Here is a 110,092-nt window from a genome sequence, read left to right on the forward strand (position 1 = left end):
AAATTCGAACGGACCAAACCGCACGTCAACGTCGGCACCATCGGTCACGTTGACCACGGCAAGACCACACTGACAGCCGCCATCACCACCGTGTTGGCAGCCAAGTTCGGCGGTGCAGCCAAAGCGTACGACCAGATCGACGCAGCGCCCGAAGAGAAGGCCCGTGGTATCACGATCAACACCGCTCACGTTGAGTACGAGACAGAAAACCGTCACTACGCTCACGTGGACTGCCCTGGCCACGCTGACTATGTGAAAAACATGATCACGGGTGCTGCCCAGATGGACGGCGCTATTTTGGTTTGCTCCGCTGCTGACGGCCCTATGCCTCAGACCCGTGAGCACATCTTGTTGGCCCGCCAGGTTGGCGTGCCTTACATCATCGTGTTCCTGAACAAGTGCGACATGGTCGACGACGCTGAGTTGTTGGAGCTGGTCGAGATGGAAGTGCGCGAGTTGTTGTCCAAGTACGACTTCCCCGGCGACGACACACCGATCGTGCAAGGTTCCGCCAAGCTGGCTTTGGAAGGCGACAAGGGTCCTCTGGGCGAGCAAGCCATCTTCAAGTTGGCCGAAGCTCTGGACACCTACATCCCTACGCCTGACCGCGCAGTGGACGGCGCATTCCTGATGCCCGTGGAAGACGTGTTCTCCATCTCTGGCCGCGGCACTGTGGTGACTGGCCGTATCGAGCGCGGTATCGTCAAAGTCGGCGAAGAAATCGAAATCGTGGGTATCAAAGACACTGTCAAGACCACTTGCACAGGCGTTGAGATGTTCCGCAAGCTGCTGGACCAAGGTCAAGCTGGTGACAACGTCGGCATCTTGCTGCGTGGCACCAAGCGCGAAGACGTCGAGCGCGGCCAAGTGCTGTGCAAGCCCGGCTCGATCAAGCCACACACCCACTTCACGGGCGAGATCTATGTCTTGTCCAAAGACGAAGGTGGCCGTCACACGCCATTCTTCAACAACTACCGTCCTCAGTTCTACTTCCGTACGACTGACGTGACCGGCGCGATCGAATTGCCAGAAGGCAAAGAGATGGTGATGCCTGGTGACAACGTGTCGATCACTGTGAAGCTGATCAACCCCATCGCGATGGAAGAAGGTCTGCGTTTCGCTATCCGCGAAGGCGGCCGTACCGTCGGCGCTGGCGTGGTTGCCAAGATCATCGCTTAATTTTTTGTGGATCAGTGGCGCGAAGGCCTGGCCTTTGCGCGCTGTCATCAGAACACTTACCACAAGGAATTGACATGTCATCCAAGCAAAAAATCCGCATCCGCCTGAAGGCGTTTGACTACAAACTGATCGACCAGTCTGCTGCTGAGATCGTGGAAACTGCCAAGCGCACCGGCGCGATTGTCAAGGGCCCCGTGCCATTGCCAACCCGCATGAAGCGTTTCGACATTCTGCGTTCACCTCACGTCAACAAGACCAGCCGTGACCAGTTGGAAATTCGCACGCATCAGCGTTTGATGGACATCGTGGACCCTACAGATAAAACTGTGGATGCCTTGATGAAACTCGATCTGCCCGCTGGCGTGGACGTCGAAATCAAGTTGCAGTAATGCAGTTTGGGGTGGTCTTGAGCCACCCAAATCACTTGAAAAATAGCCTGACTTGCCAGAAATGGCCAGCCGGGCTATAATTTCAGGCTCACTCCGTTTTGGGGTGAGATTTATTAACAGTCTTTCACGCAAAAAACGTGGCTGCCAATTGAAGTGGCCACGGTGGAAGTTTTGGAGAAAACAATGAGTCTGAGCAACTCCCTCGGGTTGCTGGGTCGCAAGGTGGGCATGATGCGTCTGTTCACTGATGATGGGGACGCAGTGCCTGTCACAGTGGTGGATGTTTCTAACAACCGCGTATCCCAGGTCAAAACCCAAGAGAACGATGGCTATGTCGCTTTGCAAGTGACATTTGGTGCCCGCAAGGCATCGCGCGTGACCAAGCCCATCGCTGGTCACCTGGCCAAAGCCGGTGTTGAAGCCGGTGAAATCATTCAAGAATTCCGCGTGACCGCCGATACGGCCGCTCAGTACGCCGCTGGCGCTGCTGTGCCCGTGGCTGCTGTGTTCGCTGTGGGCCAGAAAGTGGACGTGCAAGGCACATCCATCGGTAAAGGCTTCACCGGCACGATCAAGCGTCACAACTTCAAATCGCAGCGCGCATCGCACGGTAACAGCCGTTCGCACAACGTGCCTGGTTCGATTTCGATGGCGCAAGATCCTGGCCGCGTGTTCCCTGGCAAAAAAATGTCGGGTCACCTCGGTGATGTCACTTGCACCACCCAGAACCTGGACGTGGTCCGCGTTGACGAAGCCCGTGGTCTGTTGATGATCAAAGGTGCTATTCCTGGTTCCAAAGGTGGTTTCGTGACCGTGCGTCCCGCCGTTAAAGCTAAAGGAGCGAACTGATGCAGCTCGAACTCCTGAACGACCAAGGTCAAGCCGCTTCCAAAGTGGATGCGCCAGAAACCGTGTTCGGTCGTGAATACAACGAAGCCCTGATTCACCAGATCGTGGTGGCTTATCAGGCGAATGCCCGTCAAGGCACCCGCGCTCAAAAGGACCGTGAACAAGTTCACCACTCCACCAAGAAGCCTTTCAAGCAAAAAGGTACGGGTCGCGCACGTGCTGGTATGACTTCCTCGCCTCTGTGGCGTGGCGGTGGTCGGATTTTCCCGAACATGCCTGATGAAAACTTCACCCAGAAGATCAACAAGAAGATGTACCGCGCTGGTATGGCTTCGATCTTCTCGCAGTTGGCCCGTGAAGGTCGTCTGGCTGTGGTGGATTCCTTCAAAGTCGAGACCCCCAAGACGAAAGCCTTGGCTGCCAAGTTCAAGGCCATGAGCCTGGACAACGTGTTGGTGATCGCTGACGAAGTCGACGAAAACCTGTACTTGGCATCGCGTAACCTGATCAACATCCTGATTGTTGAGCCACGTTATGCCGATCCCGTGTCTTTGGTGAACTTCAAGAAAGTCCTCGTGACCAAAGGTGCCATGGACAAACTCAAGGAGATGTTCGCATGAGCGCCGTGAAGTTTGACGAAGGTCGTCTGATGTCGGTGTTGGTCGCCCCTATCGTGTCCGAAAAGGCCACGCAGGTTGCTGAAAAGTCCAACGCTGTGACATTCAAAGTGCTGCAGGACGCTACCAAGCCTGAAATCAAAGCCGCTGTGGAATTGATGTTCAAGGTCGAGGTCAAAGGCGTGTCTGTGGTGAACACCAAAGGCAAGACCAAGCGTTTTGGCAAGACCATTGGCCGTCGCGACAACGTTCGCAAGGCTTATGTCACGCTCAAAGCCGGTCAAGAGCTGAACCTGTCCGGGGAGGCTGCGTAATCATGGCTGTCATCAAAATCAAACCGACATCCCCAGGCCGTCGTGGCGTGGTGAAGGTCACCCGTGACCACCTGTACAAAGGTGAAGGCTACGCTCCGTTGCTGGAACCCCAGCATCAGAAGTCTGGCCGTAACAACAACGGTCACATCACAACTCGCCACAAAGGCGGTGGTCACAAGCACCACTACCGCGTGGTCGATTTCAAACGCAACAAAGACGCGATCCCGGCCAAAGTTGAGCGCATTGAGTACGATCCAAACCGTACCGCGCACATCGCTTTGCTGTGCTACGCCGATGGCGAGCGCCGCTACATCATTGCCCCTCGCGGCATTGAAGTGGGTGCAACGCTGTTGTCGGGCGCTGAAGCCCCGATCCGCGCTGGCAACACCTTGCCTATCCGCAACATCCCAGTGGGTTCGACCATTCACTGCATCGAGCTCAAGCCCGGTGCTGGTGCTCAGATCGCTCGCTCGGCGGGTGCTTCGGCAACCTTGCTGGCTCGCGAAGGCATCTACGCTCAAGTGCGTATGCGCTCCGGTGAAGTTCGCAAGATCCACATCGAGTGCCGTGCAACGATTGGCGAAGTCGCCAACGAAGAACACAGCCTGCGCCAATTGGGCAAGGCCGGTGTCAAGCGCTGGATGGGTATCCGCCCAACCGTTCGTGGCGTGGCCATGAACCCAGTGGATCACCCACACGGTGGTGGCGAAGGTCGCACCGGCGAAGGCCGTCATGCAGTTGACCCATGGGGTAACCTGACAAAAGGCTACCGTACCCGTAACAACAAGCGCACACAGGTCATGATCGTGTCGCGTCGCAAGAAGTAAGGGGTAGCCAATGACTCGTTCACTCAAAAAAGGTCCATTCGTTGACCACCATTTGCTGGTAAAGGTTGAAAAAGCCGTTGCCACCAAAGATAAAAAGCCCGTCAAGACATGGTCGCGTCGCTCCATGGTTCTGCCCGAGTTCATCGGTCTGACCATCGCCGTTCACAACGGCAAGCAACACGTTCCTGTTTATGTGACCGACCAAATGGTTGGCCACAAATTGGGCGAATTCGCATTGACCCGCACATTCAAGGGTCACCCTGCGGACAAAAAAGTCCAGAAGAAATAAGGAAAGACCATGGAAACACGTGCAGTCCTCCGGGGCGTCCGTTTGTCGGTCGATAAAGGCCGTCTGGTCGCCGATTTGATTCGCGGCAAGAAAGTGGATCAAGCTCTGAACATCCTGACATTCACGCAGAAAAAAGCTGCGGGCATCGTCAAGAAGGTTCTCGAGTCCGCTATTGCCAACGCTGAGCACAACGATGGCGCTGACATCGACGAATTGAAGGTGAAAACCATCTACGTCGAGCAAGGCACCACGCTCAAGCGTTTCACCGCCCGCGCTAAAGGCCGCGGTAACCGCATAAGCAAGCCCACATGCCATGTGTATGTGACGGTCGGCAATTAATCAGGAAGAACTATGGGACAGAAAATCCATCCTACCGGTTTCCGCCTGGCTGTCAGCCGTAACTGGGCAAGCCGCTGGTACGCGAGCAACAAAGACTTCGCCGGCATGCTGGCCGAAGACATCAAGGTGCGTGAGTACCTCAAGGCCAAGCTCAAAAACGCTGCGGTTTCCCGCGTCTTGATCGAGCGTCCAGCCAAGAGCGCCCGCATCACCATCTTCTCGGCTCGTCCAGGTGTGGTGATTGGCAAAAAAGGCGAAGACATCGAGTTGCTCAAGAAAGAACTCGCTGCTCGTCTGGGCGTGCCAGTGGCCGTGAACATCGAAGAAGTGCGCAAGCCTGAAATCGATGCTCAACTGATCGCTGACAGCATCACCCAACAGCTCGAAAAGCGGATCATGTTCCGCCGCGCCATGAAGCGTGCCATGCAAAACGCCATGCGTCTGGGTGCCCAAGGCATCAAGATCATGTCGGCTGGCCGTTTGAACGGCATCGAAATTGCGCGTACCGAGTGGTACCGCGAAGGCCGTGTGCCATTGCACACCCTGCGCGCTGACATCGACTACGCCACTTCCGAAGCCAAGACCACCTACGGCATCATCGGTGTCAAGGTCTGGGTCTACAAAGGCGACACACTGGGCCGCAACGACGCTCCTGCACTGGCTGAGCCACGTGCCGAAGAAGAGCGCCGCCCACGTGGTCCACGTCGTGACGCCCGTCCTGGCGACCGCCCAACAGGCGATCGTCGTGGTGGCCCACGTCGTCCCGCTGGCACCAACACAGCCCCCACTGACGGCAGCGACAAGCCCGCCGGTGCAGGTGGTGATGCCAAACCCGCCGTTAAGCGCGTACGCACAGTCGCCGCGCCAGCTGCAGCAGCTGACGGTCAATAAGGAGTAACAACATGCTGCAACCTGCTCGCAGAAAGTTCCGCAAGGAACAGAAAGGCCGCAACACCGGCGTCGCTACCCGTGGCAACACGGTGGCGTTCGGTGACTTCGGTCTGAAGTCCACAGATCGCGGCCGTTTGACGGCCCGCCAGATCGAAGCCGCACGTCGTGCGATTTCCCGTCACGTCAAACGTGGCGGCCGCATCTGGATTCGCGTGTTCCCCGACAAGCCGATTTCCACCAAGCCTGCTGAAGTGCGTATGGGTAACGGTAAAGGTAACCCCGAGTACTACGTGGCCGAGATCCAACCCGGTAAGGTGCTCTACGAAATCGTAGGCGTGCCCGAAGAGTTGGCCCGTGAAGCCTTTAAATTGGCCGCTGCCAAGTTGCCCTTGCGTACCACTTTTGTGGCCCGCATGATTGGCCAATAATTCAGGAGAAATAAGAAATGAATGCTGCTGAATTGCGCCAAAAAGACGTTGCTGGTGTGAAAGACGAGATCAAAGCGCTGCAAAAAGCCCACTTTGGTCTGCGTATGCAAAAAGCCACGCAACAACTCGGCAACACCGGTACGCTGAGCCAGACTCGCCGTGCCATCGCTCGTGCCAAAACCATCCTTGCCCAAAAGCAAGCCGCCAAGTAAGGAGTGACCATGACGGAAGCTAAAACATCCCTCAAGCGCACCTTGATTGGCAAGGTGGTCAGCGACAAGCGCGCCAAGACCGTGACCGTGCTGGTGGAGCGTCGTGTGAAACACGCCCTCTACGGCAAGATCGTGGCCAAGTCGAGCAAATACCATGCGCACGACGAAAAGGGTGAATTTCACCTGGGCGACGTGATCGAAATCACTGAAAGCAAGCCGATTTCGAAAACCAAAAACTGGGTTGCTACGCGCCTGGTTGAAAAGGCTGCTGCCGTTTAAGCCTAAAAGCTGTAACACAAGCAAACTTCTCGAAAACGACCCACAATTGTGGGTCGTTTTTTTTTAACTTGGCCAGTGGCCAATCATTCATCGGAGTACACATGATCAAAGTCGGAGACACCCTGCCAGCAGCCACACTGATGGAATACGTTGAAGTCGAAGGTAACGGCTGCAGCATTGGCCCTAACCCAGTGGATGTGGCCAAAGCCACTGCTGGTAAAACGATCGCCTTGTTTGCTTTGCCTGGGGCATTTACACCCACGTGTTCGGCCAAGCATGTACCCGGCTATGTTGAAAATTTCGATGCGTTCAAGGCTGCAGGTGTGGACGAAATCTGGTGCGTCAGTGTCAACGACGCCTTCGTTATGGGTGCATGGGCGCGTGACCAGAAGACGGGCGCGAAAGTGCGCATGCTGGCAGATGGCAGTGCCGACTTCAGCAAGGCCACAGGTTTGACGCTGGATTTGACAGCCCGGGGCATGGGTTTGCGCAGCAACCGTTACTCGATGTTGGTCAAGGACGGCAAAGTGTCGAGCTTGAACATCGAAGGTCCTGGCAAGTTCGAGGTCAGCGATGCCTCGACTTTGCTGGCTCAAGTCAAGGCTTGAACCTTCAGTTCAATGAAAAAGGGAGCACAGGCTCCCTTTTTCATGTCTAAATGTGCGATTCAAATGCGACGGTGATCAGTCGATGTCTACCTTGAGATAGTGCGCACCAGCATGGGGGTTGTGATAGAACGGCGGCACTTCTTCAAACCCCAAGTCTTCGTACAAAGCGCGCGCTGCCTCCATGTCATCCAGCGTGTCCAGCAAGACACTCGTGTACCCCGCATGGCGAGCAGCATCCAAAATCGCTTCGGTCAATTGACGGCCCAACCCCAGGCCTCTGAAAGGCAAGCGCACATACAAGCGCTTCATTTCAGCAGCATTGCTGTAGTCGCAGTTGTCTAAAGGCCTGAGCGCGCAGCAACCGGCTACAAGGCCATTGACATGTGCCAACAGCAAAGCACCGCGTGGATCGGCATATTCGCCGGGCAAGGTAGCCAGCTCCTCGTCGAAGTTCTGAAAGCACAAATCAACTTTCAGAGACTGGGCGTACTCTTGGAATAAAGCATGCACCTGCGCGAGATCGGCGGGGGTCAGTGCTGGCAACAATTCAACAGATGGCGTGTCCAAGGTGAAAACTGAAAGTGGAATTCAAGAAAGTGTAGCGGCACGCGAGCAAAAGGGCTGGCGTGTCTGTCGCGTTGGCGTGGTCTCACGAACCCGGCAAAACAACGAAGGCCACAGCGGTGGCCGCCAGTGCCATCAAAGCCAGGGCCATCCAGCGTGTGTGGCTTGAATCGACCGTTGCAAGTACAGGGTTTTGTAAAACCTTATCGCCATGCCAAATGGCCTGAACCAAGGCTTGACGTTTGCGCCAGCTGTACCAGGCAATGGCCAACAAATGAATCAGCACCAGCAAAATGAGGAGCAACTTGCCCCAGTGCTTGTGCCAGTGGGTGGCTGCACTCACCCAAGCGCCGGATACCGAACTGGACAAAGGGCCTATGTTGGAAATCTCATCGTCACTGATCAGCCCGGTGCCTACCTGCAAACTCAAAAAGAAGAGCATAGCCAGCACGGACCAGGCCCCTAGCGGATTGTGACCAGCCAAATCAGAGGCCTGTCCACGGCCTTGAAGATAACGGCGGAGGCTGGAGAATCCCAGTGGTAGGCTGGACCAGCGTGACCAATGGCCACCCATGAGGCCCCAGAGCATGCGAAACAACAAGAGACTGAACACGACATAGCCAAAACGAAAATGCCAGACCATGGCATTGCCACCGACATTGCCGGTGATGACCAGACCGACCAAACACAAGGCCAGCAGCCAGTGAAAAAGACGGGTGGGTAAATCCCAAATGCGAAGTGTGAGCATAAGCAGTGTCAGTGACGCAAGAGGTTATGAAATGTGGGAAACTCGCCACAAGCCGCTCTAGGATACTCCCTGAAGGCCCTGTTCAAAACCCCGGAGTCCCCATGAAACCTCACTTCAGTTTGATCGCCGCCTTGTCTGCATTCGCCATGCTGACGCCCGCCCATGCGCAATTTGCCAAACCCGAAGATGCGGTCAAGTACCGTAAAAACAGTTTGTTCGTGATGCAGCAACATTGGGCGCGGGTGGGGGCCATGGCGCAAGGGCGTGTGCCGTTCGATGCAAAAGCCGCGCAAGACAATATGGACGTGGTGTCTACTTTGGCCAAGCTGCCCTGGGCCGCTTTCACAGAAGGCACAGACAAGGGCGATACACGGGCCAAACCAGAAATCTGGAAAGAATCAGCCAAATTCAAAGAAGCTGCTGACAAGTTTCAGGCCGAAGTGGTCAAACTCAATGCCGCAGCCAAGACGGGCAATTTGGACAATTTGAAAGCGGCATTTGGCTCTGCGGCGCCGACCTGCAAAGCATGCCACGACAATTTCCGTAAAGACTGAGTTTTTGTGGACACTGAGCGCGGCGCAAAGCCCGCTCAGGATTCAGCCAGCAGCTTTTCCAGCAATTGGTGAAGTTCTGCGAAGTTAGGGGCCCCTACATAGCGTTTGACGATCTCGCCGCGCTTGTTCACCAAAAAAGTGGTGGGCGTGAGTTGGATATCACCCCAAGCTTTGGCAACGCCACCCGTGTTGTCGATGGCGACTTTGAATGGCAACTGGCGCGTTTGCGCAAAATTCACCACATAGCTGGGCGGGTCGTAACTCATGGCGACCGCAACGGTGTCGAAGCCGCGAGCCTTGTATTTGTTGTGGGTAGCGATCAGCGCCGGCATTTCAGCCACACAGGTGGTGCAACTGGTGGCCCAGAAGTTCACCAGAACTACTTTTCCTTGCAATTCCGTGGCGGTGATTTTCGATCCATCGAGCAAAACATACGAAGATTCGGGCGCGCGGTTTGCAGAGCATGCCCCGAGCATGCTGGCCAAACATAAAGCGCTGAGCCAAAGCCACATGCGGCCATCAAAAAGCCGCCAATTCCAGGGAGTTTTCACATGCATCTTCATCGTCGAAAGTTTAATACGTTTGGGGTCGCCGCAGGCCTGTGGGTGATTGCGCCTGCACATGCCCTGAGTTTGAGTGATCTGAGTGCGGTCGATGCCTCCAAGGGCTTGAAGCTGGCGCTTGAAAAGGGGGCCGACGTGGCCATCCAACTGCTCGGGGTGCAAGACGGCTTCATGAACAACGACAAAGTGCGCATCGGCTTGCCAGACACTTTGAACCAAGGCGCCAAATGGCTCAAAACCATGGGTTTGGGTAAACAGCTCGATGACTTGACATTGCAGATGAACCGGGCTGCCGAGGCGGCTGTGCCCTTGTCAAAAAAGTTGCTGACCCAGTCGATTCAGACCATGTCGGTGCAAGATGCCAAGGGCATTTTGCAAGGTGGCGACAACTCGGTGACCCAGTTCTTCTCAGACAAAACACGGGCACCATTGACCACCGAATTCATGCCTACGGTCAAGGCCTCGCTGAGCAAGTTGGGTGTGGTGGACCAATTCAATGCAATTGCTGGCAAGTTGTCCGGCATGGGCCTGCTGTCCAAAGACAAAGCCAATCTGGAGTCTCACGTCACCGACAAAACCTTGGCGGGCTTGTATTTCATGATCGGTGAAGAAGAGAAAAAGATCCGTCAAGATCCAGCCGCAGCAGGCAGTGCCTTGCTCACTAAGGTGTTTGGCGCCTTGCGCTGAACGAAGCTCAGCGGCTGCAATCGAGCAGCAAACTGGTCAGGCCCTGTGGATCGCTGACCATGGGGTCATGTCCGGTGTTCAGCTCGACCACACGGGAGCCCGGCAACCAATGACCGCCCCAAAATTGCGGGTCCACCATGCGTTGGCGGCTCGCCTCAATGGTGGCCAAAGGGGGTTGTGTGCAGTTGATGAAGGTGCGGGGTACGGAAGCGACACGCTCGGCATTGAACTGGAGCGCCTGCGTGTAAGGCCCGCCGGGGTGGCGTGTTTGACGGCGAGCCACCCAGGCGTAGTCCTCACCGCTTAAACCGAATACCGCTGGATCGGGGGCAGGAAAACTGTACAAGGGGTCTGCCTCTGAGGCCGCGATCCGTGCTGCGCGGGTTTCAGATGCATGCGTGCTGCTCCAGCTTTCGCCAGGCGCGGGCAAGACGGCATCCAAATAAACCAGATGGCGAAGTCGCTCGGGTCTGCGGTCAGCCACAGCGGTACCGAGCATGCCGGCATACGAATGGACCACCAGCACCACGTCGTTCAACTCTACGGCATCCATCGCAGACAGCACGTCTTGGATGTGGGTCTCGAGATCGATTCCTGGACGCAGCAAATGGGCCCGTTCGCCGACACCCGTCAGGGTGACGGCATGGGCGTGGTGACCCGCCTGAATCAAGGGCGTCAACACGCGTTGCCAGCACCAAGCGCCATGCCAGGCGCCGTGGACCAGAAGAAAGTTCGCCATCAGATCACCCCTTTGCCGCGCAGGGGCCCCAACTGTTCAGCAGACCAGCCCAGCACCTCGGTCAATACTTCCTGGGTGTGTTGGCCCAGCATCGGGGGTGGCAAGTCCTGTCGTACGGGGGTGCGACTCATTTTGATGGGGCTGGACACCAGGCGCAAATCGGGCTTGACGGGGTGTACCCAGTCGGTGACCATGCCGCGCTCGCGCACTTGAGGGTCTTCAAACACCTCGCCCAGATGGTTGATGGCGCCACAAGGCACTTTGGCGGCTTCCAGCGCGGGCAGCCATTGGGCTTTGGTGCGGGTCAGCATGATGGATTCCAGCAGCGGTACCAGCTCGGCGCGGTGGCGCACCCTGGCCGCATTCAGGGCATACCGAGGATCTTGCGCGATGTCGGGGCAACCCGCGACCGCGCAGAACTTGGCGAACTGACCGTCGTTGCCCACGGCCAAAATCAAGTGGTCACGTGTGCCCGGGGCTGAGCCCGCAGGCGCCTGCACCTCAAAGACCTGGTAGGGCACGATGTTCTGGTGCGCATTGCCCGCACGGCCCGGGACCTTGCCGCTGACCAGGTAGTTGGAGCCCAGATTGGCCAGCATGGCGACCTGCGTGTCGAGCAAGGCCATGTCCACGTGCTGGCCTTCGCCTGTGCGCTCGGCGTGGCGCAGGGCCGCCAAGATGGAAACCGTGGCGTACATGCCGGTGAACAAATCGGCCACCGCCACACCCACCTTTTGGGGGCCGCCGCCCAGATCGTCGCGCTCACCGGTCACGCTCATCAAGCCACCGATGCCTTGCACCGCGTAGTCGTAGCCAGCACGCTCACGGTAGGGGCCGGTCTGACCAAAGCCCGTCACGCTGCAATACACCAGCTTAGGGTTGAGGGCGCTCAGGCTGGCAAAGTCCAAGCCGTAACGGGCCATGTCACCCACCTTGAAGTTTTCCACGAAAACATCGCAGTGCGTGACCAACTCACGGATCAGCGCCTGGCCTTCTGCTTTGGCAATGTCGCAGGTGACCGAGCGCTTGTTGCGGTTGGCGCCCAGGTAATAAGCTGCCTCGGCGGTGTCTTGGCCTTGGGCGTCTTTCAAAAAGGGCGGACCCCAGCTGCGGGTGTCGTCGCCGCTGCCAGGGCGTTCGATTTTGATAACGTCTGCGCCGAGGTCGGCCAGGGTCTGGGTACACCAGGGGCCTGCCAACACGCGGGACAGGTCGAGAACGCGGATGCCATCGAGTGAATTCATGTGTTCATTGTCGCGAAAAACAAAGACCGACGGTGATCAGGATAATCACCCCATGCAAATCTCTTTCTGGGCCAAGATGGCCAGTCTCACCGCCGCTGTCTTTTTGAATGCCTGCAGTCCTGACCAGAACTGGCGGGAAGTCGGCTTGGAGGGCACGTCGCTCAAAGTTCAGTTGCCCTGCAAGCCCGATCGCACAACGCGATCTGTACCTTTGGGCGGTGTGCCCGTGGATCTCCAAGTGGTCGGTTGTGAAAGCGGTGACGCCATGTTTGCTGTGATGAGCGCGCCCTTGCAAGTGGGCGCTGATGCCAACGCGCTGTTGTCCGGTTGGCAGTCTGCCTCGCTTGGACGTGCTGGCGTTCCTCTGCCACTTGCCGCCGATCAGAGACAAGCTTGGCACCGGCCGGGGTTTTTGCCCTTGACCTCGGCCGTGCGTATCCAGGCTCAGGGCCAGCGCAGTGATGGACAGCCTGTCACCATGACCGCCGTTTGGGGCGCTGTGGCCGAAGGCCAGAGAATTCGCTTGGTGCACGCGGTGGTCTATGGTCAACGTGCCACCCCAGAATGGGCTTCTACTTTGTTTGATGGAATTCACCCATGAGCGCAGCGAAACATCCTGAGCATTTGTCACGTCGCATGGCGGTTGTGGTTTTTGTGGCGTTCGCCCTGGCCTATTTCTTTTCTGCCTTGGTGCGGGCCATCACAGCGACCTTGTCGCCGACCTTGACGAGCGAATTCAGTTTGAGTGCGCAAGATCTGGGCCTGCTGGCGGGTGGGTACTTCCTGGGTTTTTCACTCACGCAACTGCCACTGGGGCGTTGGCTGGATCGGCACGGCCCCAAGAAGGTTGTTTTGGCTTTTTTGTCGGTGGCCGTGTTGGGGTGTCTGGCGTTTGCGTGGGCAGAAAGCTTCCACGGCTTGCTGGCTGCGAGAGTGTTGTGCGGCATGGGTGTCAGTGCTTGCCTGATGGCGCCTTTGACAGGTTATCGCCGCTGGTTTGATGCCGGCACACAGTTGAGAACCAACTCATGGATGCTGATGACGGGCTCATTTGGCATGGTGGCAGCGACCTTGCCTGTTCAATGGTTGATGCCCATCTGGGGCTGGCGCACTTTGTTTGTGATGTTGGGCGTCATGATTGCGATCGCCATGTTGTTGATCGCTGCTCTGGTGCCTCGCTGGTCGTCAGCGCCGGGTGCGGATGTCCGCACAGATGACGATGGTGGCTATCGCGAAATCTGGCGCAGCCGCTATTTTTGGCGCCTGACCCCGATTGGCTTTTTCAGCTATGGCGGCATGGTGGCCATTCAGACCTTGTGGGCGGGCCCCTGGATGACACAGGTGGCAGGTTGGTCACCCCAAGAGGCTGCTACCGGCTTGTTTGGCATCAACCTCAGCATGCTGGTGAGTTTTTGGCTCTGGGGTTTGGTCACACCGCGTCTGGCCAAGTGGGGCATTCCGGTTGACCGCTTGATCGCCCGAGGTTTGCCGCTGACGTTTGTTGTCTTGGCATTCCTGATTTGGCAGGGGCCTGCATTGGGTGCGTCTGCAGCCGTCAGTTTGGCCTTGTTTTGCGTGTGCAGTACTTTCGTCGCGCTGGCGCAGCCGGCGGTGGGCATGGCTTTTCCCTCGCATCTGGCGGGCCGAGCCCTGTCCGCCTACAACCTGGTGATCTTTGCCGGCATCTTTGTGGTGCAGTGGGGCATTGGCCTGGCGGTTGATGCCGGACGCAGTGCAGGACTGGACAAGCCAGCCGCTTACCAAGTGGCTTTGGCCGGGTTCGCCATGTGTTCCATCGCGTCCTGGTTGTACTTTGTGCTGAGCAAGCCTCATCAAGCCCGATAATCGAACCCTCATGATCGGCATCCTCATCATCGCCCACACCCCCTTGGCCAGCGCCTTGCGCGAATGTGCGCTGCACGTTTTTCCCGACTGCGCATCGGGCGTGCTGGCGGTCGATGTGCTGCCACACGATGCGCCCGAAACCACACTGGCCGATGCCCGACGTGCCATGGCCCAATTGGGCGCCGATGAGGTGCTGTTGCTCAGCGACGTGTTTGGCGCCACACCTTGCAATGTGGCCCAGCAACTGAACGACAGCGCGCAAACCCGCCTCGTGGCCGGTGCCAATTTGCCCATGTTGCTGCGCAGCGTCTGCTACCGACACGAAAGTCTGGACCAATTGGTCACCCGTGCGCAGGCGGGTGGCACACAAGGCGTCATGACCGTGGGCAGCACCGCCCCTCAAAATCAAACAGGAAAGAGACATGCCCCAAGCCACCACGACCATCAGCAATAAACTGGGTTTGCACGCCCGTGCTTCGGCCAAGCTGACCAAGCTCGCGGGCAGTTTTCCTTGCGAAGTCTGGCTCAGCAAGGGTGAGCGCCGCATCAATGCCAAAAGCATCATGGGCGTGATGATGCTGGCCGCCGGTCTGGGCAGCGAGGTGACGCTGGAGACAAATGGCGAACGTGACCAGGAAGCCTTGGAGGCCCTGCTGGCGCTGATGGCCGATAAATTTGGCGAAGGCGAGTGAGCATGCGTGACCTGCCAGCCCAGACGCCATGTGAGGTGATCGCATGACTTTCAGCATCCATGGCCTGGCGGTGGCGCGAGGCATTGCCATCGGGCGTGCCGTGCTGGTCGCCTCCAGCCGGGTGGATGTGGCCCACTATTTCATCCGGCCCGACCAGGTGGCCAGCGAGATTGAACGCTTGCGCAAGGCCCGCGATGAGGTGGTGGACGAATTGCAGCGCTTGCAAAAAGACATGCCCAAGGATGCGCCGCATGAGCTGGTCGCCTTGCTCGATGTGCACTTGATGCTGTTGCAGGACGTGGAGCTCACTTCTGGCGTGCGCCTTTGGATTGAAGAGCGCTTGTACAACGCCGAATGGGCGCTGACCAGTCAGCTGGAGATCATCGCCCGTCAGTTCGACGAGATGGAAGACCCCTATCTGCGCGAGCGCAAAGCCGACATGGAGCAAGTGGCCGAACGGGTGCTGCACTGCCTCAAAGGCACGGGTTCATTGGTCATCCAGGCCAAGCGCCCCGCACGGCCCCAGCAAGAGCTGCAACTGGGCGACACCATGGATGTGCCGCTGGTGCTGGTGGCGCACGACTTGTCGCCCGCCGACATGTTGCAGTTCAAGCAAAGCGTTTTTGCCGGCTTTGTGACCGATGTGGGCGGCAAAACTTCCCACACCGCCATCGTGGCCCGCAGCTTGGACATTCCAGCGGTGGTGGGTGCACGCAGTGCCAGCCAGCTCGTCAAGCAAGACGACTGGGTCATCATCGACGGCGATGCCGGTGTGGTCATCGTGGACCCGTCCCCCATCATCTTGGCCGACTACGGTTTCAAGCAGCGGCAGGGCGATCTGGAGCGCGAACGCCTGGCCCGCTTGCGCCACACCCCGGCGGTCACGCTGGACGGCCAAAAGATCGAGCTGATTGCCAACATCGAAATGCCCGAAGACACGGCCGCCGCGATCACCGCGGGCGCGGTGGGCGTGGGTCTGTTTCGCAGCGAATTCCTGTTCATGGGGCGCCAAGGCAATTTGCCCGGTGAAGACGAGCAATACGAAGCCTACCGCCGCGCAGTGGACGGCATGAATGGCTTGCCGGTGACCATCCGCACGGTGGATGTGGGTGCCGACAAACCGCTGGACGAAGCCCGCCACGACGCTGCCCACCTGAACCCTGCATTGGGTTTGCGTGCCATCCGCTGGAGCCTGGCCGATCCCGCCATGTTCCTCACGCAACTGCGTGCCATCTTGCGTGCTGCCGCGCATGGCAAGGTCAACTTGCTGGTGCCCATGCTGGCGCATGGCAGCGAGATCCGGCAAACCCTCGCCTTGATTGACCAAGCGCGTCAGGACCTGGACCGCCGTGGCGCGGCCTATGGTCCTGTGCGACTGGGCGCGATGATCGAGATCCCTGCGGCCGCCTTGTCGGTGCGCATGTTCCTCAAGTACTTTGACTTTTTATCGATCGGCACCAATGACCTGATCCAGTACACCTTGGCCATTGACCGTGCTGATGAATCGGTGGCGCACTTGTACGACCCGCTGCACCCGGCGGTGCTGCGTTTGGTGGCCGACACCATTGCCGAATGCGGCAAGCAAGGCAAAGGCGTGTCGGTGTGCGGCGAGATGGCGGGCGATGTGTCCATGACCCGCTTGCTGCTGGGCTTGGGTTTGCGCAGCTTTTCCATGCACCCTTCGCAGGTGCTGGCGGTCAAACACCAGGTCTTGCGCTCGGACACCGCCAAGCTGGCTCTGTGGGCCGAGAAGGTGTTGGCCTCGGATGAGCCCGCCAGTTTGATGCCTGCCACACGCTGAGGCGCATGCACAGGCGCCAAGAAGCCGCCGGTTTGGTCAGCGGTTCAGTGCGGCGTGGGCTTGCTGGTCTGCGTGGTAGCTCGAGCGCACCATCGCACCCACTGCCGCGTGGCTGAAACCCATTTCGTAGGCCTTGGCTTCGAACATCTTGAAGGTGTCGGGGTGCACGTAGCGGCGCACCGGCAGGTGGCTGTTGCTGGGGGCCAGGTACTGGCCGATGGTGAGCATTTCGATGTTGTGCGCGCGCATGTCGCGCATGACGTCGAGGATTTCCTCGTCGGTCTCGCCCAGGCCGACCATCAGGCCGCTCTTGGTGGGCACGTTGGGAAACAGCGCCTTGAATTTTTTCAGCAGGTTCAGCGAGAACTGGTAGTCCGAGCCGGGACGCGCTTCTTTGTACAGGCGCGGCACGGTTTCCATGTTGTGGTTCATCACGTCAGGCGGTGCAGCCTTCAGAATTTCAAGCGCACGGTCATCGCGTCCCCGGAAATCGGGCACCAGCACCTCGATCTGGGTGGTGGGTGAGAGCTCACGTGTCTTGCGAATGCATTCCACAAAGTGGCCTGCGCCGCCGTCGCGCAGGTCGTCGCGGTCGACGCTGGTGATGACCACGTACTGCAACTTGAGCTGCGCAATGGTCTTGGCCAGGTTGTCGGGTTCGCTCACGTCCAGCGGGTCGGGTCGGCCGTGGCCCACGTCGCAAAACGGGCAACGGCGCGTGCACTTGTCGCCCATGATCATGAAGGTGGCCGTGCCTTTGCCAAAGCATTCGCCGATGTTGGGGCAGCTGGCTTCTTCGCACACGGTGACCAGCTTGTTGGCACGCAGCACGTCCTTGATTTCATAAAAGCGTGTGGTGGGTGAACCGGCTTTGACGCGGATCCATTCGGGCTTTTTCAGCACCTCGGCCTGCTCGACCTTGACCGGAATACGCGAGAGCTTGGCCGCTGCTTTTTGCTTGGCCATGGGGTCGTAGTTTTCAACGCTTTGGGCTTCGCGCACCACGTTGCGATCGGTCGGGTTGTTGCTCATCGAGGTCTTTCGGTCACGGCTTTCGCGTTGTGCGCGAGGCCGATGGTCATAAACGGGCGGCCAGTTGCTGGGCCAGCACTTGGGCCGCTTCGTCCCAAGTGGTTTCTACGCCGATTGTAGAAAGGTCCACGGTTTTCAGGCCGGCATAACCACATGGGTTGATGCGGGTAAAGGGTTCCAGGTCCATGGCCACATTGAGGGCGGCGCCATGGTAGGTGCAGTGTCGGCTGACTTTGATGCCCAAGGCGCTGATTTTGCCCAGGCCTTTGAAGGGGTCAGAGGGGTGGCCCGGACCGGTCAAGGCGGCATGGCTGAAAGGATCATCCAGCCGCACATAGATGCCCGGTGCGCCCGCCACGCGGTGACCCGTGACGCCAAAATGTGCCAGTGTGCGGATGACCGATTCTTCCAGCTTGTAGACGTACTCCTTGACGAAGTAACCCGCACGCTGGAGGTTGATCAAAGGGTAGGCCATGACTTGGCCGGGTCCATGAAAAGTCACTTGCCCGCCCCGGTTGGTTAGCACCACGGGGATGTCGCCAGGCATCAGCAGGTGTCCGGCCTGACCGGCCAAACCTTGTGTGAACACAGCCGGGTGCTCGCAGATCCACAGTTCGTTGGCCGTGTCCTCCTGCCGCGCTGCCGTGAACGCCTGCATGGCTTCATAGGTCGGCCAATAGTCAACGAGCCCGAGGTTGCGGATGATCATGGCGAGAAATCAGAGCACGATTTTGACCAAGGGGTGGCCGGTCAGTGCGCGGTACAAATCGTCCAGCTGTTCGCGGCTCGTGGCGGTGATGTTGAGTGTCACGCCCAGGTAGTTGCCGCCTTTGCTGGGGCGCAGTTCCATGGTGGAGGCATCAAAGCCGGGGTCAAATTGCAAAGCCACTTCTGCCAGGGCTTCGGCAAAACCCTCGACCATGGCGCCCATGACTTTAATGGGGAAGATCGAGGGGTATTCGATCAGGCTGTCCTTGCGCGGGTCGATGCCTTCAGGGGGGGTGATGGATGCACTCATGAAAATCCTGTGATCGTTGGAGGGAGTTCAGCGCCAGATGATGACGGCCGCCACGGCCAGCCAGCCCAATGCGAAATTGGTCAGCACCAGCGGATGAATTTGGCCAAGCGCCTTGCCAGCAGAGGGCCAGTCGGCCGCTTGCACCGCAGTCTTGAGCCGGCGAAATGGCGCAAACCAGATGTGGGCAAAAATGAGGCACATCACAAGGCCGATGCCCGACATGGCGTGCCAGCCTTTGGGTGCCAGTTTCATGTCGACGCCCGAGAGCATCCACAGACCTGTGGCCAGCAAGACAGCGATGCTCAGCCAGACCATGGCAAAAAAGCGGGACAGCACCGCCGCCATGAAAGGCAGACGTTCGGCGGGTGTCCAGCGGGTGAGCACCACCGGACGAAGCGCCAGAATCACCAAGGCCATGCCACCCAGCCAGATGACGCCAGCGGCCAAATGGAAAAATTTGAACCACTCGTACATGAAAACTCCCGGTAATAGGCGAAAAAGAAACGGCCATCTGCGCCGCCACAACGGCGATTGTCGCTCTTGTCCGGGCCAAATTTCTGCGAGAGTCCGACCAAACTCACGGGTAATGGCTGGTCAGGCGGGGGTTTCTACGTATAATCGAAGGCTTTGCAGGATTTGCCGTGTACGTAACCTCGGTGTAATTTGAGATGGTGAAAATCTCCTCAGACGTTCAACCGGGCCCAAAAACGGGGGCACTCACAGGCATTTTGGCCGATGAGCGCGTCGTAGATTCTGCAGATGAAGACCTTGAGTCCGATTTCAAGCCCCTGACCGCTGAACAAGCGCAGGCTTGGCGGCTGCTAAACCCGATGGCTTCGCCTTGGCGTGTTTTGTGGCTCCAAGTGCTGGTGGGCGCTTTGATTGCGGCATTGACCGGTTGGTTCAGTGGCCAGTCCCGACTGGCGGCATCGGTGGCTTGGGGTGTGGTTGCTGTGGTGATTCCCGCTGTGGTGTTTGTCAGGGCTTTGTCTCGGCAAATGCGGATGCGGCAAGCGGGCTCTGCTTTGGCGGGGCTGTTTGTCTGGGAATTGGTCAAGATCGTCTTGACTGTGGTGTTGCTTCTGGCGGCGCCCAAAGTGGTTGCTGATTTGAGCTGGCTTGCCCTGGTGGCAGGCTTCGTGGTGACGATGAAGGTGTATTGGCTGGCCATGGCGCTGGGCTGGATGCAGCGGAAGTCGAAGCCGACTATTTTTTGAACTGATTGGTGATTTATGTCTGCTGAAAACGCTGGCGCGCATGCCCCAACGGCTGGAGAGTACATCCAGCACCACTTGCAACACCTGCAAATGAATTTCTCATTTGAAGGCGTCAAGCAAACAAGCATTGTTGACTTCAGTTTGTTCAACCTTGATTCGGTGGTTTTCTCGCTTGTGCTGGGTGTTATTGGCTGCCTCGTCATGTGGGCGGCTGCTCGCAAAGCCACTTCGGGTGTTCCCGGGCGCTTCCAGGCGGCTGTTGAGTTGCTGTCCGAAATGGTCGAAAACCAAGCCAAAGGCGTGATTCACAACGCCAAGAGCCGTAAGCTCATTTCGCCATTGGCTCTCACGGTTTTTGTCTGGATTTTCCTGATGAACGCCATGGACATGTTGCCTGTGGACTTGATTCCGGGTGCTTGGCATGCCGCTGGCCCGGCTTTGGGTTTCAAAGATTATTTGCGCGTCGTGCCAACGGCTGACTTGTCTTCTACTTTGGGCTTGTCTTGCTCGGTGTTGTTCATCTGCTTGGTTTACAACATCAAAATCAAAGGCCTGGGCGGCTGGGCACACGAGCTGATCGCTGCGCCTTTCGGTGACCATTGGGCTCTGTATCCGATTAACTTCTTGATGCAGATGATTGAATATTTGGCCAAGACGGTTTCGCATGGCATGCGACTGTTTGGCAACATGTTTGCGGGTGAGTTGGTGTTCATGTTGATTGCCCTCATGGGTGGCGGCTGGGCATTGTCGGCAACTGGCGTGGGTCTGGCCGTTGGTCATATCGTCGCCGGTACCGTGTGGACACTGTTCCACATCCTGGTCATCACCTTGCAAGCCTTCATCTTTATGATGTTGACGCTGATCTACACAGGTCAAGCGCACGACGCACATTGATGACACTTTTTCTCTCGTTTCTTGTTTCTTTTTTCCACTAACTTTTAGGAGCTTCTCATGGAAAACATTCTCGGCCTGGTGGCATTGGCATGTGGTTTGATCGTTGGTCTGGGTGCTATCGGCGCTTCCATCGGTATCGCTTTGATGGGCGGCAAATTCCTCGAGTCTTCTGCTCGTCAACCTGAGTTGATGAACGAACTGCAAACCAAGATGTTCATCTTGGCAGGTCTGATCGACGCTGCGTTCCTGATCGGCGTGGCTATCGCTTTGCTGTTCGCCTTCGCTAACCCCTTCGTTCTGAAGTAATCCACGTACCTCTTCACGCAAGAAGAAGGACTGAACCGTGAACATTAACGCTACTCTGTTCATTCAGATGATCGTTTTTGCGATTCTGGTGTGGTTCACGATGAAATTCGTGTGGCCCCCGATCACAAAAGCGCTCGACGAACGGGCACAGAAAATCGCTGACGGCCTCGCTGCCGCCGACAAAGCCAAAGCCGAACTCTCCAGCGCCAATGCGCGTGTGGAGTCCGAGTTGGCCCAGTCGCGCAACGAGACGGCTTCGCGCTTGGCAGACGCCGAGCGCCGTGCAAATGGCATCGTTGACGAAGCCAAAGCACGTGCCACCGAAGAAGGCAACAAGATCATCGCCGCTGCAAAAGCTGAAGCTGAGCAGCAAGCGGTCAAGGCCCGCGAAGCGCTGCGTGAGCAGGTCGCAGCCTTGGCCGTCAAAGGCGCCGAGCAGATTCTCCGCAAGGAAGTCAACGCTGGTGTCCACGCTGATCTGCTGAGCCGCCTCAAGACCGAGCTGTAAAAAGCTCCAGCCAGAGAAGACCATGGCAGAACTTGCTACCATCGCCCGCCCTTATGCCGAAGCGCTTTTCAAAGCGCAGGCATCCGATCTCGCTGGCACGGCCGCTTGGCTGGATGAACTGGCTGCTGTTGCCGACAACGCGCAACTGCAACAGTTCATCGACAGCCCCAAAGTGTCCGACGAGCAGGCATTCGAGCTGATCTCTGGCGTGGTGCGCACAGCACTGCCCGAGGCTGGCAAGAACTTCCTGCGCCTGGTGATCGAAAACCGTCGTCTCAGTGCGCTGCCTGTCGTTGCACAGCAGTACCGGGTCCTCATGAATACGCAAGGTGGCACCGCTGATGCGGTGGTGCACAGCGCATTCCCCATCGACGCTTCGGCTTTGGCCGATTTGTCGTCCACGCTCGAAAAACGCTTTGCGCGCAAGCTCAATGTGCGCGTCGAGCAAGATGCCTCCTTGATCGGTGGCATTCGCGTGGTGGTGGGCGACGAGGTGCTCGACACCTCTGTCAAGGCCCGACTGGAACAAATGAAATCGGCCCTCACCGCTTGATGCGGATTGAGACCGGACATATTTAAAGAAAGAAGGAAAGAGTCATGCAACTCAATCCCGCAGAAATTTCTGAACTGATCAAGAGCCGCATCGAAGGGCTGTCCGCCAGCGCCGATATCCGCAACCAAGGCACCGTGGTGTCTGTGACCGACGGTATCGTTCGCGTCCACGGTTTGTCTGATGTGATGCAGGGCGAAATGCTCGAATTCCCAGCGACTGCTGATGGCGCTGCCACTTACGGTCTGGCCCTGAACCTCGAGCGTGACTCGGTCGGTGCCGTGATCTTGGGTGAGTACGAGCACATCTCCGAAGGCGACACTGTCAAGTGCACAGGCCGCATTCTGGAAGTGCCCGTCGGCCCTGAACTGATTGGCCGCGTGGTGAACGCACTGGGCCAGCCGATTGACGGCAAAGGCCCTATCAACGCCAAGATGACCGACGTGATCGAAAAAGTCGCCCCTGGCGTGATCGCACGTAAATCGGTTGACCAGCCTATGCAAACCGGCCTGAAGTCGATCGACTCCATGGTGCCCGTGGGCCGTGGCCAGCGCGAGCTGATCATTGGCGACCGTCAGACTGGTAAAACAGCTGTCGCGATCGACGCCATCATCAACCAAAAAGGTCAGAACATGACCTGCGTTTATGTCGCGATTGGCCAAAAAGCCTCGTCGATCAAGAACGTGGTGCGCGCTTTGGAACAAGCTGGTGCGATGGAATACACCATCGTGGTGGCCGCTTCCGCCTCTGAATCTGCTGCCATGCAGTACGTGTCGGCCTACTCCGGCTGCACGATGGGCGAATACTTCCGTGACCGTGGCGAAGACGCTTTGATCGTTTATGACGATCTGTCCAAGCAAGCCGTGGCTTACCGTCAAGTGTCCTTGTTGCTGCGCCGCCCACCAGGCCGCGAAGCTTACCCTGGCGACGTGTTCTATCTCCACAGCCGTCTGCTCGAGCGCGCAGCCCGCGTGAACGCCGACTACGTCGAAGCCTTCACCAAAGGCGCTGTCAAAGGCAAAACAGGTTCCTTGACGGCATTGCCCATCATTGAAACCCAAGCCGGTGACGTGTCTGCCTTCGTGCCTACCAACGTGATTTCGATCACCGACGGTCAGATCTTCTTGGAAACCAGCCTGTTCAACGCCGGTATCCGCCCTGCGATCAACGCCGGTATCTCGGTGTCTCGCGTGGGTAGCTCGGCTCAAACCAAGATCATCAAAGGCCAGTCTGGCGGTATCCGTACCGACTTGGCTCAGTACCGTGAATTGGCTGCGTTCGCGCAGTTCGCTTCCGATCTGGACGAGTCCACACGCAAGCAGCTGGACCGCGGTGCCCGCGTGACTGAATTGCTCAAGCAAGCCCAGTACAGCCCCCTGTCGATCAGCTTGATGGGCGCCAGCCTGTTCGCTGTGAACAAAGGCTTCATGGACGACATCGACGTCAAGAAAGTGCTGTCTTTTGAACACGGCCTGCATGCCTACCTCAAAGACAAGAGTGCTGCTTTGTTGGCCAAGATGGAAAGCACACAAGCTTTGGACAAAGAGGCTGAGGCTGAATTGACTGCTGCTGTGGCCGCTTTCAAGAAAAGCTTTGCTTAATTTCTACCTGATCAAAAGGAGCCGCTGATGGCATCGGGCAAGGAACTACGCACCAAGATCAAATCGGTGGAAAACACCAAGAAGATCACCAAGGCCATGGAGATGATTTCCGTCTCCAAAATGCGCAAGGCGCAGGAGCGTATGCGCACGGCCCGGCCTTACAGCGAGAAGATTCGCACCATTGCGACTCATCTCGGGCAGGCCAACCCTGAGTACGTGCACGCCTTCATGAAGCAAAACGACGGCAAGTCCGTCGGCTTCATTGTGGTGACCACGGACAAAGGTTTGTGCGGTGGCTTGAACACCAACCTGCTGCGCGCCGTGACAGGTAAATTGCGTGAAGTGCAAGCTGAAGGCAAGACGCCCCAGGCTGTGGCGATTGGCGGTAAAGGTTTGGGTTTCCTGAACCGCGTCAACGCCAAAGTGGTGGCGCATGTGACGCATCTGGGCGACAAGCCTCATCTGGACAAGCTGATTGGCCCCGTCAAGGTGCTGCTCGACGCTTATGCCGCAGGTGAGGTGAGCGCTGTGTACCTGTGCTACAACAAGTTTGTCAGCACCATGGCGCAAGTGCCCACCATCGACCAGTTGCTGCCCTTGTCTTCTTCCAAAATGGAAGCAGACACCAAGGCAGCGGGTGCTTCGGCTCATGGATGGGATTACATCTATGAACCCGATGCCCAGTCGGTCATCGATGATTTGTTGATCCGTTATGCCGAAGCCTTGGCCTATCAGGCCGTGGCTGAAAACATGGCTTCAGAACATGCTGCACGCATGGTGGCCATGAAGGCCGCTACAGACAACGCTGGCAATGTGATTGGCGAGCTCAAGCTCGTTTACAACAAGACCCGCCAAGCAGCCATCACCAAAGAACTGTCGGAAATCGTCTCTGGCGCAGCCGCGATCAGCGGTTGATTCCCAGTTCAGCAAATTCAAATTATTTGGAGCGAAAAATGCAAGCCCAAGGAAAAATTGTTCAGTGTATTGGCGCTGTGGTCGACGTGGAGTTTCCACGCAACCAGATGCCCAAGGTTTATGACGCGCTCAAAATGGAAGGCTCTGCGCTGACCCTGGAAGTGCAGCAGCAACTCGGCGACGGCATCGTGCGTACCATTGCGCTCGGCTCTTCCGACGGTCTGCGTCGTGGCCTGATCGTGTCTAACACCGGTAAAGCCATCACCGTTCCAGTGGGCAAAGCCACACTGGGCCGCATCATGGACGTGTTGGGTGCCCCCATCGACGAGCGTGGTCCTGTCAGCCAGGAACTCACCGCTTCCATTCACCGCAAAGCCCCTGCTTACGACGAATTGAGCCCATCGCAAGAACTGCTGGAAACCGGCATCAAGGTGATTGACTTGGTTTGCCCCTTCGCCAAAGGCGGTAAGGTGGGCTTGTTCGGTGGTGCCGGTGTGGGCAAGACCGTGAACATGATGGAACTCATCAACAACATCGCCAAGGCGCACAGCGGCTTGTCCGTGTTCGCTGGTGTGGGTGAGCGTACCCGTGAAGGTAACGACTTCTACCACGAGATGGCCGACTCCGGCGTCGTGAACCTCGAGAACCTGCCTGAGTCCAAAGTGGCTATGGTGTACGGTCAGATGAACGAGCCACCAGGCAACCGTCTGCGCGTCGCCTTGACCGGTCTGACCATCGCCGAATCCTTCCGTGACGAAGGCAAAGACGTGTTGTTCTTCGTGGACAACATCTACCGCTACACCTTGGCCGGTACCGAAGTGTCCGCCTTGTTGGGCCGTATGCCTTCTGCTGTGGGTTACCAGCCTACGCTGGCCGAAGAAATGGGCCGTCTGCAAGAACGTATCACGTCGACCAAAGTCGGCTCGATCACTTCCATCCAAGCCGTTTATGTGCCAGCCGATGACTTGACCGATCCATCGCCAGCGACCACTTTCGCTCACTTGGATTCGACCGTTGTGTTGTCTCGTGACATCGCCTCCTTGGGTATCTACCCAGCGGTCGATCCACTGGACTCCACCAGCCGTCAGCTGGACCCATTGGTTGTGGGTCAAGACCACTACGAAACAGCCCGCGCCGTGCAAGGCACTTTGCAGCGTTACCGCGAACTGCGCGACATCATCGCGATCATGGGTATGGACGACTTGGCGCCTGAAGACAAGTTGGCCGTGGCCCGTGCCCGCAAGATCCAGCGTTTCCTGTCGCAGCCTTTCCACGTGGCTGAAGTGTTTACCGGCTCCCCCGGCAAGTACGTCACATTGGCTGAAACCATCCGTGGTTTCAAGATGATTGTGGCTGGCGAGTGCGATCACCTGCCAGAGCAAGCTTTCTACATGGTCGGTACCATCGACGAAGCTTTCGAAAAGGCCAAAAAGGCAGCGTAAAGCAGCGCCTCGGGGCGGCTGATTCAGTCACCCCGAAGCCCGCTTGAATGCACCTTTTTAAGGAGTAAACATGAACACCATCCACGTTGATGTGGTCAGTGCCGAAGAGTCCATCTATTCGGGTGAAGCCCGATTTGTGGCCTTGCCCGGCGAGTCTGGCGAGCTGGGCATTTACCCACGCCACACCCCGCTGATCACCCGCATCAAGGCCGGTTCGGTTCGCATTGAGACGGCTGACGGTGGCGAGGAGTTTGTTTTCGTTGCTGGTGGCATTCTGGAAGTGCAGCCTGACTGCGTGACCGTGCTGTCCGACACCGCCATCCGCGGCAAAGACCTCGACGAAGAGAAGGCCAACGCTGCCAAACAAGCAGCCGAAGAAGCCCTTCGCAACGCCAGCAGTGAAATTGATTTGGCCCGTGCCCAGTCGGAACTGGCTGTTTTGGCAGCGCAGTTGTCTGCACTGCGCAAATACCGCAAAAAATAAAAGACCCGCTGACGCTGGTCTTTTTCAAAAACCCGGTTCACGCATGTGGCCGGGTTTTTCTTTTGGGAGTACCCAGCGTGAGTCGCAACACAGACCAATGCTCATGGCGCGCAGCGGTGCTGCAAGTCAAGGCTGAAACCGGCACAATTCGAAATTCAGATCAAATTGAGCCATTGCCCATGAAACGCACCAAATTGCAAGCGGCCATTGTTGGCGGAACCCCCGATGACATCGAGCAAGCCTTTTATGAGGCTTTGCACAACGCGGATATCGGGCAGTTGATGGGCTGTTGGGCAGAAGAGGATGAGATTGTCTGTGTCCATCCCGGTGGTCCGCGCTTGGTGGGGGCCGGTGCCATACGTGCGGCATTCGAATCCATGTTTGCCAATGGCAGCGTGCAGGCATTTCCGGAGCGCATCCACAAAATCCAGTCATTGGCCAGTGAGGTGCACCACTTGGTTGAGCGTGTGGAGGTCATCACGCCGCAAGGCCCACAACAAGCCTGGGTCATCGCCACCAACGTTTTCCACAAAACGCCGCAAGGCTGGCGTCTGGTCGCACACCACACCAGCCCAGGGACATCGAGCGAAGCGCTTGACCAAGGTGTGAAACCCAAGGTCTTGCACTGACATGCATTACAAAGCGCCAGCGTGGCTGCCAGGGGGCCACGCCCAAACCATCTGGCCTGCCCTTTACGCGCAAAGGCGCAAGGGCCAGGCCAAGCCTTTGCTGCGTGAGCGTTGGACAACGCCAGACGGTGACTTTGTGGATGTCGACAGACAACATGCGAGCAGTGGCGCCAGACCATTGCTCGTGCTGTTCCATGGGCTGGAGGGGTCCTCGCAAAGTCACTATGCCGAGGCGTTTGCGGACTGGGCCGCTGAACACGATGTCCACTTCGCATTGCCCCATTTCAGGGGCTGCAGCGGTGAACTCAACCAAGGGCCGCGTGCTTACCATTCTGGCGACCACCAGGAGGTCGATTGGATCTTGCAGCGCATGAGGCAAGCGCATCAAGGCCAGGGTGGGCAAGTGTTGCTTGCAGCGGGGGTGTCGTTGGGCGGCAATGCTCTGATGCGTTGGGCCGCAGAGCACGGTCAGCATGCGAAAGTCAAAGCGGATGCTGTGGCTTCCATTTGCGCCCCGCTTGATTTGGCGCAAAGTGGTCACGCCATCGGGCAGGGCTTTAATCGTCAGGTCTACACCCGCATGTTTTTGCGGTCCATGAAACCCAAGGCGTTGGCCAAATGGGCGCAACACCCAGGATTGTTTGACCGCAAGCGATTGATGGCGGCCCAGAATTTGTACGAATTTGACAACGTGTTCACGGCGCCCCTGCATGGTTTCAAGAACACAGACGATTATTGGGCGCGCGCATCGGCCAAGCCTTTGATGGGGCAGATTGGCATTCCTGCACTTGCGCTCAACGCGCTGAATGACCCCTTTGTGCCGGCGTACAGTCTGCCGAAAACGCGTGATGTTTCAACGTCGGTGACCTTGTGGCAGCCAGCCCAAGGGGGGCATGTTGGCTTTGCTCAGGGCATCTGGCCCGGACAAGTGCGTGGCCTGCCCGATGCCGTGGGGGCCTGGCTCATGCGTGCGGCCCATCAAATCTTGAGTAAGAAGGAAGATGCGCATGGATGATCTGGTGCGCCAAGCCATGGCCAAATGGCCCAATGTCCCCGATTGCCATGGTTGGTTGGGCTTGGACAGTCGCGGGCAGTGGTACATGCGTGATGACCGCGTACAAATGTTGGGCGCTTTCCAGAGTGGGATTGCCGGCGCCAAAGGCTCAGCCTTGAAGCATGAGAAGCTGATGGCTTTCATTGACCGCAATTACGAATGCGACGCACAAGGTTGCTGGTATTTTCAAAATGGCCCACAACGCGTGTACATCGAGTTGGAAGTCGCGCCGTTCATTTGGCGATTGGATGAACATTTCGTGCCAACTGCCCATACAGGGCAATGCACCACTGTGTTGGCCTGCCTTCTGGACGATGTGGGGCGTGTGTACCTGCATACGCCATTGGGGTTTGGCTTGGTGCACAGCTTGGATGTCGGGCAAGTGGCTCAAGCGGTGGATCAGGGCTTATGGACGCCAGAAGAATGCCTGGCGCAAGATCTGCCCGAGCGTTTTCACTTTGTACTCAGCCCGCAAGCGCATGAACGTGGGGCATGAAAAAACCGGCCAAAGCCGGTTTTTTTTTGAGAGGCTGAAGAGCTTATTTCTTTTCTTCAGCGGCAGGTGCCTTGGGTTCTTCGAACTTGGCGCCAGCGTTGTTGGCCATGTAAGCCACAGCACGTGCAATTTCGGTGTCATTGAAGTCGCCGCCGCTTTGAGCACCCATGGCACCCTTGCCTTTGAGGGCAGAAGTGGTCAAAGTCGCCAAGCCTTGCTTGATGCGTGAACCCCAAGCGCCTGCATCAGCAAACTTGGGTGCGCCAGCAGCACCCGTGGCGTGGCAAGCCGCGCACTGTGCTTTGTAAACTTCCTCGCCAGCCTTCAAGGGACGGTTGGCATCACGCACTTCCACGGTGCCAATTTTTTGGATACGTTCAGCGACGGAACGCTCAGCATCGCTGGCCCCTGGTGCTTCTTTGTTGGCAGAAGTGACGTAAAACACCAAACCGATGATGATGAACACAGGGATGATGAAAGAAGCCAAGCTCAGCAAAAGCATCTGCTTGGGGGTTTTCACCGGACCGGTGTGGGCTTCGTGTTGATCGTGGCTGTTGTCGCTCATGACATCCTCTTGTTGGGCTGGCCCGTGGGCCTGTGAATTGACCGGAATCAACCGAGCATTATAGCGGTCCAACCTTCATGGAGCTTGCAAGCCAAAGTGAAAGAGTTCAGCCGTGAGATAATGCGAGTCACCAACAGCGATGCGGCTGTAGCTCAGTGGATAGAGTATTGGCCTCCGAAGCCAAGGGTCGTGGGTTCGATCCCCGCCAGCCGCACCAAACGCTAAGACGGCATCTGTTTCGATGGCTCTTAGTTTGGTGTCTGGCTTGTTGCTCGTTCACCAAGGCCAATAAAGACGGTATGGGCTGTATTCCACAAAAGCGTAAGCACCTGCAGCACCTGCAGCGGTGATCAGCAGCAAGGTGAGGACTACGCCACCCCAGCTGGATTCTTTGCGTTGAGAATCCGGTGCAATATCTGCCATGTAGGGTGGTGTGTTGGGATCAACCAGCAAAGTCTCACTGGCCGGGGTTGTGAGTCCCATAGCAACGGCTTGCGTATCCTTGACCGATGAAAGTTGGTGCGGCTCATCGGCCGTCATGGTGATACGGGGTTCATGTTCGCCGTATGTCTGTGAAGTGGTCGCCCCAGCATTCTGTGAAGCGGCAACCGTAGACGGTCGCTGCAAATGCACCACATTGGATGTGGCTGCGCGTACGGGTTCGTTCTTATCGTCCCCCAACGTATCCCAATCAGCCCCCAGCAGTTGAGCTACACGGCGGCCCGCCTGACGGCGTAAAGAATCAGAATAGAAGCGAGAATAGCCGCCCTCCTCCAGCTCATAAAGCTGTGACAAGGACATGCATGCTTGGGTTGCAAGCAATGATGGATCGATGCCAACTTGGAGGCGCAATTGACGCAATACGCGCCCTTTTGGGTCCCCTGGTGTATCCATGGGCTGCCCTAACAAGTGCAGGGCTTCCCTGTTGGCATTTTGCAAGGTGCGCGTACCCCCAGGAGATCCGGATTTTCGAACCAGAGCTGAGGGCTTCAAGGGTTGGTTGAATTTCAAATCTGACATGAAGCGACCACCCCGGTGAGATAGGCGTGCATCCAAATGGGTGACATGGGACCAGAGACCACCTGGATGGAGTTGGTTGTGCCGCTTGTGTGTTTGGACAAAAGGTCTTTTTCTTCAGTCACCAAAACAACCGACAGAGGTGCACGTCCACGGTTATTGAAGTTTTCGAGCGCCTGGAGGGTTTTTTCTTGTTGCGCGCGCGGCATGGACATCTCAACAACCAGCATGTCTGGCCGATTGCTGGACAAATCCAATAAACCTTCTGTGACAGAGTCAAAAAAAGTGACCTCGGCTGCGAACTGCCAATTCGCACTGGCGAGCATCAATTGAGACATCAATTGAGCGCTTTCGACGACCACAGTGACCCGTGGTTTCATCATGGATTTGATGGCAACGCCCATCGCGCTGCGAGATGCGTTTTGGTAGTCCATGATGGACTCCAGAGAAATGCGGCGATGCCCACCTCGCGTTTTCCAGCCTTTTAGCTCGCCCTGATCGACCAAGGTTTGTACCAATGTGGTGGACAATCCCAGCATCCTGGCGGCTTCTGCGGTGCTCAAAAACTGAGATTGTTTCTCATTGGCGGGGCGCCCCGCTGCGATCGATGACTCCATCACAGCTGTGGAAGAATGTTCATCACCCATGGTGTTCTCCTGAAATTGAGTTGGGTTGGTTGTTCATCGCTCGCGCAAGGCTTGAGAGACGTTTTGCAAAGGTCTGAAGAGGTATTCCAAAACAGACTTCTGACCTGTTCTGATTTCGACTGTGGCTGTCATGCCTGGCGTGGGTGTCAGCAAGAGACCATTGCGTGCGTCTTCTGGCTCTTTGACTCGGATCATGATTCGGTACAGGCCCTCTTCGAGCTCAAGGGGGTTGCCTGGTCTTTTTTGACGTTCATCGCGTAAGGTGTCAGGACTGAGGTGTTCAAGGACACCATCCAAGCCGCCATATTTGTTGAAGTCATATGCGGTGAGCTTTACCACTGCTTTCTGTCCTACTTTCAAGAAAGCCACTTCGGACGGCTTTACGTAGGCCTCCACCAACATCTCATCTTCAGTGGGCACAATTTCCAAAATAGGTTGCCCGGCTTGAATCACGCCGCCAACAGTGGTCACTTGAACGTTCTTCACGACACCCTTCATGGGTGAGCGGATGGTGGTTCGTTTGAGCGCATCTTCGCGTGCGGAAGCGTTCTCCTTGGTTTGTGAAAGCTCAGATGCCACGCGAACCAATTCATTGTTCGCATCGGTCAGGTAGCGGTTTTGGCGTTCAGCACGCTGCCCCATCAGTTCGGATTGCTGTCGGCGAAGACGCAGTAATTCAACCTCCGACATCACGCCTTGTTTGACCAGGGGTTCGGTCATGGCCAATTCCCGCGTGACTGCTGCGAGAGAAATATCCAAAGAACGTAAAGACTCTGTCAAAGCGCGCTTGCGCGCGTTGTAGGCTTGTGTTTCTTGCTGGATCAGCCCTGTTTCTTTGCGAACATCCTCTGGGAAAACCAATGCAACGCCATAAGCCTCGGATTTGAGTCGAGCGGCCAGGGCCGACAGAGCGACATACTTCTCCTGAGCCTCTCGATAAACTGCACCGGAACGAGCGTCATCGATTTGCAACAAGACCTGGTTCTTTTCAACAATGCTGCCTTCGCGGACATACATTTCGCTGAGCACGCCAGTGTCCAAGCTTTGAATGACCTGCTCGCGACTGGACGGAATCACTTTGCCTTGACCGCGAGTGATCTCGTCGAGTTGGAACCAACTGGCCCAAGCCAGTGCCAGCACCAAGGTGGCACCTGTAGCCCAGACGAGGATTTTGCTGGCGCGACGCTCATCATCTTCGACCGTAGCGATGCCAAAACCTGACTGTCCAAAGCTGTTGTTGCTCATGCTGCCGCTCCTTGTGAACGGGGCGCATTGACATCAATGCCTCGGGATAATTTTTCGACCATTTCCTGCTTGGGACCCATGGCAACGCATTGACCCGCATCGATCACCGCAATTTGATCGACCCACTCCAGCAGTTGAGGACGGTGCGTTGACATGAGCAGTGTGCGACCGCGTAACCACTCTTTGAGCACAGCAATCACACGTGCTTCGCTGTTTTGGTCCATGTTGGCTGTAGGTTCGTCCATGAACACCAGTTGCGGACTGCGCAGCATCATGCGGGCAATTGACAGCAATTGGCGCTGGCCGCCAGACAAGCCGCCACCTGCCTCCGTGATGGGCATGTCCAAGCCCAATGGATGGTTGGCGACAATGTCGTAAATGCCCAATGTTTTGAGCGTTTCTGCGATCCGTGTGTCGTTGATCCAGCTGTCTGCAAGCACCAGGTTTTCGCGCAGTGTGCCCATGAACAACTGGGGGTCCTGACCAACATAGCCCATGCGGTTGCGCACTTCTGCGGGATCGAGCTGTTGCATGTCTACGCCGTCTAAACGTATGCCACCAGCTTGTGGTGCGTAAAGGCCGGACATTAGACGAAGCAATGTGCTTTTGCCACTGCCTACCCGACCGAGCATGGCTACTTTTTGGCCTGCGGGGATGGTCATCGAAACCTTTTTGATGACCGGGATTTTGTGCTGGCCAGGGTAGGCGAATTCCAGTGCTTCTGCCTGCAGATGGCCTTCGATATTCTCTGGTACGACATAGTTACGACCATGTACCCTGTCGCGAGGACGCTTGATGAGTCCGTCCAGCGTTTCGAGCGATGTCACTGCCTGCTGGTAGCGGGAGGCCAGCGACATGACACTCGCCAGAGGCGAGATGGCGCGTCCAGCCAAAATCACGGAAGCGATCAAGCCTCCCAAAGTCAATTGGTTGGCGTGAATCATGTAAACGCCACCGACCACCATGACCACCGTCACCAATTGTTGAATGGCCGTGGTCAGTCCCATGATCCAGTTGGTCAGGCTGCGAATTTTCTTGTAGGAGTCTGCTCCAGCCAGGTTGGACATTTCCCAGCGGCGCTGAAGATAACTCTCAGCATTGTGGGCTTTGAGCAGTTCAAGGTTCAGAACTGACTCGACCAAGACGCTTTGTTTGTCACCAGACTCTTTCATGTTCTCTCGCATTGCCTTCATCAAAGGCTTTTGCGAATACAAACCGATGACCAGCAAAATCGGAACAACCGCAGCGGGGACCAGCGCCAAGGGGCCTGCAACTATGGCGATCAATGCCAGGTACATGAAAACAAAGGGCATGTCGGCCAGAAGCACCAGCGAGGAAGACGAGAAGAAGTCTCGCAGTGATTCGAAGTCACGCATGGAGCTGGCAAAAATGCCCACCGATTGCGGGCGGTGCTCCAGACGGATGGCCATGATCTCGCGAAGCAAGGTCGCGTTGATGGCCAAGTCTGCCTTTTTGCCCCCCAAGTCCACCAAGCGAGCCTTGAGCCAGCGCATGATGAATTCCATCACGATCGCCAGCGATGTGCCAATCGCCAATGTCCACAAAGACGAATAGGCCTGCGTGGGTACAACGCGGTCGTACACGTTCATCGTGAAAAACACGGAGGCCAAAGTCAGGATGTTGGCTACGACTGTGGCGACCATGGACTCGACATAAAAGTGACGGAATCGCCACAGCGTGTCCCAAAACCAGCTGAACGCTTTGCCGTGCATGGGCGCCAGGGTCTGGTCATGCCGTTTGGGCGCGACCTTGACGGCCAGCACTTCTGGGCGCGCCAGTGCTTGCAATTCGGACAATGCCACACGCTGAATATCCATCCCCGTGTGCGCCCACATGACAACGGCTTCGTTGCCTTCGATGGCCCGCACCACGCAGGCGCGACCATCCATAAGTGGCATCAGAACCGGCAATACATAAGCGGGGACTTCGTTGATCTTGATGCGCGACCATGCTGCCATCAAGCCATGCTTGTGTGCAAGATCGGGATAGGCCGCCAGCGGCACGCGACCGCGTTCATCCAATGCAAAACCAGCACGCAGCACTTGCATGTGAACGGGGCGGTCCAGCAGTTTGGCGGCCATGGCCAAGCACATCAGCATGGGATCTGCCATGACATCGTTGACAGCTGGCGCAGGGCGTTGCGCAGTGTTGTTGGGTAACAAGGAAATCAGATCGGCCATGTCAGTCAGTTTTTGGAATCGTTGTTCGTGAAGGACGCGGGCATCATCACGCGGCCGGGCTCAGACGAAAAACGTTTGGCCAGATCGCCTGTGGCGGCCAAAAGACGCACACGTGCGATGCGTTCATCGTGGAATGCGGCTCGAGCTGCGCTGCGGTAATTGAAGGAATCCGCTTGGATGTTAAGTAAATCAAGAAGCGAACGTCGCGCCACACGAAACTGCTTACGGTAGCCTTCAACAACTTTGTCGCCCACGTCTGATTGCGTGGATCCAACGCCCGCTCGAGATTGGGCGGATGCCCATTCCTGCCAAGCGAGGGCGGCTTTTTCGCGTGCCAGCAGGCGAGCTTCTTCGAGTGCGAATTGAGCCGCTCTGAGCTGCCCTTGAGCCGCCTCGACGGAAGCTGAAGTCGCGCCGCCGTTAAACACAGGTGCATTGACCTGTAGTTGCGTGAAGGTTTCAAAACGCAGAGTATTTGTGTTGTACTGGCGGGACATGGCCGCATCGACAGTTGGCCAGTACTGTCCTTTGGCCATACGGACGGCCGCCTCGGCAGCGACCACTTGTGCTTTGTATTGCGCAATGCTTGGCAAGTCGTCAGTGACACGCTGTACGGCCTGCGCCAGGCTCATGGGTATTTGTCCAAGGACGCCGTTTTCTGCAACCGCTGACTCCAGTCCAACAGGACGAGCGTCCATGTCCTCTGACCAGAATCGTCGAAGTTTTTGCATGGCTTGGGCCAAATCTGCTTTGCGCTGTTGCAAAGCCAATGAGGCGTTCTCCATGCGAACCAGCGCTTGCTCGTAGTCAATGCGTCGCCCCGTGTCGACTTGGGAAATTTTCTGAATGTCGTCCAGTGTTTCCCGGTGCGAATTCAAGTTGCGTACAGACAGACTGTACAAATCTGCCGTTTTGTCCCAGTTCAAATAAGCTTCAGAAGCTTGCTGGGCCACATCTTCGAGCGTGCCATCGCGCTGCTGTTCGGCCGCTTTGGTCAGCGCCTCGGCACGCTGAGCCTCCGCCTCGATCTTTCCGCCAGACCACAAGTTCAGTTTGGCTGTGGGCGAAATCGTAGTGCGGCCAAGCGACGAAGGTATAGACCCGGATCCATATTGGTTGCCATAAGCTGTGACGCCAATTTGCGGTTGATGCGCACTCCTTGCACGAGCGATGTCAGACTGTGCGGCCTGCGCTTTGGCATTGGCAGTTTGGATCGATGGATAGACTTGCAAGGCACGCTCCACCACTTGAGGCAAAGTCTGAGCCTCCAAACTGGAGAGGCCGAGTCCACTTGCGCATGCCAAAACGGTCAGTTTCATCCCGCCTGCGTTGCACAGGCGGTGCCGCAGAACAGGCCTAAGCAAAGGACTCAGTTTTTGACGGACAAGTTGAAACATCAGTTGGCAAATGCAAATTACGTTAAAAATGCAATTTTCGGCAATGGGGCTTATTTGTAAATCCGCCAATTGGCGTACGCCAATTGGCGGATTCGGGGTATATGACACAAAACAGACTTTGGATAATTTTTCTGAGTCATTGATTAGATCTGATATCTATTTTCAAATATCAAATTTAAACATTGTTTTGTAAACCAATGTAAACATAAAAGACTGTTTACCAATTAAAAAATAAATATTCGAGTCGATCTTCATTCGGTGCCTCAAATTAATCTTCGATTTCATTGAAATATTTGATATTTGTGTTTTTATCAATAAATGCAAATTGAAGGAGTTGAGAAATTTTTGACATTTCAATAGATGCGCCAGCATGCGCTCAACAGGGTGAAAATTAAATCTCCCGGAGGTTTGATCAGACGCTGAAGTTTGTCTCTCACCTGACCGTTGGGTGAAGGTGGGGCTCGCACAATGGCCGCATGCAAAACATCCAATCTCCCCTTCAGGCGCAAGTGGTGCAGTGGCTCGTGCAGGCGGGTGACGTGGTGGCTGCGGGCGATGTGCTGGTCATCGTGGAAGCCATGAAGATGGAGCACGAGATCCGGGCGCCGCAGTCGGGCCGTTTGAGCGAGCTGTTTTTCCAGCCCGGTGAGTCGGTCAACGAGGGTGAGGCGCTGGGCTGTTTGCAGCCCATGGCTGCAGACAATGCGGCGCAGGCGGCTGCGCACGCTGCCGTGCCACCGTCTGCTCATGCTGCGGCCAGCTCAGCACCCAAAGCGACACCGGAGCCTTTGGCGATTCGCGCCGATCTGCAAAAACTGCAAACGCGCCTGGCCTTCACGCAAGACGCGCAGCGCCCCGAAGCCGTGGCCAAGCGCCATGCCCTGGGCTTGCGCACGGCGCGCGAGAACATCGCCGACTTGTGCGATGCGGGCAGCTTCGTCGAATACGGTGCCCTCGCTGTGGCCGCGCAAAGCCGCCGCCGCTCGGCCGACGACCTGGTGCGCAACACGCCTGCCGACGGCATGGTGACCGGCATCGGCCAGATCAAGGGCCAGCGCGTGGTGCTCATGTCTTACGACGCGACGGTGCTGGCCGGCACGCAAGGCATGCGCAACCACCAGAAAACCGATCGCATGCTGGCCATCGCGCTGCAAAACAAGTTGCCGGTGGTGCTGTTCGCCGAAGGCGGTGGTGGCCGACCCGGCGATGTGGACGTGGCCATCGTGGCAGGACTCAACCTCACGACCTTCGCTGCCTTTGCCCGCCTCAATGGCCAGGTGCCGGTGATCGGCGTGGTGGCCGGGCGGTGCTTTGCGGGCAATGCGGCGTTCTTGGGTTGCTGCGATGTGATCATCGCCACGAAGGACAGCAACATCGGCATGGGCGGCCCGGCCATGGTCGAAGGCGGGGGCTTGGGCGTGTTCAAGCCCGAGCAGATTGGCCCCAGCGCCGTGCAGCACGGCAATGGTGTGATCGATGTGCTGGTGGACGACGAAGCGCAGGCGGTGGCTGCGGCAAAACATCACCTGTCGTTTTTTCAGGGTGCGCAGGGCGATTGGCAAGCGCCACCGGCAGATGCTTTGCGCCAGGTGGTGCCGGAAAACCGTTTGCGTGTGTACGACACCCGCACGGCCATGCAGGGCATCGCCGATGTGGGCAGCTTGCTGATGCTGCGCACCGGCTTTGGCCTGGGCATCCACACCGCGCTGTGCCGCATCGAAGGCCGGCCCGTGGGCATGCTGGCCAACAACCCGGCGCATCTGGGCGGTGCGATCGATGCCGATGCGGCCGACAAGGCGGCGCGTTTCATGCAGCTGTGCAACGCGCATGGCTTGCCCATCGTGAGCTTGGTGGACACGCCCGGCTTCATGGTCGGGCCTGACATGGAAGAAAAAGCGCAGGTGCGGCACGTCTCGCGCATGTTCATCGCGGCAGCCCATTTGCGGGTGCCTTACTTGAGCGTGGTCTTGCGCAAGGGCTACGGCCTGGGCGCAATGGCCATGACGGCGGGCGGCTTTCACGAGCCGCTGTGCAACGTGGCCTGGCCCACCGGCGAGTTTGGCGCGATGGGCTTGGAGGGCGCGGTGCGCCTGGGTTACCGCAAAGAACTGGAGGCCTTGCCCGAAGGCCCTGAACGCGAGGCCTTGTTTGATGAACTGCTGGCCCAGCAATACGAGAACGGCAGCGCCCTGAACATGGCCACCACGCTGGAGATCGACGCCGTCATCGACCCGGCCGACACCCGCCCGTGGCTGGTGGCGGGTTTGCAGTCAGGCAGGATCGCACCAGCCGCAGGGCCCTTGTCCATCGACACCTGGTGAACTGGTCTGCGTTCAAGCGCCGAGCCGCTGGATGGCCACCTCATTTCGATCGCAGAAACGCATTTCAAAGATCCTGCAAGGCGGTGGCGATCTGTTGCTGCACAAGCGATGCGTCGCCCAAGGCCTTGGCGTTGAGCAAGGCAAGCTTGACCAAAAAGAGTTGGGCTTTGTCGGCGCCTGCCTGGTCGATGGCCGTGGCCAAGGCGTCGTACACGGTTTCGAGGGCCTCGATGCTGAGTGTTTCTGAGGTCATGGTGTTCCTTATTGCGGCAAGGCGGTGTTCAGGGCCGCTTGCAGGCGGGTGGCGTCCAGTGTGATCCAACGTGCACAAACGTGTTGGTCGGGGCGCAGCAAATACGCGCTGCCGTTGGCGGGCACACCGTACCGCTGGCGCAGGTGACCATCTGCGTCGGGCAGCTGCTTGTCTGCGCCGGCCACAGGCTGGTCCGTGCCGACCGCGATCACGTTCAAAGGCATGCCTTTTGCACGCGCTGCGCGGATCACTTGTTGCAGCGGCTCAGGCAAAGCGGTGTCGGTGAAGTACAGCAGGTCAAAACCACCGCCCAGGTGGTCGAGCAAAAAGTCGTTCGCACCCAAGCGCACGTTTTGCGGTGGCGCGCCGTGCGCCGGGCCGCTCTTGAACAAGCCGTTGTCGTCGCCCATGCTGTTGAGCATGGAGTGCGTGTACTCGTGCGGACGCGAGGTGCGCCAGTGGTACAGCGGGCGCACAAATTCCTGTGTGAGCGAGAGCGACAAGACCGCATCGCGCAGCAAGCGGAAGCCGGGGCTGGGCGGCGCCATGAATCGGGTGCTCTTGCCCGCTTCGGTGATGATCTCGCGTGCAGCGCCCACGCGTTCGGTGCTGTGGTTGGTGAGCAGCTTGTGGCTTGCCAGGCCCTTGACCACAAAAGCCAGATGCCAGCCCAGCGACTGCGCATCTTGAAACGCGGTGTTGGCCCCGCGCACGCCAAAGATGGGCAGCAGGTGCGCCGCGTCGCCGGTGAAGATCACGCTGCCGTGCACAAAGTCGGGCAGCGTGAGCGTGCGGGCCGAGTAGACCGAAGACCAGTCCATCTCCCACTTCAGACCCGCGTGGCCAATCATGGCCAGCTGCGCGTCGATGCGGGTCTTGAGCGACTCGGGGCGAAGCGCCTCTTCGGGCGTTTCGCCCGGAGGCAACTGGTAGTCCACGCGCCAGATGCCATGGGGCTCGCGGTGCATCAAGATGGTGTTGCCGGGGTTCCACTCGGGGTCAAAATAAGCCAGTCTCTCGGTTGGAAAGGGTAAGTCGATCTTGATGTCAGCGATCACGAAAAAGCCTTCGTAAGACGCGCCTTCCATTTGCAGGTTCATGGCGGATCGGATGCCCGAGCGGCCCCCGTCGGCGGCGACCACCCAGTTACTTTCAAGCGCATACGGGCCTTCTGGCGTATCCACTTCGAGCACCGCGTAGCCGTCCTTCTGATCAACTTGGTTGACCTTGTTGCCCCAGCGGAAATCGATCAACGGGTTGGCTTTGCAGGCGTCGTGCAGGTACTCCTCCATGAATTGCTGCTGCACGTTGATGATCGGGAAGAAGCGGTCGTCCGGGTCGTGCGGCGCTTCCATGCGGAAGACACGCTGGCCCCGGTAAAACGAGTTGCCAAATCGCCAGGGCAGGCCGCCTGCCGTCATGCGGTCGGCCACGCCCACTTGTTGCAGGATTTCCATCGAGCGGCGTGTGAAGCAAATCGCCCGGCTGCCTTGCGAGAGCTGCAACTCGGCCGACAGCACCACACTGGGCACGCCGTGGCGGGCCAGCTCCAGCGCCGTGACCATGCCCGCAGGGCCAGAGCCCACGATCACGACTTTCTTTCGGTCTTGCGCAGGGTGTGCCGAGGCCAGCCAAGGCTTGAACACTTCGTATTGGTAATAAATCGATGGCCGTGCTTCGGTGGTGGGGGTGTGCATGGGTGTGTCGTCCAAGTGTGTCAGCGGTGGCGTGCGTGCGAGATCAGTCGGTCGAACATGGCGCTCAAAGTCGCTTGTTCTTTTTCCGTCAGGCAGCCAAAGATGTCTTCGTTGCGTTGGTGAATCATGGCCATGGCGCGTCGGAAAACCTTGCGCCCGGCAGGCGTCAGGGTCAGCACCACGCCACGGCCATCGTCGGGCCGGTCTTCCTTGCGCACCAGACCTTGGTCCACCAGCGCCTGCGCAGCCCGGCTGGCCTGGCCTTTGTTCAGGTTGGCTTTCTCAGCCAGCTCCTTGACCGACAAAGGCTCGAACGTGCCGATCGTGGTCAGGCAGCGTCCATCGCTCATCGACAGGCCCGTGTGCTCCGGATAGACCGATTGGCTGTCCGCATCGGTCAGCTTGTGCAATTGGTGCAGACGGTAGGTCAGCGTCCGGTCAAGTGGGGTAGACATGCGTGGCTTCCGTATGAAATTTGACGCTATATTAAACGCATATGGTTGCGCGCGCAACCAATTTAAGCCACGATGGTTGTGTGTGCAACCATGCGGACGAAAAAAACGCCTGAGGATCACTCAGGCGTCGCTTATGGGTTTAAGGTTTAAAACCGTTCCAGCTCCGGGTGCTTGATCGCCCCGGCCCGCACCAGCATCTTGCCGTACTCGGCGCAGCGGTTGAGGGTTGGAATGACCTTGCCGGGGTTGAGCAGGCCTTGCGGGTCGAAGGCGCGTTTGACGGCGAACATCTGTTCGTTTTCTTCCGCGCTGAACTGCACACACATGCTGTTCACTTTCTCGATGCCCACGCCGTGTTCGCCCGTCACCGTGCCGCCCATGGCCACGCTGGTTTCCAGAATGTCAGCGCCAAACAGCTCGCAGCGGCGCAATTGGTCGGCGTCGTTTGCATCGAACAAGATCAGCGGGTGCAGGTTACCGTCGCCCGCGTGGAACACGTTCAGGCAGCGCAGCGCGTATTTTTCTTCCATCTCGGAAATGGCTTGCAGGATGTCGGCCAAGCGCTTGCGCGGGATGGTGGAGTCCATGCACATGTAGTCGGGGCTGATGCGACCCGATGCCGGGAAGGCGTTTTTGCGGCCACTCCAGAATTTCATGCGCTGGGCTTCGTCGCGGCTCACGGTGATGGCGGTCGCGCCGCAGCCGCGCAGCACTTCGCTCATGCGGCCGATTTCTTCTTCCACTTCTTCGGGCGTGCCGTCGCTCTCGCACAGCAAAATGGCCGCCGCGCTCAGGTCATAGCCTGCGTGCACAAAGTCTTCGACCGCGATGGTCATGGGGCCGTCCATCATCTCCAGCCCTGCCGGGATGATGCCGGCTGCGATGACAGCGGCCACGGCGTCACCTGCTTTGCGCACATCGTCAAAGCTGGCCATGATGCAGCGCGCCAACTGCGGCTTGGGCACGAGTTTGACGGTGACTTCGGTGGTCACGGCCAGCATGCCTTCGCTGCCCACCAGCACGGCCAGCAGGTCGTAGCCAGCCGTGTCGAGCGCATCGCTGCCAAATTCAATCGGGTCGCCTTCGATGGTGAAGCCCTTGACTTTGAGCACGTTGTGTACCGTGAGGCCATATTTGAGACAGTGCACGCCGCCCGAGTTTTCGGCCACGTTGCCGCCGATCGTGCAGGCGATTTGGCTCGACGGGTCGGGCGCGTAATACAAGCCATAGGGCGCAGCCGCTTCGCTGATGGCCAGGTTGCGCACGCCGCACTGCACCACCGCTGTGCGGCTCACGGGGTCAACGGTTTTGATTTGGTTGAAGCGCGCCATCGAGAGCGTCACGCCCAGGCGGTGCGGCATGGCCCCGCCCGACAGGCCCGTGCCCGCACCGCGTGCCACCACCGGCACTTGCAGGGCGTGGCAGGCTTTGAGCACGGCTTGCACCTGCGCCTCGGTCTCGGGCAAGGCCACCACCAAAGGCCGCTCGCGGTAGGCGGTCAGCCCGTCGCATTCATACGGTGTGGTGTCTTCAGGGGTGTAGAGGATGGCGTCCGCTGGCAACACGCGGCCCAGAGCCTGCACCACGGTGCGTTGGCGCTCGGCGCGTTCAGCGGCAGTCAGTTGCTGTGTTTCGGCAGGGGTGTGGGCGCTCATGGCATGCAAGACCTTGAAAGAAGGCCTCCACTGTAAGCCCAAGCCCGGCGCAGGGGGCTGAAGAATCTTTGAGGGACTTGTGAATTTAGCCCAGGGCGGCAGAGGCAGAGGCAGGAGGCAGGTGGTCGGCGGTAGGTGGTGTTTGTCACCCCGGACGAAGATCCGGGGTCCATTCCCCCGCATCCAAGCGCTCTTGAATTCAACAGCCTGGATACCGGGTCAAGCCCGGTATGACACATTCACATACGACACATCCACGCATGACGCATGACGCATGACGCATGACGCATTCCCGTATGCCGCATCGAGTGGGCGGCCACTTCGAGTGGCCGCTTTTGCTTTCAGGCCAGCGCGCTTTTGAGCCAGTCGGCGAAGGTGGCGCATTCCCAGCGTTCCATGGTGCCGGTGCGCCAGCACAGGTAGTGGGCGTGGGGGCTGGGCACGCTGCGCTCGAACAGGCGCACCAGCTGGCCGCTTTCCAGCCAGGGTGCGCCCAGTTTGGTGCGGATCAGGCCAATGCCCAGGCCTTGGGCGGCGGCATCGCACATCAGGCCGATGTCGTTGAACGAGGAGCCGTCCACGGGCTCTGGCCAGTCCAGGTCGTGTGCGGCAAACCAGGTGCGCCAAGGCTCCAAGGGGCTGCGCAGCAGGGGCTGGCCTTGCAGCTCTTCGACACTGCTGAATGGGCCGTTTTCGCGCAGCCAGGCGGGCGAGGCCAGCGGGGTGACATCGTCTTTGGCCAAGCAAACGTGTTCCACATCCGAGTAGCGGCCGGTGCCAAAGCGCACCGTCAGGTCGGCGTCTTCGGCCACCACGTCCAGCAGGGGAATGCTCACTTGCAGGGTGATGTCGATCTCGGGGTAGGCGTCCAGAAAGTGCTTCAGGCGCGGCATCAACACCGAACGTGCAAACGTGGGCGTGACCGCCAAGCGCAATTTGCGGCGCCCGGGCGTGTTGCTGGCGCTGGGAAAGCGCTGCAGCGACACCAGGCCTTCGCGCACATGGGCCAGGTATTCGTTGCCTTCGGTGGTTAATGAAAAATCGGCTCGGCCAAACAGCTTGGTGCCAATGATCTGTTCCAACTGCTTGACGCGGTGACTCACCGCGCTGGGCGTCACGCACAGTTCTTCGGCCGCCTGCGTCACGCTGCGCAAACGAGCCAGTGCCTCAAAGGTCAGCAGGCACTGGATGGGTGGGATGCGGGAGGCAGCGGACATGCTGGGCTTACTTGAAGATCACGGTTTTGTGGCCGTTGATCAGCACGCGGTGTTCGCTGTGCCATTTCACGGCGCGGGCCAGCACCTGGCTTTCGGTGTCGCGGCCAATCGTGGTCAGGTCTTCCACGGTCTTGCTGTGGTCCACGCGGGCCACGTCTTGTTCGATGATCGGGCCTTCGTCCAGGTCGGCCGTCACGTAGTGAGCGGTGGCGCCGATCAGCTTCACGCCACGGTCGTGCGCCTGGTAATAGGGCTTGGCGCCTTTGAAGCTGGGCAAGAAGCTGTGGTGGATGTTGATGGCGCGACCGGCCAACTTGCGGCACAGGTCGTCGGAGAGGATTTGCATGTAGCGGGCCAGCACCACCAGCTCGGCGCCTTCGGCCTGGATGATTTCGTACTGTTTGGCTTCGGCCTGCGCCTTGTTGTCTTTGGTCACCGGGATGTGGTGAAACGGCACGTTGTAGCTGGCGGCCAGTTGGTAGAACTCGCGGTGGTTGCTCACGATGGCACGGATGTCCAAGGGCAACAGGCCACTCTTCCAGCGAAACAGCAGGTCGTTCAGGCAATGACCTTCCTTGCTGACCAAGAGCACGGTGCGCATGGGCTGGGTGGTGGCGTGCAGGTCCCACTTCATGTCAAAGGTCTGGGCAAAGGCCGACCATTGGGCATTGAGGCTGTCGCCGTCGATTTGGTCACAGGCGAACTGCACCCGCATGAAGAACAGACCGGTGTCGTGGTCGTTGTATTGCGCCGCTTCTTCGATGTTGCCGCCGCGCTCCAGCAAGAAACCCGACACGGCATGCACGATGCCGGTGCGGTCAGGGCAGGAGAGGGTGAGGATGTAAGTCGTGGTCATGGGGCAATGCGGTGTGGTTCTGGGTCCCTCGAGGTGCGGACGCAGCAGGTTCAGGACGGGCTCTATTGTAAAGAGGGCGGGCCTTGTCGCATTGGGGCCCAGAGGGGGTGTTGGCGCGGCGATCGGGGACTTAAACTGGCGGTCTAGAAAATCCAGAGGAGCTTTTGCTGTGGCCCAGACCGATTTCAACATGGACAACCAGTGGTTGCCCTTCACGCCCAACCGCACTTTCCGCAACGACCCCCGGGTGTTTGTGGGGGCCGAGGGCATGCACTTCACCACGCACGATGGCCGCAAGGTGATCGACGGCATCTCCAGCCTGTGGTGCGTGGGCGCAGGCCACAACCGCCGCCCGATCAACGAGGCCATCAAGAAGCAGCTGGACACACTGGACTACGCCACGGCTTTTCAGGCCAGCAACGACAAGGCCTTCAAGGCCGCCGAGATGATCGCGGCCATGGCGCCCGGCGATCTGAACAAGGTGCTGTTTTGCAACTCCGGGTCTGAAGCGGCTGACACCGCCCTGAAAGTGGCGCTGGCCTACCACCGCGCCCGCGGAGAAGGCCACCGCAACGTGTTCATTGGTCGCGAAAAGGGCTACCACGGCGTCAACTTCGGCGGCATGAGCGTGGGCGGCCTGCCGGCCAACCGCAAGGTGTATGGCGCGCAGCTGCTGCCGCGTGTGGACCACATGCGTTTCATTCACGACCCGGTGAACCACGCCTACATCCACCACGAGGAACCTGTGTGGGCCGAAGACCCATTGCTCGAGCTGGAAAACCGCATTTTGGTGCTGCACGACCCGAGCAACGTGGCGGCAGTCATCGTGGAGCCGATCGCGGGCAGCGCGGGCTGGTACATCCCGCCCAAGGGCTATGTGAAGCGCCTGCGCGAGATTTGCGACAAGCACGGCATCTTGCTGATTTTTGACGAGGTCATCACCGGTTTTGGACGCTTGGGCGTGAACTTTGGTGCCGACTATTACGGCGTGGTGCCCGACATGCTGAACTTTGCCAAAGCGGTGACCAACGGCGTGATCCCCCTGGGCGGCGTGATCTGCCGCGACTTCATCTACGACGCGATGATGAATGCCAACGCGCCCGAGCATGCGATCGAGTTCTTCCACGGCTACACCTATTCGGGCCACCCCGTGGCGTGTGCCGCCGCCATTGCCACGCTCGAGTTGATGAAGGAAGAAAACCTGTTTGCGCGTGCAGGCCAGCAGGGCAAGGTGTTGGGCGATGCGATGCATAGCGCGCTCAAGGGGCTGCCCAACGTGATCGGCATCCGCACGCTGGGCTTGGCTGGGGCGGTGGAGCTGTCCAGCATCGCGGGCTCGCCCGGCAAGCGGGCGTATGACATCTTCATGGACTGCTTCCACAAAGGCGTCTGGGTGCGCCCTGCCGGTGAAAACCTGGTGATTTGCCCGCCCTACATTGTGGAAGACGCACACATCGATCAAATCGTGCAGACCCTGGCCGACAGCATCCGACAGCATCCGCCGGCATGCGTGAGGGCTCCCGCATGGGGGCTTGGGGCCGGGTGACGGCCACACTGCTGGCCGCTTGGTGCGCCGCGCAGCTGTGCTTGTGGCTGCACACCCCGATCCCCTGGATGTTGGGGCCCTTGATCGTCACGGCGCTGGCATCGATGTCGGGGCTGCCGACCAGCAGCTCGGGCTGGCTGCGCAATGCCGGGCAGTGGGTGATCGGCGTGGCTTTGGGGCTGTATTTCACGCCGCAGGTCAGTGCCTTGGTGGTCAGCTTGTGGTGGGCGATTGTGTTGGCCATTGCCTGGGCCTTGGCGCTTGGGGCTTTGTTTGGTGGGTGGTTGCAGCGGCAGCACGCGGCAGACTTTGCGCACCTGTCGCCCCGTGCTTTGCGCGCCACCACCTATTTTTCAAGTGCGATTGGCGGTGCGTCCGAGATGACCTTGCTGTCCGAGCGCCATGGTGCGCGCACCGACCTGGTGGCGGCCGCGCACAGTGTGCGCTTGCTGTGTGTGGTGATCGCGGTGCCTTTTGGCATGCAGTGGGCGCAACACCGCTGGGGCTTGCATGTGGACGCGAGCTTGCTGCCCGGTCCACGCCTGGCGCATTGGCCGGGCTTGCTCTGGCTGGCGCTGGCCACGGCGGCAGGTGCCGGTTTGATGGTGGTGGTCAAGCGCACCAACCCATGGTTCATGGGGCCTTTGTTGGTCTCGATGGGCTTGACGCTGTCAGGGGTGGCGTGGTCGGCCGTTCCCAATGGCCTCTCGGATGCGGCACAGCTGGTCATTGGCGTGAGCCTGGGTGTGCGCTTTCGGCGTGAATTCATCCACACCGCGCCGCAATGGTTGTTGTCGGTGGCCGGTGGCACTTTCCTGATGATGGCGCTCTCATTGGGTTTTGGCTTGCTGATGGCCTGGCTGACGGGTCTGCACCCCGCCACTTTGATTTTGGGCACAGCGCCAGGCGGTATTGCCGAGATGGCGATCACCGCCAAGGTCTTGCAACTGGGCGTGCCGGTGGTGACGGCGTTTCAGGTTTGCCGCCTGGTGGCGGTGCTGATGCTGGTGGGGCCGATGTTTCAGTGGGGGCTTGGCCGTAAAAAAACCGCCTGAAGGCGGTTTTTTGCAGGTCGGTGGTTTCTCAGTGCACGACGACAGGCTGCTGAGCCAAGCCGGTGTAGCCTTCCAGCGTGTCTTCGACTTCTTCCTGTGTGGGGGTGTGTTGCTGCCAGGCTTGGATTTGTTGCTGGAACATTTCGGCCCACGAGCCGTCCAGGTACACCTCTTTGCCGGAACGTTTGTCCACGATTTCAAAACCATGGCGTTCCAGCAGCGGCTTGCTGGTGGCGGGCGCGGCTTCTGCTGGCGCGTTGGCCAGCAAGTGCATCACGGCAAAGGTTTCAGATTCGTACAGCAAGTTCATGGTTTCATTCTCCCTCAAGTTCTGTGACTCATCTGGGGTTTTTTGAATGAACTTCAAGGCGGTGTGGCTTTTGATGTCTGGGGCAAGGGCGGCAGCTTTTCTAAGCCGCGCAAATTCAGATCGATGAAGCTGCCGCTGACTTGTGTGATGCGAATGCGCACGGGCAGCCAATCGTGCTGAGCCGAGACCCAGAACTCGACTTTGGCGTCGAACCGGTTGCGCGGTTGGCACACCCATTTGACGGTGTTGATCGATTGGCCGTCAACGTTGAGCGTTTCGGTTTGCTCGAACGTCAGCAACCAAGGCAGCGCGTCGCGCAAGGTGACGGTCTGGATTTGCAACCGGGCACCGGGGGTAAAACGCTCGGGTGAGCCAGCCATGGCAGCGGCCAGTTGGACGTACAAACTGATTTGGTCTTGCGCACCGGCGATCAAAGGGGCTTCTGGCGCGTTGCCGCTGAACACGATGCGGTTTTTCTCGCGGTCGAAATGCGCAGCGCGTTCGCCACGCCAGCTGTCCGAAAAGCGGCGAGGGGCCAGACCTGCGGCGGTGATGTCGCCCACACTGCGCCAATGGCGCGAGCCCACCAAAAAGGCTTTGACCGACAGGGTCAGTGCGTAGGCTTGGTCGTTGTGCTGCCAGTTCAGCTCGCCGCTGGCGTAATAGGTCAAGCCTTTTTCTTGGCCCGTGAGGTCGTACCGCAGCAAACTGGACGGGGGCAAGGCGCCCAAAGGGATGTGCGGCAACACCTCTGCCGGGGGCAGCGTCTGGGTGGGTTCGCTGGCAGCTTGTGGTGGCGCTGGCGTTGCGGGTGGCGGCTCGGGCGTGATGGCGGTTTCTGCTGTTGGCGTTGAAGCCTGCGCGATCTCTGCATCAGGCTCGGCAGGTGCGCTGACCCGCGGTTCTTCGGGCGGGGTTATGACGGGCGTTGGCGCAGCTTCTTGCGCAATGCGCGGGCGATGGGCTTTGGGTGGCGGTGCGACTGCAGGCGCTGGTGGCGTCGGGGGCGCGATCATGCGTGTTTGCAGAGGGCGCACTTGTGCCGATGCCCGGTCTGGCATCTGGAAATCCAGACTGCCCGACATGCCCAAAAAAACCGCCCCATGCACCAGCAGCATGATCACGGTCAGCCACGTCAGTGTGCGGCGCGAAGGGCCGCCTTTGCTGGCAATTTGGCGGGTAGGCGTTGTCACGGACTGGCTGTGCATCAGGCCGTATGCCAGCCCAGATCGGCCGACAGTTGGACGGCGAACTGCCGAAGTGCTTGCGCGGCGGGCCCTGTCCACTCGGCATTGAAGGTGGCCGAGGAGCCCAGCGCGACCACGCCCAGCGCGAGGTGCCCATCGGCGTCGAAAACAGGCGCACAAAATCCGGAGATGCCCGGCAGCAAGACGTTCACCACGCGGCCCAAGCCTTGTTCCCGGGTTTCTTGCAGGATGGCTTTGACCTGCGCTGCCGTGCCGGGCAAGTCGCTGCGTCCAAGTTTGCGGGTCAAGGCCAGTTCGGCCTCGATCATGGGGAGGGCTTTGTCGGCGCTGCCACCATGGCCCACAAAGGCGGCAAAGCAACGGCCTGTGGCCGACGACAGCAAAGGCATCACATCGCCCAATCGCAAATTGACGGATGCGGCCATGGGTGACTCTTGCCAATGCACCAGGGTCGGGCCGTGGTTGCCCCAGACGGCCAATGCCAAGGTGTGGCCGATTTCTTCCATCAGAGCGGGCAGGCGTTCGCGTGCCATTTTCACGGCGTCCAGCCGCGACAGTGTGGCCAAGCCCAAGCGCAGTGTCGCAGGGCCCAATTCGTAGCGGGTGCTGGTGCTGTCTTGCACCACCAGACCCAGCCGCTGGAAGCTGACCAGGTAGCGGTGGGCCTTGGCCGCGCTCATGCCGGCTGCAGAGGCCAGGTCGCGCAGCATCAGGGGGCCAGGGGCTTGGGCCAGCACGTCCAGCAAGGCAAAACCTACTTCGACCGACTGGATGCCGGCGCGTTCCTTGCCTTCTTCGGCGGGGTTGGTGTCTGTGGCCATATCGTCTAGAATCAAGTTTCGTTTAGTTAAACGAGTTTAACAATGCGTAATTTGTGAGCTGACTCACTGTAGCGCATCGCGACACAAACGGACACACACAACATGAAATTGGCGACATACAAAGACGGCTCACGCGATGGTCAACTGGTGGTGGTTTCGCGTGATTTGAGCACAGCCCATTATGCGACCGGCATCGCGACCAAAATGCAGCAAGTGCTGGACGATTGGAACTTCCTGGCGCCTCAATTGGAAGACCTGTACACCACGCTCAACCAAGGCAAATCACGTCATGCCTTCCCGTTTGACCCTGAGCAGTGCATGGCGCCTTTGCCACGCGCCTACCAGTGGGCCGATGGCTCGGCCTACATCAACCACGTGGAGTTGGTGCGCGCAGCCCGCAACTCCGAAGTGCCCAGCAGCTTTTACACCGACCCGCTGATGTACCAGGGTGGCAGCGATGACTTCATCGGTCCACGCGACCCGGTGGTGTGCGCCAACGAGGCCTTCGGCATCGACTTTGAAGCTGAGATCGCCGTCATCACCGCCGATGTGCCCATGCAAACCAGCGCCGACGATGCCATCGACGCCGTGCGCTTGGTCATGCTGGCCAACGACGTGAGCCTGCGCAACTTGATCCCGAATGAGCTGGCCAAAGGCTTTGGCTTCTTCCAGAGCAAACCGGCCACCGCCTTCAGTCCCGTGGCCGTGACGCCCGATGAGCTGGGCGACGCTTGGCAAGGCGGCCGCGTGCACCTGACGCTGCAGTCCACCTGGAACGGCCGCAAAGTGGGCATGTGCGAAGCCGGCCCCGAGATGACTTTCCACTTCGGCCAGTTGATCGCCCACATCTGCAAAACGCGCAACGTGCGCGCAGGCTCCATCGTGGGCAGCGGCACGGTGAGCAACAAAAGCGTGGAAGTGAAAGGCAAACCCGAGTGGCCCAAGGGCTACAGCTGCATCGCCGAAAAACGCGCCATCGAAACCATCCTGGACGGCAAGCCCTCCACCGAGTTCATGAAGTTCGGCGACACCATCCGCATCGAGATGAAAGGCCAAAACGGCGAGAGTTTGTTTGGCGCGATCGAGCAGGAAATCGTGCCGCTCGAAGGCTGATTACTGCTTTAGCCAGCGTAAAAAATGTTCGACAACGGCCTCTGGCTTTTCCATCATCATCATGTGACCTGAGCCAGCCAACACCTGCACGGTGGGGTGGGCCGGGATCAGGTTGGCCATGGCTTCATGTTGTTTTGGGCTGGCCCAGGTGTCGAATTCGCCAGCCATCAGCAAGGTGGGTACACGCAGCTGTTGCAACACATCTCTGGCATCAGGGCGCGACAGCAGGGCCTGGATCTGGCGCTTGAAAACGTCCTCTGACTTGCGCTCGAACATGTGGACAACCTCTTCAATCAGTGCCGCATCGGTCAGACGCAAAGGTGCCACCATGTTCTGCACCCAGGTTTGAGCCATCATCCGCACGCCACAGCGCTGCGCCACATCCAGTAAGGCTTGTCTCGTCTGGACTTCTCTCTCGCCTGCTTCACCAGCTTCTTTGGGGCGGTAACCCGTGCCCAGCAAGGCCAGTGCCAGCACGCGCTCAGGCGCAAGCCGCACAATCTCCAATGCCACACGACCGCCCATAGAGTGCCCGGCCAAGTGAAAGGATGGGGGGGCTGTGTCCAGAATCTGCTGGGCCATCAAGACGAGCGAATCGGCGGGTCCATGATCCACAACATTGACCAGGGCATGCTCCTGCAAGCTTGGCAACATGGGCGCCCAAGATGCGGCATCGCACATCAAGCCAGGCACAAGAATCAAATGCGGTGTGGTCATGGGGTCCTTTTGGGGCGTGCTCAGACGGTGATGGGGAGATCATGCACGACCCCGATGGGCCTTTATCGTGTTGCAAATTCGGCTGGTGTGGGTCGCTGCGAAGCGTTAAAACACCATTTGCGCTTCAAGATTGAAGCGCAAAACCCTGAAATACACTTCTTGCCTATCTGGGAGTCCCATCATTGGCTTGAATGACAAACAACAAAGAGGCAGATGTCCCTTTGTTGTTTGTCGGGAATGTGTGTATTCAGCCCAACTTCTTCATCAACAACGCATTCACCTGCCCCGGATTGGCCTTGCCCTTGCTGGCTTTCATGATCGGGCCGACCAGGCCGTTCAGAGCCTTGGCGTTGCCCGCCTTGAACTCTTCGACGTTCTTGGGGTTGGCGGCCAGCACATCGTCGATGATCTTTTCCAGCTCGCCGGTGTCATTCATCTGCTTGAGGCCTTTGGCATCGATGATGGCGTCGACTTCGCCTTCTTTGTTCCACAGGCCTTCAAACACCTGACGCGCCGCGTTGTTGCTGATGGTGTTGTCGCTGATGCGGCCGATCAGGGCCGCCAGTTGCGCGGCGCTCACGGGCGCTTGTTCGATGGCCATTTCGCTGGCGTTCAGTCGGCGAGAGACTTCGCCCATGATCCAGTTGCTGGCCAGTTTGGGCTGGCCGCAGGCTTTGGCGGTGGCTTCAAAGTAGGCGGCGACCGCTTTGCTTTGTGTCAGCTGTGTGGCGTCGTATTCAGGCAGGGCGTAGTCTTTGACGAAGCGCTCGGCCATCACGCGGGGCAGTTCGGCCATTTCGCCTTTGACGCGCTCCACCCAGTCACGGCCGATCACCAGCGGCGGCAGGTCCGGGTCGGGGAAGTAGCGGTAGTCGGCGGCGTCTTCTTTGGTGCGCATGGCGCGGGTTTCGCCCGTGTCCGGGTCGAACAGCACGGTGGCTTGTTGGATGGCGATGCCGTCTTCGATTTGGTCAATCTGCCAGCGCACTTCGTAGTCAATCGCCTGCTGCATGAACTTGAAGCTGTTCAGGTTCTTGATTTCGCGGCGTGTGCCCAGCTCGCAACCGGGCTTGCGCACCGACACGTTGGCGTCGCAGCGGAACGAGCCTTCTTGCATGTTGCCGTCGCAAATGCCGATCCAGGTGACGATCTTGTGCAGCTCTTTGGCGTAGGCCACGGCCTCTTCGCTGCTGCGCATGTCGGGCTGGGTCACGATCTCCAGCAGCGGTGTTCCAGCGCGGTTCAGGTCAATGCCGCTTTGGCCAATGAAGTCTTCGTGCAGCGATTTGCCCGCGTCTTCTTCGAGGTGGGCGCGTTCCAGGCGCACGGTTTTGCGCACGGTCTCTTTGCCCACTTCCAGGAAGAACGACACCTCACCGCCTTGCACCACTGGGATCTCGAACTGGCTGATTTGGTAGCCCTTGGGCAGGTCGGGATAGAAGTAGTTTTTGCGGGCAAAAATGCTGCGCTCGGCGATGTGGGCGTTGATGGCCAGGCCGAACTCGATGGCGCGTTCGACAGCGCCAATGTTCATCACGGGCAGTGTGCCGGGCAGGGCCATGTCCACCGCGCAGGCTTGCGTGTTGGCTTCAGCACCAAACGCCGTCGGGGCGCGGCTGAAGATTTTGCTGTGGGTCGAGAGTTGGGCGTGTGTCTCGAAGCCGATGACGACTTCGTAGCCTTGGACGAGTTTGCTCATGTCAGATGCCCTCCGGCTTGCGAAGGTGGAAATCGGTGGCTTGTTGCAGTCGGTGCGCGGCGTTGAGCAACTGGGCTTCTTTGAAGTAGTTGCCAATCAACTGCAAACCCACGGGCATGTTGCCCGCGCCAAAGCCTGCGGGCACGCTCATGCCGGGCAGACCTGCCAGCGATGCAGGCAGCGTGAAGATGTCGGCCAAATAGTCGGCCACCGGGTCGTTGGCGTTTTCGCCAAACTTCCAGGCCACCGAGGGGGCCACGGGGCCAGCGATGACGTCGCATTCTTTGAACGCGTTCTGGAAGTCGTCGGCGATCATGCGGCGGATTTTTTGGGCTTGCAGATAGTAGGCGTCGTAATACCCATGGGAGAGCACATAGGCGCCCGTCATGATGCGGCGCTTGACCTCGTTGCCAAAGCCTTCGGCGCGGGTCTTTTTGTACATGTCCACCAGGTCGGTGTAGTCCTTGGCGCGGTGGCCGAACTTCACGCCGTCAAAGCGGCTGAGGTTGGAGCTGGCTTCGGCCGGGGCAATGATGTAGTAGACCGGAATGGACAACTCGGTGCGCGGCAAGCTGATGGGCACCAGCTTGGCGCCCAGTTTTTCGTACTCGCTCAAAGCACCATCGACGGCAGCGCGCACATCGGCGTGCAGGCCTTCGCCAAAGAACTCTTTGGGAATGCCAATGCGCAGGCCTTCGAGTGAGTGGTTCAGCGATGCGCTGAAGTCTTCGCTGGGCATGTCCAGCGAGGTGGAGTCGCGGTCGATGTCGCCACCGCACATGGCGCTCAGCAACAGGGCGCAGTCTTCGGCGCTGCGGGCCATGGGGCCAGCTTGGTCCAGGCTCGAGGCGTAGGCGATCAGCCCAAAGCGTGATGCGCGGCCATAGGTCGGTTTGATGCCGGTGATGCCGCAAAAGCTGGCAGGTTGGCGTATCGAGCCGCCGGTGTCGGTGCCGGTGGCGGCGGGGGCCAGGCCTGCTGCCACAGCCGCTGCGCTGCCGCCGGACGAGCCGCCGGGCACGCGGGCTGTGTCCCAGGGGTTTTGCACCGGGCCATAGGCCGAGTTTTCGTTGGCCGAACCCATGGCGAATTCGTCGCAGTTGAGCTTGCCCAAGGTGACCATGCCCGCTGTGCGCAGGCGCTGGACCACGGTGGCGTCAAAGGGCGAACGGTAGCCGCTCAGGATTTTGGAGCCTGCGGTGGTGGCGAACTCGCGGGTGACGAACACGTCCTTGTGCGCCACGGGCACGCCTTCCAGCGGGCCGGCTGTGCCGTCGGCCAGTTTGGCGTCCGAGGCGCGGGCCTGGGCCAGCGTCACTTCGCTGTCGATGTCCAAAAAGGCGTTGTGCGGGTTGCCGCCCATGCGGGCCAGAAAGCGCGTGGCCACTTCGACGGCACTGACTTCTTTGGTCTGTAAAAGGCTGGCCAGCGCTTTCACGCTGAGGTTGTGCAGATCACTCATGGCTTACTCGATGACTTTGGGAACCAGAAACAGGCCGCGCTCGACGGCGGGGGCGCTTTGCTGGTTCAAATCGCGTTGGTTGGGCTCGCTGGCCACGTCTGGGCGCAGGCGCAGCGTGATGTCCTGGATGGCCGCTACCGGGTGGGCCATGGGGGTGATGCCGGTGGTGTCGACCGCCTGCATGGCTTGAACGATGCCAAAAAAGCCATTGATTTGAGAGAGCATGCGCTCACTTTCTTCGGGCTTGAGCTCCAGACGGGCGAGGTTCGCGATCCGGGCAATATCCTGCGGGGTCAGGGACATGGTTTGAAAAGAGTTGTAAAGGTCAAATTTTTTCCGGGCCCTAGGGTGAACAAACGTACGCCTTTGACCAGGGGATCGGGTATTATCCTGTGTTTACTGCAGCGTCAAGAACGGTCTTCGCGCAAGACCGCACGCTATCCCAGATTTGATTGTTGTGCCCGCCCATCCCAGCCCTCCACAGCAGATCGGTTGAGGCCCCTAAGGATTCCCGAATGTTCTCTTCATTCCGCCGCTATTTTTCCAGTGACCTGGCCATTGACCTGGGCACCGCCAACACCCTGATTTTTGTGCGAGACAAGGGCATCGTGTTGGACGAGCCTTCCGTGGTGGCGATCCGTCACGAAGGCGGCCCCCAAGGCAAGAAAACCTTGCAAGCCGTGGGCCACGAAGCGAAGGCCATGCTGGGCAAGGTGCCCGGCAACATCGAAGCCATTCGCCCCATGAAGGACGGCGTGATCGCTGACTTCACCGTGACCGAGCAGATGCTCAAGCAGTTCATCCGCATGGTGCACCCCCGCAGCACTTTCCGTCCCAGCCCCCGCATCATCATTTGCGTGCCTTGCGGTTCGACCCAGGTGGAGCGCCGCGCCATCCGTGAATCGGCCTTGGGTGCAGGCGCCTCCGAGGTGTACCTGATTGAAGAACCCATGGCCGCGGCCATCGGGGCGGGCTTGCCCGTGTCCGAAGCGTCTGGCTCCATGGTGGTGGACATCGGCGGCGGCACGACCGAAGTGGGCGTGATCTCGCTGGGCGGCATGGTCTACAAAGGCAGTGTGCGCGTGGGTGGCGACAAATTCGACGAAGCCATCATCAGCTACATCCGCCGCAACTACGGCATGTTGATCGGTGAGCCCACGGCCGAAGCCATCAAGAAGAACATCGGCTCGGCCTTCCCGGGCAGCGAAGTCAAGGAAATGGAAGTCAAGGGCCGCAACCTGTCCGAAGGCGTGCCGCGCAGCTTCACCATTAGCTCCAACGAGATCCTCGAAGCTCTGACCGATCCGCTCAACCAGATCGTCTCGGCCGTCAAAACTGCACTGGAGCACACGCCGCCTGAGTTGGGTGCCGACATTGCCGAGCGCGGCATGATGCTCACCGGTGGTGGCGCTTTGCTGCGCGATCTGGACCGATTGCTGGCCGAAGAGACCGGTTTGCCTGTGCTGGTTGCCGAAGACCCGCTGACCTGCGTGGCACGCGGTTGCGGCATGGCGCTGGAGCGCATGGACCAGCTGGGCAGCATTTTCACCAGCGAGTAAAGCACGTGCGGGCCTGCACCACGCAGGTCCTCCACGGTCTTTCTTCAAATCTGAATCCGGTGCATCCCGACTATGGCTCTGGATACCTTTGAGCGCAGTGTGCCGCCGATCTTTCGGCATGGCTTGTCCGCAACTTCCAAACTGGTGCTGTTGGCTTTGTTGTCCATTTTGCTGATGGCGGCGGACCACCGACTCAAAATTTCTTACCCCGTGCGTGCGGGCATCACCATGGTGTTGGCGCCTTTGCAGTGGTTGTCTTTGCAGCCGAGCCGTTTGGGTCATGCGGTGGGCGATTATTTTGTGGACCTGGATGAGGCCCGGGATGCCGCGCAAAGTTTCCAGACGCGGTCTATATCGCAAACCCAACGCTTGCAGCAAGTGGAGCAACTCCTGCAGGAGAACAAGCAACTGCGCGAATTGCTGGATTTGCGGAAAGATTTCTCAGGCCCCTCCAAGCCTGTTCAAGTTTTGTACGGAACCACCGATGCTTACAGTGAGCGTGTGGTGGTCGATCGTGGGCAATTGGCAGGCATTGAGCCAGGCTCTGCCGTGATCGATGCGGCCGGTGTCTTTGGGCAAGTCACACGTGTATACCCTTTGGTCAGCGAAGTCACCATGCTCACTGATCGAGGACAAAGCATTCCCGTGATGAACGCCCGTACAGGGACTCGCCATGTGGCCAATGGTGACCCCGGTACTTTGGGTGGGTCTTTGGAGCTGAAGTTTGTGCCTGCAGGTGCGGACATGAAGCAAGGTGACTTGTTGACCACCAGTGGTATTGATGGGGTCTACCCGGCGGGTTTGCATGTCGGCACCATTGTTCAAATTGACCGCCGCGTTGACTCCTCTTTTGCGAGGGTTCATGCTAAACCCATGGCCGTTTCGCGAGGACGTCATTTGCTGGTGCTTTCGCCGGTAAAAGACTGGCCTGCGCCACCCGCACCGGTGGTGCCGGTGCCAACCAGTGGCAAACACAAATCGAGCGCTACGGCCGCCGCCGGACAAGCGACAGGAGGCAAACCATGATCATGCCCGCAGGTCGGCCACTCCTGTTGCCCGTCAACCCTCGTTTCATTGCATTCACCTTGGTGTTGGCATTGCTCGTGAACATGCTGTTGGGTTTGTCTGGCATGCGCTGGCTGCCAGATGTGTTGGCCATCGTTGTGGTGTTTTGGAATGTTCACCAACCGCGACGTGTAGGTTTGCTGCTTGCTTTTGTTCTGGGATTGGCGCTGGATGTGCACGAGTCTGCGTTGCTGGGTCAAAACGCTTTGTCCTATGTGGTGTTGAGCAGCATCGCTTTGGCTATCCAGCGTCGCTTGTTGTGGTTTCCCCTGCGTGAGCAAGCTTTGCAGATCGTGCCTCTTTTCATCGTTGCAGCTTTGGTGGAGTGGATCACGCGCTTGATCGTTCAAGACGCTTGGCCTCATTGGAGTCAGCTGTTTTCACCCCTGTTGCAAGCGACGTTGTGGCCCTTGGTCGGGGCTTTGTTGCTGGCGCCGCAAAGACGTGCCTTTGCACCTGACGACATTCGTCCACTTTGACCATGGCTTTGAGTCTGCCTTCGCTTGCTGAACTGCGCGATACGCAGGCCGATATTTACCGGTTCCGTGAACGCGTGATCGTGGTTCAGGCGGTGGTGCTGGTTTGCTTTCTTTTGCTGCTGACACGATTGGCTTATTTGCAGGTTGTGCGGCACGATGACTTGCTGGAGCAGGCCGAAAATAACCGCACAGCTGTGTTGCCGACCGTGCCCCCGCGTGGAACGATCCTCGACCGCAATGGGGTCGTGCTGGCCAGCAACTATTCGGCCTATACCCTGGAAATCACGCCATCCAAGGTCAAAGATCTGGAAACCACCATCAACGAGCTGTCCGAGTTGGTGGACATTCAAGTCAAAGATCGCCGGCGCTTCAAGCGACTGCGTGAAGAATCCAAGAGCTTTGATTCGCTGCCCATTCGCACCCGATTGACCGATGAAGAGGTTGCCCGGTTCAGTGCGCAACGTTACCGCTTTCCTGGTGTGGATATCAAGGCGCGCTTATTTCGCCAATACCCTTTCGGTGAGTTGGCCAGCCATGTGATTGGTTACATTGGGCGCATCAACCCCAAAGAAAAAGAGCGCATCGAGGAAGACGATGAGTCCGGCAATTACCGGGGCACAGAATACATTGGCAAGCTCGGCGTAGAGCAGCGCTATGAGCGTGAATTGCACGGCATCACGGGTGTTAACCAGGTTGAGACTTCGGCAGGTGGTCGCGCCACGCGCAGTTTGTCCAGCCGCCCCGCAACGCCCGGTCAAAACGTGGTGTTGTCCATCGACATCCGCTTGCAAAAGATGGTGGAAGACTTGTTCGGTAATCGGCGAGGGGCTTTGGTGGCGCTAGACCCCAATACCGGGGAAGTGCTGGCTTTTGTGAGCAAGCCAACTTTTGACCCCAACTTGTTCGTGGATGGCATTGACCAAGAAAACTGGCAGATGCTCAATGAGTCGATTGACAAACCCTTGCTCAACCGTGCGCTGCGAGGCACATATCCACCGGGGTCTACTTATAAGCCCTTCATGGCCTTGGGCGCTTTGACCACAGGTAAGCGCAGTGCCAGTGCGATCATCCATGACAATGGCTCTTGGACTTTTGGCGGCCACACGTTCCGCAGCCATGGTGATTCTGGTTTGGGCCCGGTGGACATGGTCCGCTCCATTGTCCTGTCCAGCAACGTCTATTACTACTCGCTGGCCAATGACATGGGCGTGGACACCATCCACGACTTCATGAAACCCCTGGGTTTCGGACAAATCACGGGCATCGATCTGCCCGGTGAGGTGCGGGGCATCTTGCCCAGTACCGATTGGAAGCGCAATTACTACAAGCGTCCGGAGCAGCAAAAGTGGTTTGGCGGTGAGACGATTTCTTTGGGCATTGGTCAGGGGTACAACAACTTCACCATGCTGCAATTGGCTTCTGCCACAGCCACAGTGGCCAGCGGGGGGCAGAAGTACACACCACGGGTGGTCAAGGCCACACAAGACGCTTTGACCCATGCCCAATCAGCGGTCTCGGACAAGGCGCCTGTTAATTTGGGCTACAACCCCGATCACATTGCGGTGGTGCGCAATGGCTTGGTGGGCGTGGCCACTTCCGGCACATCGGCTCAGGTGTTTGCTGGCGCCAGTTACCAAAGCGCTGGCAAAACCGGCACGGCGCAAGCGGTCACGATCGGTCAAAAAGAAAAATACAACGCCAGCAAAATGAGTGAGTATCAACGCGATCATGCGCTGTACATGGCTTTTGCACCGGCTGAAGCGCCTCAAATTGCGCTGGCCTTGGTGGTCGAGAACGCAGGTTTTGGCGCTGTCTCGGCGGCGCCCATTGCCCGGCGCATCTTTGATTACTGGTTGCTGGGGCAGTACCCGAGTGAAGAAGACATTTTGGCCACGCAACAAGGCCAAAGCTCACGCCCAATTGGGACGCCCCGCGCCAAGCAGGACATTGTGCTGGACACCAAGAAGTCCAGCGACGGCTTGCGCTGAGCGCAAGCGGCGGCTGCAAGGCCGTTCAACTTTGGTAGACCGTGTCCAATGAAGCGAAGCCTTTGACTTCGATCGGGTTGCCAAACGGGTCCATGAAGAACATGGTCCATTGCTCTCCAGGCTGGCCCGCAAACCGCAAGTGCGGCGCGATCACAAACTGCAGGCCCTTCGATTGCAAGCGATGGGCCAATGCTTGCCAATCGGTTTCTTGCAAGATCAAACCAAAGTGCGGCATGGGCACCAGGTGGTCGCCGACACGTCCGGTGTTGCTGGTCTTGAAGGGCTCGCCCAAATGCAAAGAGATCTGGTGCGTGAAAAAATCGAAGTCCACCCAAGTGTCTGTGGAGCGGCCTTCCTTGCAGCCGAGCACACCGCCATAAAAGCGGCGGGCTTCGTCAAGGTCGGTCACGTGGAAGGCGAAATGAAACAGGCTGCGCATGCCTCAAAGCATAGCAGCCTGTGGACGGATGTGCAGCAGCCTCAGGCTTGCGAGGGATCGACTGCCATGGAGTCAAATTTCTTGAAGTACTGTTTGGCCATAGCCGCCAGTTGTGCATCGCTGGGGTGATCGCTGGCGATGCTGTCCACGATCACTTGGGCCGTTGCACTCTCGTGTTGCAGGCACCAGGTGCGGAACTCCTGTCTTGCCAGCCCGGGGCCTGTGAGCAGCACTTCGCGAGAGCCACTCAATGCTTTGCTGATCTCTTGGTATAAAGGCACGGCATCACCCACTTTGCCTTGGTGTTTGTGGTGACTGCGCGTTTTGATGCGCTGAGCTTCAATGTGCCCACGGTCAAACATCACGATGTGCGCTTCGTTGTGGTCCATCCAGACAACGGCGTGGAAAGTGCTCATGAAGGCTCCTCTGTTTCAAATGGGTCAATGGGTTTTTTCGGCGGCGGTCTGGCAATCGATGCAGCGCAATGTAGCCGGGTAGGCGGCCAAGCGTGCTTCGGGTATTGACACGCCGCAGTCTTTGCACGTGCCGTACAGCCCTGCTGCCAGCCGTTCCAGTGCGGCGTCCAGTGCACCCAGTTCGGCGGTTTCATGTTCGTTCATCGCGAACTCATCGTCGCGCTCCGAAATGGCTTGTGCCCTGTTTTCAAAATCGCGCACATCGTGCTCGGCCGCCATGTCAACGCGAGAGACCAAGCCCCCGCGTTCTTGGGCGATGCGTTTGAGGAGTTCAGCGCGTTCACGCAGAAGGCGCTCTTGGTGGAGTGAGGAGGATGTGTTCATGCAGCCATCCTAGGCTTCGCAGGACCAGTGATGTTGATGTGCATCAATCTGCAGCGGTGAAGTCAGGCCGGGCCTGCTGCATTTGATGTACTTCAAAACAGGGATGGGCCAAGCAAAAGGGCCGCCCATTGGGCGGCCCTTGCTGTGTGGGATGGACGGTGCTTATTTGGCTTTCATGCGCGAGAGCATCAGCTCCATATTGGCTTTGCGGTCGGCGTTGACTTGCTGCAAGCTGGCGCGCTCACCCATGAATTTCATGTAGTCCCGTGTCGGCAGATCGGCCATGAAGTCACGTCCATAGATGAGCTTGGTGGCACCCGAAATCAGCGGCAAGTGAACCACGGCAGCGCAATCGGCCAAGGTCAATGTGTCGCCGGCCACGTAAGGGGAGAACTTGGCCAATGCTGCGAAGGCGGCAATGTTTTTTTCCAGTTGGGCGCCTGTTTTTTCTTTGGCGCTGTCGCTGACTTTGCCGCCAAAGAAAGCCTCTGGGTAGAGGTTGCGAGCCACCAGCTCTAGGTGCAACTCCAAAAAGGTCACCAGTTCACGGACCTTGGCCGCTGCAAACGGATCGGAGGGCAACAAGGGCGTTTGCGGGTATTGCTGTTCGATGTACTCCATGATCACAGCCGATTCGCACACAGGGCCTTGTGGCGTTTTGATGTAAGGCACTTTGCCAATGGGACTGGCTGCGGGATCGGTCTTGCCGACCCAGGCGAGTTCTTCATCGAAGGGCACGCCTTTTTCGAGCAAGGCGAATTTGACTTTGTTGTAGTAATTGCTGGCTGCAAAGCCGCAGAGTGTGAGCATGGCATGTCCTTGAGAAGAAAGAAAAGCGCAGGCTATCTTGAACCGGTGTTGGCCAGCGTCACAAAGATGACCGCGATGAGGCAAGCGGCTACTGGCGTCTGAGGTGGGCCCATTCTCAGGCGCGCGTCAAGGCCTTGAGCGCTCCCGAGCGCATATTGTTTCTCGTAATGTGGATTCTGCTCCTGACCAGCGCAAGATCAATTCCGATGGCGCTGGCATGGCCAATGCGGTCAAGTGCAAGGGGTGCTGTGCCGAAATGGATGTGTATTGAGTCTCCGCGGTGCGTCGCCGACGTGCTCGCTGTGGCCGTGTTTTCATGCCACGATTTGAGGTAAGTTTGAGCCAAGAGGCCATTGGGGCGATCCGGACTGACCTGGAAACCTGCCGCGAAAAATGCGCCGTAACGGGGCTTGGGCGGGTCAAAAACAATCAGGAGATAACATGCGCGAATTTTTTCCGGCCAGCACTTTGCCGACTGAACCCATGCGTCGTCAATGGCTGACGGCCGCTTCTGGCCCCTTGAACATTTGAAGGTAAGACGATGCACTTCCCCATTGATTTTCAACGCATGCTGCCTTTGTGCGCGGCCATGGCCGTTTCGGGCTTGTTCGCAAGTGGCGTGCATGCGCAGGAGGCGCAAGCCTCATTGGACGTGTTGGTGCAAAGCGGCCGCTTGGCGCAAAAGCAATTTGATACCCCGGCCTCAGTGCGCGTGATCGATGGCGACGCCATCCGCAATGCTGGTGCGCAAGTCAACCTGTCCGAGACCTTGGCCCAGGTGCCTGGTGTGGTCGCGCTCAATCGCAACAACTATGCACAAGACTTGCAAATTTCCATTCGGGGGTTTGGTGCTCGCTCAGCCTTCGGCTTGCGCGGCATCCGCCTGATCACCGATGGCATTCCGGCCACGACCCCCGATGGGCAAGGGCAAGCCTCGACCGTGAGCCTGACTTCCGCTGAGCGGATCGAAGTGCTGACCGGGCCACTGGCTCAGCTTTACGGCAATTCCGCCGGTGGTGTGATTCAGACCTGGACGCGCGAAGCCGGGGACCCGCCGCAACTCGATGTCTCCACCACCTTGGGCAGCCATGGCTTGCGCCGCAACGATGTGCAGTTCAGTGGGCGCTCCGGCAACGTGGGTATCGTGGCGGATTACAGCACTTTCAACATCGACGGTTACCGTCAGAACAGCGCGGCTGAGCGCAAGCAGTTCAATGGGGTGGTCACCACGCAGCTGCAGGAAGACACCCGTTTGAAATTGGTGGCCAACGTCTTTGACATGCCTTTGGCACAAGACCCTTTGGGGCTGAACGCCACACAATTGAAAAACGATCCTCGGCAAGCGGGCACGGATGCGCTGACCAACAGGACCCGAAAAATTGTCCAACACAATCAAATCGGTGCCGTGCTGGAGCATCGGTTTAACAGTGACCTCGAAATGCAGTGGCGCGCCTACACCGGGTCACGTCAAAACACGCAGTACACCGCCAGCGCCACTTGGGTGGGATTGGACCGTGATTTTTACGGCATTGGCGGACAACTCAAAGGCAAGGTGCGCGATGTCGCCCATGGGCCTGTCGATTGGGTGTTGGGTTTCGATGTCGATAAAACTTCGGAACGCCGTCAAGGTGGCGCTTCTGCCGTGGGCGAAAAAGTCAGCGGTAGCCTCACGCGCAACGAGTTGAATAAAGCCAGCAACACCGATGCGTTTGGTCAGATCAATTGGCATTGGACCGACGCACAAGGCCGCAACCCCTACACCTTCACGGCAGGCGCTCGCCACAGCAGCGTAAAACTGGAAAACCGTGATGATTATTTGACCGATGGCAACGGCTCGGGCTCGGTAAGTTATGCCGCAACCAACCCAGTCGTTGGGGCCACTTGGCATGCCTTGGACACCTTGAACCTCTTTGCCAACTGGGGCAAGGGCTTCGAAACACCGACTTTGACTGAAGCCGCCTATGTGGTCGAAAACAATGCGATCAAAGGTTACTTCAACACGGGCTTGCAGGCCTCACGCAGCCAGCACAATGAAGTCGGCATGAAATGGACGCCATCTCCAGCAACCCGACTGGATGCATCTTTGTTTCGCATCACCACCGAGAACGAAATCGTCACACTCAGGAGCTTGTATGGCAAAACCGCTTACAAGAACGCTGCGCAAACCTTGCGCGAAGGTGGTGAGTTGTCCTGGCAAAACATCTGGACGCCGCAGTGGCGCAGTCAGCTGTCCATGGCTTGGTTGCGTGCAAATTACGATGCCGACTTTACCTCGGGTACCACTCCCATTCCGTCGGGTAACCGCATGCCTGCCATTCCAAGTCAGCAACTGTTCGCTTCATTGCAGTGGGCAGACCAGGGCTTTGCATCGCGTATGAATCCCCGTCCTCAGGGGTGGTCGGCTTCGGTTGATTGGGTGGCGCGCTCGTCATTTTGGGCCAGTGATGTCAATGACGCAGGCTCCAAAGTGGCCGGATATGGCGCTGTGAACCTGCGGGTCAGGCACCGCAGTGTTTGGGGCCCTGTGCGTGTCGAGCTTTGGGCTGGCATGGACAATCTGATGGATCGCACATACGTTGGCTCTGTGATCGTGAACCAGTCGGCCGCACTGCCTCAGTATTTCGAGCCTGGCATGCCACGTAATTGGATGACCGGTGTGAAGCTCCACATCCCTATGTGATGGTGTGCGTATGGTGCATGGTCAACGGGGCGTATGCCTCATCTGGTAACACATGGCCAAATTTGTAGTTCATGTGTATTCTGTTGTTTCGGCAATTTTTATGTGTCAGCTGTAATACAGGAGACGATGAATGGCCTGGTGACACGGTAAATTGACGTTCGACAACATGCAAAAAGGCTTTTGGGCCTACTAAATTTTTTGAGGAGACCTTGATGAGCGTGAATTTTCAAGTCAATGGCAAGCCTGCCAAGGCCAATGCCGAAACCGATACCCCCCTGTTGTGGGTTTTGCGTGACGAACTGGGCATGACGGGCACCAAGTTCGGTTGCGGTGCGGCTTTGTGCGGTGCCTGCACGGTCCACGTCAATGGTGAAGCCGTGCGCTCTTGCCAGACGCCTGTGAGTGCTGTCGCTGGCAAAAAAGTGGCCACCGTCGAAGGCCTGTCCGCCAAGAACAACCACCCCCTGCAAGTGGCCTGGATCAAGCACGATGTGCCCCAGTGTGGCTATTGCCAGTCGGGTCAGCTCATGAGTGCTGCAGCCTTGCTCGCCAAGAACACCAACCCCAGCGATGCCGACATCGACAACGCGATGAGCGGCAACATCTGCCGCTGCGGCACTTACCCCCGTATCCGCGCCGCCATCAAAGATGCCGCCGCCACGATGCGCAAAGCCTGATCCGCTGGAGAACACACATGACTGAAATCCAAACTTCTCGCCGCTCATTCCTCAAGACCAGCGCAGCCGTGACCGGTGGCCTGCTGATGGCCGTTAACCTGCCTGGCACCCTGGGGCAAGCGATGGCTGCTGGCACCGTCAGCACGCCCAATGCCTGGGTGCACATCGCCGATGACAACAGCATCACCATCCTGAGCGCTCACTCTGAAATGGGTCAAGGCGTTCACACCTCCATGCCCATGTTGGTGGCCGAAGAACTCAACGTGGACCTCAGCCAGATCAAGGTGGTCGATGCGCCTCCCGGTGCCGCGTACGTCAACGCTTTGTTGGGTGCACAGATCACCGGTGGTTCGACCTCCGTGCGCGGCAGCTGGGAAAAGCTGCGTGTTGCAGGTGCTCAAGTGCGTGAAATGCTGGTGTCCGCTGCCGCTGCAGAGTGGAACGTGGACCGCGCACAGATCAAGGCCGACAAGGGCATGTTGATCGGCCCCAACGGCAAAAAAGCCACGTATGGCGCCATGGCCGCAGCGGCATCCAAGTTGCCCGTGCCCGAGAAACCAGCCATCAAGGACCCCAAAGACTTCCGCATTGTGGGCAAGCGCACCAAGCGCTTGGACACACCGGCCAAGACCAACGGCACCGCTGAGTTCGGTATCGACGTCAAGCTGCCCGGCATGGTGTACGCCACCATCGTGCAGTGCCCCGTCATCGGCGGCAAGGTCAAGAGCTTTGACAGCGCACAAGCCAAGGCCATGCCTGGCGTGCAAGCCGTGGTGCAGGTCAGCGACGGCGTGGCCGTGGTGGCCGACTCCTGGTGGCGTGCCAAGAAGGCGGCTGAGAAGCTGAGCGTTCAATGGGACGAAGGCGCTGTGGCGTCGATCAGCGATGCTTCCATGCTGGAAGGCAACCGCGCTGCCGCCAAGTCTGGCAAGGTGATTCCGATCATCGCGTCCAAAGGCGATGTGGCCAAGGCCATTGGTGGTGCCGCCAAGGTGCTGGAAGCCGAATACATCACGCCCATGCAATCGCACTCGCCACTGGAGCCGATGAACTTCACGGCCCATGTGCAAGGCAACAAGGCCCTGTTGATTGGTCCTACCCAGTTCCAGCAAGGAGCGCACGGTGCTGTCGCCGGTGCCTTGGGCCTCAAGCCCGAAGACGTCACTTTGAAGACCACTTACTTGGGTGGTGGCTTTGGCCGCCGTCTGGAGTTGGACTTTGTCGTTCAAGCCGCAGAGATCTCCAAGGCCGTTGGCAAGCCGGTCAAGCTGGTGTGGACGCGCGAAGAAGACATGACCCATGACTACTACCGTCCCATGGGCGTGAACAACGTCAAAGGCGGTCTGGACGCGTCCGGCATGCCCGTGGGCGTGCACTTCAAGGTCACTTCGCAATCGGTCACACAACGCGCCTTCGGCCTGCCCAAAGAGACCCTGGACCCCTTCATGGCTGAAGCCGCTGTGGCTGGCTACAACGTGCCCAACACCCAACACGATCTGGTGATCCATGACACCGGCTTCCGTGTGGGTTACTGGCGCGCTGTGAGCCACAGCATGAACGCTTTCGCCAACGAGAGCTTTGTGGACGAAATGGCCAAGGCCGCAGGCCAGGACCCTTATGCTTACCGCATGAAGATGCTCGAAGGCAAGCCACGTTACGCCAACGTGCTCAAACTGGCTGCTGAAAAAGCGGGCTGGGGCAAGCCTGTGGCCAAGGGCCGTGCACGCGGTATTGCCTTGATGGAAGGCTACGACAGCTACATGGCACAAGTGGCCGAGGTGAGCTTGAACAAGGACGGCAGCGTCAAGGTTCACAAAGTCACTGTGGCCGCTGACGTGGGCCACATGGTCAACCCCGACACGGTGGAAGCCCAGCTGCAGTCCAGCATCATCTTTGGCATGGGCGCGGTGCTCAAGCACCAGATCACCATGGCCAATGGCCGCGTGAAAGAGACCAACTACAACACCTATGAGCCTGTGCGCATGCATGAAACGCCACAGATCGACATCGTGTTGGTCAAGAGCACTGAAAAGCCTGGCGGCATTGGTGAGCCTGGCACTGCGGTGGCTGCGCCTGCGATTGCCAACGCCGTGGCGGCCCTCACGGGCAAGCGCGTGCGCCGCCTGCCATTGACCGCCGACGCGATCCGTCAAGCTTGACGTCCGGAGGTCTGCTGTGGAAAGTCTGGATCTGCGTGTGCTGGCCGATGTGCTGGCCTGGAAACAAGCTGGCCACAGTGTGACCCTGGTCACCGTGGTGGAAACCTGGGGCAGCGCCCCCAGGCCACCCGGTGCTTTATTGGCTGTGCGAGACGATGGACTGGTCAGCGGTTCTGTCTCGGGTGGCTGTGTAGAAGACGATCTGATCGCCCGCATCAAAGCTGGCGAGTACGAACACCTGACCCATCCCTCGATGGTGGCCTACGGTGCCACCAAGGAAGAGGCCGCACGTTTTGGCTTGCCTTGCGGTGGCACTTTGCGTTTGGTGCAAGAGCCGGTGAAAGACACCGCCTGGATCGAACAAATCCTGGAGCGCACACGCACGCACCAGTTGGTGGCCAGAACATTGAGCCTGAAAGATGGTCGCGTGCAACTGCGCGATGCTCAGCGCGGTGAGATGCTGCAGTTCGATGGCATCGCCTTGACCACCTTATTTGGTCCTCGCTGGCGCTTGTTGTTGATTGGCGCTGGTCAGCTCGGCCAGGCTGTGGCCCAGATGGCCGGCATGTTGGATTTTGAAGTCCTGGTGTGCGACCCCCGTGAAGAGTACGCAGCTGCCTTGCAGATGAATGGCGTGACCCGCGTGATGGGCATGCCCGACGACGTGGTCAGGGACATCGTGCCCGATGCACACACGGCCATCATTGCCCTGACCCATGATGCCAAATTGGACGACATGGCCCTGATCGAGGCCCTGAACTCTGATGCGTTTTACATCGGTGCCCTGGGCTCACGGCGCAACCAGGCCACACGCAAAGCCCGGTTGGCCGAGCACTTCGATTTGACCGAAGCGGCGTTGGCCCGACTGCACGGCCCCGTGGGTTTGCAGCTGGGTGCCAAAACACCAGCCGAGATCGCCGTGTCCATCGTGGCCGAGATCGTTCAGGTCAAAAACACCGTGGTCAAAAAAAGCGGTGAAGCGGTGGCGCTGAGCAGTCTGGACATCGGCGACTCACGCATCACCGCCTGCGCCTTGACTTGATGTGAACCCGCCATCGGTACCGGAAAAGTCATTGCAAGCGGCAATGCGATAATCATGGCCATGCAAACCCTGCGCAACGCCCAACTGCTCACCCGCCTCGTGCTGGTGTGGTTCGCGTTGTTCATTGGGGTGGCGGTGGCTTCGCCGCTGGTCAAGCCAGAGGCCACGCAGCTGGTCTGCACCGCCATGGGCAGCATGAAGTTGGTGCAAGCCGACGCCGATGACAACGGTGCTGCCGCTTTGCACACTGCACTGGACTGCCCTGCTTGCCTGCCTTTGGTGGCTCCCCCCGTGGCTGCTTTGCCAACCTTGCTGCCCCCTGGCGGCTTGTCGCACGTTTTGCAAGCAAGGCCTGCCGCCCTGCTGGCCAGCTTGCTGGGGCAGCCCTGGCAGGCCCGCGCTCCTCCCGCTTTTTCTGCCTGAGTGCCCTGTTGGCGAAGCACAGCTTCGCCAACAAGCTTTTCAGCGCATCTGGCGCTTGCCGCCGTCACGATTTTTCTTAACCCTGTCCAGGAGTGATCCATGCAACGTCTTGTTTTGTCCGTGTCTGCCCTTTTCTTGTCCGTGGCCGCATCGGCCCAAGTGACCGTCAAAGACGCTTGGGTGCGCGCCACTGTGCCCCAGCAAAAGGCCACCGGGGCCTTCATGCAACTGCAGTCGGCGCAAGATGCCAAGCTGCTGTCGGCCCAATCGCCTGTGGCCGGTGTGGTCGAGGTGCACGAAATGGCCATGGACGGCGGCGTCATGAAAATGCGTGCCGTGCCCAGCTTGGCCTTGCCCGCAGGCAAAGCGGTCGAGCTCAAGCCCGGCGGTTACCACGTCATGCTGATGGACCTGAAAGGCCAAGTCAAAGACGGTGACACCGTGCCCGTGACCTTGGTGGTGGAAGGCAAAGACGGCAAACGCCAGTCGGTCGAGCTCAAAGTGCCTGCCCGCACAGCCGCCGCCCCGGCCATGAACCACGGCGCAGGCCAGATGCACAAGCACTGATCGGCCTGAGCATCCAACACTGATCGGCCCATGACCTGGACCTCCTTCCAACTGCGCAAACTCAGCCTGCTGGTGCTGTGCGTGATGCTGCTGGGTGCCCTGGCACCCACGGTCTCACGTGCACGCGCCTGGAGCCAAGGTGCGCAGATCAACTGGACAGAAGTCTGCACCACCGACGGTGCACATCAGCTGGCGGTGGATCAGACCCCGGATGAGGGCAGTGCCCCAGTCCCTGGCATGGGCATGCTGGACCATTGCGCTTTGTGCGTGCTGGCTACGGACCGCATGGCCCCGCCCGTCACCCCCTGGGTCTGGCACGGTTTGCCCCAGGCGCCGCCCAAACTGGCGGACGCGCACATTCTTTTTATTCAAACCGTCCTGCTTTGGTCGGTGCACTCTCGCGCTCCTCCCGATTTGAGCTGAATTGTTGTCGTGCAGGCGTGTCCGCCTGTTCATGTCCGGTTGACGCCCCAAAGCAGTTGAACCGGCAAATTCAGTCAGGAGAAAAGCGTGAAATTCTTAACTCAAATTCCGGTGGGCGAGCCCATCGTTGTCGCCCGTGGCCAAACCTTGTTGAGCGCCGGCTCGGTCGGCCCGGTCTGGCGGGTGACCCAAGGCGTGTTCAAGCTGGAACGCACAGGGCAGGATGGCCAAACATTGGTGCAACTGGCCCATGCAGGCGACTTGATCGGGGTCGAGGCCTTGTGCGCCGAGCCCTATGCGTTTTCGGTGGTGGCCCTGGTGGCCGCCAAGGCGCAGCCGATGGCCGTCAACCATGACCTGGACCGCTACACCACGATGGCCCAAGGCTTCATGCAGCAGCAGCGCCAGACCTGCGACATGCAGCGCCTGCGCACCGGGCACATTGGGCAACGCCTGGCCTATTTGCTGACTGTGCTGGGGCGTCAGTCAGACGGGCGCATTGTGGACGTGCCGCGCAAAGATTTGCCCACTCTCAAGGAAATGGCGCGTGTGGTGGATTCGGCATTCGAGACCGTTTGCCGCGAGCTCAACCGCCTGATGGTCGAGCGTCAACCCCAGCGGGTCAAGCCCGCGTCTGTGTGGGCCGGGGCTGAGCCGTTTGCCTTGGCGGCTTGAGGACTTTTCATGAACTGCAAAACCATGAACCTCTTGGCGCTGCTGCGCAAAACCGGCTTCGGGTTGGGCTTCGTTTTGGGCGGGCTGTTCATCGGCGCTGTGGCGCTGTGGACACCTCAGGCCCACGCCCATGACTTCAAACAAGGCGATTTGGTGATCGACCATCCCTATGCCACGCCCAGCCTGGCTGGCACACGCAACGGCAGTGTGTACTTCAAAGGCCTGCGCAATCGGGGCGGCCAAGCCGACCGTTTGATCGCAGCCAAGAGCGCGGTGGCCGAGCGGGTGGAATTGCACCAGATGCAGATGGACGGGCAAGTCATGCGCATGCGTGAAGTGCCTGCCATTGAGCTGCCTGCACGCACCGAAGTCAACTTACGTCATGGCGGTGCAGGCACACACCACCTGATGCTGCAGGGCCTGAAACAGCCCTTGAAAGACGGCGACCGCTTCGACCTGGAGCTGGTCTTTGAAAAAGCCGGAACCCGGCGTGTGAACGTCTGGGTCCAAACACCGCGCTCGGGCAATGCCAGCCCTACACATCAACACTGAAACCCACCAGGAGACCCTCATGAAAAAACTCTTGATCACAGCCGCAGCCCTGGCACTGGCCGCTTGCAGCACGGTGCCCAACGCACCCAAAACCGCGCAGGTGTCGCTCAACTTTGCGGCGCAAATCAACGGCCAGTCTTTTGTCTGCGGTCAGCGGTACGACGGCGTGGGCACCACACGTTCGAGCATCACGCCCAGCGACTTTCGCATGTATGTGAGCGAGGTGAAGTTGTTGCGCCAAGACGGCAGTGCCGTGCCAGTGCAACTGGCACAAGACGGCATTTGGCAGCACCAAAACGTGGCCCTGATCGATTTTGAAAACGGCACCGGCCCCTGCCGCAATGGCACCACCTCCACCAATACCGCCGTGCGTGGCCAAGTGCCTGCGGGTGACTATGTGGGTGTGGAGCTGACCGTGGGCGTGCCCTTTGCACTGAATCATCAAGACCCGACCGTCGCCCCTGCACCGCTTAACTCCACGGCCATGTTCTGGAACTGGCAAGGCGGCTACAAGTTCATCAAGTTCGACACCACCAGCAGTGGCATCAGCACCGACAAACCAGCTGCCCCTAACGCCATGGGCCCTGTCACGCGCTATTCGGTGCACCTGGGCAGCACCGCGTGCGCGGGCGACAGCAAAACCCAAGTCCCCAGCGCCTGCCAAAACCCCAACCGCATGACCGTGCGCCTGAACCAGTTTGACCTGGCCAAAAACACCGTGGTGGTGGACATGGGCGCTGTGTTGGCACAGGCCAATGTGGACGTGAACGCCAAAGGCACATCACCCGGCTGCATGAGCTTTTTGAAAGACGCCGACTGCCCGCCCGTGATGAACGCTCTGGGCTTGGCCTATGACGGCGTGGCCGCTGCTGGCCCGCAGCGCCTGTTGTCCCAGCGCTGATCGGCCATGAAGCGTTTGCCTCGCTCCCTCGTGTTGTGGCCCGCGTTGGTGCTGGGCTGGGTGCTGCTCAGCGGCAGCGCCTTGCAGGCGTACCACTGGGGGCTGCCCGCATGGGTGCCTCGCCCGGTGGAGCCGGCTGACAACCCCATGAGTGCGGCCAAGGTCGAGCTGGGCAGGCACTTGTTTTATGACCAACGCCTGTCGGCCGACAACAGCATGTCGTGCGCCAGCTGCCACCACCAGGACAAAGCCTTCACCGATGGGCGGGCCTTGTCTGAAGGCGTGACGAAGGAGCAAGGCAGCCGCAGTGCCATGTCGCTGGCCAATGTGGCGTACCTGCCCGTGCTCACCTGGGCCAACCCGCACTTGACCGCGCTGGAGGTGCAAGCCTTGGTGCCGCTGTTTGGCGAGCACCCGGTCGAGATGGGCATGGCAGGGCGTGAGAAAGAGCTGTTTGCACGCCTGCAAGCCGATGCGCGTTACCGCGAACTGTTTGCCAAAGCCTTCCCGGCCGAGGCAAGCCAGGGCGCGCAGGCGCTGTATTCGCTCAGCACCGTGACCAAAGCGCTCGGCAGCTTTCAGCGCAGCTTGTTGTCGTTTGACAGCCCTTATGACCGCTACCAATACGGCGGACAAAAAGACGCCATCAGCGCATCGGCCAAGCGCGGCGAGGCGCTGTTCTTTGGCGAAAAGATGGAGTGTTACCACTGCCATGGCGGCTTCACCTTCACCGACAACATCCGCCACCAAAAACTGCCGCTGGCCGAACAAGGCTTTCACAACACCGGGCTGTACAACCTGGATGGCCGGGGCGCGTATCCGGCCAACAACATCGGCATCAGCGAGCTGACGGGCAATCCCGACGACATGGGCCAGTTCCGCACGCCCACGCTGCGCAACGTGGCGCTGACCGCGCCCTACATGCACGACGGCTCGATCCCGACGCTGCAACAAGTCATCCGCGAGCACTACGCCCAAGCGGGCCGTGCAGGCAACACCCCTGCAGGCCCCAACCCCATGCGCAGTTCGCTGATCGCCGGGTTTGAAGTGAGCGAGCAAGAAGTCACCGACTTGGTGGCGTTTTTGAATGCGCTGACGGACAAGACCTTCGTACAGAACCCTCGGCACGGCAACCCGTGGTCTGTGCAGCGTTGAAGCATTGCCAAGCATGTCCACCACTTCGTCAACCCTGCGCCGCCTGACCCGCCTTGTGCTGGTCTGGTACGTGCTGTTTGTGGGGGTGTCGGTTTTGGCGGCCACGCTGCAGCCCAAAACCATGGACGTGGTGTGCTCCAGCATGGGCCTCATGAAGTTGGTGGTGCAAGGCGAGGGCGGTGACGCCCAGGTGCGCAGCAGCATGGACTGCCCGCTTTGCGCCCACGCCACGCCAGCTCTGCCGCCGCCCACGGTGGCCGCTCTGGCCCATGTGGCCGATGTCCGCTCGCACATCGTGCAGCGTCTGCCCGAGGCCGTGCTGATCGCACGCACGGCACCGCCTTTGCCCTCTCGCGGGCCGCCTGAACTGAACTGATCGCCGCAAGGCCTCTTGGCTTCGCCCGAATTTGTACGGGTGATTTCTTTTTGCGTGCATGGCTGTGCCTGCCTCTGGCCCCAATGCGTTTGCGCAAACCCAACCTCTGGAGGTGCTGGTCACCGCACCAGCAGTCATTGACAGCAACAGCACCGACGACAAGTCGCCGTCATGACCGCATTTGTGTCACCCCCATAACGCTCAAAAAATCATGAACAACAAAGCATTTATTCTTTTGTCTACGGCCTTTGCGGCCTCATTGGCTTGCGCCCAAGTGTCCACAGTGAACGAGGTGAGAATTTCGACAGATCGTGGGCGCGCCGAATTGTCGCCCCAAAACGCACGCAATCCTTTTCGTTTGGCTGGCAGCGATGATTTGCATACCCAAACATTGACGCGCCAAGACATTGAGGAACTGCGACCCGCCAACGTGTTTGAATTGCTGAACAATGCGACGGGCGTTTTGTCCACCGAAGGCAGTCGCAAGGGTTTTGCGAACCTGAATATCCGAGGTGACAGCAATTTCATCTGGATCGTTGACGGTGCTTACCTGCAAGCCAATATGGCTGGCCGTTTGATGAAGAACATTCCCATCATGGCCATTGAAGAAGTGCAGGTGGTCAGAGGTGGTACGGCATTGACGATGGGACCCATGACGGGTTCGGTCAGCCCCGGTGGGGCACCGGTGGATGGTTTTGTCATCGTGCGCACACGCAAGCCCCAAAAAAATGAGGGCCAAGCCCGCCTGGCGGTCGAATCCAACGACACCGTTCAAGCAGGCCTGTGGGTGGGTCGCCGTGTAGGTGAACCGGAGCACAAGGGCTACATCGCAGGGCTCTTGAACTACAGCGACACCAATGGCCCTTCGGAATTGCTGGACAACGGCGCTGGCTACAACGTGTGGCGTGAATCGTCTTCGGGGCTGGCCAAAACTGGATTTGAATCACACGGCTGGCTCCTTGACTTGATGGCTTACAAAGACAAAGGTCAGTTTGGAGTTCCCAACGCCAATTTGCATTTTGGCCCGACAGGCAACCCGCCTGTGCGCGGCACCAACGGCAATTGGTTTGTTGATCCTTCACAAACCGACTTGTGGGTCATCAATGGCAGCAAGACCTGGAGCACCTCACAAACCACGTTGTTTAGTCTGTCGAACACGCGAAGCCACCAGGTGCTGAACACGACATCGCCTGCGACAGCCAATCTGAACGACAACGAAACCACCCATGTGAACATCCGCCAACACATGGACTTTGACAAAACGCGAATCGCGCTTGGCGGTGATTTTTTGCATTGGCATAACCCCTCCGGCATGAATTATTTCGAGGGCATTGAGCGAGAAGAGAAAACCCAAGGCCTGTTTGCCACGGTCGAACAAAAGTTGATGGGTGATCGCCTGACTTTGGACGCGGGCTTGCGTCGCGACAAAGTCAAGGTGCTGCACGGATTGGATTACTACACAGCAGGTGTACAGCCACCAGGCGGTGTCAATTCACCGCTCATTTTCCAAAACCGCACTTTGCCAGCGGCAGAGTTTTTCAGCACAGGTGCCAGCTACCAATTGAACACGGATTGGAAAGCGACGGCCCGCTATGCCCACGCCGAACAAGTCAGCCGCAACCTGAACCCCATGCCGGGCGTTGTATTGGGGGATGACCAACAAGACAAGTGGGAGTTGGGCTTGGCAGGCAGTGTGAACGCCTGGTTCAATCCCTCTGTGAACCTGTTTTCGCGCAAAGTCGCGAATGAAAAAAGCGTCAAGGGGTTTACCTACACCGCCGTCAGGCCGACACCGGCCAACACCACTTGCCGCAGCGCAGTGGCCACCACCGGCGCGAACAACTTGAAATGGAATGGCACATCCGACATCGCGGAATGCTATGGCCAAGATGACACACTGCGTCAAGGTGTTGAGTTGATCAGCACAGGGCGCTTGTTGGACAACGGCAGTTACCGCTTGGGTTGGACGCATTTCACAAAACTCCAACGTGTTGAATTGACCACCCCCAAGGACATCGCAGACTTGGCCTTGTCACAAGCTTGGGGTGCTTACAAGGTCACGGCCAGTGCCAAATATGTGAGCAGTTACCGTGGCAGTGCCACAGATACTGCGGCTTACTTGGGTGGTTACACACGCGTGGACTTGGGTGTGGGTCGTGATTGGCGTTGGAACGACATGAATTGGCGTGTCACCACGTATGTCAAAAATCTGACCGATAAGAAATACGAAACCAGCAACGGCGTGCAAGACATTGGCCGGGTCCTTGGTTTGGAAGTCGTGAGCCAGTTTTAAAGACAAGAACATGCCAAAACATCACAAAAAACCCTGGACCGCCCGTCGCATTCATTTGTGGGTGGCAATCATCCTGGCCTTGCCGTTCATGGTCATGGCCATCAGTGGCATCCTGATTTCGATGCGCAGCGTCACCCAAATTCAGGTGCCCATGAGTTGGCTGGGGTCCGAATCGGTGCCCGAGCGCTTGCCGTTCATGTCTTACATGGAGTCATCGGACGGCAACGTCTGGATCGGCAATGCCAAGGGCCTGACCCGTGTGGGGTCGGGGCAGACCGAAACCATTGAAGCCTTTGCCGGGCAAGAGGTGGTCGGGCTGGCCCAAGTGGCCAACCTCCCTTGGCCCGTGGTCGCCACCCGCATGGCTTTGTGGGTGCGACAAGACGATGGGCAATGGAGTGCGGTCAAACGCGGGCGGGTGCGTCAGGTCTCGCGTCTGGCCGATGGCCGTGTGCTGGTCATCCAGGGGGGACGCGGCGAGATGGCCGATGGCAAACCTTGGATCACTGCGGACGGTGTGACTTGGGAAATCCACAAACGCGCCATGATGAGCAACAAGCAATTGCCCACGCTTGACAACCCGACGGTGGCTTTGCACCAGTTCATGCGCGAGGTGCACTCGGGTGCTTATGTGTTCGGCAAAGGCCCGGGTGAGATGGCTTGGAGCAACGTCATGGGCTGGGTGCTGATCTTGCTTTGCCTGACGGGGCTGTGGATGTGGTTCAAGCGCGAAAAGCAAAAAGGCGAGGAGCGCCGCCGTATCCAAATTCAGGGGACGCCATCATGAATATGCTGATCACTTTCTTGGCGCTGTGCATGCTGGCCGCTGTGCTGTTCACTTTGTGGGGCGTGGTGTGGGGCTTGTCGTTTCGCCAAAAAATCAAGCCCCAGCTGGCCCTTGTTCAGTCGCTCAAGACGACGCTGCACTTGCAAGGCCATGGCGATGTGCCTTTGGAGCCCGGTGTGCTGCTCAACAGCTTGTGGGAGCACTTGCCCAAAGCGGATTGCCAGTCTGGCGAGTGTGGTGGCTGCAAACTCAAGCTGCGCCAAGGTCAGGTGACATGGATTCGAGAGCCCCAAGCACAGGTGGACCGCTCATGCGAAATCCTGGCATGCAGCTGTGAGGCGGTGGTGGGGCAGTCCCTGGTGTGTGAGGCATTGCCTTCATAAGCGTGTATCTCCGTGTTGTGTGCCCAAGCCCTGAAACTGCGTTCGGCTGCTGACGACCCGATCAGCCCGTCTCACAGCATCCGCCTTCAGCGCAATTGCTCGGCATCGCCGAGGACGCTGCTGGCGGTGCTGGGGGGCTTGTCGGCCGTGTCGTTGACGATTGGCCTGGCCTTTTGGATGATGAATGCGCCGTGGGTCTTGTTTTTTTCGGGTGTCGAAGTGCTGGCCGTAGCTGTGGCGTTCCTTGTCCATGCGCGCTCGGTGGCTGACAGCGACACCTTGGTGCTGACGGCGTTCGAGGTGCAAATCATTCAAGAGCGCCAGGGCAAGCTCCAAAGCTTCAGTTTCAACCGCAGCTTGCTCCGCGTTGGCATGACTGCGGGTTTTGATCCTTGCATTGCTCTGCACAGTGGCGGACAAACGGTGACGTTTGGCCTGGGCTTGCGCCCGGCTGTGCGCCGTGCCGTTTGCCGCCAACTGCAAAAAGACCTGGCCCATGCGTCTGCGCGGGAATGTGTGCACAAGCTGCAAGCTGTGCTGGCGCAAGCGGGTGTGAGGGCGGTGGTGTTGAATGCGCATGGATGACTGAACGTCATGGCCAATTTGACATGGATCAACGGCGTTTTTCGGTTTTGCGATAATCGCGCCATGTTTTTTTCACCCACCCCCCTGCGCCGTCTGGCCCGCCTTGTGCTGGTCTGGTACGTGCTGTTTGTGGGGGTGTCGGTTTTGGCGGCCACGCTGCAGCCCAAAACCGTGGACGTGGTGTGCTCCAGCATGGGCCTCATGAAAGTGGTGGTGCAAGGTGAGGGCGGTGACGCCCAAGTGCGCAGCAGCATGGACTGCCCGCTGTGCGCCCACGCCACGCCCGCCCTGCCGCCGCCCACGGTGTCCGCTCTGGCCCATGTGCCTGATGCCCGCTCGCACATCGTGCAGCGTCTGCCCGAGGCCGTGCTGATCGCACGCACGGCTCCGCCTTTGCCCTCTCGTGGGCCGCCTGTTTCGAATTGATCCCTGTTGAACCGGACTGAACACCGCCAGGTGTTCGGCGCTTGTTGTCACTGCGGCCCTGTGTGCTGGCGGTGATTGATCGATTTGAAACTTGCCATGAAAAATACCCTCTCTCTTTCTCCTTTGTCTTTAGCCGTGTTCGGCCTGTTCACCAGCCTGAGTGGCCACGCTGTGGCCCAAACTTCAACAGCGCTGGACACCATCGTGGTGTCGGGTTCGCGCTCGGAAACCAAACTGTCCGAAACGCCCGTGTCGATTGGCTCGGTCACTCGCGCCCAGTGGGACGCCGACAAGCCCAAATCGGTGGGCGAGATCATCAACCGCATACCCGGTGTGCACTGGAACGATCTGGGCAACGAGCAGCACAGCATGGCCATTCGCCAGCCCATCAGCACCAACGCGGTGTACCAGTACCTGGAAGACGGCATCCCGATTCGTCCCCTCGGTGTTTTCAACCACAACGCGCTGAACGAAAACAACATGAATGGCTCAGGCGGTGTTGAGGTGGTCAAGGGTGCTGCATCTTCCTTGTATGGCAGCAACGCCGTGGGCGGGGCGGTCAACTTTTTGACACAACGCGCCTCCCGCACGCCCACCGGCTATGTGGGCATTCGACACGACAACACCGATGGGTTCACCCGCGTGGACTCTGGCGCGAGCAACACCTGGGGTGATCTGGGCTTGCGTTTCTCACACTACAGCTCGCAACGTGACACCAACAACTGGCAGCAGTACAGCGGGGGCAAAAAGGACTCGTTCACCCTGCGTGGCGACTACAACCTGAACGACAAATCCTGGTTGCGTGCATCGCTGGTGCACACCAACCTGGACTCGGACACGCCCGGCAGTTTGTTTGAAAACGACTTCCGCGCCAACCCGGGCAAAAGCATCAACACCTTCACCTGGCGCAAAGACAAAACCACCCGCGCCAATTTGGCCTGGGAGGGCGAAACCACCCAAGGCGGCTTGACCACGGTGACCCTGTTTGCCCGCAACAACGACCACGGGCAGTTGCCCAATTACACGATCTCGGGGTGCTCGGGCGCCACATGCAAAGGGACCTTGAACAACAACCACGTTGAATCATTGGGTCTGGATGTCAAGCACGAGCAAAAGCTTGATGGCTTGCGAGCCCGCCTGGTCACAGGCGTCTACATTGACCGCAGCCAGAACGACTATGTGTCGGACAATTTGAAAGTGGTGCGCGATGTGCCCACGGGGCGTTACATCAGCTACACCCTGAACAGCGTGGCCAACCCCAGCGGTGTGCGCAACTACGGTGCTGGCATTGCCAACGATGCCGCATTTGCACAATTGGAATTCAGCCCCACGGAAAAAATCCGTGTCGTGGCAGGGGGCCGCTATGACAGCATTCGTTACGACTTCAAAAACAATTTGACGCCAGGTTCCAACTACGGTGCGGCCAACGAGGTGCGCAGCTTTGCCAAGTTCAGCCCCAAGCTGGGCGCGACCTACGCCCTGAGCCCCACCAGCAGCCTGTACAGCAACCTGAGCATGGGCTTCACGCCGCCCGAAGTCAGCCAGCTGTACGGTAAGACCGCCATTCCCGAATTGAATTCGGCCACTTACGACAACGTGGAGGTGGGCTGGCGTGCCTTGTTGGCCTCTGGCATCCGTCTGGATTCGGCACTGTACCAACTCAGCGGCAAAGACACCATCGTGTCTTACACCTCTGAAATTGGCGACAGTTACAACAAGAATGCAGGCAACACACGCAGCCGGGGCTTGGAGTTGAGCCTGAACCAGGATCTGCGTGAATGGGACTGGCGCGTGGGCGCGACCTGGGCCGAGCACACTTTTATGAGCTACCGCGTCAGCGACAAAGTGGGGGCCATCGAAGACTATTCGGGCAAAGACATGCCACAGGCCCCCAACCACACCATCAACGCCCAAGTCGGCTGGAAATTCACACCGGCTTCGCGCGTGGCCTTGGGTCTGGTCAAGCAAGGCAGCTATTGGATGAACAACGCCAACACCGTGCGCTACGCGGGCCATACCCAGCTCAACCTGACTGCCAGCCACAGGTTGGGCGATGGCTGGGAGGTTTGGGGCCAGGTGCGTAACCTGACCGACAAGCTGTATTCGGACAACGCGTCCAGCAGCTACAAAAGCGGCGCTTACAAACCCAATGAGCAAAACACCTATGCCGCTGGTGCACCGCGCAGCGTGATGGTGGGATTGACCAAATCTTTTGGTCAACGTTGACGTGAAGTCTGGCTGGCGATGATTTGTTAAAAAGTAACAATGACTTCGCCAGCCTTTAATTCAATCTCCCGACTTTGTGAGAGAAGCCCATGAAATTATTGAACCGTTGGTGTGCCGTGTGGGGCCTGGTAATGACTTGGTCGTTTATGGTCCCGCAGGCTGGGGCGCAAGATGCTGTCAAGGATGCCAGCAAACCCGCTGCGACTTCACAGCACCGCCACCAGCGACCGCAACTGGCCACAGGCGCAGCCATTGCACCCGACGGCCGCTTGTGGGTGGTGGGCCTGAATGCGCAAGCGCAACTCTTTGTGCAAAGCACGCCCTTGGACGGGGCTTTGCAGTGGAGTGAAGCGCTCATCCTGAGCACCGGCGCTGACCCGATTGCGGCCGATGGCGAGAGCCGCCCAAAAATAGTGTTTGGCCCCCAAGGCTGGGCGGTGATCAGTTACACCATGCCGCTGACCAAGCCTTACACGGGTTTCATCCGCATGCTGCGCAGCAGCGATGGCGGGCAAACTTTCAGTGCGCCTTTTACGGTGCACCAGGACCGGCAGGAGATCACGCACCGTTTTGATTCGGTGGCCTTTGATGGGCAAGGGGTGTTGCACACGCTGTGGGTGGACAAGCGCGACCAGCCGCCCAAAGGCTCGGCGCAAAAGTACGCGGGGGCCGCGATTTACCGCAACGAGTCCAAGGACGGTGGTCAGACGTTTGGCCCCGACACCAAAGTGGCCGACCACTCGTGCGAGTGCTGCCGTATTGGCCTGGCCCGCAATCCGCAAGGCCAGTTGCAAGCGACCTGGCGGCATGTGTTCGACAACAGCACGCGCGACCATGCTTTTGCCAGCGTAGGTGCCCCAGCCAATCGCATCACCCGCAGCACGCACGACGACTGGCAGATCAATGCCTGCCCGCACCACGGTCCCGGCTTGGCACTCAACGCAGGCACTTCGGGTTACCACACCGTTTGGTTTGGCATCCGCAAAGTGGCTGGGCAAGATCAGGCCGCCGTGCGCTATGCCCGCCTGAATGCGCAAGGTGAGCCCTTGCCCGAGACCCTGCGCGCGTTGCCCGATGCGCGTGCAGAACACGCCGATGTGATGGCCGATGGCCAAAACGTGGCCGTGGTCTGGCGCAGCAGCGAAGGCGCGCAGACCACACTCAAAGCCTGGTTGTCCACCGATGGCGGCCAGAACTTCACCCTCAAAACCCTGGGCCAAGCCACGGGTTACAACGACCACCCGCGCCTGGCCCAAAGTGGCGCGCGCATGCTGGTGGTTTGGCGCAACACGCAGGAGACGCAAGTCCATGACATCCGTTTTTAAATCCACAGCGCACATGGTCTGCGCTGCCGCGCTTGGCTTCAATGCTTTGACGGTGCAGGCGCAGCATCCAGTAAGTCACGCGGTGCAACATTCGGCACAAGCCGCTCCAAGTTCCGCGCTCACAGTTGCCAGCCGCACGGTACTGCCTTTTGATGAAAAAACTTGGGCGCACGCCCTTCAACACGGCCCGCGCCCTGCGGCCTATTTGTTCACCACCTCGTATTGCAGTACTTGCCCTGCCGCCTTTGCGGTGTTGCACAAGGCGGTGCAGCAACTTAAAAACAAACCCGAATTGAATGCGGTCATGATGGATGTCAACGGCCCACAGGCGCTGCGCCACGCCACGCATTTCAAAGGCATGACCCAGATGTACGCTTTTGACGGGTTTGAGCCCGCCATCCGGCAAGCGGTGGATCCGGCCTGGCCCAACGTTACCCCTTATGTGGTGCTGGTGGATGCAAAAGGCCAGACGCAGCGGGTGATCGGTCCGCCTCCCGCCGCGATGCTCAAGCGCTGGTTGGCACCTGCTTGAAGTGCTCTGGCATGATTGAAGGATGACCTTATCGAGCCATTCCTCTGCGTCCTACCAAACCTTTGTAGCCGAACCCTACACCCCCAATATCGGGGCCACGCTCCATGGTTTGGACTTGTCGCAGCCATTGAGCGAGTTGGCTCAAACTGAGCTGAGAGCGGCCTTGGCCCGGTACGAGGTGATCTTTTTTCGGGATCAAGTGCTCACCCCTGCACAGCAGGTGGCGTTCACTCGCACCTTTGGCCAAGTCAATGAGGTCAAGGCCTTTTTCCCCCGCGTGGAAAGTCAACCCGAGATAGAGGTTGTGGAAAGCACCGCCGAGCGCCCGGCTGCCAACAACAATTGGCATTCCGACATCACCTGGCAGGCCAATCCACCCATTGGCACCAGCCTGTATGCGCAGGTCATTCCGGCCAGTGGTGGCGACACCGTCTGGGCCAGCATGACCACCGCCTACGAAGGCTTGGCCGCCGACTTCAAAGCCTATCTGGAAACTTTGAGCGCCATGCACACATGGGAGGTCACCGGCTGGACGGAGTACCTGCTGCGCCAAGATGCCAGCGGCGAGCAGTTGCAAGCCGCTCGCGCCAAATACCCGCCCGTGACGCACCCCGTGGTGCGCGTGCACCCCATCACGGGCAAAAAGATTTTGTACGTCAACCCCACCTTCACCACCCACATCCATGGTCTGCCACGTGTGCAAAGCGACGCGCTCTTGAGCCAGCTGTTTTCGCTGATCACCGCGCCCGAAGTGCAGGCGCGCCTGCGCTGGCAAGCCAACACCCTGGCAGTTTGGGACAACCGCTCGACCCAGCACTACGCCGTGGCCGACTTTTACCCACAGCACCGCAAATTGCACCGGGTCACATTCACGGCCGACCGCACTTTCTGAGTCTTATGCGGCAAAAGCCTGGGGAGGATGTGTCGCGCGTCTTTTCACACGGGGTATTTGAAAGCGTCTTCAGGTAAGCTTTGCAGACCACTTTTCTAGGAACTGCCATGAGCGAACCTTCTGCCTTCGGCTTTGGTCAATTTGTGCCGGGCTTTGACTTTTTGCAAAACCTGTCCAAAAACGCCGCACAAGCCCAGCCAGCTGCGGCTGCGGGCATGCCTGGGATGGCCAGCTGGGTAGCGCCCACGCTGAGCGTCGAGGAGATCGACAAGCGCATTCAGGAGCTCAAGTCGGTGTTGTTCTGGCTGGAGCAAAACACCACCGCGCTCAAGGCCACCATCCAGGCGATGGAGGTGCAGAAGATGACCTTGTCCACGCTGCAGAGCATGAACGTCAACATGGCCGATCTGGCCAAAGCCTTCACGGCCAAGCCGCCCGTGGCCGAACCTGCACCGACTGCGCCACCAGTGCCCGAAGCTGCTGTGCAAGAGCCCGCGCCCGAGGTGGCTCAAGACAAGGCCGCGGACAAGTCTTCCGAAAAGTCTTCGGCCAAACCCGCCGTGGACCCGATGCAGTGGTGGGGCGCCTTGACCCAACAGTTCCAAGACATCGCCGCCGCTGCTGTGAAGGACGTGGCCGCCGAGGCCATGAAGACCGGCATGACGCCCAAAGGTGCCAGCACTTCAGCGGCCAGCAAAAAGTCAGCCGCGGCTAAAAAAGCACCCGCCAAGAAAGCTGCCAGCGCCAAAACCAAACCGGTCGCCCAATCTGCGTCCCGCAAGGTGGCTCCCAAGCGCTCAAGCTCATGAAGCTCTTCCCTTACGGCCACGCCACCCACCCGCAGTGGCGCATGGCCGCAGGCCTGGTGCTGGCCCAGTTGCGGGCGCAACTGACCTTGCCCGACTATGCGCCCGAGCCTCGGCTGGCGCTGGTCTACATCACCGATCACTACGCCCACGAAGCGCAAGCGCTGCTGGACCATTTGCGCCAGGAGTTGCCCGAAGTCACCGATTGGGCTGGCACCGTGGGTGTGGGCATCGCGGTCAACAACGCCGAATACTTTGACGAACCGGCGCTGGCTGTGATGCTGTGCAACGTGCCGCCAGCGCACTACCGGGTGTTTTCGGGTGTATCGCCTTTGCCCGCTCAGTGGGCCGATGCCGCGCTGGTGCATGCCGACCCGGCCACGCCCGATCTGGCCGAGCTGATTGCAGAGATGGCTGGGCGCACCCAGCAGGGGTATTTGTTTGGTGGCTTGACCTCCAGCCGCACCCGCAGTGTGCAGTTCGCCATCAGCGCCGACCAACCGCAAAGCTTGGCGGCTGGGGGTGTCTTTGAAGGCGGGCTCAGCGGCGTGGCTTTTTCATCGCAGGTGGGTTTGTTGTCTCGCGTGACGCAAGGCTGCCAGCCTGTGGCACCAGAGCGTGAGATCACCGAGGCCGACAAGCATGTGGTGCTCAAGCTCAATGGCGAAGCTGCACTCGATGTGATGCTGGATGACCTGAAGATCAGCCTGAGTGAGCCGCAAAAAGCCATCCCCGTGGTGCGGGCCACCTTGGTGGGCCTCAGTCCTGCAGGGCAGGCGGGCGTGGGCCGTGCGGGCAACCTGGGCAGTGATGTGCTGGTGCGCCACATCGTGGGTTTGGACCCGATGCGCCAGGGCGTGGCGGTGGCCGAACATCTGGAGCCCGGCATGAGCCTGACGTTTTGCAAGCGCGATGTGCACGCAGCCCGTGCCGATCTGGTGCGGGTGTGCGCCGAAATCCGTGAAGAACTCGAACCCGAGATGCTCTCCATCGAAGCCATCAACGGACTCAGCGATGACCCGGTGGCCACCCTGCCCCAAGCAGGCAAGCGCATCGCAGGCGCGGTGTACGTCAGTTGCACCGGTCGCGGTGGGCCCCACTTTGGTGGCCCCAGCGCCGAGATGCAAATCATCCGCCATGCGCTGGGTGATGTGCCGCTGGTGGGCTTCTTTGCCGCTGGCGAGATCGCGCGACACCACCTGTATGGCTACACCGGGGTGTTGACGGTTTTCACTGAATAATTATTTTCAATCTAAAAAAATGAATACCTAAGAATGATAAATTCAGGCGCTGTGAATTTAATCACACTACTCTGAATAGGATCATTGATGAAAAAACTAGCAGTACTGGCGTTTGCGCTGGCATTGGGTGGATGTGCCACCCAGCGTTTCGATGTTCAAAGCACAGGCGCCCAGACGCCCGCTTATGACGAAGCCCAAACATTTTTTGTGGGTGGCATTGGCCAAAGCCAAGAAGTGGATGCAGCCAAAGTGTGTGGTGGCGTCAAAAATGTTCAGCGCGTTGAAACGCAATTGACACCCGGCAACGTCGGCTTGGGCTTGTTGACCATGGGCATTTATTCACCGCGTCAAATTCGCGTTTATTGCACACGCTAAGCAGGAGTCAGCATGAAAAAAACAATCATTTCCTTGTTGGCCGTTGCCGCTTTGAGCGGATGCACCACACAGACCGCGTTGATCAATGGCCACGACGGTGCACTCGCCAAAGAAGACATGCAAACCTTCTTTGTGGGGGGCTTGGGACAAGCGCAATCCATGAACGCTTCGGAAGTTTGCGGGGGCATCGACAAAGTTGCCAAAGTCGAGCGCACCAGCTCACCTTTGAATGTGCTGCTGAACTTCCTGACTCAAGGTATTTATTCGCCGCAGGATGCCAAGGTGTACTGCCGCAAATGATTCACCGGCTCAGCGAGAGCCCTTGTGATGGATCGGACCTTCGGGTCCGATTTTTTTGGCGCGATCGTGTGATGCGGGCTAAAGCCTTCGATCTGAACGGTCAGACCCCACGCGCGCGGTCGCTCTTGAATTGCGCCCGGAATTGCGAGAACTGGCCCGCGTCCAATGACTCGCGCACTTCGCGCATCAGGTTCAGGTAGTAATGCAGGTTGTGGATGGTGGTCAGCATGGGGCCGAGCATTTCGCCGCAGCGGTCCAGGTGGTGCATGTAAGCGCGGCTGAAACCCTCGCGTCCGCCTTGGTCCCATGACACGCCGGACGTACCTGCACAGGCGTGGCAGGTGCAGCTGGTGTCCAGTGGCTGCGGATCGTTCTTGTGGCGCGCGTTGCGCAGCTTCAGGTCGCCAAAGCGGGTGAACACCGTGCCGTTGCGGGCGTTGCGGGTGGGCATCACGCAGTCGAACATGTCCACGCCATCGGCCACGCCTTGCACCAGGTCTTCGGGCGTGCCCACGCCCATCAGGTAGCGCGGTTTGTTGGCAGGTAGGCGGTGCGGCGTGTGCGCCATGATTTGCAGCATCAGGTCTTTGGGCTCGCCCACGCTCACGCCACCCACGGCGTAACCGGGGAAGTCCATCTCCACCAGCGCGTCGAGCGACTCTTGGCGCAGGTTTTCAAACATGCCGCCTTGCACGATGCCAAACAGCGCGTTGGGGTTTTCCAGACGCGCAAATTCGTCTTTGGAACGCACGGCCCAGCGGCGGCTCATTTCCATCGACTTGCGCGCTTCGGCCTCTGTCGTCAGGTGCCCCTTGGTCTCGTAAGGTGTGCACTCGTCGAGTTGCATCACGATGTCGGAGTTCAGGATGGTCTGGATCTGCATGCTCACTTCGGGCGACATGAAGAGCTTGTCGCCGTTCACGGGGCTGGCAAAGGTCACGCCTTCTTCGGTGATCTTGCGCATGTCGCCCAGCGACCAGACCTGAAAACCGCCCGAGTCGGTCAGGATCGGTTTGTCCCACTTCTCGAAGGGGTGCAGGCCGCCAAAGCCTTTCATGATGTCCAGCCCCGGGCGCATCCACAGGTGGAAGGTGTTGCCCAAAATGATCTGCGCGCCCATCTCGTGCAGGCTGCGCGGCATCACGCCCTTGACGGTGCCATACGTTCCGACCGGCATGAAGATGGGCGTTTGCACCACGCCATGGTTCAGGGTCAGCGTGCCGCGACGGGCATGGCTGGAGGGGTCGGTTTTGAGCAGGTCGAATTTGAGCATGCAGCGATTGTAGGAGTGCTGTTGGTCCCCAAAAAAACAACCCGTCTTGCCCCCGTTGCGTCAATGGATCATCATTGACGAATGGAGGCAAAACGGGTTGAGACTCAAGACTCACTCATAGGGAGTCTTGATCACTGGTGCTTGTCAGTTGGGCGAAATACCCAATGCTTTCACGGTTTCCAGGTTGAGGAAGCCATCGACAGGCAAGCTTTTCGCTTTCTGATAGGCATTCACTGCTTTCATGGTGTTTGCGCGGATCAGACCATCGATGCGACCGGGGTTGTAGCCAGCAGCCTGCAGCGCGCGTTGGATTTCCATGATCTTGGCTGGCGTTGCATTGGTCTCGCACAAAACGGCTCGGCGTTCAATGCGTGCGTCCGCGACTTTGACTTGGTATTGCAGATCTTCGTATTGAGCGGGGACCTTGATTTCACGCACGCTGGGCGCTGCATCGACAACTTGGCGCGTGACAGTCTTGTAGACCGCAGGCACCACTTCTTCGCGCACGCTGGCAGGGCGGTCAATGACGCGGCGTGGCACCTGCTGTGTGACCGCGGGCACCGGAATTTTCCGTACGGAAGCGGGGGTGTCAATCACTTGACGGTCCACAGTGCGGTATTCCGCAGGCACCGTTACTTCTCGTGTTGACTCGGCCGTTTCAAGCACTTGCTTGGAGATGGTGCTGTAGACCGCTGGTGTCAAAAGCACTTCTTCGGTTTTGGCGGGGCTGACTTCGACACGTGACTTGATGACCTTGCTGGTTCCGGGAACTTCGATGGTTCGGACGGTGGCGGGTTGGTCAAGGACTTGACGCGAAACATTGACGTATTGCGCAGGCGTTCGCACTTCACGCACATAAGCTTCTTCACCGGACGCGGCGCCTGCCGACTTACCCGCAGTGGTGCGTTGCAAAGTTGCTGCACGTAAAACGCGGTCACCAGTGGGTGTGGCGATGATGTCGCCATTGTCATCAAATCGATAGCCTTGCATTTTCAGCATGTCCACATCGATCACTCTGCGTGTGACCGTCTGTGTTTGACCTGGAATGGCGATTTCCTTGCGCCCCGCTTCACGATCGACCACGCGGCGTGTCACAGTGGTGTACTGGGCTGGGACATCAATTTCTTTGGTCACTGCCGCAGTTTTCAGTACCTGACGGCTGATGGTTTCGTACTGTGCTGGCACTTCTACCAAGCACAGTACATCATCGTCCAGGTTGGTGTTGTCGCCGGTGATCACACGCGTTTCCAGCAATCCCTTGCTGCTGTCGGCAACAGCGGAGATGGTTCTTTGGCCCGCCTCCGATGATTTGTAATCGGTGCCCACTGCAAAACCTTTCAGGGGTTTCACATCCAGAGCGACACCAATCCATGCACGGCCCCGCTTCCACTCTTTATGTGCATCTGCAATCTTGACGCGCTCGGTCACAGTTTCAAAGACGGGCTCGGTGGTCACAAGGCGTTTGCCCGCAGGTTTGATTTCGACTTGCTCCGTGACAGTTTTGTAGGTGGCAGGCGTGACTTCGAATCGGCTGCTCTGGGCGCGCAGAACCACTTCCTCCCGAAGTGTTTTTGTGGGCAAAGCCAAGGGGACATAGGCCACACCTTCAGGCTTGATCATCACTTTTTCTGAGACTGTCTTGAACGTGGCAGGCACCGTTTCTGCGCGGGTTGTGGCCAGGCGATCGTCCACTGTTTCTTCGCGGTCTTCGTACTGTGCAGGGATGACCTTGAGCATTTTTCGCTCTGGGGTGACGAGCACCTTTTCCGTCACGGTTTTGTACGTGGCAGGAACCACTTCGAGGCGCTTGCTTTCAGGTTTGACCATGAGGCGTTCGCTGACCGTTTTGTAAGTCGCCGGTACAGGCTCTTCTCGCTCTGATGCGGGCTGCACTACCACCGTTTCTTGCACCGTTTTGTAGGTTGCGGGCACAGAAATCTGTTTTTTGATTTCAGGTGTCAGCATGACCTGCTCGGTCACTGTTTTGTACGTGGCCGGAATAACCTCCATCCTGGAGGTTTCTGCAATCTTCACCACACGCTCAGTTTTAGGCTCAAATTTGGCCGGAATTTGCACCGAGGCAAAACACTCTGAGGCTACCTGTGCATTCACAGGTGTGCCCAATGGGCGAGGGAAAGCCCCGCTGAAATTGTTATCGCACTGCAGCATGCTGGCGCGCACCAATTTTCCGGTGCTGTCAAAGTAGGCGTTGACCGGCATGTTGGGAGAGAACGGAACGAACTTGCCGACCAACTTGGCACTGACGCCGTCGCGTTCATGGGCTCTGTGGGTGCCCACGTCGCAAGATCCTTTGGTGTAGTCCGCGACCGTCAGGGCCTTGAGTTCCATGGCGCGAACGTCGACTTCACCAGCACGTTTGAGAGGTGCATGTGTGGTGTACGGTTGGTAAAACTTGGCATCCCCGGACTCGATGGCCGCCACACACTCAGCCAAAGTGTCATAACCCACGTTGCCGTTGCCATCGTGGTGGGTGGCTGCAGTGGCTTGCATGGCGCACAGGCTGATCAAGCTCAATCCCCAGCCCATAAGCAAGGGGTTCTGTCGTTTGGAAATCATGGTTGAGTTCTTCCTTGTTACAAAAGAAAAACATAATAGTAAACAAACTGCTAACAAAGTAATAATTAGCGTAATAAATGTATTTTTTTGTACAGCGGCTGCATCATTAGGTCTTGTGGGGTAGACCCAAGCCCAGCGCTCAAGCGCTTTGAGTTGTTGCGGGGTGAGCGCTGTCGCCAAAGAGCTGGGTCAACTGACCCCGCAGCCACTGGTGCCCTGGATCTTTGTGCAAGTGTGCGTGCCAGAACTGGTGGATGACGCTGCCGTCCACCGCCAGCGGCAGTGGCCGCGTCGTCAAAGTAAAGGGGCCTGTCACGCGCTGTACCACGACCCCTATTACCAGCGGCATGTGGTGGGTGCGCCCATCGTGCGGCGGGTCGAAGATGGGCGCATTCACGCAGAAGCCAATTACGCGGTGTTCCGCACCAAGCTCGACAAGGAAAGCACCGTGTTCAATGTGGGCCGTTACATCGACACCATCGTGCACACGCCCGAAGGCTTCAAGTTCGCCGAGCGCCTGTGCGTGTACGACAGCGAAATGATCCCCAACTCCATCATTTATCCAATTTGAGCCAACAAGATAGACGCATCGATCACCCTCCCTGTGTCTTTGCCACCTTTGATGCGTCTTTCACCTTCTACGCCTCCGTCACCCCGGGCTTGACCCGGGGGCCATCTTCAACAGGCGTGGATCCCGGCTCGGAGGCCGGGATGATAGAGAAGACCAACATTCGACGAACGAGCACAAAACATGACCAACACAGCAATGAGCAACTGGATTGACGTGGCCGCCGAGGCCGATTTGTTTGAGGGCGCAGGCATCGCCGTGGCCCCCGAGGGACAAGACATTGCCCTCTTCAGCGTGGACGGCGAAGTCTTCGCCATCAACAACCTGTGCAGTCACGGCAATGCCAAGTTGTGCGATGGCTTTGTCGAAGGCCACCATGTGGAGTGCCCGTTTCACCAGGCGCAGTTCAGCCTGCGCGATGGTTCAGTGGCCTGCGGCCCGGCGACCGAGCCGGCCAAAACCTGGCCGGTCAAGATCGAAGGCGGGCGGGTGTTTCTTCAGCTGGCTTGAGACGCAGGCGGTGTGTGTGTCAACAGCATCGCATCCCCATAACTGAAGAAGCGGTACTGGTTCGCAATGGCGTGTCGGTAAAGTCCCATGATGTGCTCGTAGCCCGCAAAGGCGCTGACCAACATCATCAGTGTGCTCTTGGGCAGGTGGAAGTTGGTGATCAGCCGGTCCACCACTTGGAATTCAAACCCCGGCGTGATGAAGATTTGTGTGTCGCCGCTGACCTGCTTGAACTTCGCCCACGACTCCAGCGTGCGCACCGTCGTTGTGCCCACCGCCACCACCTTGCCGCCCCGCGCTTTGCAAGCGGCAATGGCCTGCTGTGTGGCTTCGGGCACTTCGTACCACTCGCGGTGCATGGTGTGGTCGGCGATGTTCTCGGTCTTGACGGGCTGGAAGGTGCCCGCGCCCACATGCAGCGTGACGCTGGCGCGTTGCACGCCACGGGCTTGCAGCGCAGCCAGCAAGGCCTCGTCAAAGTGCAGTGCAGCGGTGGGCGCTGCCACCGCACCGGGGGCGCGCGCAAACACGGTTTGGTAGCGCTGCGCGTCTTCTGCGGTGTCGGTGTGCGCAATGTAGGGCGGCAGCGGCACATGGCCGTGTTTTTCCATCAGCGCATGCGGCTCATCGCTCAGTTGCAAATGGAACAGCTGGCCGTTTTCATCAGGCCAGCGGCCCAGCAGGGTGGCATCAAAACCACCGTTGTGGGCGCCGCCCATCATGAACATCTTGCCGCCCACCAAAGGCTTTTTGCTGACCTTCATGTGCGCCACCACCTGATCGCCAGGGAGCACGCGCTCGATCAGCAGCTCCAGCTTGCCGCCCGAGGCCTTCTCGCCAAAGATGCGCGCCTTGACCACCTTGGTGTCGTTGAACACCAGCAGGTCGCCCGCATGGAGCAAGTCGGGCAGCTCACGGAAGATGCGATCGACCACGGTGCTGGAGGAACCATCCAGCAAGCGAGAACCGCTGCGCTCGGCAGCAGGGTGTTGGGCAATCAGCGCGGGGGGGAGTTCGAAGTCGAAATCACGGAGGGTGAATTCGCGGGGGGAGGCGGAAAGAGTGGTCATGCTTCAGGGCCGGACAGGCCCGTTCGAAGTTGGAAAGCATGGATTGTAAGAACCTGGTTTGGGTTCGCGCACGTTGAGGACAAGAATGCGGGTCTGGCTTGGCTACTGAGGCTGTTGGCCTTCAATCTGGTCATTGCCGCGCTTGCTTGCGCAGCTGCATCGGCTGTCATCGTTTCGAGTTATGAAGTAATAAATACTTACACATTTGATGAAATTATTGAGTTTTGGATGACTAGAATTTGCACCCGGCGGACAAATTGTTCCCGTCCAAAAAATCAATCCATTGAAAGTCAATATGAAAAAAATGATCCGTTTCCTGAGCGTCACAGCCGTTCTCGCTACCGCCGCCGCTGCTGCTCAAGCACAGGTTTATGTCGAAGGCTCGGTCACTGGTTTGACCGCGAAAGAGTCCGTCTCGGGTGTCAACTACAAGTCCAAGCCATCCACTTTTTCAGGCCTCGTGGGTTACAACGTTCACCCCAATGTGGATGTTGAAGGCTATCTGGCTTTGGGTGCTGGCGAAACTGACATCACAAGCAACGGGGTGAGCACTGGTGACAAACTGAAGGCTAAAAGTTCATTCGGCGTGTTTGTGAAGCCCAAAGTAATGGTGAGTCCTGAGCTCGAAGTGTTTGGCCGCTTGGGCTTTTTGGAAAACAAATACGACACCATCGTTGGAAAATCCAGCTCTAGAACCACAGACGGCTCGGTCGCTTTTGGTGTCGGCGCCAATTACTACTTCGACAAGCGCACCTACGTGACTGGCAGCTACATGAACTACAACAACAAAGACGGCTTCAAAGTCAACGGTCTGAGCATCGGCGTGGGCTACAAGTTCTGAATTTGAACCACTGAAGCGTCACACATCAAGACAAAGCCGCCTTCGGGCGGCTTTGTTTTTGGGCATCAACCAAAGGCACAATCACGGACATGCCGCCCAAGCCCGTCACCACGCCAGCCAAAACGCTGTCTTCGCCTCAAAAAGCGCTGATCAAGCTGGGCTTGGTGCGCGACATCGATCTGGCGCTGCATTTGCCGCTGCGGTACGAGGACGAGACCCGCATCGTCAAATTGCGGGATGCGCGTGAAGGCGATACCGCGCAGATCGAAGCCACGGTGACGGCCTGCGAGATCACCATGCGGCCGCGAAGGCAGTTGCTGGTGACGGTGGACGATGGCTCCGACACCTGCGTGATGCGGTTTTTCAGCTTTTACCCATCACACCAAAAAGCGCTGGCTGTGGGCAACCGCATCCGTGCGCGGGGCGAGGTCAAAGGCGGCTTCATGGGCCTGACCATGATGCACCCGACCTTCAAGGCCGCAGGCGGCAACCTGGCCGAGGCGTTGACGCCGGTGTATTCCACGGTGGCCGGCTTGGCGCAGGCGTATTTGCGCCGAGCCGTGATCACGGGCCTGAACCATGCGGACCTGAGCGAAACCTTGCCGCGTGGCATCGCCTGGCCCGACAAGCGCGGGGCTTGGTCGCTGCGCGATGCGCTGCAGTTTTTGCACCACCCCACGCCCGATGTGTCGCTGGCCGCACTCGAAGACCGCAGCCACCCGGCCTGGATTCGCCTCAAATGCGAAGAGTTGTTGGCGCAGCAGTTGTCTCAGCTGACGGCCAAGCGCGAGCGCGACCTCTTGCGCGCCCCAGCTTTGAAACCCAAGCGCGGTGGTTTATGCGGTCAGTTGCTTCAAGCACTGCCCTTTGGTCTGACGAATGCCCAGCAACGTGTGGGTCAGGAAATCGCCCAGGATTTGGCCCGCCATGTGCCCATGCACCGCCTGTTGCAAGGCGATGTGGGCGCAGGCAAGACGGTGGTCGCCGCGCTGGCAGCCATGGTGGCTGTGGACGCGGGCTGGCAATGCGCCCTGATGGCTCCGACCGAAATTTTGGCCACCCAGCACTTTGCCAAGCTGGTCGGTTGGCTGGAGCCCTTGGACGTCAAGGTGGCTTGGCTGATTGGCAGCCAGAAGAAGAAAGAACGCGCCGCCATGCTGGCGCTGATCGAGTCGGGCGAGGCGGCTTTGGTGGTGGGCACACATGCCGTCATTCAGGAGCACGTCAAGTTCAAGAACCTGGCCTTGGCCGTGATCGACGAGCAGCACCGCTTTGGCGTGGCACAGCGCTTGGCCTTGCGCGGCAAGATGCAAGCCGAAGGCATGGAACCCCACATGCTGATGATGACAGCCACCCCGATCCCGCGCACGCTGGCCATGAGCTATTACGCGGACCTGGACGTGTCGGTGATCGACGAGCTGCCGCCCGGGCGCACGCCCATCGTGACCCGTGTGGTGTCGGACCACCGCCGCGACGAAGTGGTCGCGCGCATTGGGGCGCAGATTCAGCAGGGGCGGCAGGTGTATTGGGTGTGCCCACTCATTGAAGAAAGCGAGGCGCTGGACCTGACCAACGCCACCCAAACCCATGCCGATTTGAGCGAAGCCTTGCCGGGTGTGATGGTGGGTTTGCTGCATTCGCGCATGCCTGTGGCCGAGAAAAAGGCGGTGATGGAACTCTTCACAGCGGGCGTGATGGGCGTGCTGGTCAGCACCACGGTGATCGAGGTGGGGGTCGATGTGCCCAACGCCTCGCTGATGGTGATCGAGCACGCCGAGCGCTTTGGCCTCTCGCAGCTGCACCAGCTGCGCGGCCGGGTGGGGCGGGGTGCGGCGGCGTCGGCCTGTGTGCTGCTCTATGGCACGCCCGAGGGCGGTCGCCTGAGCGAGACGGCGCGTGAACGGCTGCGCGCCATGGTCGAGACCAACGACGGTTTCGAGATCGCCCGGCGCGATCTGGAAATTCGGGGGCCGGGCGAATTTTTGGGGGCGCGGCAGTCGGGCGCTCCTTTGCTGCGCTTTGCCGATCTGGAAACCGACACGCCCTTGCTGGAATGGGCCCGCGCATTGGCCCCGCAGATGCTGGACCAATACCCCGACTTGGCCGAGCGCCACATTGGCCGCTGGCTGGGCGGGAAATCCGAGTATCTGAAGGCCTGATGTTCAAATACGGCCCATGACCCTCACCGAACTCAAATACATCGTGGCCGTGGCCCGTGAAAAGCATTTTGGCAAGGCGGCCGAGGCTTGCCACGTGTCGCAACCCACCTTGTCGCTGGCCATCAAGAAGCTCGAAGAAGAGCTGGACATGAAAATCTTTGAGCGCAGTGCGAGCGAGGTGTCGGTTACCGCATTGGGCGATGAGGTGGTGCGCCAGGCGCAAAGCGTGCTGGAGCAGGCCGCCGAGATCAAAGAGATCGCCAAGCGCGGCAAAGACCCGCTGGCCGGCCCCTTGCGATTGGGGGTGATCTACACCATCGGGCCCTACATCTTGCCCGCCTTGGTGCGGCAGGTGATTGACCACACGCCGCAAATGCCGCTCATGCTGCAAGAAAACTTCACGGTGCGCTTGTTGGAGATGCTGCGCACCGGCGAGATCGATTGCGCCATCCTGGCGGAGCCTTTTCCGGACACTGGCTTGGCCATCGCGCCGCTGTATGACGAACCCTTTTTGGCGGCCTTGCCGCGCAACCATGCTTTGGCGGGCGAGGCCTCGTTGACGACCGATCAACTCAAGGCGGAGACGATGTTGCTTTTGGGCACCGGGCATTGTTTTCGGGACCATGTGCTGGAGGTGTGCCCAGAATTTGCCAAGTTTTCGAGCCGCACCGAGGGCATCCGCAAAAGCTTTGAAGGCTCATCGCTGGAGACCATCAAACACATGGTGGCCGCAGGCATGGGGGTGACCCTGGTGCCGCGCCTGTCGGTGCCCGAAGAGGCTTTGGCCCAGCCCGACAAGAAGTCGGTCAACGGCGATGCCCATGTGCGCTATTTGCCCATCGTCGATCCTCACGGCGGCTTGCCGCCCACGCGCCGTGTGGTGCTGGCCTGGCGGCGCAGCTTCACCCGCTATGAAGCGATTGCCGCACTGCGCAACGCGGTCTACGCCTGCGAGCTGCCAGGCGTGACGCGATTGTCTTGATGTGGGCTTGCGTGTGCCAGAGCTGAAGCTGCCGAACTGCAGGCTTCAGCGTCTTCCGGGCATCACGCCCAAGCCCATGGCACATCCAATCAGCGCCGGTTGCTCGGCACGGATCACATAGGTCGGGATCCGCTTCATGTAATTTGCAAAGCGGCCTTTGGCTTCAAACGCGGCGCGAAAACCCGATTTCGCAAAGTAGTCGCCCAAGCGGCCGATGACACCGCCGCCGATGTAAATGCCGCCGCGTGCGCCCAGCGTCAGGGCCAAGTTGGCGGCCGCATGGCCCAGCAGGCGGCACATGCGATCGAGGGCTTCTTCGCAGGCGACATCTTGGGCCGCCAAGGCGCGCTCGCTCACCTGCGCGGCAACCAAGGGCTCGGCCTCTGTGCCATTGAGCTCGCAAATGGCGCGGTACAAATTCTCCAGCCCCATGCCCGAGATGACCCGCTCGGCTGACACATGCGCATGCGTGCGCCACAGCACGCGCAATATGTCCGCTTCGCGCTCGCAGGTGGGGGCCAGGCTCACATGCCCGCCTTCGCCCGCAATCGGCACCCAATCGCCACGGCGCGAGCGCACGAGAGACGACACGCCCAAACCGGTGCCAGGGCCGATCAGACCCTTGGGCGCATCGGGCACGGGCTCGCCCGAGCCGATTTGTTCCAGATCGGCGCCGCTCAAGGCCGGAGCGGCCATGGCCATGGCTTCCCAGTCGTTGAGCATGAGCAGGCTGTTCAGGCCCAGCTGCTGGCGCGTGGCCTTGATCGAGAACTGCCAGTGGTTGTTGGTCATCTTCAGCAGATCGCCGTCGATGGGGTTGGCGATCGCGATGCAAGCCTCGCGCACCGCGGGCTGACCGGCTTGTTGCAAGTAGGCCTGCGCTGCAGCGGCCAGGTCAGGGTACTGGCCGGTGGGCAGCGTGATTTCTTGCGCGATGGGCGTGCCATCGCCATGCACCAGGGCAAAGCGGGCATTGGTGCCACCGATGTCGCCTAAAAGGCGTGCTGCGTTGGCGGATGTGGAGTGGTTCATGTGGGACATGTGTGTGTTGGCGACAAGGGTATCAGTCAGGCGGGCTGTCCGGATGCAGGGAAGTTACCAATGGGCTCATGTGGCGTGTCATGCACGGTCGTGCATCACCCGGTCCATCAGCGCCCGAACCTTGGACAAAAAGGGCGCTTCGGTGCGCCCTTGAATGGTCACCAGACCAAAGCGGGCTTTCGCGTTCAGTGCGGGTGTGACCGGCAGCTCCACCAGGTCGGGGGCGGACTCGCGGATGGCCAACACGATGGCATCGCTGTGCCTGACCACCTCCAGCAAGCTCGAGACTTCTTCGCAGCGCAAATTCACGAGCTGGTCAGGGTGGCCTTGCGGACCAAAGCGTTCGATCAGGATGCGCGCCACCTCGTCACTCAAGGGCGTCGACGCAATCGGGTAATTCAGCAGCATGTCAAACGGCACGCTGCGTTTTTTGGCCAGCGGGTGTTGTTTGCGGCACATGAAGGTGCCCTTCATTTCTTGCAGCGCTTCCACTTTCAAGTCGGTCGCCGGTTGCAGTGAACGGATGTCCAGAATCAGCGCATCCAGGGTGCGCTCGCGCAGGGCCTGCACCAAAAGCGCCGTGCTGCCGCGTGAGATGTCGATGTGCGCTTGCGGGTGCTCTTGGGCCATCAGCATCAAGAGAGGCGTCATCAGCATGGCGCCTGGCCCCGAGCCCATGCCCACGCGGAATTGGCCGATCTCGCCTTTTTGCAATTGCAGGCTGGTCAGGCGCAGCTCGTTGGCCTCGTCCACCAGCACGCGGGCGCGCTGCACGATGTGTTGGCCAAACGGTGTCAGTTCGTTCTTTCGGCCGATGCGGTCAAACAGGGCTTGGCCCAGTTCGTCTTCCAATGCCTTGATGCTGCGGCTGAGCGCCGGCTGCGTCAGGAACAACTTCAGGGCCGATTGGCTGAACGAGCCGCTGTTGGCCAGCTCGATCAGGTGCTTGAGTTGAACCAGGGTCATGGGCGCTCCAATCCATAACTGAAAATCATGCTAGCTGGCATAAAAATGCATTGGACATTATAGGAACGGTTTTTTACGATGGCCGCACACAACAACTTTTTGGAGTCGAGACATGAGCAAAACCATTCGTCGCGTAGCCGCCTTGCTGAGCAGCCTGCTGCTGGCCAGCGCCGTGAGCTCCCAAACTTACCCCAGCAAAGCCGTCACCTTGTTGGTGCCTTACCCCGCTGGCGGTTTGTCGGACGTGATCGCCCGCACGGTGAACAACACCTTGTCCAAAAACATGGGCCAGCCCGTGATCGTGGACAACCTGGGTGGCGCCAGCGGCTCGATCGCCGCGCAAAAAGTGCTGAACGCGCCAGCCGATGGCCAGATCATTTTCCAAGGCTCGCCCAATGAGTTGATCCTCGCGCCCTTGGCCATCTCGGCCGTCAAGTTCAAGAGCGAAGACTTCCGCTTGGTGCAAATGATCGCCACCGCGCAGATCGCCTTTTTGGCCCGCAAGGATTTGCCCGTGAGCAACGTGGACGAATTCCTGGAATACGCCCGCAAGCAGGCCGCACAAGGCCGCCCCATCACTTACGCCAGCGTGGGCCCAGGCTCGTTCTATCACCTGCTGGGTGAGCACTTGTCCAAGATCACCAACATCCCGATGACCCATGTGCCCTACAAAGGCATGGCGCCTGCCAACCAGGATCTGCTGGGTGGTCAAGTGGACATCTTCCTGGCACCTTTTGGCAAGGCTTCTGAAGAATTGCAAAAGCAGGGCAAGCTCAAAGTGCTGGCCATGCTCAACAGCGAGCGCCTGGACTCGGTCAAAGACTACCCCGCCATCACCGAGAGCAAGTCGCTCAAGAACTTCACCTTCAACATCTGGACTGGCTATTTCGTGAAGAAAGACACGCCCGAGCCGATCGTGCAGGTCATCCACAAGGCGATCACCGATTCCTTGACGGACCCCGCTGTGCGCGGTGGCCTGGAGGCCAACAGCCAGCTGGTGGCCAAGCCTTTGTCGCTGCAAGCCGTGGGCAAGGCCTACACCGACGGCACGGCCCAGTTCCGTGCGATTGCCAAGTCGATCAACCTGCAGCCGCAGTGACATGACCTATTTGCGCGATGCGCTCACCGAAAGGGTGGGCGAATTCATCCAGCTGCGGCGTGACATCCACAGCCACCCCGAGTTGGCGTTTGAAGAACACCGCACCTCGGACCTGGTGGCGGCCAAGCTGCAAAGCTGGGGCTACCAGGTGCACCGCGGTTTGGGCGGAACGGGTGTGGTGGGCACTTTGAAGCGCGGCAGCAGCGAGCGCAAGCTCGGCATCCGCGCCGACATGGACGCCTTGCCCATTCAGGAAGCCACCGGCGCCGAATGGGCCAGCACGCGCCAAGGCCTGATGCACGCTTGCGGGCACGATGGCCACACCGCGATGCTGTTGGCCGCGGCCAAAGCCATCGCGCAAGCGCCTGAATTTGACGGCACGCTGAACCTGATTTTTCAGCCGGCCGAAGAAGGCGGTGGCGGTGCGGTCCGCATGATGGACGATGGCTTGTTCGAGCACCACCCCTGCGACGCCGTGTTTGCCATGCACAACATGCCCGGCACGCCGGTGGGGCACTTTGTGTTCCGCGATGGCGCGGCCATGGCGTCGAGCGATTACGTCACCATCCGCATCCACGGCACCGGCGGCCACGGCGCCATGCCGCACCGCGCGGCCGATCCGCTGGTGGCAGCCTCGTCCATCGTGATGGCTTTGCAGACCATCGTCTCGCGCAATGTGGACCCGCTGCACACCGCCGTGGTCACCGTGGGCGCTTTGCATGCGGGCCAGGCCAACAACGTGATCCCGGCGCTGGCCACTTTGGAGCTGAGCGTGCGTGCGCTCGACCCGCAGGTGCGCCAGTTGCTGGAGCAACGCATCAAGGCGCTGGTGACGGCGCAAGCCGAGAGCTTTGGCGTGCGTGCCGATGTGGCGTGGCGGCAAGGCTATTGCGTGCTGGTCAACCACACGGCGCAAACCGAATTTGCCCGCCAAGTGGCGCTTGACTTGGTGGGGCCTGAGCGCGTCACCTTGAACGGCCCACCGATCACGGGCAGTGAAGACTTCGCCTTCATGCTGGAAAAAGTGCCGGGCAGTTATTTGCTGATTGGCAATGGCGACGGCGATTCGGCCGGCGCGTGCATGGTGCACAACCCGGCGTATGACTTCAACGATGAGAACATCGCCACGGGCGCTTCTTATTGGGTCGCGCTTGTTCAGGCCTACCTCGCCGTTTAAAATCAATTAAAACCATCGACCTTGTGTCGACATGTGATCGGGAGAGACTGCCACCGCGCCAGCGGCAGGCAGCGCCGAAGGAGCAACCGCCCCGGAAACTCTCAGGCCAAAGGACCGGTCACATGCCAATTCTCTGAAGAGCTGCTGGCGTCATCGTCCGCCAGTGCACCGAAGGAGCAAGCGATGCGCCCCCGTGCGCGTCGTGAATCTCTCAGGTCCTGATACAGAGGGGGCGCCACCGACATGCGGCTTGCATGCGGTGGCCCCATCCTTTGACGTCTTGGAAAGCTCACTTTCATGAAAACCATTGCAGTTATTGGCGGCGGCATCACCGGCGTCACCACCGCTTATTCCCTGGCCAAACGCGGCTTTGCCGTCACCTTGTTCGAGCGCCATCGCTACGCCGCGATGGAAACCTCTTTTGCCAACGGCGGTCAGCTGTCGGCCTCCAACGCCGAAGTCTGGACCCACTGGTCCACCATCCTCAAGGGCATCAAGTGGATGCTCAAAAGCGATGCGCCTTTGTTGGTCAACCCCGCACCCACTTGGCACAAGCTGTCGTGGTTTGCCGAGTTCATCGCGGCCATGCCCCATTACGAGCGCAACACCGTCGAGACCGCCCGCCTGGCCGTGGCGGCACGCCAGCACCTGTTTGCCTGGGCGCAAGAAGAGGGCATCGACTTCGATCTGAAAAAAGAAGGCATCTTGCACATCTACCGTGACAAGAAGGGCTTTGACCATGCTGGTCGCGTCTCGCAAATGCTGGCCAAAGGCGGCTTGCCACGCCGCGCTGTGACGCCCGAAGAAATGAAGGCCATCGAGCCCACCTTGGCGGGCACTTATTACGGTGGCTACTTCACCGAAAGCGACTCGACCGGTGACATCCACAAGTTCACCAACGGCCTGGCTGCAGCAGCTGAGCGCCTGGGCGTGAAGACCTTGTACGGTCAAGACGTCAAGTCGGTGCGCAGCGATGGCCAGCAAGCCGTCATCACGGTGGATGGCGATGAAGGCAGCGTAGTGCACACCTTCGACGGCATGGTGGTCTGCGCCGGTGTGGCCAGCCGCGACTTCGCCTCGCAACTGGGTGACCGCGTCAACATCTACCCTGTCAAAGGCTATTCGATCACCGTCAACCTGAACGACGAACAAAGCCAGGCAGGGGCCCCCAACGTGAGCTTGCTGGACGACGAAACCAAGCTGGTCACCAGCCGCTTGGGGCTCAACCGTTTCCGCGTGGCGGGCACGGCCGAGTTCAACGGTGTGGACCGTGACATCCGCGCTGACCGCATCCGCCCCTTGATCGAGTGGGTGGAGCAGTGCTTCCCCAAGATCAACACCCGCTCGGTGGTGCCATGGGCCGGCCTGCGCCCCATGATGCCCAACATGATGCCCCGCGTCGGTCGCGGCAGCAAAGCCAACGTGTTCTACAACACCGGCCACGGCCACCTGGGCTGGACGCTGTCGGCCGTGACCGCCGACATGGTGGGCAATGTGGTGCAAGAAGCCAGCCGCTCGGTGCAGCTGGCCGCTGTGTTTCAGCCCGCCTGACGCACCCGCCAAAACAGCCAGCTGGCGATGCACAGGTTGAGCAGGTTCCACGCGATGCCATTCAAAAAGGCCGCGTGGTAGCTGCCGGTCACATCGAACACCCAGCCGGACATCCAACCCCCCAAGGCCATGCCCAGCAGCGTGGCCATGATGACGGCGCCCACCCGGGCGCCGGCTTCTTTGGGGTCAAAGTGTTCGCGGATGATGATCGCGTAAGCGGGCACGATGCCGCCTTGAAACAGGCCGAACATGGCCGACACCAGGTACAGCGGCACCAAGCCATCAAAAGGCAAGAACATCAACAGCGCCACGCCCTGCAGCATGGAGCCCAGCAGCAAAGTGCGGATGCCCCCAATGCGGTCGCTGATCACGCCAAACACCAGTCGGCTGACGATGCCGCTGGCCAGCATGAGTGAAAGCATCTCCGCCCCGCGTGCCGCGCCAAATCCCAAGTCGGTGCAATAGGCCACGATGTGCACCTGCGGCATGGACATGGCCACACAACACGCCACACCCGCCACACACAGCAAACCCTGCGCCACAGAAGGCTTGAGGCCAAACGGCCGACTGCGGTCCAGCACAGGCGCTGCGGCGTTGGCCGGTGCCAGCGTCACCAGCGGTGGGCGTTGGCGCATGCGTGTGGCCAGCAAGAACATGCCCACACCGCAAAAAATGCCCAGCATGATGTAGGTCTGACGCCAGCCCAAAGTCTCGATGCCGCGCTGCACCAAGGGCGGCCAAATCGTGCCCGCAATGTAATTGCCACTGGCGCAAATGGCCACTGCTATGCCTCGGCGGCGGTTCCACCACAAAGCGGTGTCGGCCATCAGCGGCGCAAAGGTCGATGAACTGCCGATGAACCCCATCAGCGCATGCGCCAGACCAAAGGCCCAGATGCTGCCCGACATGCCCGCCCAGACAAAGCCCCCACACACCGCCAGCGCTCCCACCCACAGCACCGGCATCAGCCCGTGCCGATCGGCCATGCGACCCGTGAGCAATCCGCCCAAGCCCAGGCTGATCATCATCAGCGTGTAAGGCAACGAGGCATCGGCCCGGCCCACCCCAAACTCGGCCTGCACCACCGGCAGCACCACCGAGACGATGTACATGCTGCTGTTGCCCAGCACCACCAGCCCCAAGGTGATCAGCAAGCGCCAGGCGGCCTGGCGGGAATCGATGAGGGAAGGGTCGGCGGGGAGGGTGTTCATCGGGGCAATTTAGCCGATGAGCCGGGGAGGACTTGTCTTGTCGGTTACTGGACTTGGATGATGGGCAGGCACCGTTGAGGTGTCATCCGGCGCTGTTGATGTGCCACCTCAGGCCGTTGAGGAGTCCCAGAGCTGTTGATGTGTCATCCCGGTTATTGATGTGTCACTTCGGGGTGTTGTTGCGTCACTTCGGGGTTTGATGTGTCACCCTGGGGTGTTGATGTGTCACCCCGGGCTTGACCCGGGGTCCATCTTCGGTGCCTTGGCTACGACACAGGTCTGCATGGATCCCGGGTCAAGTCCGGGATGACGCAAGGTGACGTGAATCCCGGATCAGGTCCGGGATGACAAAGAGGGGACGTGGATCCCGGATCAAGTCCGGGATGACACGGCGCGATCAACTCAGCAGCGCATTCACCCGCTTCACATAAGCCGCAGGGTCAGCGGGCAAACCGCCTTCGGCCAACAGTGCCTGGTCAAACAGGATGTGGGCCAGGTCGTGGAAGTGGACCGAGCCGTCGAGTTTTTTGACCAGCGCGTGTTCGGGGTTGACTTCGAGCACGGGCTTGACTTCAGGGGCGCTTTGGCCGGCTTGTTTGAGCATGCGGGCCAGTTGCATGCTCATGCCGTCGTCGGTCACCACCAGGCAGGCGGGGCTGTCGACCAAGCGGCTGGTCACGCGCACGTCTTCGGCTTTGTCTTTGAGCGCTTCTTTCAGCTTGGCCAGCACGGGTTTGAAGGTTTCGGCCGCGTCTTCGGCGGCTTTCTTTTCTTCTTCGTCTTGCAGCTTGCCCAGGTCGAACGCGCCTTTGGCCACGCTTTGCAACGGGGTGCCGTCAAACTCGTGCACAAAGTTCAGCGCCCACTCGTCCACGCGGTCGGTCATGAGCAGCACCTCGATGCCCTTTTTCTTGAAGACTTCGAGTTGCGGGCTGTTCTTGGCTGCCGCCAGGGTGTCGGCGGTGATGTAGTAAATCGCGTCTTGGCCTTCTTTCATGCGGGCTTTGTAATCGGCAAAGCTGACGCTCACGGTGTCGTGGGTCGATGAGGCAAAACGCAGCAGTTTGGACAAACGCGCTTGGTTGCCAAAGTCTTCGCCCAAGCCTTCTTTGAGCACCGCGCCGAACTCAGCGTAGAACTTGGAATACTGACCGAGCTTGGCTTTGTCTTCTTCACTCAAAACGTCGGTCACGCCATCGGCAGCAGCCTCGGGGGCTTGGTCGTGCTTCGCCAGGTCCTCCAGCATCGACAACACACGCTTGGTGCAGCCTTCGCGGATGGCTTTGACGTCGCGGCTTTCTTGCAGCAATTCGCGGCTCACGTTCAGGGGCAGGTCGGCCGAGTCCACCACGCCCTTCACAAAGCGCAGGTAGCTGGGCATCAGCGCTTCGGCTTCGTCCATGATGAAAACGCGCTTGACGTACAGCTTGATGCCCGCCTTCTTGTCGCGGTTCCACAGGTCTTGCGGGGCCTTGCTGGGGATGTAGAGCAGCTGGGTGTATTCGGTGCTGCCTTCCACGCGGTTGTGTGTCCAGGTCAGCGGGGCTTCAAAGTCGCGGCTGATCTGTTTGTAGAAGTCGGCGTACTGCTCGTCGCTGATGTCTTTCTTGGAGCGGGACCACAAAGCGCTGGCTTTGTTGATGGTTTCCCACTCGCCGGTCTTGACCATGGCGCCGGGCTGGCGGCCACCCTCTTCGTTGTTCGGCTCGATCAACTCGCCGTCTTGCCACTCTTCCTTTTCCATCAAGATGGGCAGGCTGATGTGGTCGGAGTATTTGCCGACGATTTCCTTGAGCTTCCAGGTGTTGGCGTAGTCCAGCGCTTCTTCGCGCAGGTGCAAGATCACGCTGGTGCCACGCTCTGCGCGGGTGATGGTCTCGACCTCAAAGTCGCCTGTGCCGCCGCTGATCCAGCGCACGCCTTCGGCCGCTGCCGCGCCTGCACGGCGGGTTTCTACGGTGATTTTTTCCGCGACGATGAAGCCCGAGTAAAAGCCAACACCGAACTGGCCGATCAGCTGCGCGTCTGATTTTTGGTCGCCGCTCAACTTGCTCATGAAGTCCTTGGTGCCGCTCTTGGCGATCGTGCCCAGGTGGTCAATGGCTTCTTGCGCCGTCATGCCGATGCCGTTGTCGGTGATGGTCAGCGTCTTGGCGGCTTTGTCAAAAGACAGGCGCACTTGCAGCTCAGGCGCATCTTCGTACAGGGCGGTGTTGTTCAGCGCTTCAAAGCGCAGCTTGTCGCAGGCGTCAGACGCGTTGGAGATCAGCTCGCGCAGGAAAATCTCTTGGTTGGAATACAGCGAATGCGTGACCAGGTGCAGCAGTTGCGCGACTTCGGCCTGAAAGGCATGGGTTTGTTTGCTCATATCAATTCAAAAAGTAAAAATCAAAAAACCAAAACGCCCCACAGTTAGGGGCGTTGGTCGGGGTTTCAAGAGGGGTCAGAAGGACTCGTTGGGCCCCAGGTAGCGCCAGGTCCCAGCCGGCATTTGGCCCAGCTGCACGCCACCCATGCGGATGCGTTTGAGGCCCACCACTTTCAGGCCGACTTGTTCGCACATGCGGCGGATCTGGCGCTTTTTGCCTTCGGTCAGCACAAAGCGCAGCTGTTCGGGGTTTTGCCAGTCCACTTTGGCGGGTTTGAGGGGTTTGCCATCCAGGCTCAGTCCGTGGCGCAGGCGCTCGAGCAGTGCCTTGGGAAACACGGCTTGCACGTTGGCGCTGACGCGGTCGAAGTCGCCAATGGTGGTCAGCTGGTTGGCTTTGCCGCCATAGGTGGCCGACGCGGCGGTGGCGGCGGCGGTGTTTTCGTGGCCGGTGTAGGCCACGCGCACCAAGTACTCTTTTTCCATCTCCGAGTCTTCGCCGATCAACTGGCGCGCCACGCGGCCGTCTTGCGTCAGCACCAGCAAGCCCGTGGAGTCGATGTCCAGGCGTCCGGCCGGGGCCAAACCGCGCAGGTGGGGTGGTGTGAAACGCAGCTTGGACGGGTCGCCGCCCCAGTGGCTGCGCGGGTTGATGAGGGTGATGGCCGGCTCGTGCCCGTCTTCGGCTTGGCCGCTCACATAGCCCATGGGCTTGTGCAAAAGAATAGTCACTTGCCGGTCTTGTTGTTGCTCGGCGGCTTTGTCGATGGTGATGCGGTCCGACAGCGTGACTTGCTGGCCCATGCTGGCGGGCAGGCCATTGACCTTGACCCAGCCTTGTTCGATCCAGGCATCGGCTTCGCGGCGCGAGCACATGCGCAGCTCGGCCATGCGTTTGTTGAGGCGCGAGGTGCCGCTGGGGGCAGCCGCTTCGCCTTTGCCTTCGGGGCGGGGGGCGCGTTTAAAAGCCGGGGGCTGGGTCATGGGTGTACTGAATCAAAAAAGGGGCCAAATTGGCTGGGTGACCATTGTCCCTTTTTTTGATCAGAACCCTTCAGGGGCTGTGTGCAAAAAAGTGCGCCAGGTCCTTGAGTTGCGCATCGTTGATGCCGTAAAGCGCTGCAGCCATGACGGTGTCGCGGCCCGGGCCGGGGTTGTCGCGGTATTCCTTCATCACGTTGCGCAAAAACTCTTCTTGCTGGCTGGCCAGTCGTGGCACTTGGTCACGGCCTTGGTGGCTGGGCAGGTGGCAGGTGCCGCACAGGGCCGCTTTGGCCAGTTCTTTACCGCGCTGAAAGCTTTGGGCATCTACCGTTCCTTTGGCTGGAGCGGGTGCAGGCTGGGCCGAGAAGTAGCGCGCCAGGGCGGTCAATTCGGCATCGGGCACACCGTCGAGCGAACCCTTCATGGCCGGTATGTCGCGCAGGCCTTCGCGGATCAACACCAACTGGTTTTCAATGAACACACGGGGCTGAGCGGCCAAGGAGGGGATGGCCGGGATTTGTGACACACCGCCAGGGCCATGGCAGGCCATGCACAGGGCGGCGCGCTCGGGGGCTTTGATGCTGGCATTGACTTGGGCTGTGCCTGAAACGGCCGGTGCAGCGGTTTGCGCCAGCACCGGCCAGGCCGTCAAGCCGGCGCTCAACACCAGGGCGGCTGCCCTGGTGTGCAGCTTGCGCTTACTTGGCATACGAGATGCGGTAGATGGCGCCCAGTTGCTCGTCCGAGACCAGCATGGAGCCATCGGGCATTTGCAGCATGTAAGTGGGGCGGCCCCAGAAGCTGTTGTCTGCGTCGTCTTTGAAGCCAGTCAGGAAGGGCGTGATCTTGGCGTTTTTGCCATCCGCATCGGTGGTGACGGTGACCACGTCATAGCCAAACTTCTGCGTGCGGTTCCAAGAGCCTTTGCGCGCCACAAACAAGGTGTTTTTGTATTCGGCTGGGAACATGTTGCCGGTGTAGAACTTCACGCCCATGACGGCAGCGTGGGGTCCCATGGTGGTCACGGGCAAGTTCACGCCATCGCAGGCTTTGTCTTTGACGATGTCGCGGTCAGGAATGCCATTGGCGTGGCAGTAAGGGAAACCGAAGTTCAGACCGGTTTTGGGCATGCGGTTGAGTTCGTCTTCCGGGCCGTTGTCCCCCATCCAGTCGCGGCCATGGTCGCTGAACCACATTTCCTGGGTGACGGGATGCCAATCAAAGCCCTGTGTGTTGCGCACACCAGTGGCGATCACTTCCATGCCCGAACCGTCGGCGTTGTAGCGGCGGATCTGGGCGTATTCGGCACCAGGCTCGCAGATGTTGCAAGGTGCGCCAAAAGGCACATACAGCTTGCCGTCCGGACCAAAGCTCAGGTACTTCCAGTTGTGGTGTTGCAGTGGTGGCAGCTTGAACGCTGCGGTCATGTCCACCGGCTGCGCATTGGGGTTGGCTTCGATGTTGTCAAAACGCAGGGCTTTGTCAACGGACATGACGTAGAGGTTGCCCTTGTGCAAGGTGACGGCGGGTTGGTTCAGCTTGTCCACGAGCACGCGGCTGGTGCGCTCCTTGCCGTTGTCGCTGATTTCATAAACGCGGCCCAGGCCGCGTGTGCCGGCGTAAATCTTGCCGCTCTCGCCTCGGCTCATGGCTCGGATGCCAGGCGTGCCAGTGGACCAGATTTCGGCCTTGAAGCCTGGTGGCAATTTGAGCTTGTTCAGGGGAATGTCGGCAGCGGGTGTGACGGTCAGCTTGCCCGCCAAAGGCGCCAAGGTGGAGTTGGCGTTGTCGGCATTCATGCCTTGCTTCCAGGCTGGAGGGGGCGCGGCCGGCGCGGCTGTTTGGGCCATCGTTTGACCGATCCCGAGCGCCAAAGCTGCGGCACTGACTGCGATTTTCTTGAACATCATTAAGCTCCTGAGGGGTGACGAATGAACACGCGCAAGCGTAGTGGCCTCAATCCTCGCCAGATACAGGGTTATTGCTGAGGACAATTGGTTTTGCGTCGCCCATATGACATGGTTGTTTGCCTTAAAAAGAGGCCGTGCGCAGCCCCTGCAAATCCAGAATCCGCAAGCCGCCGTATTCCACCCGGATGAGCTGCCGCTCTTCCAGCACTTTGAGGGCTTCGTTCACGCGTTGACGCGACAAACCCACCAGATAGGCCAGCTCTTGCTGGGTGATGCGCAGCACATCACCCACACCCGAGAACAGCACCGGGTTGAACAACGCAGCCAGGTGGCGGGCCAGGCGCAGTTCGGGGTTGTTCATGCGGTCGAGCTCGCGTGCGGCAATGAATTGGCCCAGGCGCTCATTGAGCTGGTTCATGATGAAACGGTTGAAGCCCAGAGAGTGGTCGATCAACCAGTGAAAGGTGTCCACCGGCAAGCCCGCCACCACGCTGGCGCGCAGGGGCTGGATGTTGTAACGGTAGATCTCGCGCTTGAGGGCGGTGCCTTCGCCGAACCAGCCGCCAGGCGGCACACCGGTGAAGGTCATGGTCTGGCCGCTTTCGTTGTCGCTGCTCATCTTGAGCAGGCCCGAGACGACGCCAAACCAGTAGGTGGCGGGCCGGCCAACGCGGCAGACGTAGTCACCCGGCTGCGGGTCGCTGACCACCAGTTCGGATTCGATCTGTTGTCGCTCGTTGGCCGTCAGCAAACTGAGCCACGGGATGCTGGTGAGTTCTTCGGCGGTCGGGCTGCGGCGGCGCTGGTGGACGCTGGGTGTGGTGGCCATGGCAAGTGTCAGACTCAGGTCAGTTGTGATAGGGGTCTTCCCTGAATTGTCGTCGAAACGACAACTTGGCGTCAAATGCAGGCCTACTATCCGCATCAGTTCAGTTGCAGCCACCTTTGCTGCAGCGCTTTTGGAGACAGGCTACGTGATGCAAACAACGTTTCCCCGATTGATGCTCAAGCATGCTGCCGAGCGCCCCAGCGCGCCGGCTTTGCGTGAAAAAGAATATGGCATTTGGCAAACCACCCCCTGGGCGGATTTGGCCAAACTGGTCGAGGCCATCGCCTGCGGCTTGCACCAAGCTGGCTTGCAGCGCGGTGAGCACATGATCATTGTGGGCTCCAACCGCCCCCGCTTGTCGGCCACCATGCTGGCGGCGCAGGCGCTGGGTGCTATTCCCGTCAACCTCTACCAAGATGCCGCAGCGGCTGAATGCGTATTCCCCATCACCAACGCCGAAGTGCGCTTTTGTGTGGTGGAAGACCAGGAACAGGTCGACAAGATGCTGGAAGTGCGCGAGCAGTGCCCGCAGCTGAGCCACATTTTTTATGATGATCCACGCGGTTTGCGCAATTACGTGGAAGACGGTTTGGGTTCGCTGGACGAGTTGATCGCCGCCGGTCAGGTGTTCATGGCCCAACATCCGCAATTTTTCCACCTCGAAGTGCAAAAGGGCAGCAACGGCGATGTGGCCGCGATGTTTTTCACATCGGGCACCACAGGTAACCCCAAGGGCGTGGTGCACACCCACAGCAGCCTGATCGACCGCGCACAAGCTGGCGCTGAATTCGACAAGCTGACGAGTGCCGAAGACGTGCTGGCCTATATGCCGCCCGCCTGGATCGGTCAGAACATCTTCAGCTACGCGCAGTGGCTGGTGTGTGGTTACGTGGTCAACTGCCCCGAGTCGGTAGCCACCGTCACCATCGACCTGAAAGAAATTGGCCCGACTTATTACTTTGCGCCGCCTCGCGTGTTCGAAGGCATGCTCACCAGCGTCATGATCCGCATGGAAGACGCCGGCAGCCTCAAGCGCAAGATGTTCCATGCTTTCATGCGTGTGGCCAAAAAAGTGGGCCCGGCCCTCATGGACGGCCAATCTGTCGGTCTGGTCGACCGTTTGAAATACGCCATCGGCAACTTCCTGGTTTACGGCCCATTGCGCAACAACCTGGGTTTCAGCCGCGTGCGCGTGGCCTACACCGCCGGTGAGGCGATCGGTCCTGACTTGTTCACCTTCTACCGTTCGATCGGTGTGAACATCAAGCAGCTGTATGGCTCGACAGAAACCGCCGTGTTTGTGTGCCTGCAGCCCGACAACGAAGCGCGTGCCGACACCGTGGGCGTGCCTTGCAAGGGCGTGGAGATCAAGGTCGCTGACAACGGCGAGATCTTGGTCAAGTCGCCAGGCTTGCTCAAGGGCTATTACAAGAATCCTGAAGCCACCGCCGAAGTGTTGACCGCCGATGGGTGGTACCACACCAGCGATGCCGGCTTCATCGACAGCCACGGTCACCTCAAGATCATTGACCGCGTGAAAGACGTGGGCCGCCTGCTGGGTGGTGCCAACGACGGCGCGATGTTCGCACCCAAGTACGTCGAGAACAAGCTCAAGTTCTTCCCCTTCATCAAGGAAGTGGTGGCTTATGAATCGCCCCGGGTATCGTGGAGGCTGGTTGGTTTAAGTTGAGACCTCGGTCTCGTTGCTCTCGGCTAGTTGCCGGTAGTAGTTCACCTCAGCTTCAGCCGGTGGAATATACCCAATCGAGCTGAG

General features: G+C 59.1%; 116 protein-coding genes, 1 tRNA gene, 1 pseudogene and 1 riboswitch. Of the genes and pseudogenes, 75 read left to right on the top strand and 43 right to left on the bottom strand.

Annotation, left to right across the window (positions count from 1 at the left end):
* The 13 genes from tuf to B9Z43_RS15270 form a co-directional block, all read left to right on the top strand.
* Positions 1-1,179: elongation factor Tu (gene tuf, locus B9Z43_RS15210; RefSeq protein ID WP_108326809.1), on the top strand; the 1,179-nt coding region annotated here is incomplete at its 5' end.
* A 74-nt stretch (positions 1,180-1,253) separates the two neighbouring features.
* Complete coding sequence (gene rpsJ / locus B9Z43_RS15215) at positions 1,254-1,568, top strand: 30S ribosomal protein S10 (protein WP_100133892.1); 315 nt, start codon at positions 1,254-1,256, stop codon at positions 1,566-1,568.
* Positions 1,569-1,751: 183 nt separating this feature from the next.
* Positions 1,752-2,417: a 50S ribosomal protein L3 gene (gene rplC / locus B9Z43_RS15220; protein ID WP_108326904.1), complete on the top strand. Its 666-nt coding sequence runs from the start codon at positions 1,752-1,754 to the stop codon at positions 2,415-2,417.
* Positions 2,417-3,037 (top strand): 50S ribosomal protein L4, encoded by a 621-nt coding sequence (gene rplD / locus B9Z43_RS15225; protein WP_053172821.1) that lies wholly within the window; start codon positions 2,417-2,419, stop codon positions 3,035-3,037. Before rplC ends, rplD begins: the two co-directional genes overlap by 1 nt.
* Positions 3,034-3,348, top strand: coding sequence for a 50S ribosomal protein L23 (gene rplW / locus B9Z43_RS15230; RefSeq protein WP_108326810.1), 315 nt, complete (start codon positions 3,034-3,036; stop codon positions 3,346-3,348). The genes rplD and rplW overlap by 4 nt, the downstream gene beginning before the upstream one ends.
* Before the next feature lie 2 nt (positions 3,349-3,350).
* Entirely contained in the window at positions 3,351-4,175 is an 825-nt protein-coding gene (gene rplB / locus B9Z43_RS15235; protein ID WP_108326811.1) for a 50S ribosomal protein L2, read from the top strand.
* Between the two features lie 10 nt (positions 4,176-4,185).
* Entirely contained in the window at positions 4,186-4,464 is a 279-nt protein-coding gene (gene rpsS, locus B9Z43_RS15240; protein WP_108326812.1) for a 30S ribosomal protein S19, read from the top strand.
* Positions 4,465-4,473: 9 nt separating this feature from the next.
* Positions 4,474-4,803, top strand: coding sequence for a 50S ribosomal protein L22 (gene rplV, locus B9Z43_RS15245; protein ID WP_019426902.1), 330 nt, complete (start codon positions 4,474-4,476; stop codon positions 4,801-4,803).
* A gap of 12 nt (positions 4,804-4,815) precedes the next feature.
* The gene (gene rpsC, locus B9Z43_RS15250; protein ID WP_100120206.1) at positions 4,816-5,694 is read left to right on the top strand and encodes a 30S ribosomal protein S3; all 879 of its coding nucleotides are present in this window, start codon (positions 4,816-4,818) and stop codon (positions 5,692-5,694) included.
* A gap of 11 nt (positions 5,695-5,705) precedes the next feature.
* On the top strand, positions 5,706-6,122 hold the full coding sequence (rplP, locus tag B9Z43_RS15255) for a 50S ribosomal protein L16 (protein WP_019426900.1): 417 nt from the start codon (positions 5,706-5,708) through the stop codon (positions 6,120-6,122).
* Between the two features lie 17 nt (positions 6,123-6,139).
* Entirely contained in the window at positions 6,140-6,334 is a 195-nt protein-coding gene (gene rpmC, locus B9Z43_RS15260; protein ID WP_053172813.1) for a 50S ribosomal protein L29, read from the top strand.
* A gap of 9 nt (positions 6,335-6,343) precedes the next feature.
* Positions 6,344-6,613, top strand: a complete 270-nt coding sequence (rpsQ, locus tag B9Z43_RS15265; protein WP_108326813.1) for a 30S ribosomal protein S17 — start codon at positions 6,344-6,346, stop codon at positions 6,611-6,613.
* A 101-nt stretch (positions 6,614-6,714) separates the two neighbouring features.
* On the top strand, positions 6,715-7,221 hold the full coding sequence (locus B9Z43_RS15270) for a peroxiredoxin (RefSeq protein WP_108326814.1): 507 nt from the start codon (positions 6,715-6,717) through the stop codon (positions 7,219-7,221).
* A 75-nt stretch (positions 7,222-7,296) separates the two neighbouring features.
* On the opposite strand, the gene B9Z43_RS15275 is transcribed toward B9Z43_RS15270, so the two are convergent.
* Together B9Z43_RS15275 and B9Z43_RS15280 are read right to left on the bottom strand one after the other, a co-directional pair.
* A complete protein-coding gene (locus B9Z43_RS15275) occupies positions 7,297-7,788 on the bottom strand; it encodes a GNAT family N-acetyltransferase (RefSeq protein ID WP_108326815.1) in 492 nt (163 codons plus the stop codon).
* Positions 7,789-7,870: 82 nt separating this feature from the next.
* Positions 7,871-8,533, bottom strand: a complete 663-nt coding sequence (locus B9Z43_RS15280) for a cytochrome b/b6 domain-containing protein (RefSeq protein ID WP_108326816.1) — start codon at positions 8,531-8,533, stop codon at positions 7,871-7,873.
* Between the two features lie 101 nt (positions 8,534-8,634).
* Here B9Z43_RS15280 and B9Z43_RS15285 point away from each other — a divergent pair, with 101 nt between their 5' ends.
* Positions 8,635-9,087 carry a cytochrome c gene (locus B9Z43_RS15285; RefSeq protein ID WP_108326817.1) on the top strand — a complete coding sequence of 151 codons (453 nt, stop codon included), beginning with the start codon at positions 8,635-8,637 and terminating at the stop codon, positions 9,085-9,087.
* Between the two features lie 35 nt (positions 9,088-9,122).
* Here the strand turns inward: B9Z43_RS15285 and B9Z43_RS15290 are convergent, their stop codons facing one another.
* Positions 9,123-9,563: a TlpA disulfide reductase family protein gene (locus B9Z43_RS15290; protein WP_369910413.1), complete on the bottom strand. Its 441-nt coding sequence runs from the start codon at positions 9,561-9,563 to the stop codon at positions 9,123-9,125.
* Positions 9,564-9,785: 222 nt separating this feature from the next.
* On the opposite strand from B9Z43_RS15290, the gene B9Z43_RS15295 reads away from it, so the two are divergent.
* Positions 9,786-10,337, top strand: a complete 552-nt coding sequence (locus B9Z43_RS15295; protein WP_233253972.1) for a DUF4197 domain-containing protein — start codon at positions 9,786-9,788, stop codon at positions 10,335-10,337.
* A 7-nt stretch (positions 10,338-10,344) separates the two neighbouring features.
* Here the strand turns inward: B9Z43_RS15295 and B9Z43_RS15300 are convergent, their stop codons facing one another.
* Complete coding sequence (locus B9Z43_RS15300) at positions 10,345-11,076, bottom strand: alpha/beta fold hydrolase (protein WP_108326820.1); 732 nt, start codon at positions 11,074-11,076, stop codon at positions 10,345-10,347.
* Entirely contained in the window at positions 11,076-12,320 is a 1,245-nt protein-coding gene (locus B9Z43_RS15305; protein WP_108326821.1) for a CaiB/BaiF CoA-transferase family protein, read from the bottom strand. Before B9Z43_RS15305 ends, B9Z43_RS15300 begins: the two co-directional genes overlap by 1 nt.
* A 52-nt stretch (positions 12,321-12,372) precedes the next feature.
* On the opposite strand from B9Z43_RS15305, the gene B9Z43_RS15310 reads away from it, so the two are divergent.
* The 5 genes from B9Z43_RS15310 to ptsP are packed head-to-tail and all read left to right on the top strand — an operon-like array spanning position 12,373 to position 16,658.
* Positions 12,373-12,921, top strand: coding sequence for a hypothetical protein (locus B9Z43_RS15310; RefSeq protein ID WP_233250122.1), 549 nt, complete (start codon positions 12,373-12,375; stop codon positions 12,919-12,921).
* Positions 12,918-14,165 carry an MFS transporter gene (locus B9Z43_RS15315; RefSeq protein ID WP_108326822.1) on the top strand — a complete coding sequence of 416 codons (1,248 nt, stop codon included), beginning with the start codon at positions 12,918-12,920 and terminating at the stop codon, positions 14,163-14,165. Before B9Z43_RS15310 ends, B9Z43_RS15315 begins: the two co-directional genes overlap by 4 nt.
* 10 nt (positions 14,166-14,175) lie before the next feature.
* Entirely contained in the window at positions 14,176-14,619 is a 444-nt protein-coding gene (locus B9Z43_RS15320) for a PTS sugar transporter subunit IIA (protein ID WP_108326823.1), read from the top strand.
* Positions 14,588-14,857, top strand: coding sequence for an HPr family phosphocarrier protein (locus B9Z43_RS15325; RefSeq protein WP_108326824.1), 270 nt, complete (start codon positions 14,588-14,590; stop codon positions 14,855-14,857). The genes B9Z43_RS15320 and B9Z43_RS15325 overlap by 32 nt, the downstream gene beginning before the upstream one ends.
* Positions 14,858-14,900: 43 nt before the next feature.
* Positions 14,901-16,658, top strand: a complete 1,758-nt coding sequence (ptsP, locus tag B9Z43_RS15330) for a phosphoenolpyruvate--protein phosphotransferase (RefSeq protein WP_108326825.1) — start codon at positions 14,901-14,903, stop codon at positions 16,656-16,658.
* Between the two features lie 36 nt (positions 16,659-16,694).
* Here ptsP and lipA read toward each other — a convergent pair whose 3' ends face one another.
* Genes lipA through B9Z43_RS15350 form a run of 4 tightly spaced genes read right to left on the bottom strand, consistent with a single transcriptional unit; the run spans position 16,695 to position 19,182 of the window.
* Positions 16,695-17,690 carry a lipoyl synthase gene (lipA, locus tag B9Z43_RS15335; RefSeq protein WP_108326826.1) on the bottom strand — a complete coding sequence of 332 codons (996 nt, stop codon included), beginning with the start codon at positions 17,688-17,690 and terminating at the stop codon, positions 16,695-16,697.
* A gap of 46 nt (positions 17,691-17,736) precedes the next feature.
* Positions 17,737-18,399: a lipoyl(octanoyl) transferase LipB gene (gene lipB / locus B9Z43_RS15340; protein WP_108326827.1), complete on the bottom strand. Its 663-nt coding sequence runs from the start codon at positions 18,397-18,399 to the stop codon at positions 17,737-17,739.
* A 9-nt stretch (positions 18,400-18,408) separates the two neighbouring features.
* Positions 18,409-18,708: a DUF493 family protein gene (locus tag B9Z43_RS15345; RefSeq protein ID WP_108326828.1), complete on the bottom strand. Its 300-nt coding sequence runs from the start codon at positions 18,706-18,708 to the stop codon at positions 18,409-18,411.
* Between the two features lie 27 nt (positions 18,709-18,735).
* Positions 18,736-19,182, bottom strand: a complete 447-nt coding sequence (locus tag B9Z43_RS15350) for a CopD family protein (protein ID WP_108326829.1) — start codon at positions 19,180-19,182, stop codon at positions 18,736-18,738.
* 194 nt (positions 19,183-19,376) lie between these two features.
* On the opposite strand from B9Z43_RS15350, the gene B9Z43_RS15355 reads away from it, so the two are divergent.
* The 12 genes from B9Z43_RS15355 (at position 19,377) to B9Z43_RS15410 (ending at position 28,804) form a co-directional block, all read left to right on the top strand.
* Entirely contained in the window at positions 19,377-19,925 is a 549-nt protein-coding gene (locus tag B9Z43_RS15355; protein WP_108326830.1) for an ATP synthase subunit I, read from the top strand.
* A gap of 15 nt (positions 19,926-19,940) precedes the next feature.
* Positions 19,941-20,819 carry a F0F1 ATP synthase subunit A gene (atpB, locus tag B9Z43_RS15360; protein WP_108326831.1) on the top strand — a complete coding sequence of 293 codons (879 nt, stop codon included), beginning with the start codon at positions 19,941-19,943 and terminating at the stop codon, positions 20,817-20,819.
* 57 nt (positions 20,820-20,876) lie between these two features.
* Positions 20,877-21,125 (top strand): F0F1 ATP synthase subunit C, encoded by a 249-nt coding sequence (gene atpE, locus B9Z43_RS15365; RefSeq protein ID WP_019429175.1) that lies wholly within the window; start codon positions 20,877-20,879, stop codon positions 21,123-21,125.
* 37 nt (positions 21,126-21,162) lie between these two features.
* The gene (locus tag B9Z43_RS15370; RefSeq protein ID WP_108326832.1) at positions 21,163-21,633 is read left to right on the top strand and encodes a F0F1 ATP synthase subunit B; all 471 of its coding nucleotides are present in this window, start codon (positions 21,163-21,165) and stop codon (positions 21,631-21,633) included.
* Positions 21,634-21,655: 22 nt separating this feature from the next.
* On the top strand, positions 21,656-22,186 hold the full coding sequence (locus tag B9Z43_RS15375; RefSeq protein WP_108326833.1) for a F0F1 ATP synthase subunit delta: 531 nt from the start codon (positions 21,656-21,658) through the stop codon (positions 22,184-22,186).
* Between the two features lie 44 nt (positions 22,187-22,230).
* Complete coding sequence (atpA, locus tag B9Z43_RS15380; protein ID WP_108326834.1) at positions 22,231-23,784, top strand: F0F1 ATP synthase subunit alpha; 1,554 nt, start codon at positions 22,231-22,233, stop codon at positions 23,782-23,784.
* A 27-nt stretch (positions 23,785-23,811) separates the two neighbouring features.
* Complete coding sequence (atpG, locus tag B9Z43_RS15385; RefSeq protein WP_108326835.1) at positions 23,812-24,699, top strand: F0F1 ATP synthase subunit gamma; 888 nt, start codon at positions 23,812-23,814, stop codon at positions 24,697-24,699.
* A gap of 38 nt (positions 24,700-24,737) precedes the next feature.
* Positions 24,738-26,141 carry a F0F1 ATP synthase subunit beta gene (atpD, locus tag B9Z43_RS15390; protein WP_108285753.1) on the top strand — a complete coding sequence of 468 codons (1,404 nt, stop codon included), beginning with the start codon at positions 24,738-24,740 and terminating at the stop codon, positions 26,139-26,141.
* A gap of 70 nt (positions 26,142-26,211) precedes the next feature.
* Positions 26,212-26,625: a F0F1 ATP synthase subunit epsilon gene (locus B9Z43_RS15395; protein WP_108326836.1), complete on the top strand. Its 414-nt coding sequence runs from the start codon at positions 26,212-26,214 to the stop codon at positions 26,623-26,625.
* A 179-nt stretch (positions 26,626-26,804) separates the two neighbouring features.
* Positions 26,805-27,254: a nuclear transport factor 2 family protein gene (locus tag B9Z43_RS15400; RefSeq protein ID WP_108326837.1), complete on the top strand. Its 450-nt coding sequence runs from the start codon at positions 26,805-26,807 to the stop codon at positions 27,252-27,254.
* 1 nt (position 27,255) lies between these two features.
* Entirely contained in the window at positions 27,256-28,269 is a 1,014-nt protein-coding gene (locus tag B9Z43_RS15405; protein ID WP_108326838.1) for a YheT family hydrolase, read from the top strand.
* On the top strand, positions 28,262-28,804 hold the full coding sequence (locus tag B9Z43_RS15410) for a DUF2946 family protein (RefSeq protein ID WP_108326906.1): 543 nt from the start codon (positions 28,262-28,264) through the stop codon (positions 28,802-28,804). Before B9Z43_RS15405 ends, B9Z43_RS15410 begins: the two co-directional genes overlap by 8 nt.
* A 43-nt stretch (positions 28,805-28,847) precedes the next feature.
* Here B9Z43_RS15410 and B9Z43_RS15415 read toward each other — a convergent pair whose 3' ends face one another.
* Positions 28,848-29,369 (bottom strand): cytochrome c5 family protein, encoded by a 522-nt coding sequence (locus tag B9Z43_RS15415; RefSeq protein WP_108326839.1) that lies wholly within the window; start codon positions 29,367-29,369, stop codon positions 28,848-28,850.
* A 141-nt stretch (positions 29,370-29,510) separates the two neighbouring features.
* Between B9Z43_RS15415 and B9Z43_RS15420 the strand changes: the two genes are divergently transcribed.
* A tRNA-Arg gene (locus B9Z43_RS15420) sits at positions 29,511-29,586 on the top strand.
* A gap of 59 nt (positions 29,587-29,645) precedes the next feature.
* Here the strand turns inward: B9Z43_RS15420 and B9Z43_RS17095 are convergent.
* From B9Z43_RS17095 to B9Z43_RS15445, 5 genes are read right to left on the bottom strand one after another with little or no spacing between them, the layout of a single operon-like run.
* Positions 29,646-30,389 carry a RodZ family helix-turn-helix domain-containing protein gene (locus B9Z43_RS17095; protein WP_146183943.1) on the bottom strand — a complete coding sequence of 248 codons (744 nt, stop codon included), beginning with the start codon at positions 30,387-30,389 and terminating at the stop codon, positions 29,646-29,648.
* The gene (locus B9Z43_RS15430) at positions 30,377-31,033 is read right to left on the bottom strand and encodes a helix-turn-helix domain-containing protein (RefSeq protein ID WP_108326841.1); all 657 of its coding nucleotides are present in this window, start codon (positions 31,031-31,033) and stop codon (positions 30,377-30,379) included. The genes B9Z43_RS17095 and B9Z43_RS15430 overlap by 13 nt, the downstream gene beginning before the upstream one ends.
* A gap of 33 nt (positions 31,034-31,066) precedes the next feature.
* The gene (locus B9Z43_RS15435; RefSeq protein ID WP_108326842.1) at positions 31,067-32,278 is read right to left on the bottom strand and encodes an HlyD family type I secretion periplasmic adaptor subunit; all 1,212 of its coding nucleotides are present in this window, start codon (positions 32,276-32,278) and stop codon (positions 31,067-31,069) included.
* Complete coding sequence (locus B9Z43_RS15440) at positions 32,275-34,479, bottom strand: type I secretion system permease/ATPase (protein WP_108326843.1); 2,205 nt, start codon at positions 34,477-34,479, stop codon at positions 32,275-32,277. Before B9Z43_RS15440 ends, B9Z43_RS15435 begins: the two co-directional genes overlap by 4 nt.
* Positions 34,480-34,484: 5 nt before the next feature.
* Positions 34,485-35,945, bottom strand: coding sequence for a TolC family protein (locus tag B9Z43_RS15445; RefSeq protein WP_146183944.1), 1,461 nt, complete (start codon positions 35,943-35,945; stop codon positions 34,485-34,487).
* A 455-nt stretch (positions 35,946-36,400) separates the two neighbouring features.
* Between B9Z43_RS15445 and B9Z43_RS15455 the strand changes: the two genes are divergently transcribed.
* Positions 36,401-38,197, top strand: coding sequence for a carboxyl transferase domain-containing protein (locus B9Z43_RS15455; RefSeq protein WP_369910414.1), 1,797 nt, complete (start codon positions 36,401-36,403; stop codon positions 38,195-38,197).
* 64 nt (positions 38,198-38,261) lie between these two features.
* On the opposite strand, the gene B9Z43_RS15460 is transcribed toward B9Z43_RS15455, so the two are convergent.
* The 6 genes from B9Z43_RS15460 to purU form a co-directional block, all read right to left on the bottom strand.
* Positions 38,262-38,450: a DUF2783 domain-containing protein gene (locus B9Z43_RS15460; protein ID WP_108326847.1), complete on the bottom strand. Its 189-nt coding sequence runs from the start codon at positions 38,448-38,450 to the stop codon at positions 38,262-38,264.
* A gap of 8 nt (positions 38,451-38,458) precedes the next feature.
* Entirely contained in the window at positions 38,459-40,147 is a 1,689-nt protein-coding gene (locus B9Z43_RS15465) for an FAD-dependent monooxygenase (RefSeq protein WP_108326848.1), read from the bottom strand.
* A 20-nt stretch (positions 40,148-40,167) separates the two neighbouring features.
* Positions 40,168-40,602, bottom strand: a complete 435-nt coding sequence (locus B9Z43_RS15470) for a MarR family winged helix-turn-helix transcriptional regulator (protein WP_108326849.1) — start codon at positions 40,600-40,602, stop codon at positions 40,168-40,170.
* A gap of 146 nt (positions 40,603-40,748) precedes the next feature.
* Positions 40,749-42,257, bottom strand: a complete 1,509-nt coding sequence (locus tag B9Z43_RS15475) for an FAD-linked oxidase C-terminal domain-containing protein (RefSeq protein ID WP_108326850.1) — start codon at positions 42,255-42,257, stop codon at positions 40,749-40,751.
* Between the two features lie 341 nt (positions 42,258-42,598).
* Positions 42,599-43,474 (bottom strand): LysR substrate-binding domain-containing protein, encoded by an 876-nt coding sequence (locus B9Z43_RS15480; RefSeq protein ID WP_108326851.1) that lies wholly within the window; start codon positions 43,472-43,474, stop codon positions 42,599-42,601.
* A 7-nt stretch (positions 43,475-43,481) separates the two neighbouring features.
* Positions 43,482-44,330 carry a formyltetrahydrofolate deformylase gene (purU, locus tag B9Z43_RS15485; protein WP_108326852.1) on the bottom strand — a complete coding sequence of 283 codons (849 nt, stop codon included), beginning with the start codon at positions 44,328-44,330 and terminating at the stop codon, positions 43,482-43,484.
* A gap of 169 nt (positions 44,331-44,499) precedes the next feature.
* Here purU and B9Z43_RS15490 point away from each other — a divergent pair, with 169 nt between their 5' ends.
* A complete protein-coding gene (locus B9Z43_RS15490) occupies positions 44,500-45,876 on the top strand; it encodes an aminotransferase class III-fold pyridoxal phosphate-dependent enzyme (RefSeq protein WP_108326853.1) in 1,377 nt (458 codons plus the stop codon).
* Positions 45,837-46,931 carry an AbrB family transcriptional regulator gene (locus B9Z43_RS15495; protein ID WP_233250123.1) on the top strand — a complete coding sequence of 365 codons (1,095 nt, stop codon included), beginning with the start codon at positions 45,837-45,839 and terminating at the stop codon, positions 46,929-46,931. Before B9Z43_RS15490 ends, B9Z43_RS15495 begins: the two co-directional genes overlap by 40 nt.
* A gap of 28 nt (positions 46,932-46,959) precedes the next feature.
* On the opposite strand, the gene B9Z43_RS15500 is transcribed toward B9Z43_RS15495, so the two are convergent.
* The 3 genes from B9Z43_RS15500 to B9Z43_RS15510 are packed head-to-tail and all read right to left on the bottom strand — an operon-like array spanning position 46,960 to position 49,270.
* Positions 46,960-47,241: a DUF3567 domain-containing protein gene (locus B9Z43_RS15500; RefSeq protein ID WP_108326908.1), complete on the bottom strand. Its 282-nt coding sequence runs from the start codon at positions 47,239-47,241 to the stop codon at positions 46,960-46,962.
* Between the two features lie 53 nt (positions 47,242-47,294).
* Positions 47,295-48,434 carry a DUF3108 domain-containing protein gene (locus tag B9Z43_RS15505; protein ID WP_233250124.1) on the bottom strand — a complete coding sequence of 380 codons (1,140 nt, stop codon included), beginning with the start codon at positions 48,432-48,434 and terminating at the stop codon, positions 47,295-47,297.
* Positions 48,435-48,448: 14 nt separating this feature from the next.
* Positions 48,449-49,270: an IclR family transcriptional regulator gene (locus tag B9Z43_RS15510; protein WP_108326855.1), complete on the bottom strand. Its 822-nt coding sequence runs from the start codon at positions 49,268-49,270 to the stop codon at positions 48,449-48,451.
* A gap of 102 nt (positions 49,271-49,372) precedes the next feature.
* Here B9Z43_RS15510 and B9Z43_RS15515 point away from each other — a divergent pair, with 102 nt between their 5' ends.
* Entirely contained in the window at positions 49,373-50,383 is a 1,011-nt protein-coding gene (locus B9Z43_RS15515) for a fumarylacetoacetate hydrolase family protein (RefSeq protein WP_108326856.1), read from the top strand.
* On the opposite strand, the gene B9Z43_RS15520 is transcribed toward B9Z43_RS15515, so the two are convergent.
* From B9Z43_RS15520 to gatC, 4 genes are all read right to left on the bottom strand, one after another.
* The gene (locus B9Z43_RS15520; protein WP_108326857.1) at positions 50,384-51,100 is read right to left on the bottom strand and encodes an alpha/beta fold hydrolase; all 717 of its coding nucleotides are present in this window, start codon (positions 51,098-51,100) and stop codon (positions 50,384-50,386) included.
* Between the two features lie 247 nt (positions 51,101-51,347).
* On the bottom strand, positions 51,348-52,799 hold the full coding sequence (gene gatB, locus B9Z43_RS15525) for an Asp-tRNA(Asn)/Glu-tRNA(Gln) amidotransferase subunit GatB (protein WP_108326858.1): 1,452 nt from the start codon (positions 52,797-52,799) through the stop codon (positions 51,348-51,350).
* A 1-nt stretch (position 52,800) separates the two neighbouring features.
* Positions 52,801-54,261 carry an Asp-tRNA(Asn)/Glu-tRNA(Gln) amidotransferase subunit GatA gene (gene gatA / locus B9Z43_RS15530; protein WP_108326859.1) on the bottom strand — a complete coding sequence of 487 codons (1,461 nt, stop codon included), beginning with the start codon at positions 54,259-54,261 and terminating at the stop codon, positions 52,801-52,803.
* Between the two features lie 3 nt (positions 54,262-54,264).
* Positions 54,265-54,564, bottom strand: a complete 300-nt coding sequence (gene gatC / locus B9Z43_RS15535; protein WP_108326860.1) for an Asp-tRNA(Asn)/Glu-tRNA(Gln) amidotransferase subunit GatC — start codon at positions 54,562-54,564, stop codon at positions 54,265-54,267.
* Between the two features lie 212 nt (positions 54,565-54,776).
* Between gatC and B9Z43_RS15540 the strand changes: the two genes are divergently transcribed.
* The 4 genes from B9Z43_RS15540 to mrdA all read left to right on the top strand — a co-directional run bounded on the left by B9Z43_RS15540 (position 54,777) and on the right by mrdA (position 59,352).
* Positions 54,777-55,820: a rod shape-determining protein gene (locus tag B9Z43_RS15540; protein WP_062408136.1), complete on the top strand. Its 1,044-nt coding sequence runs from the start codon at positions 54,777-54,779 to the stop codon at positions 55,818-55,820.
* 72 nt (positions 55,821-55,892) lie between these two features.
* Positions 55,893-56,846, top strand: coding sequence for a rod shape-determining protein MreC (gene mreC / locus B9Z43_RS15545; protein ID WP_108326861.1), 954 nt, complete (start codon positions 55,893-55,895; stop codon positions 56,844-56,846).
* Positions 56,843-57,364: a rod shape-determining protein MreD gene (mreD, locus tag B9Z43_RS15550; protein ID WP_108326862.1), complete on the top strand. Its 522-nt coding sequence runs from the start codon at positions 56,843-56,845 to the stop codon at positions 57,362-57,364. The genes mreC and mreD overlap by 4 nt, the downstream gene beginning before the upstream one ends.
* Positions 57,365-57,366: 2 nt before the next feature.
* A complete protein-coding gene (gene mrdA / locus B9Z43_RS15555) occupies positions 57,367-59,352 on the top strand; it encodes a penicillin-binding protein 2 (RefSeq protein ID WP_108326863.1) in 1,986 nt (661 codons plus the stop codon).
* Positions 59,353-59,377: 25 nt separating this feature from the next.
* On the opposite strand, the gene B9Z43_RS15560 is transcribed toward mrdA, so the two are convergent.
* The 4 genes from B9Z43_RS15560 to B9Z43_RS15575 form a co-directional block, all read right to left on the bottom strand.
* Positions 59,378-59,791 carry a VOC family protein gene (locus B9Z43_RS15560; protein ID WP_108326864.1) on the bottom strand — a complete coding sequence of 138 codons (414 nt, stop codon included), beginning with the start codon at positions 59,789-59,791 and terminating at the stop codon, positions 59,378-59,380.
* 41 nt (positions 59,792-59,832) lie between these two features.
* The gene (locus B9Z43_RS15565) at positions 59,833-60,207 is read right to left on the bottom strand and encodes a hypothetical protein (protein WP_108326865.1); all 375 of its coding nucleotides are present in this window, start codon (positions 60,205-60,207) and stop codon (positions 59,833-59,835) included.
* 24 nt (positions 60,208-60,231) lie between these two features.
* Positions 60,232-60,591, bottom strand: coding sequence for a TraR/DksA family transcriptional regulator (locus tag B9Z43_RS15570; RefSeq protein WP_233250125.1), 360 nt, complete (start codon positions 60,589-60,591; stop codon positions 60,232-60,234).
* A 162-nt stretch (positions 60,592-60,753) separates the two neighbouring features.
* Positions 60,754-61,401: a glutathione S-transferase gene (locus B9Z43_RS15575; protein WP_108326866.1), complete on the bottom strand. Its 648-nt coding sequence runs from the start codon at positions 61,399-61,401 to the stop codon at positions 60,754-60,756.
* Positions 61,402-61,942: 541 nt separating this feature from the next.
* On the opposite strand from B9Z43_RS15575, the gene B9Z43_RS15580 reads away from it, so the two are divergent.
* The 25 genes from B9Z43_RS15580 to B9Z43_RS15700 all read left to right on the top strand — a co-directional run bounded on the left by B9Z43_RS15580 (position 61,943) and on the right by B9Z43_RS15700 (position 85,202).
* Positions 61,943-64,081: a TonB-dependent receptor gene (locus tag B9Z43_RS15580; RefSeq protein WP_108326867.1), complete on the top strand. Its 2,139-nt coding sequence runs from the start codon at positions 61,943-61,945 to the stop codon at positions 64,079-64,081.
* Positions 64,082-64,293: 212 nt separating this feature from the next.
* A complete protein-coding gene (locus B9Z43_RS15585) occupies positions 64,294-64,758 on the top strand; it encodes a (2Fe-2S)-binding protein (RefSeq protein ID WP_108326868.1) in 465 nt (154 codons plus the stop codon).
* Between the two features lie 17 nt (positions 64,759-64,775).
* Positions 64,776-66,917: a xanthine dehydrogenase family protein molybdopterin-binding subunit gene (locus B9Z43_RS15590; RefSeq protein ID WP_108326869.1), complete on the top strand. Its 2,142-nt coding sequence runs from the start codon at positions 64,776-64,778 to the stop codon at positions 66,915-66,917.
* Between the two features lie 16 nt (positions 66,918-66,933).
* The gene (locus B9Z43_RS15595) at positions 66,934-67,959 is read left to right on the top strand and encodes an XdhC family protein (RefSeq protein ID WP_108326870.1); all 1,026 of its coding nucleotides are present in this window, start codon (positions 66,934-66,936) and stop codon (positions 67,957-67,959) included.
* Positions 67,960-68,013: 54 nt separating this feature from the next.
* On the top strand, positions 68,014-68,382 hold the full coding sequence (locus tag B9Z43_RS15600) for a DUF2946 family protein (protein WP_233250126.1): 369 nt from the start codon (positions 68,014-68,016) through the stop codon (positions 68,380-68,382).
* A gap of 99 nt (positions 68,383-68,481) precedes the next feature.
* On the top strand, positions 68,482-68,949 hold the full coding sequence (locus B9Z43_RS15605) for a copper chaperone PCu(A)C (RefSeq protein ID WP_108326871.1): 468 nt from the start codon (positions 68,482-68,484) through the stop codon (positions 68,947-68,949).
* Between the two features lie 30 nt (positions 68,950-68,979).
* A complete protein-coding gene (locus B9Z43_RS15610; RefSeq protein ID WP_108326872.1) occupies positions 68,980-69,372 on the top strand; it encodes a DUF2946 domain-containing protein in 393 nt (130 codons plus the stop codon).
* 87 nt (positions 69,373-69,459) lie between these two features.
* Complete coding sequence (locus B9Z43_RS15615; protein ID WP_108326873.1) at positions 69,460-70,047, top strand: Crp/Fnr family transcriptional regulator; 588 nt, start codon at positions 69,460-69,462, stop codon at positions 70,045-70,047.
* Positions 70,048-70,056: 9 nt separating this feature from the next.
* A complete protein-coding gene (locus tag B9Z43_RS15620; RefSeq protein ID WP_233250127.1) occupies positions 70,057-70,599 on the top strand; it encodes a copper chaperone PCu(A)C in 543 nt (180 codons plus the stop codon).
* Between the two features lie 19 nt (positions 70,600-70,618).
* Complete coding sequence (locus B9Z43_RS15625; RefSeq protein ID WP_108326874.1) at positions 70,619-71,500, top strand: MbnP family copper-binding protein; 882 nt, start codon at positions 70,619-70,621, stop codon at positions 71,498-71,500.
* A gap of 6 nt (positions 71,501-71,506) precedes the next feature.
* The gene (locus tag B9Z43_RS15630; RefSeq protein WP_199222327.1) at positions 71,507-72,655 is read left to right on the top strand and encodes a methanobactin export MATE transporter MbnM; all 1,149 of its coding nucleotides are present in this window, start codon (positions 71,507-71,509) and stop codon (positions 72,653-72,655) included.
* Between the two features lie 13 nt (positions 72,656-72,668).
* Positions 72,669-73,031 (top strand): DUF2946 family protein, encoded by a 363-nt coding sequence (locus B9Z43_RS15635; protein ID WP_108326875.1) that lies wholly within the window; start codon positions 72,669-72,671, stop codon positions 73,029-73,031.
* 211 nt (positions 73,032-73,242) lie between these two features.
* On the top strand, positions 73,243-75,324 hold the full coding sequence (locus B9Z43_RS15640; protein ID WP_108326876.1) for a TonB-dependent receptor plug domain-containing protein: 2,082 nt from the start codon (positions 73,243-73,245) through the stop codon (positions 75,322-75,324).
* A 10-nt stretch (positions 75,325-75,334) separates the two neighbouring features.
* Positions 75,335-76,111: a PepSY domain-containing protein gene (locus B9Z43_RS15645; RefSeq protein WP_108326877.1), complete on the top strand. Its 777-nt coding sequence runs from the start codon at positions 75,335-75,337 to the stop codon at positions 76,109-76,111.
* Positions 76,108-76,494, top strand: a complete 387-nt coding sequence (locus tag B9Z43_RS15650) for a hypothetical protein (protein WP_146183945.1) — start codon at positions 76,108-76,110, stop codon at positions 76,492-76,494. The genes B9Z43_RS15645 and B9Z43_RS15650 overlap by 4 nt, the downstream gene beginning before the upstream one ends.
* Before the next feature lie 12 nt (positions 76,495-76,506).
* Positions 76,507-77,079 (top strand): DUF2244 domain-containing protein, encoded by a 573-nt coding sequence (locus B9Z43_RS15655; RefSeq protein WP_158270133.1) that lies wholly within the window; start codon positions 76,507-76,509, stop codon positions 77,077-77,079.
* Positions 77,080-77,142: 63 nt separating this feature from the next.
* Complete coding sequence (locus B9Z43_RS15660; protein ID WP_146183946.1) at positions 77,143-77,505, top strand: DUF2946 family protein; 363 nt, start codon at positions 77,143-77,145, stop codon at positions 77,503-77,505.
* Positions 77,506-77,601: 96 nt separating this feature from the next.
* Positions 77,602-79,731: a TonB-dependent receptor gene (locus B9Z43_RS15665; protein WP_108326881.1), complete on the top strand. Its 2,130-nt coding sequence runs from the start codon at positions 77,602-77,604 to the stop codon at positions 79,729-79,731.
* A gap of 89 nt (positions 79,732-79,820) precedes the next feature.
* A complete protein-coding gene (locus B9Z43_RS15670; RefSeq protein WP_233250128.1) occupies positions 79,821-81,056 on the top strand; it encodes a sialidase family protein in 1,236 nt (411 codons plus the stop codon).
* Positions 81,040-81,588, top strand: coding sequence for a hypothetical protein (locus tag B9Z43_RS15675; protein WP_146183947.1), 549 nt, complete (start codon positions 81,040-81,042; stop codon positions 81,586-81,588). Before B9Z43_RS15670 ends, B9Z43_RS15675 begins: the two co-directional genes overlap by 17 nt.
* Before the next feature lie 22 nt (positions 81,589-81,610).
* Positions 81,611-82,480, top strand: coding sequence for a TauD/TfdA family dioxygenase (locus tag B9Z43_RS15680; protein ID WP_108326883.1), 870 nt, complete (start codon positions 81,611-81,613; stop codon positions 82,478-82,480).
* A gap of 107 nt (positions 82,481-82,587) precedes the next feature.
* The gene (locus tag B9Z43_RS15685; RefSeq protein ID WP_108326884.1) at positions 82,588-83,289 is read left to right on the top strand and encodes a PhaM family polyhydroxyalkanoate granule multifunctional regulatory protein; all 702 of its coding nucleotides are present in this window, start codon (positions 82,588-82,590) and stop codon (positions 83,287-83,289) included.
* Positions 83,286-84,527 (top strand): FIST N-terminal domain-containing protein, encoded by a 1,242-nt coding sequence (locus tag B9Z43_RS15690; protein ID WP_108326885.1) that lies wholly within the window; start codon positions 83,286-83,288, stop codon positions 84,525-84,527. Before B9Z43_RS15685 ends, B9Z43_RS15690 begins: the two co-directional genes overlap by 4 nt.
* An 87-nt stretch (positions 84,528-84,614) precedes the next feature.
* Positions 84,615-84,902 (top strand): Bor family protein, encoded by a 288-nt coding sequence (locus B9Z43_RS15695; protein ID WP_108326886.1) that lies wholly within the window; start codon positions 84,615-84,617, stop codon positions 84,900-84,902.
* 12 nt (positions 84,903-84,914) lie between these two features.
* A complete protein-coding gene (locus B9Z43_RS15700; RefSeq protein ID WP_108326887.1) occupies positions 84,915-85,202 on the top strand; it encodes a Bor family protein in 288 nt (95 codons plus the stop codon).
* 100 nt (positions 85,203-85,302) lie between these two features.
* On the opposite strand, the gene tgt is transcribed toward B9Z43_RS15700, so the two are convergent.
* The gene (tgt, locus tag B9Z43_RS15705; protein WP_108326888.1) at positions 85,303-86,475 is read right to left on the bottom strand and encodes a tRNA guanosine(34) transglycosylase Tgt; all 1,173 of its coding nucleotides are present in this window, start codon (positions 86,473-86,475) and stop codon (positions 85,303-85,305) included.
* Positions 86,476-86,619: 144 nt separating this feature from the next.
* The gene (locus B9Z43_RS15710; RefSeq protein ID WP_108326889.1) at positions 86,620-89,052 is read right to left on the bottom strand and encodes a peptidoglycan-binding protein; all 2,433 of its coding nucleotides are present in this window, start codon (positions 89,050-89,052) and stop codon (positions 86,620-86,622) included.
* A 163-nt stretch (positions 89,053-89,215) separates the two neighbouring features.
* Here B9Z43_RS15710 and B9Z43_RS17450 point away from each other — a divergent pair, with 163 nt between their 5' ends.
* Both B9Z43_RS17450 and B9Z43_RS15725 read left to right on the top strand, forming a co-directional pair.
* Entirely contained in the window at positions 89,216-89,623 is a 408-nt protein-coding gene (locus B9Z43_RS17450; RefSeq protein ID WP_233250129.1) for an aromatic-ring-hydroxylating dioxygenase subunit beta, read from the top strand.
* A 180-nt stretch (positions 89,624-89,803) separates the two neighbouring features.
* Complete coding sequence (locus B9Z43_RS15725) at positions 89,804-90,130, top strand: non-heme iron oxygenase ferredoxin subunit (protein WP_108326890.1); 327 nt, start codon at positions 89,804-89,806, stop codon at positions 90,128-90,130.
* On the opposite strand, the gene queA is transcribed toward B9Z43_RS15725, so the two are convergent.
* Entirely contained in the window at positions 90,118-91,200 is a 1,083-nt protein-coding gene (queA, locus tag B9Z43_RS15730) for a tRNA preQ1(34) S-adenosylmethionine ribosyltransferase-isomerase QueA (protein WP_108326891.1), read from the bottom strand. The two genes, B9Z43_RS15725 and queA, sit on opposite strands and share 13 nt — an antisense overlap.
* A 295-nt stretch (positions 91,201-91,495) precedes the next feature.
* Between queA and B9Z43_RS15735 the strand changes: the two genes are divergently transcribed.
* From B9Z43_RS15735 to B9Z43_RS15745, 3 genes are all read left to right on the top strand, one after another.
* Positions 91,496-92,041, top strand: a complete 546-nt coding sequence (locus B9Z43_RS15735; RefSeq protein ID WP_108326892.1) for an outer membrane beta-barrel protein — start codon at positions 91,496-91,498, stop codon at positions 92,039-92,041.
* 89 nt (positions 92,042-92,130) lie between these two features.
* A complete protein-coding gene (gene recG, locus B9Z43_RS15740) occupies positions 92,131-94,200 on the top strand; it encodes an ATP-dependent DNA helicase RecG (RefSeq protein ID WP_108326893.1) in 2,070 nt (689 codons plus the stop codon).
* A 16-nt stretch (positions 94,201-94,216) separates the two neighbouring features.
* Positions 94,217-95,182, top strand: coding sequence for a LysR substrate-binding domain-containing protein (locus B9Z43_RS15745; protein WP_108326894.1), 966 nt, complete (start codon positions 94,217-94,219; stop codon positions 95,180-95,182).
* Between the two features lie 45 nt (positions 95,183-95,227).
* Here B9Z43_RS15745 and B9Z43_RS15750 read toward each other — a convergent pair whose 3' ends face one another.
* Positions 95,228-96,214 carry a glucokinase gene (locus tag B9Z43_RS15750; protein WP_233250130.1) on the bottom strand — a complete coding sequence of 329 codons (987 nt, stop codon included), beginning with the start codon at positions 96,212-96,214 and terminating at the stop codon, positions 95,228-95,230.
* 87 nt (positions 96,215-96,301) lie between these two features.
* Positions 96,302-97,189, bottom strand: a complete 888-nt coding sequence (locus B9Z43_RS15755) for a LysR family transcriptional regulator (protein WP_108326896.1) — start codon at positions 97,187-97,189, stop codon at positions 96,302-96,304.
* Positions 97,190-97,301: 112 nt separating this feature from the next.
* On the opposite strand from B9Z43_RS15755, the gene B9Z43_RS15760 reads away from it, so the two are divergent.
* From B9Z43_RS15760 to B9Z43_RS15770, 3 genes are all read left to right on the top strand, one after another.
* Positions 97,302-98,288, top strand: coding sequence for a tripartite tricarboxylate transporter substrate binding protein (locus B9Z43_RS15760; RefSeq protein WP_108326897.1), 987 nt, complete (start codon positions 97,302-97,304; stop codon positions 98,286-98,288).
* A 1-nt stretch (position 98,289) separates the two neighbouring features.
* On the top strand, positions 98,290-99,465 hold the full coding sequence (locus tag B9Z43_RS15765; protein WP_108326898.1) for a M20 aminoacylase family protein: 1,176 nt from the start codon (positions 98,290-98,292) through the stop codon (positions 99,463-99,465).
* Between the two features lie 28 nt (positions 99,466-99,493).
* A riboswitch (glycine riboswitch) is annotated at positions 99,494-99,592 on the top strand.
* Positions 99,593-99,762: 170 nt separating this feature from the next.
* A complete protein-coding gene (locus tag B9Z43_RS15770) occupies positions 99,763-101,016 on the top strand; it encodes a D-amino acid dehydrogenase (protein ID WP_108326899.1) in 1,254 nt (417 codons plus the stop codon).
* Here the strand turns inward: B9Z43_RS15770 and B9Z43_RS15775 are convergent.
* The 6 genes from B9Z43_RS15775 to B9Z43_RS15800 all read right to left on the bottom strand — a co-directional run bounded on the left by B9Z43_RS15775 (position 101,004) and on the right by B9Z43_RS15800 (position 108,318).
* A complete protein-coding gene (locus tag B9Z43_RS15775; RefSeq protein ID WP_108326900.1) occupies positions 101,004-102,227 on the bottom strand; it encodes an MFS transporter in 1,224 nt (407 codons plus the stop codon). The genes B9Z43_RS15770 and B9Z43_RS15775 overlap by 13 nt on opposite strands.
* Positions 102,228-102,624: 397 nt before the next feature.
* Positions 102,625-104,595, bottom strand: a complete 1,971-nt coding sequence (gene htpG / locus B9Z43_RS15780) for a molecular chaperone HtpG (RefSeq protein WP_108326901.1) — start codon at positions 104,593-104,595, stop codon at positions 102,625-102,627.
* A 75-nt stretch (positions 104,596-104,670) separates the two neighbouring features.
* Entirely contained in the window at positions 104,671-105,579 is a 909-nt protein-coding gene (locus B9Z43_RS15785) for a pseudouridine synthase (RefSeq protein WP_108326902.1), read from the bottom strand.
* A gap of 70 nt (positions 105,580-105,649) precedes the next feature.
* A complete protein-coding gene (locus tag B9Z43_RS15790; protein ID WP_233250131.1) occupies positions 105,650-106,288 on the bottom strand; it encodes a c-type cytochrome in 639 nt (212 codons plus the stop codon).
* Complete coding sequence (locus tag B9Z43_RS15795; RefSeq protein WP_108326915.1) at positions 106,278-107,486, bottom strand: sorbosone dehydrogenase family protein; 1,209 nt, start codon at positions 107,484-107,486, stop codon at positions 106,278-106,280. The genes B9Z43_RS15790 and B9Z43_RS15795 overlap by 11 nt, the downstream gene beginning before the upstream one ends.
* Before the next feature lie 124 nt (positions 107,487-107,610).
* Positions 107,611-108,318, bottom strand: a complete 708-nt coding sequence (locus B9Z43_RS15800; RefSeq protein ID WP_108326903.1) for a Crp/Fnr family transcriptional regulator — start codon at positions 108,316-108,318, stop codon at positions 107,611-107,613.
* A gap of 148 nt (positions 108,319-108,466) precedes the next feature.
* On the opposite strand from B9Z43_RS15800, the pseudogene B9Z43_RS15805 reads away from it, so the two are divergent.
* Positions 108,467-109,978: pseudogene (locus B9Z43_RS15805) on the top strand (long-chain fatty acid--CoA ligase); the annotation flags it as partial.
* Positions 109,979-110,092 lie beyond the last annotated feature (114 nt).

This window comes from Limnohabitans sp. MMS-10A-192 (assembly GCF_003063335.1).
Lineage (GTDB): Bacteria > Pseudomonadota > Gammaproteobacteria > Burkholderiales > Burkholderiaceae_C > Limnohabitans_A.

Coding starts and splice junctions, on each gene's coding strand:
- rpsJ (WP_100133892.1), top strand. CDS start 1,254: ATGTCATCCAAGCAAAAAATCCGCATCCGCCTGAAGGCGTTTGACTAC.
- rplC (WP_108326904.1), top strand. CDS start 1,752: ATGAGTCTGAGCAACTCCCTCGGGTTGCTGGGTCGCAAGGTGGGCATG.
- rplD (WP_053172821.1), top strand. CDS start 2,417: ATGCAGCTCGAACTCCTGAACGACCAAGGTCAAGCCGCTTCCAAAGTG.
- rplW (WP_108326810.1), top strand. CDS start 3,034: ATGAGCGCCGTGAAGTTTGACGAAGGTCGTCTGATGTCGGTGTTGGTC.
- rplB (WP_108326811.1), top strand. CDS start 3,351: ATGGCTGTCATCAAAATCAAACCGACATCCCCAGGCCGTCGTGGCGTG.
- rpsS (WP_108326812.1), top strand. CDS start 4,186: ATGACTCGTTCACTCAAAAAAGGTCCATTCGTTGACCACCATTTGCTG.
- rplV (WP_019426902.1), top strand. CDS start 4,474: ATGGAAACACGTGCAGTCCTCCGGGGCGTCCGTTTGTCGGTCGATAAA.
- rpsC (WP_100120206.1), top strand. CDS start 4,816: ATGGGACAGAAAATCCATCCTACCGGTTTCCGCCTGGCTGTCAGCCGT.
- rplP (WP_019426900.1), top strand. CDS start 5,706: ATGCTGCAACCTGCTCGCAGAAAGTTCCGCAAGGAACAGAAAGGCCGC.
- rpmC (WP_053172813.1), top strand. CDS start 6,140: ATGAATGCTGCTGAATTGCGCCAAAAAGACGTTGCTGGTGTGAAAGAC.
- rpsQ (WP_108326813.1), top strand. CDS start 6,344: ATGACGGAAGCTAAAACATCCCTCAAGCGCACCTTGATTGGCAAGGTG.
- B9Z43_RS15270 (WP_108326814.1), top strand. CDS start 6,715: ATGATCAAAGTCGGAGACACCCTGCCAGCAGCCACACTGATGGAATAC.
- B9Z43_RS15280 (WP_108326816.1), bottom strand. CDS start 8,533: ATGCTCACACTTCGCATTTGGGATTTACCCACCCGTCTTTTTCACTGG.
- B9Z43_RS15285 (WP_108326817.1), top strand. CDS start 8,635: ATGAAACCTCACTTCAGTTTGATCGCCGCCTTGTCTGCATTCGCCATG.
- B9Z43_RS15290 (WP_369910413.1), bottom strand. CDS start 9,563: ATGCTCGGGGCATGCTCTGCAAACCGCGCGCCCGAATCTTCGTATGTT.
- B9Z43_RS15300 (WP_108326820.1), bottom strand. CDS start 11,076: ATGGCGAACTTTCTTCTGGTCCACGGCGCCTGGCATGGCGCTTGGTGC.
- B9Z43_RS15305 (WP_108326821.1), bottom strand. CDS start 12,320: ATGAATTCACTCGATGGCATCCGCGTTCTCGACCTGTCCCGCGTGTTG.
- B9Z43_RS15310 (WP_233250122.1), top strand. CDS start 12,373: ATGCAAATCTCTTTCTGGGCCAAGATGGCCAGTCTCACCGCCGCTGTC.
- B9Z43_RS15315 (WP_108326822.1), top strand. CDS start 12,918: ATGAGCGCAGCGAAACATCCTGAGCATTTGTCACGTCGCATGGCGGTT.
- B9Z43_RS15320 (WP_108326823.1), top strand. CDS start 14,176: ATGATCGGCATCCTCATCATCGCCCACACCCCCTTGGCCAGCGCCTTG.
- B9Z43_RS15325 (WP_108326824.1), top strand. CDS start 14,588: ATGCCCCAAGCCACCACGACCATCAGCAATAAACTGGGTTTGCACGCC.
- ptsP (WP_108326825.1), top strand. CDS start 14,901: ATGACTTTCAGCATCCATGGCCTGGCGGTGGCGCGAGGCATTGCCATC.
- lipA (WP_108326826.1), bottom strand. CDS start 17,690: ATGAGCAACAACCCGACCGATCGCAACGTGGTGCGCGAAGCCCAAAGC.
- lipB (WP_108326827.1), bottom strand. CDS start 18,399: ATGATCATCCGCAACCTCGGGCTCGTTGACTATTGGCCGACCTATGAA.
- B9Z43_RS15345 (WP_108326828.1), bottom strand. CDS start 18,708: ATGAGTGCATCCATCACCCCCCCTGAAGGCATCGACCCGCGCAAGGAC.
- B9Z43_RS15350 (WP_108326829.1), bottom strand. CDS start 19,182: ATGTACGAGTGGTTCAAATTTTTCCATTTGGCCGCTGGCGTCATCTGG.
- B9Z43_RS15355 (WP_108326830.1), top strand. CDS start 19,377: ATGGTGAAAATCTCCTCAGACGTTCAACCGGGCCCAAAAACGGGGGCA.
- atpB (WP_108326831.1), top strand. CDS start 19,941: ATGTCTGCTGAAAACGCTGGCGCGCATGCCCCAACGGCTGGAGAGTAC.
- atpE (WP_019429175.1), top strand. CDS start 20,877: ATGGAAAACATTCTCGGCCTGGTGGCATTGGCATGTGGTTTGATCGTT.
- B9Z43_RS15375 (WP_108326833.1), top strand. CDS start 21,656: ATGGCAGAACTTGCTACCATCGCCCGCCCTTATGCCGAAGCGCTTTTC.
- atpA (WP_108326834.1), top strand. CDS start 22,231: ATGCAACTCAATCCCGCAGAAATTTCTGAACTGATCAAGAGCCGCATC.
- atpG (WP_108326835.1), top strand. CDS start 23,812: ATGGCATCGGGCAAGGAACTACGCACCAAGATCAAATCGGTGGAAAAC.
- atpD (WP_108285753.1), top strand. CDS start 24,738: ATGCAAGCCCAAGGAAAAATTGTTCAGTGTATTGGCGCTGTGGTCGAC.
- B9Z43_RS15395 (WP_108326836.1), top strand. CDS start 26,212: ATGAACACCATCCACGTTGATGTGGTCAGTGCCGAAGAGTCCATCTAT.
- B9Z43_RS15400 (WP_108326837.1), top strand. CDS start 26,805: ATGAAACGCACCAAATTGCAAGCGGCCATTGTTGGCGGAACCCCCGAT.
- B9Z43_RS15405 (WP_108326838.1), top strand. CDS start 27,256: ATGCATTACAAAGCGCCAGCGTGGCTGCCAGGGGGCCACGCCCAAACC.
- B9Z43_RS15410 (WP_108326906.1), top strand. CDS start 28,262: ATGGATGATCTGGTGCGCCAAGCCATGGCCAAATGGCCCAATGTCCCC.
- B9Z43_RS15415 (WP_108326839.1), bottom strand. CDS start 29,369: ATGAGCGACAACAGCCACGATCAACACGAAGCCCACACCGGTCCGGTG.
- B9Z43_RS17095 (WP_146183943.1), bottom strand. CDS start 30,389: ATGTCAGATTTGAAATTCAACCAACCCTTGAAGCCCTCAGCTCTGGTT.
- B9Z43_RS15430 (WP_108326841.1), bottom strand. CDS start 31,033: ATGGGTGATGAACATTCTTCCACAGCTGTGATGGAGTCATCGATCGCA.
- B9Z43_RS15435 (WP_108326842.1), bottom strand. CDS start 32,278: ATGAGCAACAACAGCTTTGGACAGTCAGGTTTTGGCATCGCTACGGTC.
- B9Z43_RS15440 (WP_108326843.1), bottom strand. CDS start 34,479: ATGGCCGATCTGATTTCCTTGTTACCCAACAACACTGCGCAACGCCCT.
- B9Z43_RS15460 (WP_108326847.1), bottom strand. CDS start 38,450: ATGACCTCAGAAACACTCAGCATCGAGGCCCTCGAAACCGTGTACGAC.
- B9Z43_RS15465 (WP_108326848.1), bottom strand. CDS start 40,147: ATGCACACCCCCACCACCGAAGCACGGCCATCGATTTATTACCAATAC.
- B9Z43_RS15470 (WP_108326849.1), bottom strand. CDS start 40,602: ATGTCTACCCCACTTGACCGGACGCTGACCTACCGTCTGCACCAATTG.
- B9Z43_RS15475 (WP_108326850.1), bottom strand. CDS start 42,257: ATGAGCGCCCACACCCCTGCCGAAACACAGCAACTGACTGCCGCTGAA.
- B9Z43_RS15480 (WP_108326851.1), bottom strand. CDS start 43,474: ATGTCCGCTGCCTCCCGCATCCCACCCATCCAGTGCCTGCTGACCTTT.
- purU (WP_108326852.1), bottom strand. CDS start 44,330: ATGACCACGACTTACATCCTCACCCTCTCCTGCCCTGACCGCACCGGC.
- B9Z43_RS15495 (WP_233250123.1), top strand. CDS start 45,837: ATGCGTGAGGGCTCCCGCATGGGGGCTTGGGGCCGGGTGACGGCCACA.
- B9Z43_RS15500 (WP_108326908.1), bottom strand. CDS start 47,241: ATGAACTTGCTGTACGAATCTGAAACCTTTGCCGTGATGCACTTGCTG.
- B9Z43_RS15510 (WP_108326855.1), bottom strand. CDS start 49,270: ATGGCCACAGACACCAACCCCGCCGAAGAAGGCAAGGAACGCGCCGGC.
- B9Z43_RS15515 (WP_108326856.1), top strand. CDS start 49,373: ATGAAATTGGCGACATACAAAGACGGCTCACGCGATGGTCAACTGGTG.
- B9Z43_RS15520 (WP_108326857.1), bottom strand. CDS start 51,100: ATGACCACACCGCATTTGATTCTTGTGCCTGGCTTGATGTGCGATGCC.
- gatB (WP_108326858.1), bottom strand. CDS start 52,799: ATGAGCAAACTCGTCCAAGGCTACGAAGTCGTCATCGGCTTCGAGACA.
- gatA (WP_108326859.1), bottom strand. CDS start 54,261: ATGAGTGATCTGCACAACCTCAGCGTGAAAGCGCTGGCCAGCCTTTTA.
- gatC (WP_108326860.1), bottom strand. CDS start 54,564: ATGTCCCTGACCCCGCAGGATATTGCCCGGATCGCGAACCTCGCCCGT.
- B9Z43_RS15540 (WP_062408136.1), top strand. CDS start 54,777: ATGTTCTCTTCATTCCGCCGCTATTTTTCCAGTGACCTGGCCATTGAC.
- mreC (WP_108326861.1), top strand. CDS start 55,893: ATGGCTCTGGATACCTTTGAGCGCAGTGTGCCGCCGATCTTTCGGCAT.
- mreD (WP_108326862.1), top strand. CDS start 56,843: ATGATCATGCCCGCAGGTCGGCCACTCCTGTTGCCCGTCAACCCTCGT.
- mrdA (WP_108326863.1), top strand. CDS start 57,367: ATGGCTTTGAGTCTGCCTTCGCTTGCTGAACTGCGCGATACGCAGGCC.
- B9Z43_RS15560 (WP_108326864.1), bottom strand. CDS start 59,791: ATGCGCAGCCTGTTTCATTTCGCCTTCCACGTGACCGACCTTGACGAA.
- B9Z43_RS15565 (WP_108326865.1), bottom strand. CDS start 60,207: ATGAGCACTTTCCACGCCGTTGTCTGGATGGACCACAACGAAGCGCAC.
- B9Z43_RS15570 (WP_233250125.1), bottom strand. CDS start 60,591: ATGAACACATCCTCCTCACTCCACCAAGAGCGCCTTCTGCGTGAACGC.
- B9Z43_RS15575 (WP_108326866.1), bottom strand. CDS start 61,401: ATGCTCACACTCTGCGGCTTTGCAGCCAGCAATTACTACAACAAAGTC.
- B9Z43_RS15580 (WP_108326867.1), top strand. CDS start 61,943: ATGCACTTCCCCATTGATTTTCAACGCATGCTGCCTTTGTGCGCGGCC.
- B9Z43_RS15585 (WP_108326868.1), top strand. CDS start 64,294: ATGAGCGTGAATTTTCAAGTCAATGGCAAGCCTGCCAAGGCCAATGCC.
- B9Z43_RS15590 (WP_108326869.1), top strand. CDS start 64,776: ATGACTGAAATCCAAACTTCTCGCCGCTCATTCCTCAAGACCAGCGCA.
- B9Z43_RS15600 (WP_233250126.1), top strand. CDS start 68,014: ATGGCCATGCAAACCCTGCGCAACGCCCAACTGCTCACCCGCCTCGTG.
- B9Z43_RS15605 (WP_108326871.1), top strand. CDS start 68,482: ATGCAACGTCTTGTTTTGTCCGTGTCTGCCCTTTTCTTGTCCGTGGCC.
- B9Z43_RS15610 (WP_108326872.1), top strand. CDS start 68,980: ATGACCTGGACCTCCTTCCAACTGCGCAAACTCAGCCTGCTGGTGCTG.
- B9Z43_RS15620 (WP_233250127.1), top strand. CDS start 70,057: ATGAACTGCAAAACCATGAACCTCTTGGCGCTGCTGCGCAAAACCGGC.
- B9Z43_RS15625 (WP_108326874.1), top strand. CDS start 70,619: ATGAAAAAACTCTTGATCACAGCCGCAGCCCTGGCACTGGCCGCTTGC.
- B9Z43_RS15630 (WP_199222327.1), top strand. CDS start 71,507: ATGAAGCGTTTGCCTCGCTCCCTCGTGTTGTGGCCCGCGTTGGTGCTG.
- B9Z43_RS15635 (WP_108326875.1), top strand. CDS start 72,669: ATGTCCACCACTTCGTCAACCCTGCGCCGCCTGACCCGCCTTGTGCTG.
- B9Z43_RS15640 (WP_108326876.1), top strand. CDS start 73,243: ATGAACAACAAAGCATTTATTCTTTTGTCTACGGCCTTTGCGGCCTCA.
- B9Z43_RS15645 (WP_108326877.1), top strand. CDS start 75,335: ATGCCAAAACATCACAAAAAACCCTGGACCGCCCGTCGCATTCATTTG.
- B9Z43_RS15650 (WP_146183945.1), top strand. CDS start 76,108: ATGAATATGCTGATCACTTTCTTGGCGCTGTGCATGCTGGCCGCTGTG.
- B9Z43_RS15660 (WP_146183946.1), top strand. CDS start 77,143: ATGTTTTTTTCACCCACCCCCCTGCGCCGTCTGGCCCGCCTTGTGCTG.
- B9Z43_RS15665 (WP_108326881.1), top strand. CDS start 77,602: ATGAAAAATACCCTCTCTCTTTCTCCTTTGTCTTTAGCCGTGTTCGGC.
- B9Z43_RS15670 (WP_233250128.1), top strand. CDS start 79,821: ATGAAATTATTGAACCGTTGGTGTGCCGTGTGGGGCCTGGTAATGACT.
- B9Z43_RS15675 (WP_146183947.1), top strand. CDS start 81,040: ATGACATCCGTTTTTAAATCCACAGCGCACATGGTCTGCGCTGCCGCG.
- B9Z43_RS15680 (WP_108326883.1), top strand. CDS start 81,611: ATGACCTTATCGAGCCATTCCTCTGCGTCCTACCAAACCTTTGTAGCC.
- B9Z43_RS15685 (WP_108326884.1), top strand. CDS start 82,588: ATGAGCGAACCTTCTGCCTTCGGCTTTGGTCAATTTGTGCCGGGCTTT.
- B9Z43_RS15690 (WP_108326885.1), top strand. CDS start 83,286: ATGAAGCTCTTCCCTTACGGCCACGCCACCCACCCGCAGTGGCGCATG.
- B9Z43_RS15695 (WP_108326886.1), top strand. CDS start 84,615: ATGAAAAAACTAGCAGTACTGGCGTTTGCGCTGGCATTGGGTGGATGT.
- B9Z43_RS15700 (WP_108326887.1), top strand. CDS start 84,915: ATGAAAAAAACAATCATTTCCTTGTTGGCCGTTGCCGCTTTGAGCGGA.
- tgt (WP_108326888.1), bottom strand. CDS start 86,475: ATGCTCAAATTCGACCTGCTCAAAACCGACCCCTCCAGCCATGCCCGT.
- B9Z43_RS15710 (WP_108326889.1), bottom strand. CDS start 89,052: ATGATTTCCAAACGACAGAACCCCTTGCTTATGGGCTGGGGATTGAGC.
- B9Z43_RS15725 (WP_108326890.1), top strand. CDS start 89,804: ATGACCAACACAGCAATGAGCAACTGGATTGACGTGGCCGCCGAGGCC.
- queA (WP_108326891.1), bottom strand. CDS start 91,200: ATGACCACTCTTTCCGCCTCCCCCCGCGAATTCACCCTCCGTGATTTC.
- B9Z43_RS15735 (WP_108326892.1), top strand. CDS start 91,496: ATGAAAAAAATGATCCGTTTCCTGAGCGTCACAGCCGTTCTCGCTACC.
- recG (WP_108326893.1), top strand. CDS start 92,131: ATGCCGCCCAAGCCCGTCACCACGCCAGCCAAAACGCTGTCTTCGCCT.
- B9Z43_RS15745 (WP_108326894.1), top strand. CDS start 94,217: ATGACCCTCACCGAACTCAAATACATCGTGGCCGTGGCCCGTGAAAAG.
- B9Z43_RS15750 (WP_233250130.1), bottom strand. CDS start 96,214: ATGAACCACTCCACATCCGCCAACGCAGCACGCCTTTTAGGCGACATC.
- B9Z43_RS15755 (WP_108326896.1), bottom strand. CDS start 97,189: ATGACCCTGGTTCAACTCAAGCACCTGATCGAGCTGGCCAACAGCGGC.
- B9Z43_RS15760 (WP_108326897.1), top strand. CDS start 97,302: ATGAGCAAAACCATTCGTCGCGTAGCCGCCTTGCTGAGCAGCCTGCTG.
- B9Z43_RS15765 (WP_108326898.1), top strand. CDS start 98,290: ATGACCTATTTGCGCGATGCGCTCACCGAAAGGGTGGGCGAATTCATC.
- B9Z43_RS15770 (WP_108326899.1), top strand. CDS start 99,763: ATGAAAACCATTGCAGTTATTGGCGGCGGCATCACCGGCGTCACCACC.
- B9Z43_RS15775 (WP_108326900.1), bottom strand. CDS start 102,227: ATGAACACCCTCCCCGCCGACCCTTCCCTCATCGATTCCCGCCAGGCC.
- htpG (WP_108326901.1), bottom strand. CDS start 104,595: ATGAGCAAACAAACCCATGCCTTTCAGGCCGAAGTCGCGCAACTGCTG.
- B9Z43_RS15785 (WP_108326902.1), bottom strand. CDS start 105,579: ATGACCCAGCCCCCGGCTTTTAAACGCGCCCCCCGCCCCGAAGGCAAA.
- B9Z43_RS15790 (WP_233250131.1), bottom strand. CDS start 106,288: ATGCCAAGTAAGCGCAAGCTGCACACCAGGGCAGCCGCCCTGGTGTTG.
- B9Z43_RS15795 (WP_108326915.1), bottom strand. CDS start 107,486: ATGTTCAAGAAAATCGCAGTCAGTGCCGCAGCTTTGGCGCTCGGGATC.
- B9Z43_RS15800 (WP_108326903.1), bottom strand. CDS start 108,318: ATGGCCACCACACCCAGCGTCCACCAGCGCCGCCGCAGCCCGACCGCC.